Raw genomic sequence first — 113,145 nt, forward strand, 5'->3', positions numbered from 1 at the left:
GCGCCCGCGTGCCCGGCCTGCGCAGCATCCCGCGCGCGCGCCACCGGGTCGCCATGCGGGCGTGCGGCCACCGCTTCGGTCTCGCCCTCCTCGAGCTCCGGCATGGTGCCGAGGATCCAGGCGTCGAAGATCCGGCGCGCGATCGGCGCGGCGGTGACGCCGCCGTAGCCGCCGTGTTCCACCACCACCGCCACCGCGATGGTCGGCGCGTCCGCCGGCGCGTAGCCGACGAACAGCGCCTGGTGGCGCAGATGGTAGGGCAGCGAGCGCGGATCGGTACGGGCGTTGCCGCGGCGGCCGACCCGCTGCGCGGTGCCGGTCTTGCCGGCCATGGTGTATTCGGCGCCGCGCGCCAGGGCGGTGGCGGTGCCGCGACCGTGGATGGTGGCGACCATGCCCTCCTGCACCGCACGCAGATGGTCGGGGCTGTCGGTGATGCGCGGCGGGCTGCCCGTGTCGGCGGCGCGCCACGGCTGGTCGTAGCCCTCGCGCATCCCGGAAACCAGCCGCAACGGGTGCAGCTCGCCGCCGTTGGCGATCGCCGCGGTGCCGCGCGCCAGCTGCAGCGCCGTGGCGATCCAGTAGCCCTGGCCGATGCCGGCGATCACGGTCTCGCCCGGATACCAGGGCTCGGGGCTGCGCCCGGCCTTCCACTGCGGCGAGGGCACCACGCCGGCGTTCTCGCCGACCAGGTCGATGCCGGTCGGCTGCCCGAAGCCGTACCGCCCCATGTACTCGGCGAAGCGCGCGATCCCCATCTCGTAGGCGAGCTTGTAGTAGTAGAAGTTGATCGAGCGCGAGATCGAGTCGCGCATGTCCACCCGGCCGGCGCCGCCCGCGGCGTCGCGGTAGCCGCGGCTCTGGCCGGGGATGAAGAACTCGCCGGTCGAGAACACCGTGTCCTCGGGCCGGCGCATGCCGCTGTCGACGCCCGCCAGCGCCACGAACGGCTTGATCGTCGACCCCGGCGGGCCGCCGCCGAGCACGTTGCGGTTGAACAGCGGCTTGGCCGGGTCGTCCATCAGCCGCCGGTAGTCGGCGTGGGAGATGCCGTTGACGAACAGGTTGGCATCGAAGCTGGGCAGGCTGACCATGCCCAGCACCTCGCCGCTGGCCGGGTCCACCGCCACGGCAGAGCCGTGCAGGCCGGCGAAGGCGCGCACCATCGCCTGCTGCAGGTGCACGTCGATGCTCAGGCGCAAGTCGGTGCCGGCGGTCGCCGGCTGCCGGCCGACGGTGTCCAGTTCGCGGCCTTCGACGTTGGTCTCGACCTGCTCGTAGCCGATCGCGCCGCGCAGCACGTCCTCGTAGGAGCGCTCCAGGCCGGTGCGGCCGGTATGCGGGAACAGCACGTGGTCGCGGCCGTAGCGGGCCACGTCGTCCTCGTCGGTGCGGCCGACGTAGCCGACCACGTGCGCGAACAGCTGCCCGTAGGGGTAACGGCGGTTGAGATAGGGCACCACCTCGACGCCGGGGAAGCGCCAGCGGTCCACCGCGAAGCGCGCCGCCTCGTGTTCCTCGACCCGCAGCTTCAGGGTGATCGGGCGGAACCCGCGGTTGACCCGGCGCTGCTCGCGGAACCTGGCGATGTCCGCAGGGGCCAGCGCGAAGATCCGCGACAGCCCGTCGATCAGGGTTTCGGTATCACCGGCATCCTCCGGGGTGACCTCGAGCCGGTAGGCCGGCACGTTGTCGGCGACGATCCGGCCCTGGCGGTCGTAGATCAGTCCGCGCCCGGGCACCACCGGCCGCAGCTTGATGCGGTTGGCCTCGGACTGGCGCGCGTAGTCGCTGTACTGCAGCACCTGCAGCCGGAAATACCAGGCCGCCAGCCCGCCCAGGGCCAGCACCACCGCGATGAAGCCGAGCAGCGCGCGCACGCGGAACTGCGCCGCCTCGGCCTTCGGGTTGCGCAGCCTGCGGGCGTGGCGGATCACCTCAGCGGGCCCGTCGGGAACGCCCGATCGCGTCGAGCAGCACGTACAGCGGCGCCCACAGCAGCATGCCCAGCACCGGCGCGAGCCAGTACATCCACGGCAGTTGCGGCTCGCCCAGGGCGACGTGGATCGCCGCGGCCACCACCCGGTCGTTGAGCAGCAGGCCGCCGATCGCCAGCGCCTGCTGGGCGATCGGGAAGAAGCGCAGCTGGTTGCGGAAACGCTGCAGGATGAAGGCCATCACCGTCAGCCGCAGCGCCTGCTCGCCGAGCAGGCCGCCGAAGGCGAGGTCGCCGATCAGCCCCACGGCGAACGCCAGGCCGAGGCCGGCGCGGTCGTGGTCCTCGATCACCCAGTACGCCACCACCAGGGCCAGCCAGTAGGGGCGGAACGGCTGCAGCCCCGGCGGCAGCGGCAGCAGCCCGAGCAGCAGCGCGACCAGCACGCTCAGCGGCAGCAGCCAGGCGCGGGCTGGCCGCTTCATGGCCGACCCTCCGGGGCTGCCGGCGGCTCGGGCAGCGCACCGCCAGCGGCGGGCTCCGCGCCGGCGTCCGCTTCCGCATCGCCCGCCGGCCCCCCCGCCCCCCGGTTGCCGATCGCCGGATCCGCGCCCTCCTGCAGCAGCAGCACATCGCGGCCGCGGTCCAGCCGCGCGGCCGGCACCACGTCGCCGACCAGGAAGGCGCGGCTGTCGTCGGGCGCGAGCGCGGCGATCCGGCCGACCGGGAAGCCGGGCGGGAAGCGCCCGCCCAGTCCAGACGTGACCAGCTCGTCGCCGACCTCGACGTCGCTCGACAGCGGTACGTTCGGCACCCGCAGCCGGTCGCTGCGCCCCTGGCCGTAGACCACCAGCCGCACCCCGGTGCGCGCCACCACCACCGGGACCGCGTGGTCGGGGTCGGTCAGCAGCAGCACCGTGGCGGTGGTGGGGGTGGTCTCGATGATCTGCCCGACCACGCCTCCGGCGTCGATCACGCACTGGCCGATGGTGACGCCCTGGCGCGCGCCGGCGCTGAGCATCACCCGCTGGCGGGTGGGATCGAGGTCGACGTCGAGGATCGGCGCCAGGCGCACATCGAGGCCGCCGCGCTCGGCCGAGCCGAGCAGGCCGCGCAGGCGCGCGTTCTCGGTGGCGGCCACCTGCAGCCGCGCCAGGCGGGCGCGGCTGACCAGCAGCTCGTTGCGCAGGCGGCGGTTGTCATCGGCCAGCAGGGCGCGGGTCACGGCGTCCTCGCGCACGTTGCGGCCCAGTCGCGACGGCAGGCCCGCCAGCCACCAGACCGGCTGCATCGCCACCGAGGCGTAGCCGCGCACGCGGTCGAGCCAGTCGCCGCGGTGGTCGGCGACGATCAGGGCGATGGCGATCGCCAGGTAGGCCAGCAGCCGCAGGGTTCCAGCGACATCGCCGGGGCGGGACGCGGCAGGACTGGCGTAGGAGGGCATTGAGGGCCGTGATTGGTGATTCGTGATTGGTATTCGTCAGGAGCAGCCGTCCGCGCGGCGGCTCACGGCGAACTCAGCTCAAGCATAGGGCTTTGCGAATCACGAATCACGAATCACGAACTACGAATCACCATCACCAATCACGAATCACCAATCCCGGCTACTCGGCGGTAAAGAACTCGTTGCCGTGCATGTCCAGCAGCTCCAGCGCGCGGCCGCCGCCGCGGGCCACGCAGGTCAGCGGGTCCTCGGCGACCTGCACGTGCAGGCCGGTCTCCTCGCTGATCAGGCGGTCGAGATCGCGCAGCAGCGCGCCGCCGCCGGTCAGCACGATGCCGCGCTCGGCGACGTCGGCGCACAGCTCCGGCGGGGTCTGCTCAAGCGCCTGCTTGATCGCCTCGACGATGCCGGCCAGCGGCTCGCGCAATGCGTCCAGCACCTCGGTGGAGCCGATCTTGATCATCTTCGGCACGCCCTCGGCCAAGTGCCGGCCCGAGACCTCCATCTCGACGTTGCGCTCCTGGGGATACGCGCAACCGATCTCCAGCTTGATCCGCTCGGCGGTGGATTCGCCGATCAGCATGCCGTGGTTGCGGCGCACGTAGTTGATGATCGACTCGTCGAAGCGGTCGCCGCCGATCCGCACCGACTGCGAGTAGACGATGCCGTTGAGCGCGATCACCGCGACCTCGGTGGTGCCGCCGCCGATATCCACCACCATCGAGCCTCGCGCCTCAGTGACCGGCATGCCGGCGCCGATCGCCGCCGCCATCGGCTCCTCGATCAGCGAGACGTCGCGGGCGCCGGCCTCCATCGCCGAGTCCTTGATCGCGCGCTTCTCCACCTGGGTCGAGCCGCAGGGCACGCAGATCAGCACCCGCGGGCTGGGCCGCAGGAACCGCGACTTGTGGACCTTGCGGATGAAGTGCTTGAGCATCTCCTCGGTGTAGGTGAAGTCGGCGATCACCCCGTCCTTCATCGGCCGGTGGGTGGTGATGTTGCCGGGGGTGCGGCCGAGCATCTGCTTGGCCTCGCTGCCGACCGCGGCCACCGCCTTGTGGCCGCCGGCGCGGTCCTGGCGCACCGCCACCACCGAAGGCTCGTTGAGCACGATTCCCTGCCCGCGGACGAAGATGAGGGTATTGGCCGTGCCCAGGTCGATGGACAGGTCGTTGGAGAACAGGCCGCGGAACTTCTTGAACATCTGGGATCGGGGTCCGTCAGGGGCCGGCGCCGAGCGCGCCATGCAAGGGGTAAAGGGGCGACAAGCCTAGCAAAAAGGCACTGGGCGTGGTGGCGGATGCAGCAGCAGGGGCACGGGGCTCGGCCGCAGGCGGGCCGGGCGGCGACCCGGGTCATGGCCCGCGCGGCGGGGGGCGGCTCCGACCTCCACGCCCGGGCGGGAGAGATCCCGTGGAAGCGGCGGAAGTCGCGGCGCCCGGCTCGGCGGAAATCGCGACTCCGTCGCCCTCCACAGCGACCGGCGCGGGCGCCCCCCCCGCCCCCATTCCAGGGCTACCTGGTGCGGCCGCCGGCAAGCGCGCCACGATCCGCCCGCGGATCGTCTGGCCTCGGCCGCCTCCGGCCGCTACCCTAGCGATCTTTTGTGCAGCCCGAGCCCTAGCCGATGTCCGTCCTGATCTGCGGTTCCCTGGCCTACGACACCATCATGGTGTTCCCCGACCAGTTCAAGAACCACATCCTCCCGGACAAGGTCCATATTCTCAACGTCTCGTTCCTGGTGCCGCGGATGCGTCGCGAGTTCGGGGGCTGCGCCGGCAATATCGCCTATAACCTCAAGCTGCTCGGCGGCGAGCCCATCCCGATGGCTACCGTCGGCCAGGATTTCGGCCCCTACCGGGAATGGTTCGAGGAGATGGAGATCCGCCTGGACCAGGTGAAGGTGATCGAAGAGCTGTTCACCCCGCAGGCGTTCATCACCACCGACCACGACAACAACCAGATCACCGCCTTCCATCCCGGGGCGATGATGCGCAGCTACGAAAACCACGTGAAGCAGGTGGAGGGCGTGAAGTTCGGCATCGTCAGCCCGGACGGGCGCGAGGGCATGCTGCAGAACGCCGAGGAATTCGCCGAGGCCGGCATCCCCTTCATCTTCGACCCCGGCCAGGCCATGCCGCTGTTCAACGGCGACGAGCTGCGTGCGTTCATCGACAAGGCCGACTACGTCACCGTCAACGACTACGAGTCCAACCTGCTGCAGGAGCGCACCGGCTGGAGCGAGGAACAGATCGCCGGCAAGGTGAAGGCCTACATCGCCACCCGCGGCCCCAAGGGCGCGATCATCCGCGCCGGCGACAAGGTCTACGACATCCCGCCCGCGCACGAGCGCCGGGTCACCGACCCCACCGGCTGCGGCGATGCCTTCCGCGCCGGGCTGATCTTCGGCATCACCGGCGGCTACGACTGGATGACCACCGGCCGCATCGGCAACCTGATGGGGGCGCTGAAGGTGGAGCACCCCGGCACCCAGAACCAGCGCTTCGACTACGACGACTTCGCCGGCCAGTTCCGCCAGCAGTTCGGCTACGCGCTGTAGGAGCCGGAAGCCACCACGGCCAGCCATGCACCACGGGTGCATGGTCCGCTCGCGTGGGGCGCCGCAATCAGCTTCACCTTTCCCGGCCTTCGCGCCTGTAGTGGGCCAGCGTCCGTTCCAGCTCCTCGGCCGTCTCGGCCGGCATCTCGCCGATTTCGCGTCCCAGCTCGATCGCGCGCTCCTGCGCTGCGATCGCCCGGTCGAGGTCGCCGAGCCGGTATCGCGCCTGCGCGAGCGCGAGCCAGTCCAGCATGCCGTCCGGATCGCCGGCCAGCGACGCCTGCAGGTAGTCGACCGCACGCTCGTATGCCTGGCCGGACAGGCCCTGCTCCCGCGCGATCGTCCGGCCGACCGTCCCCGAGGCCCGGGGCGCGGGAGCGGCGTCGGCGATTTCGCCGGCCCTTGCCTGCCGCACATGGCGATCGGCGAACGCCAGGGCCTCGCCCTCGTCGACATGCAGCATGGCCGCCAGCCGTTCCGCGAAGAGCCTGGCTTCGTACCGCGAATCGTGCGCCACGATCCTGTCCGCCTCGGCCAGTACCCCGCGATGATCTCCCCGGTCGCGCGCCTGGTGCAACGGCGCCAGCAAGGCCCGGTCCTTCAGGTACCACCGGGTCTGCTCGTTCACCTGCGCCTGCACGCTCCGCGCCGCTGCGAGGTCGCTGGTCCCCGCGAGCGCATCTTCGAGCGCCTGCTCGAAGGTGTAGGAGGCCTGCTGGTCGAGCGGGAAACCGACGTAGGCCAGCCTCCCGTCCCGGCCGATGATGAAGGCGGTGGGAATGGCGTAGGTGCCCGCGGCGGACATCCAGGCCTCGAACATGGTTTTCCGCTCCGGATCGTCCATCGCCACGATGTAGTCCATCTGGTCGCCCCGGCGCTCCACGAGGTCCGCCACCGCCCCTGCATCGGCCTCGCCGTGCTCGGCCTCGCGGACGTTGACGCCGACCACCGTCAGCCTGCCCGCGTGCCTGCGGGCCAGCTCGCTCAACTGCGCCATCGATTCCCGGGAGGCCCCGCACCAGGTCGCGAAGAACTTGACCACGTAGACGTGCCCGGGCCTGAATTCGACGACCGGCCCGCCCTTGATCCAGGCGGCCATCGGCGCCAGCGCCGGCGGGCTGTCGCCGACGACGAAGGTCGGCGCGGCCGCCGCGGCGGCCGCGGGCGGCGCCCAGCCGGACAGTGCCAGGCATGCGGCCAGGCCCAGCGCGTACCACAGGCTCCTCGCGTCCATCGCCCGCCTACCAGCGCTTGGCGACCTGCAGGGAGACCATGCGGCCCAGAGGGCTCGCGTTGGCAGCGTCATAGTTGGATCCTCCGCCTCCGAACTCGACGTAGGGCGGCTGTTCGTCGAGCAGGTTGGTCGCGGTGAACGACAGGGACAGGCCGTCCGTCAGCCCTCTCGCGTCCGCGTCGAACGTGTAGCGGGCGACGAGATCGACCGTGACATAGGCATCGACGGGACGGTCAACCAGCCCCGAGGTGTCGGTGTAGGAATGGGTGTAGTTGACGTGCACATCGCTCGAAAGGCCGTCGCGCGACCAGGACAACAGCCCCCTGGCGCGCAGCTTCGGCGGGTTCGCGAACGTTCCCGCCAGGTCGTAGGGGAGCGCGGAGGGCGAGACGCGGTTGAGCATTCGGCGGATGTAGTTGGCGTTCAACCCGACTTCGAACCGGTTGTCGCCGCGGCGGAACGGGTAGTCGATGCCCAGGTCGAAGCCGCTGACATCGACGCGGTCGGCGTTGGTCCACAGGTAGCTGTACGCGGCGGTGGCCTGGCTCAGCGGATCCGGCCCGAACAACCCCGAAGTGGCGTCCACCAGGAAGACCCCGCGGGCGACGCGTTCCTCGACCAGCGCGCGCAACTCCGCAGGCGAATCGTAGAAGCGCACGAAGGACTGCAGTTCTGGATTGCTCAGCGCGCCCCGGTCGAACGGGGGAAGGATGATGCGGTCGGAGTAGGCGATGTCGTAGTAGGTCAGCGCGACCGCGAGGCCCGGTGCGGACGGCGGTTTCCAGTCGAGTCCGAAGGTCCAGTTGTCCGACTCCTCGGGGCGCAGGTCCTCCGAACCCAGCCACATCACCACGGGCACCAGGTCGGTTCCGTCGGCCGCGTAGAACGGCAGGATCTCGATCCCGAAGAGTCCCTGCTCGCCGAAGCGGGCCTCCTCGCCGATCGAAGGCGCCCGGAACGAGGTGCTGTAGCTCGAGCGCAGGGTCAGCCCGGAGATGGGCGACCACGACAGCCCGATCCGCGGGTTGCGGGTGCTGCCGAAGTCGGAATAGTCGTCGTAGCGCCCGGCGATGGACAGGTCCAGGCGGCGGATGCCGGGGATCGCGTTGTCGCTGCCCACCAGCGGCAGGTGGAGCTCGGCGAACCCGGCGACGCTGTCGCGGCCCAGCGCCTGGTACAGATCGTAGAAATCGATCCGCCGGGAGTACTTCTCCTCCTTGTACGAGACACCCAGGGCGAGCTTGGCCGGCCCGGCCGGAAGGTCGAACACGGAACCGGTGGCCCGCAGCTCGGCGCCCCACTGGTCCTGGGTCCGCAGCTGGGCATAGTCGAAATTCGGCGCCCCATCCGGCGTATAGGCGAACAGGCGGTTCCTGGCGTCCTCGTCGCTGGCGAAAGCGTCCACCGAGAACGTCCAGTCGCCGAATGCCCGGTACTCGAGCCCCAGGGCCGCGTTCCTGCGCGTGGGCCTGATGAAACTCTCGCTGCGGGCGACGCCGGTGGACACCGAATAGCGCTCGGCCTCGGAATACTGGATGTCGGCCTGCAGCGACAGCGCCTCGCCGATGCGCTGGCGGCCCGAGAACACGAGGCTGGTCAGCCTGTTGGAAGGAAATATCGAGGTCGGCGGGGGCACGTTGGCGGTGAAGCCGCGCTCGCTCGCGAGCAGATGGCCCTGGTGCAGGTATTCCGCGCCCAGCATCATGCTGCCGCCGCTCCACTGCCAGCCGTGATTGTGCGAGAGGCGATATTCGTCGCGCCCGCCTTCGGTGGTGAACCCATAGCTCGCCCGCGTCTCCGCGCCGTCGTAGTCCGACTTCAGGATCACGTTCACCACCCCGGCGACCGCATCGGCGCCATAGATGGCCGAGGCGCCGTCGGTGAGGACTTCGATGCGCTCGATGGCGTCGATCGGGATCATCGAGATATCGGTGAAGGTGCCGGCCGACGACGCCGCGACGCGCCGGCCGTTGATCAGCAGCAGCGTCGCCCTCGACCCCAGGCCGCGCAGGTTGACGCCGGAGCCGGCCGTGGCGTTGAAGCCGCGCTGCGAGCCGACGCTCATGTTGACGTCGGCCGATGCGCCCGCCTCCCCGCCGCGGAAGTTCTGCGGCAAGGACTGCATCAGCTGCTCGGTGCTGGAATAGCCGCTCGCGCGGATGTCCTCGGCGTCCAGGATCAGCACCGGGGCGCCGGCGGGGGCCACGTCGTGGATGTTGGTCCCCGTCACCACGATGGTCTCCCACTGCGCAACCCGGCCGGAGGCCGCCGGCGGCGGCTGCGCCGGCCCCACCATCCACACCCCGCGGACACCACGAGTGAAGACGGCGCCGGAGCCTTCCAGCAGCCGCCGCAGCGCCTCCTCCGGGAGATAGTCGCCGGACAGCCCGCTGCTGGTCTTCCCCGCCAATGCGGCGCCGTCGAAGGACACCTGTTGCCGCGAGGCGCGCGCGAAGGCCTGCAGGGCATCGCCCAGCGGCTGGGCGGGGATGTCAAACCGGTAGGCGACTTCTTCCGCCCGGGGCGCCGCTAGGTCCTCCGCCACCTGCGCATTCGCCGCGCCCGCCGATCCGAGCGCGACCAGCACGACGGCGGCAAGCGCGCCGGGCGCGAACCGGCCGGACGGTCCGGCGATCGTGCGGCCTTTCCCTGGACATTGGCGATGGCGCTCTCTCGTCATTGCGATGACCACTCGATGATCCGGAACGATGGGTAAGACGCACCAGGAAGAAAAGTCCGTCAGCCGCACGCGCCCGGTGCCCGCGTCCGCGCCCCTTCGTGCGTGCGATGCGGCGGGCGCTGGCCGTCGCTCTACGGACGCCGACAGGCCTCGATCCGTACGTCGGCCGCGCCTGGTCAGCGGGCGCTGACGAAGGTCAACCTGCCGTCGCTCTCGATCACGCGCACCGGGAAGATGCCGGTGACGCCCTCGACGAACGCGGCGGTATCGCCCGCCACGAACGCGCCGCTGACGCGGATCCGCCCGGCACCGGGATCGCCGATGGCGAGCGGGACCTCGGCGTAGCGGTTCATCCGCTCCACCGCCGACGACAAGGGCTCGTCGTTGAAGGCGAGCTGCCCGGCTTCCCACGCCAGCGAACGTACGGGGTCGGCGGCTTTCACCAGCGCCCGATCGGCGGCGATCCCGGCGACGAGCTCGGTCCCGGGCGTGAGCGCGCCGGCCGCCGCGCCGGCCGGCGTTTCCGGCTCCGGCGTCAATGACACCGGCCGCAGCGCACCGCCCCGCTCCCCGCCCAGCACTTCAACGCTCCCCTCGTACAGGATCACGTGCACCTGGGTGGCCAGCAATTCCACGCTGAACTCGGTGCCGGTCGCCACCACCGTCTTGTCCGCCACGCCGACGCTGAAGGGCCGCAGCGGATCCCGGGCCACCTGGAACTTGGCGCGGCCGCGCCTGAGCCGCAATACCCGGCGATCGCCGGTATAGCGCACGTCGACGCGGCTCTGGGCATCGAGCGACAGTCTGGAACCGTCCGCCAGGACGACGACCTGCCGTTCGCCCAGCCCGGTCTGGTAGGCGCTCGGCACCAACCGGAGCCACGCCCCCGTTCCGATCGCCAAGAGCGCCAGAACGGCGGCGACGGCCGCCAGCGTTCGCCGGCTGCGCGAGGCGCCGCGACTCCACTGCGCCGCGTGGCCGCGGCGGAAGGCATCCAGTGCGCTGCGCCGCATGGCGATCAGCGCGGGCGACTGGTGGGTCTGCTCCAGCGACTGCCACGTGCACGCGACGTCGTCGAACGCCCGCGCATTGGCCGGATCGGCCGCCAGCCAGGCATCGAACCGCGCGCGCACCTCGGGCGACAGGCTGCCCTCGGCCAGGCGCAGGCACCAGGCGCTGGCCTGCTCGACGCGATCGGCACCGGGCGGGAGCGTCGACGGGGGGCTCATCCGCTTCCCCTCACGCGGCGGGTCAGGTGCGCCATGACGCGGGTCAGTTCGCGCTCCACGGTGCTGAGCGAGATCTCGAAGGCCTGGGCGATGTCGCGCTTGTCCACGTTCTCGAGCCGATAGAGGATGAAGATCGTCCGGGCACGGCCGGGCAGTTCGCCCAGCGCCGCCGCCAGCCCCGCCAGCGATTCGCGGTCGGCGGCGACCCGGAGCGGGTCGAGCAGATCGACACCGGCATCCGCGGCCACCATCGCCTCGGCCCGGTAGTCGAACCGCACCTTCTCGCGGCGGCTGCGATCGCGCAGCAGATTGGCGGCCATCTGGAAGATGTAGGCCTCCGCCGACTGCACCCGCGCCGCATCCACGCCGGCCAACCGGATGAACACCTCCTGGGTCAGGTCCTCGGCCTCGGCGTGGTTGCCCAGGCGACGCAGGAAGAACGCCATCAGGCCGGGCCGGAAGCGCCGGTTCAGCTGTTCGAACGCCTGCTCGGATTCGGTTCGCGGACTCGTGCCGGACACGGGCACTCCCTGGACTCCCCCTGTAAGACGCACCAGCGTCCGGAATCGGTCACGCTGCGCCCGCCGGCGGGCCATCGGGACCGACCGCCGGTCCGTGCGCCTCCGCGCCGTCGCCGTGCCAACGCCCGGGCTTCCGGCGCGTTTCCGGCCATGCGCCGAGGCTCCACGTCACGGCGGCCGGCCGCTGGCGCGGCCGTCGCTGTCGCGATCCCGGCATCAATCCCAGCCGGGCATCCGGGCGCGGTCCAGGCCGGCGACCTCGAACACCGCGGTGCGGGTGCCACCGGCCTTGACCGGGAACTCGATCGACAGCGTCTTCGCGCCCTCGGTCATCCGCCATAGCGCCGCCTCGTCCTCGATGAACATGGCGATCGCCTCGTCGGTGACCGGGCGGTTGGCGGCCATGCGCCGGGGCTCGCCATCGTCGACGCTCACCGGCACGCGGCAGGCGCGGCCGCAGGCGAAGTCGCCGGCCTGCAGTACCAGATAGCTGCTGCGGCCCCAGGACGGGTGGTCGCGGAAGATCAGCCGCACCTGTTTCGCGCCGCTGCCGTCGGTGTCGACATCGTCGCGGGCGAAGATCGCGGCCGAGCGCTGCTGTCCGCCTTTCACTTCCTGCACGTTGTACTGCCACAGCGCGGCGGCGCGTGCGTCCTCGCGGATCGCGTCGGCCTTCGCCTTCACCGCGTCGAACTCGCCGCGCACGCGCGCGGCGACCTCGGTGTCCGGCCAGCGCGCCAGCAGCACGTCGGCCTGGGCCTTCGCCAGTGCCCAGTTCTCCTCGGCCACCGCCGCATCGAAGCCGGCGGCGGCCTCGCCGGCGGCGCGCTCGGCGGCGGCGGCCTGGGCCTCGGCGCGTGCCTGCGCCTCGGCTTCGGGATCGCTGCAGGCGCCCAGCGCCAGCGTCGACAGCAGCAGTGCAAGGGCCAGGGTACGCGGAATCATGCGGGTGCCTCCTCGATCAGGGCCGTCACCGCGGCGGCGACGGCGTCGGGTTGTTCCATCAGGGTCATGTGGCCGCTGTCCTCGAGCAACAGCCGGCGCGCCTGCGGAATGCGCGCGCCGAACATCTCCAGGGCGCTGGGATCGATCACCCGGTCGTGCGCGCCCCAGACCAGCAGCGTCGGCTGGCGGATCCGCGCCGCCTCTTCGCCGGGCAGGAAGCGCTCCGGGCCACGGCCGATGCGGTCGAGCACCGACTGTTCGAACCCGCCCTGGCGGCGGCGGAAGGCGATCACCGCATGCGCCGCGGGCCACGGGATCGGCGGCCGCGCCGCGCGCTGGTGGAACAGCAGCGAAAGATAGCGCTCCAGCGAATCGGCATCCTCGACGCCGAACGGATTGCCGCCGTCGAGCACCTCGAGCCCGAAACGGTTCTCGCCGAACTCGACGCCCGAGGCGTTGAGCAGCACCAGGCGTTCGACCAGTTCCGGATACCGCGCCGCCGCCACCGCGGCGATGCCGCCTCCCATCGAGTGGCCCAGCAGCACCACCGGCCCGCCGGCGACCGCACGGATGAAGCCGACCGCCATCTCGGCCTCGGCGGCGTAGCCGTGGTCGCCGTCGCCGCGGCGCTGGCTGTCGCCCCAGCCGGGCAGGTCCGGGATCAGCAGCCGGTAGCGGCCGCGCAGCCGCGCAGCCAGCCGGTACCAGTTCTCCTTGCTGCCGGTGTAGCCGTGCAGCATCACCAGGCTAGGCGCACCGGGCCGGGCGGCATCGCGCTCGGCCCAGGTCCAGCGCAGGCCGTCGATCGTGCGTCGCCGCCGGCGCAGGCCCAGCGCACGGCGCTGACGCGCGTACTCGGCGCGTACCAGCCGCCAGGGATCGCGCCACAGCGCGATCGCCGTGGCGAGGGCCGCGGCCAGCGCCGCGGCGGCCCCCGCGGTCGCGACCGTCGCCGTGCCCATGCCTCAACCGGCCGGCGTCGGCGTTTCGGCCGGCGGCGCATCGGGGTCGGTGCCGGTCCTGCCGTCGGCACCGGTTTCCGGGATGTCCGGCTCGGCGGGCGCGGCGGGCGTCACCCGCGAGCCGGGCGGCGGGCTCGCCTCGTCCAGGGCCTTCTCCGCCGAAGCGGTGGTGATCGGGTGGTAGCCGGGCCGCGCCAGCCGCAGGGCGCTGCGCGCCAGCGCCAGGCCCTCCTCGGTCGTCGCCAGCGCCTCGTACACCGGCATGATCAGCTTGCGCCGCCCGATCCGCTGCAGGAACTCGTTCATCGGCTCGAAGGCGATGGCATAGCCGCTGCGCACCGCCAGCGGGTACCAGCGCATCGCCAGCTCGCCGTTGGACGTGCCGGTGAACCCATAGGCGGTGTCGAGCTGCGACATCTGCTCCAGGGTCAGGGTGTCCGGCATGCCCTCGAGGAAGTGGATCCACTCCTGGGTGGTCCAGTCGGCGGTCATCGCCTGCGGCGGCAGCTGGGCGCTGCCCAGCCAGGCCAGCCGCGCCGAGTCCACCAGTCCCAGCCGCGGCGACAGCGCCATCGGCGCGGAGGCCGGGATGCCGGGCGCGTAGAGCCATTCCTCGATCTCCGCCTTCGTCACCGCGTCGGGCTTCTTCGGCAGCAGCTCCGCCTCCAGGTGCTCGACGAAGGTGGCGGTGGAGATGCTCTGGAAGGCGAATGCGTCGAAGTAGCCGCGCAGGAAGGCATCGAGGGTGTCGCGGCCGAAGCGTTCCTCCAGGAACTGCAGGAACCAGGCGCCCTTGTCGTAGGCCACGGCGCCGAAGGTGTCGTCCGGGTCGCGCGCGTCGCCCGGCCGCACCGCCAGCACCTGCAGCTGCGCGGGCGTGTCGGCCAGGGCCTTCTGCAGGCCGTCGCGCGCGATCACGTATTCCATGTCGGCGACCTCCCTGCCGTACAGTGCCTCGACGATGCGGTTCTCCACGTACGAGGTGAAACCCTCGTTGAGCCACATGTCCTTCCAGCTGGCGTTGGTGACCAGGTTGCCCGACCAGCTGTGCGCCAGCTCGTGGGCGATCAGCGACACCAGCGACTTGTCGCCGACGATCACCGTCGGGGTGATGAACGACAGCCGCGGGTTCTCCATCCCGCCGTAGGGGAACGAGGGCGGCAGGATCAGCAGATCGTAGCGCTCCCAGCGGTACGGGCCGTACAGCCGCTCGGCGGTGACGATCATCTCCTCGGTGTCGGCGAACTCCTCCACCGCGGCGTCCACGGTGGCCGGCTCGGCCCACACGCCCGAGCGCGTCGAGATCGGCTTGAACACCAGGTCGCCCGCGGCGATCGCCATCAGATAGGACGGGATCTTCTGCGGCATGCTGAAGCGGTACTCGCCGTCGCGCACCGCATCGGGGTCGTTGTCGGCACTCATCAGCACCATCACGTCAGGTCGCGAGCGCACGGTGGCGCCGTAGGTGTAGCGCACCGACGGCGAGTCCTGCAGCGGCACCCAGCTGCGCGCATGGATCGCCTGCGACTGGCTGAACATGAAGGGCAGCTCGCCGCCCGCGGTCATCGACGGCTCCAGCCACTGCAGGCCGGAGGCGTTCGGCGAGGTGCGATAGGCCACGCGCACCCTGGCATTGCGCTCCGGGGTCGAGATCACCAGGCGGCTGCCGAAACGCTCGTCCGCCGGATCGAGGGCGTGCTGCAGCGGCTGCCAGGCGCCGTCGGTCTCGCCCTCGACGCGCTCGATGGCGAGGTCGCGGGTATCCAGCACCAGTTCGCCGGCGCCGTCGTCCTTCCACTCCAGGGTGTAGGTGGCGGTACCGGCCAGGGTCCTGGTTTCAAAGTCGAGATCGAGATCGAGGGCGAGATCGGCGATGACCACCTTGTCGGGTTCCGCGTAGGAATGCTCGTCGCGGTCTTCTGCTGCCACGGGGGCCTCCCGGCTGGCGATCGGAGTGGACGTTTCGGGCGTGGGTTCGCGCTGGCAGCCGACGGCGAGCAGGGCCAGCAGCGACAGCACCGCCAGGGGGAACAGGCGGCCGGATCGGGTCGGGGGAACGCGCATGTCAGGGCAAATCCTCGGCGGATCGGGCCTGCGAGTCTAACGTTCCGGGGCGGCGCCCGGGGTGCCCGGAACCCGCTGGTGCCCGCTATCGACCCGCGACGGCGTCCCAGGCGTGCATCGCGTGGTCGATGATCCGCTGCAGCCGCCGCCGCGAAACGCCCGCACGCGCCTGCAGCGACAGCCCCTGCAGCAACGCATCGTAGTAGCCGGCCAGGGCGCCGACGTCGGTCTCGCCCGGGAGTTCGCCCTCGGCCACCGCGCGCCGTATCCGCCGCAGCAGCGCTTCGGACACCGCGCGCTGGCTGGCGGCCAGGCGGGCGCGTACGGAAGTGTGCTCCGGGGCGCAGTTGACCGCGGCGGTCACCACCAGGCAACCGCGCGGCGTGGCCGGGTCGCAGTAGGCATCGGCGTTGTCGCGCAGCACCGCCTCGACCGCGGCGCGCGCAGTCGGCCGGTCGCGCAGCGCCCGGGCGGTGGCGTTCTCCTCGCGTTCGTAGCGCGCCACCGCCTCGGCGAACAGCGTCTCCTTGTCGCCGAAGGCCGAGTACAGGCTTGGCCGGTTGATGCTCATCGCCCGGGTCAGTTCGCCGATCGAGGCGCCCTCGTAGCCGCGCTCCCAGAACACGTGCATCGCCGCGCGCAGTGCGTCGTCGCGATCGAAGCCGCGCGGGCGGCCCCTGACATTCATGGAACACACATTTTCATACCGATTGGAACATAACTCCCTTGACCCGCGGAATCAAGCGGGCATGATTTACCTACCACAAGGTACATAAAAGGAAAACAACATGGCGGATTTGATCGGCAAGGTCGCGCTGGTGACCGGCGGCAGCCGCGGCATCGGCGCGGCCATCGCCAAGCGGCTGGCGCGCGAAGGCGCGGATGTCGCACTGACCTACGTCAGCTCGGCCAAGGGCGCCAGCGCAGTCGTCGCGGCGATCGAGGCCAACGGCCGCAGGGCGCTGGCGATCGCCGCCGACAGCGCCGATCCGCAGGCCGTGGCGGCGGCGGTCGAGCGCACCGTGGCCGAGTTCGGGCGGATCGATATCCTGGTCAACAACGCCGGCATCTTTCCGTACGAGCCGCTGGAGGCGGTGACCCTGGATAGCTTCGACCGCACCATGGCGATCCACGTGCGCGCCGCGTTCGTCGCCGCACAGGCGGCAGCGCGACACATGGGCACGGGCGGGCGGATCATCAATATCGGCAGTTGCCTGGCCGACCGCACGGGCGGCCCCAACATGACCGTCTACGCAGCCAGCAAGGCGGCGCTGACCGGGTTGAGCAAGGGACTGGCGCAGGATCTCGGGCCGCGTGGGATCACCGCCAACGTCGTCCATCCCGGCCCGACCGATACCGACATGAACCCGGCGCAGGCGGAAGGCGCGGACCTGCAGCGGCAAGGTCTGCCGCTGGGCCGGTTCGGGGACGCCGACGACGTCGCGGCGACGGTCGCGCACCTGGCGGGCCAGGGTGGACGCTTCATTACCGGTGCGGCGATCGCGGTGGATGGCGGCTTCGCTGCGTGAATGGAACGCCGCGGCCGCAGCCGACATCCGCGGTTGCCGCGTCGGCATCGCGGACTCCGGTCGTCGCGATGCTCGCGTTCGCCGCCATGGTGGCCGTGACCACCGAATTCATCGTGGTGGGACTGCTGCCGCAAATGGCGCGCGATCTCGGCCTGCCGATCGCTTCGGCCGGCACGCTGGTCTCGGGGTTCGCGCTGGCCGCGGCGCTGTTCGGCGCGCCGCTGACCCTGCTGGGCGCCAGGCTGGCGCCGCATCGGGTCCTGGCCACGGTGATGCTGTGCTTCGCGGCCGGCAACCTGGCGATCGCGATCTGGCCGGGCTACCCACTCGTGCTCGCGGTGCGCGTGGTCGAGGGGGCGGGCCTGCCGGTACTGATCAGCGTGGGCAGCGCCGCGGCGGCGCGGTTGGCCGCCGCGGGACAGGCCGGCCGGGCGGTGGCCGGCCTCTACTTCGGCGTGGCGGCGGCGATCGCGCTGGCGATTCCCGCAGGCGTGCTACTCGCCGACTGCATCGGATGGCGCGGCAGCTTCGCCGCGCTGGCGCTGGCGGCGGCCGGGGCCGCGGCATGGCTGGTTACGGCGTTCCCACGGCTGCAGGCCTCCGCGTCGGGCCCGATCCTGGCGCAGGCGGCGATCCTGCGGCAAAGCCGGTTCGCGCTTCATCTGCTGCTGTCCGCATGCCTGACCGCCGCGACCTTCTCGGCCTACTCCTATCTCGCGGCCTGGCTGCACGTAGTCGCCGGCTACGGCAGCGCCGGCATCGCCCTCGCGTTGATGGGATTCGGAGCGATGGGCGTTCCCGGCACCTGGATCGCAGGACGCCTGGCCGAGCGCGGGCCGGTCGCCGCCAGCCTCGGCGCGGCGCTGCTGCTCGTGCCCATCCTCGCCGGCCTGACGCTGGCGGGCCCCGACCCCCGGCTGCTCGCGCCGCTCCTGGCCGCCTGGGGGATGACGCAGGCCGCGGTGCTGTTGCTGTGCCAGGTGCGGACGATGCTGGCGGCTCCGGCGGCGCCGGCCTTCGCCGGCGCGCTCAACCTGTCGGCGTGCAACCTTGGCATCGCCGCCGGCGCGATCGCCGGCGGCTGGACGATCACGCGATTCGGCATCGGCGCCCTCGGGCTCACCGCGGCGGCACTGGCGTGCTGCGCGGTCGCGGTAGCCGTCCTGCTGCCCTTCGGCGGGTCGAATGAAACCGCACGATCTGCACGGCACCCGCCCGGCGCCCGAATACACTGGGGTGGTCGCGCCCGCACTCGGCAACTGCCCTCCCAATAGAAACGAGCGACCCATGCATACGCCGTCGACCACCACGCTGGCCTGGATCCTGTTGATCGTCGCCGGGTTGCTCGAGATCGTCTGGGCGATCGCACTCAAGCAAAGCGATGGATTCACCCGGCTCTGGCCCAGCGTGCTCGGGCTGGTCACCGCGGCGATCAGCTTCGTCATGCTCACCCTGGCACTGAAGGACCTGCCTGCCGGCACCGCCTACGCGATCTGGGTGGGCATCGGCGCGCTCGGCGTGGCGGCGGTCGGCATCCTCGCGCTGGGCGAGAGCGCCTCGCCGCTGCGCCTCGCCTGCCTGCTGCTGATCCTGCTCGGCGTCGTCGGCCTCAGGCTGGTCGAAGGCTGAGTTTCGGCCCTCAGGCCTTGTAGCCGTCGTGGATCGCGACGATGCCGCCGGTGAGGTTGCGGTAGCCGCAGCGGGCGAACCCGGCCGCTTCCATCATCGACTTCAGCTCGTCCTGCGGCGGATGCCTGCGGATCGATTCGGCCAGGTAGCGGTAGCTGTCGGCATCGCTGGCGAACAGCGCGCCCAGCCGCGGCAGCACCTGGAAGGAGTGGAAGTCGTAGACGGGCCGGAACCAGTCCGCCCGCACCCGCGAGAACTCCAGCACTCGCGCCTGCCCGCCCACCTTGAGCACCCGCAGCATCTCGCGCAGCGCGGCGTCCTTGTCGGTGACGTTGCGCAGGCCGAATGCGATCGTGACCAGGTCGAAGCTGGCATCGGGGAACGGCAGGGTCTCGGCGTTGCACTGCACGTAGTCGAAGCCGCGCACCAGGCCGCGGTCGGTCATGCGGTCGCGGCCGGTGCGCAGCATGGCGCCGTTGATGTCGCCCAGCACCAGCGCGCCGTCCTCGCCGACCCGCTCGCGCAGCAGCGCGGCGATGTCGCCGGTGCCGCCTGCCAGGTCCAGCACCCGGTCGCCGCGTTTGGCCTGCGCGGTGGCGACGAAGTAGCGCTTCCAGACCCGATGGATGCCCAGGCTCATCAGATCGTTCATCAGGTCGTAGCTGCCGGCCACCGAGGAGAACACTTCGCCCACCAGCTTCTGCTTCTCGGCCGCGGGGACCTCGCGGTAGCCGAAATGGGTGGTGCCGGTCTTGTCGGATGCGCTCATGGGCGGATTATCGCATCACGGGTCCGGCCGCGCCGGCGCGCGGCGCCGGACGCTCGGCGTCCAGCGCCGAGACGGAGCGCTCGCCAGCCGCCGGCGGCTGGCATCATGCGCGCATGGACCCGTCGCCCTCCCTGCGCTGGCAGACCCGGCGCTTTCGCGAACTCGACCTCGATGCGCTGTATGCCGTGCTGCGCCTGCGCGCCGAGGTGTTCGTGGTCGAGCAGCGCTGCGCCTATCTCGACCCCGACGGCAAGGACCGCCATCCCGACGCCCTGCATCTGCTGGGACTGGCGGCCGACGGCGCCCTGGCGGCCTATCTGCGCATCCTGCCGGCGGGCGTGTCGTACCCCGAGCCCAGCATCGGCCGGGTGGTCACCGCGCCCGGCCATCGCGGCCGCGGCCTGGGCGACCCGCTGCTGCGCGAGGCCCTGCGCGAAATCGAACGCCGCTGGCCGGGCACGGACGTGCGGATCGGCGCGCAGGCGCACCTGGGCGACTATTACGGCCGCCACGGCTTCGTGGCGGATTCCGAACCGTATCTGGAAGACGGCATCGCGCACATCGACATGATGCGCCGCGCCGGTGGAGAATCGAGTCCATGAACGCGCCCGACTACGCCGCGATGCTCGAGGTCGCCATCGCCGAGGCCCGCCAGGGCCTGGCCGAGGGCGGCATCCCGATCGGCGCCGCCCTGTTCCATCGCGACGGCCGCCTGCTCGGCCGTGGCCGCAACCGCCGCGTGCAGGAGAGCGACCCGTCGGTGCACGGCGAGACCGACGCTTTCCGCAAGGCCGGCCGCCAGCGCAGCTACCGCGACACCATCATGGTGACCACCCTGGCGCCGTGCTGGTACTGCAGCGGCCTGGTCCGGCAATTCGGCATCGGCACCGTGGTGATGGGCGAATCGGTGAACTTCCAGGGCGGGGCGGACTGGCTGCGCGAGCACGGGATCGACGTGGTCGACCTCGACGACGGAACCTGCATCCGCATGCTCGGCGACTGGATCGCCGCCCACCCCGAGGTGTGGAACGAGGACATCGGCGAGGACTGAGGCGCTGCGGCGCCCGGTCCTCGTTTGCAATCCGCTTCACATCGCGTGCGCAGACTCGGCGCCGGTCTTTCACTGGAGTCTCCGATGCCGTTCGCCCGATTCGCATCACCGTTCGTCCTGGTCGCCATGCTGATCCTGGCCGCGCTCCCGCCCGTCAACGCCACTGCCGACGGCAGGGTCCTCATCGTCGTCAGCGGGGAAGGCCGCGACCAGGGCAGGAGCCGCCCCGGTTTCGAGATGGAGGAGCTCTCGCAGGCCTGGGCGATCTTCCGCGACAACGGCCTGGAGGCGGACATCGCCAGTCCCCGCGGCGGCGCCGTCGAAGCCGACCGGTTCGACCCCGCCGAGGCCTTCAACGCGCGCTTCCTGGCCGATGCGACGGCCCAGGCGAGGCTGGCCGACACCCTTCCGACGGCCGCCGCGCGCGCGGAAGACTACGCCGCGATCTACATCGTCGGCGGCAAGGGGGCGATGTTCGACCTGCCGCGCGACCCGTCGCTCGCCATGCTGGTGGCCGCGATCCACGACCGTGGCGGCGTCGTCGCGGCGGTCTGCCATGGCCCGGCGGCGCTGATCGACGTGCGCCTGGCGGATGGCAGCCCGCTGGTTGCCGGCCGCGCGCTCACCGGCTTCACCAACGAGGAGGAAGCGGTGTTCGGCAAGCGCTGGGCCGCGGAGTTCCCGTTCCTGCTCGAGGACGCCATGCGCGAGCGCGGCGCCCGCTGGCAGGAAGCGCCGTTGATGATGCCGAAGCTGGTCGTCGACGGCCGCCTGATCACCGGGCAGAACCCCTACTCCACCATCGCGGTGGCCGAGGCGATCGTCGGCGCCACCGGCCGCGTCCCGGTAGCGCGCACGCCATCGCGCGACGAACGCAGCATGGCGCTGGTGGAACGCCTGCTGGCAGGCGATGGCGAGGCCGCCCGCACGGCACTGGCGGCCGACCCCGCCGGCCACCACGTCGAGCTGATCGCGCTGCTGGGGTTCTACCAGTTGCAGTCGGCGCAGGACCAGGCCGCGGTCCGCGATGCGCTGACGGTGATGGAGCTGGCCGTCCCGCACTTCAGCGACCCGCGCCTGATGGTCGGCATCGCCGAGGGGCACTGGCGGCTCGGGCGCGCCGGGCAGGCGCGGGAGCTGCTGCGCGGGGTGCTCTCGGACGATCCGGCGATGACCGAAGCCAGCGAACTGCTGGCGCGCATCGACGGCGAGCGATGACCCGGGAACCGCTGCGGATCCTGGTGATCGAGGACAGCCACGGGCTGCGCGCTTCGATCGGCGCGCTGCTCGAGGCCCACGGCCATCGTGCCGACTTCGCCGCCGATGGCCGTGGCGGCCTGGAACTGGCCCTGGCCGATCCGCCGGACGTGCTGGTGCTCGACCTCGGGCTGCCGGGACTGGACGGCCTGCGCGTGTGCGCGGCGCTGCGCGAACGCGCCGACCGCCACGTGCCGGTACTGATGCTGACCGCGCGCGATGCGCTCGACGACCGCCTGCGCGGGTTCGAGGCCGGCGCCGACGACTACCTGGTCAAGCCGTTCGCGGGCGAGGAACTGCTGGCGCGCTGCCTGGCGCTGTCGCGCCGGCATCGGGCCGGCGAGCCGCATCTGCTGCGCGTGGGTCCGCTCGCCATCGACCGCCGCAGCGCCACCGCCCATCGCGACGGGCGACCGCTGGAGCTGCAGCAGACGCCCTACCGGATTCTGCTCGCACTGGCCGAGGCCTGGCCGCGCACACTGACGCGCTCGGAACTGGTGCAGCGGCTGTGGGGCGACGAGGTGCCGCCGTCCGACCCCCTGCGCTCGCATCTGTACCTGCTGCGCCAGGCGCTCGACCGGCCCTTCGACACGCCGATGCTCAAGACGGTCCACGGCGTCGGCTTCAAGCTGGATGCAGACGCATGAGCGCGCCGCGCCGCGGCCTGCACCGGCGGGTGATGCTCATGCTCACCGGCTTCACTCTCGGCGTGGCGGCGCTGTTCGGCGCCTACGCGATCACGTTCATGTACGCGGTCGAGGACCGTTTCTTCGAGGCGCAACTGGAGGACGAAGCCGCCTGGCAGCTGCGCCAGCGCGCCGCGACCGGCGCCTGGGCCGTCCCGCGCAGCGCGCACGTCCGGCTGCACGAGGACGCGGCCGAGCTGCCGGACGAGGTGCGGACGGTGCTGGAGCGCGAACCGCGGCGAGTCGAGTTCCCGGGACGCGACGGCCGCCACTACCATCTGCACGCGCTCGACGACCGCAGCGGCGCGCGCGCCTGGCTGGTGGCCGAGGTGAGCGGCCAGCTGGTGGTGCGACCGATGCGCGGACGGATCCTGCAGCTGCTGGGCTGGAGCGCTGCGGCCGTCGTGCTGCTCGCGCTGCTGGCCGGCCATCGCCTGGCGCGCCGCACCACCGCGCCGCTGTCGCGGCTGGCCGCGGCGGTCGCGGACATGCGCCCCGACCGTCTGCCCGAGGCGGTCCCGGGCGGCTTCGGCGACGAAGAGACCGCCGTGCTGGCGCGCGGCCTCGACGACCTGGTGGGCCGCATCCGCGAGTTCATCGCCCGCGAACAGGAGTTCACCCGCGACGCCAGCCACGAGCTGCGCACGCCGCTGGCGGTGATCCGCAGCGCCGGCGAGCGCCTGGCGCGCGAGCCCGGCCTCGGCGACGCCGCCCGGACCCAGCTCGACCACATCCGGCAGTCGGCCGCACAGCTCGAGCAGACCGTGGACATGCTGCTGGCGCTCGCGCGGGAGGGCGACGCGCAGCCCGCCGCACCCGCCCCGCCGGCGCGCGTGCTGCCGGTGCTGGAACGGGTGGTGGTGGAGCAGGCGCCGCTGCTCGAGGACAAGGCGGTCTCCGTGGACGTGCAGGTGGCGCCGGACGCGTCGATGCCGGTGCCGCAAGCGGTACTGCACGTGCTGCTCTCGAACCTGGTCGGCAATGCCTTCGCACATACCGCGGCCGGCGAGGTGGGCATCGCCATGGACGCCGGCACCCTGCGCATCTTCAACACCGGCCATGCGATCGAACCGGCCTTGCGCGACTCGCTGTACCAGCCCTTCGCGCGGCGCGAGGGCAGTGCGGGCTTCGGCCTCGGCCTGGCCATTGCTCGGCGGCTGTGCGCGCGCCATGGACTGGAGCTGCACGTCGACGGCGACGCCCGGGGAATCACCACGACCCTGGCGGCGGCCGGCACGCCGCCGCCCCCGTAGGGGCGCGCCACGCGCGCTAAAGCCGGCGCCGTCGGGCGCGCCCGGAATCGCCGCCCGTCCCGCCGGAGACCCCCGCGGGCTTCTCGGCCAATGGGCCGCTTCTACGAGGGAGGATGGACGGCGCTTCGACCGGCGCGAATCGGGCGGTCCGCTCCGCGCCAGAACCAGGCGCGACCTCGGATGGCGAGACCGCCGCGGCGGCGCGCGACCGCCACGGTGACGGCCACCGACAGCACGACCACGCCCAGCCGCAGCAGCGTCGCAGCCAGCGGCCCGAGGGCGTTGTCGGCGACCGCGAACAGTTCCCAGTACAGGTTCATCAGCACATGGAAGGCCACCGGCACCCACAGGTCGTAGCCCCATTCGACGTACAGCCAGGCGAACCACAGCGCGCCGAACGCGGTGAGCGCGAAGATCGCCGCCGCTTCGCCCAGCCCGTGTCCCTGCGAGAAGTGCGCCGCGCCGAAGAACGCCGCCCCTGCCAGCGCCGCCGGCAGGAATCCCCAGCCGGCGAAACGGAACAGGAACCCGAACAGGAACGCCCGGTACAGCACCTCCTCGCCGATCCCCGGCACCAGCGCGGCGCGCATCGCCGCCAGCAGCGGCCGCTCGGGCGGCGCGAACTCCGCGATCGCCATGAAACCCAGCGGCAGCACCGCGGTGCAGGCCAGCGCCAGCGCCAGCGCCGGCAGGGGCGAACGGTCCAGGCCCAGCGCGGCGAACGCGCGCCGCGGCCCGGCCAGCAGCGCGGCCAGCCCCAGCGGCACCAGCAACTGGGCGCCGTAGCCCAGCACCGCCAGCGCGCCCAGGCGCGGCCAGCCCTGCCAGTCTCCCGCTGCCTGGCGGAACAGGTCCAGATGGAAGGTGTCCAGCCACAGGAACGCGGCGAGGACGAGCAGCGCCACGCGCCATGGCAGCACGACGCGGACGGCGGATAGCGGTGCAGGCGATGCGCTCATGCCCGGCATTCTGCAGGCGTCTCGTCCCATCGGCCTCTCAAAAGCCGTGGAATCGCTGCTCAGAACCCGGGGTCGAGGCGCGATGCGCCGGCCGCACCGGCGCCGTCCCGCACCGCCTCCCTGCCCGCACCGCCCACGCGCGCCAGCGCGGCGGCGCGGTATGCGCTCGGCGAGACGCCCTCGGCCAGCTTGAACGCGCGGTTGAACGAGGCCAGCGAGGCGAACCCGGCATCGAAGGCGATCGCCACCATCTTCTCGCCGGCGCGCGACGGATCGGCCAGCGCCTGGCGCGCGTCGGCCACGCGCCAGGCGTTGAGAAAGCTGCGGAAATGGCGCGCGCCCAGCCGATGGTTGACCAGCCGCCGCACCTCGGCCTCGGGTGCGCCCATCCGCGCGGCGAACGCCGCGAAGGTGAGTTGCGGATCGCGATGGATGCGCTCGATTTCCATCAGCTGCGTCAGCCGCGCCAGCAGGCCGCCGTCCGAGGCGTCCCCGCCGTCGAGGGACGGCGGCTCCCGTGCCGTCTCCGCGGCCGGCTCCGGCACTGCCGGGCCACGGAAAGCCAGTACGCCGGCATCGCCGCGCAGCAGCCGCCGCGCCAACTGCACGGCCAGCAGCAGGATCGCGGCGTTCTGCGTCAGCGTGAACCAGTGCGGCTTCCAGTCGAAGCCGAGCACCACGTCCACGCCCAGATCGACCAGCAACAGCAGGGCGAACGCCGCCGACAGCCGCATCCGCGCGCGCCGGCGCGACTCGACCAGGTCGCCGTCCAGGTCGCGCCACAGGCGAAAGCCGACGTGCGCGACCATCGCGATGCCCATCGTCACCAGAACCCAGGTCGACCCGTTCCCCACCTGGCCGGGGAGCAGCAGGCCGCGGTCGAGCAGCGCGACCAGAACCCACGCGGCCCCGCCGCCGGACTCGAGCGGCCCGAAGCGGAAATCGTCGTCGAACACGGCCAGGCAGAACCACCATAGCGGCACCGCCGCCGTACCGCTGAGCACGCTGGCCGCCATGGCGGCGGGGCCGGAGAGCTTCAGCGCGGCATCGGGCGTATTGCCGGCCAGAAACCCGCACAGCCCCAGCGCCAGCGGCAGGAACATCCAGGCGATTCTCTCGCGCCCGGCATCGCGCACCAGCACTATCGCCACGGTGAGCAGCAGCGTGGCCGCGGCCACGCGGAGCACGACGTCCAATTCCTGCACCGGATCCCCCGCATCGCCCGCCGAAACAGCGGCATGCCGACACGTTAGCATCGCGCCGCCGGTCGTTCCCGGGGCCCGACCCGTCGCACCAGCGGATCGCCGACAGCACCGCCGCAGCGCGGCGCCGCGTTGACCGCGATCACACTCGACGGCCCCGCCTGCTCCATCCGCCGCCGCCGTGACGCCAACTGCGGTACAACCGCAGGTCCGCCCGCGCCGCCAGAAGGAGACCGGCCGATGCAACCTCGCCCCCAAGCGCGCAGGAAACCGCGTGCGCACCTGGCCCACCGCGCAGCATGGCTGCTGCCGCTGGTGCTTCTGGCCACCGCCTGCACGCCGCGGGCGCGGCCCGCGCCGCCGCCGGCCGCAATCGAGACGGCCACTGCCGGACAAGGCGCAGCCGCAGCGCAGCGCAATCCCCGGGCGAAGCCGCTGCCCCCGGATGCCGCCTATCCGGAACTGTTCGCCGCGGTGCAATCGGCATGGCTGTTCGAGGACCAGAAGCTGTTCGCCGACGCGGTGCCGCGGCGCGCGCCGGCGGCGATCGAGGCCGACTACCTCGCACGGCGCGCGGAGCCGGGCTTCGACCTCGCGCGCTTCGTCGCCACCCACTTCATCCTGCCGCAGCCCGTCGAGGCCACCGCGGTGGAACGGCACGACACCCTGCGCGCGCACATCGATGCGCTGTGGCCGCTGCTCACCCGCCGCAGCGCGCAACCGGACGCGCACGACAGCCTGCTGCCGCTGCCGCAGCCGTACGTGGTGCCGGGCGGACGCTTCCGCGAGGTGTACTACTGGGATTCGTACTTCACCATGCTGGGGCTGGTGGAGAGCGGCGAGCGCGCGCTGTCGCGGCAGATGCTCGACAACTTCGCGCATCTCATCGATGCGTGGGGTCACGTGCCCAACGGCAACCGCAGCTACTACCTCAGCCGCTCGCAGCCACCGTTCTTTTCGCACATGGTGGCGCTGGAGGCGCGCGACGATCCCGCGGTGCTGGTGCGCTACCTGCCGCAACTGCGGCGCGAGCACGCCTTCTGGATGGACGGCGCCGGCGAGCTCGCCCCCGGCCAGGCCGCACGGCGCGCGGTGCGCCTGCGCGACGGTAGCCTGCTCAACCGCTACTGGGACGACCGCGAGGTCCCGCGCCCCGAGTCCTTCATGCAGGACCGCGAGACCGCGGCCGAGTCCGAGCGGCCCGCCGCCGAGGTCTACCGCGATTTGCGCGCCGGCGCCGAGAGCGGCTGGGACTATTCCAGCCGCTGGCTGGACGACGGCATGCGCCTGCATACCATCCGCACCACCGCGATCGTTCCGGTGGATCTCAACAGCCTGCTGCACCACCTCGAGACCACCATCTCCACCGGCTGCGCGCGCGCCGGGGACGATGCCTGCGAACGCGACTACCGCGAACGGGCCGAGCGGCGCGCGGCGGCCATGGCCGTGCACTTGTGGCACCCGGACGGGTACTACACCGACTACGACCACGTGCGCGGCCGACCCCGCGACGCCCTCACCGCTGCCGCGCTGTTTCCGCTGCATGCCGCCATCGCCTCGCCGGCGCGCGCACGCAGCACAGCGGCTGCGATGCGTAGCCACCTGCTGCAGCCGGGCGGCCTGGTCACCACCGCCGTCGACACCGGCCAGCAGTGGGACGCGCCGAACGTGTGGGCGCCGCTGCAGTGGATCGCCGTGGACGGCCTGCACCGCTACGGCGAGGAAGCACTGGCCCGCGACATCGCCCGCCGCTTCCTGCTCAACGTGCAGACCGTTTTCGACCGCGAGCGCAAGCTGGTGGAAAAGTACGACGCCGATGGCGCGCTGCAGGGCGGCGGCGGTGGCGAATATCCCCTGCAGGACGGGTTCGGCTGGACCAACGGGGTGGTGCTGAAGCTGTTCGCGCAGTATCCCGATCTGGAGCAGACGGTCCCGTCTGAGGTCGCCCCAACCGGATCGCGGCGCTGATCGGCGGCCCCGGCGCTACTCGCGTGGCGACACCCGATAGGCGCAGTCCGCGGTGGCGTACGCGGTCCTGCAGGAGAACGACGCACCCGCCTGCCAGGTTCCACTGATCCGGGCACCGGCGTTGCGCAGGCTGCGTTCGAACCTGGCGGCCGCTGCCGCGTCGTCGAAACCGTAGTGCAGTTCCTCGCCATAGCTGGGGTAGGCCTTGCCCAGGCCGCCATCCGCGCGGGTTTGGACGTAGGTCCACTCCGACTCGTCGTATTCAACGATGGCACAGTCGTCCTCCGCACTGCACAGCCAGAGTTCGAGTCGTGGTGGGGGCCCCTGCCAAGCAATCGTCGTCTGGCGACCGCCCCACAGCGAAAAGCCGTGTCTTGCCGCAGCCTTCTGCGCAAGCAGCATCGCCGCCAACGCCGGATCGATGTCGACAGGGCAGTCATCGCTGTAAAGGCAGTCCCTGGCCGAACCCCGGAACCTGCGATAGGCACTGCTCCTTTGTGCGTCCAGAGACCGTAGTAGGAGGGTAGCCGATCATCCGCAGCCGGCGTCGCGAGCGCATGATTCGGGTCCGCATGGAGTCGCCAGGGAGGATCGCTACATACCCGCGCCGACGCTTCTCGCCGGCGGGCGCGCAAGTGTGGAAGGTCGGAGGCTCGAAGCCGCCGCGGGAATTGCTGGCACGCCTACCGCGCAGCGCTGACACGCTTGTCAGCGGCAAGGAGTCACCGCAGGGGCGGCGTCCGGTAGACGCAGCTCGCGGTAGCATGCGCCGTCTCGCACGACAGCTCGGACCCGGCCTGCCAGGCACCCTCGACCTGTGCGCCCGCGTTGCGCAGGCTGCGCTCGAACCTGGAGGCCGCCGCCGCGTCGTCGAAGCCGTAGCCCGCACGCTCCCCGTAGCTGGGATAGCGCTGGCCCCGGCCACCCTCGGAGCGCGTCTCCGTATAGGTCCATCCAGGTTCTCGATACTTGACCACCGCACAATCCCGGTTGTCGCTGCACAGGCGGGCCTCGATCCGTGGCGCCGGACCCTCCCAGGCCACCGCGCTCCAGGGTCCGCGGAACAGCGAGAATCCGTGCGTCAGCGCCCGCTCTTCCGCACTCAGCATCGCCGCGAACGCCGGAGCGATGGCATTGGCGCATGGCTCGTCCTCAAAACACCGCCCCACAGCGTCGTTGAACCGGCCGTAGGCACTGTCGTGCTCGCCACGGATCGCGACTGCGACCGGATCGTGCGTCCCGCCGATCGCGGCCACGGGGGCCTCGAACACCTGCGACCCGGCGAACGCGCCGGGCCGGCTGGCGTGCGCATCCAGCATGTGGCCGAACATTTGCGCGATACCATCCTGCGAGGCGACGGGCGTGGCGATCCACTGCTGGCCGGCACGATCGTAGTCCACCCAATACCGCGCCAGGGCCTTTTGCCCCAGGCTGAAAACGTAGAAGGATCCGCCGGCCGTCTGCCCGATCGCGATGGCGAGTTCCTCCCGTTGCCCGGGGGTACATTCCTCGCATTGGAGGATGCGCGGCACCGACTGGGCCAGGGCCGCGGGCGCTGCAGCCATGACTCCGAGCAGAATCAGCAGAGACATCGTTCGCATCGTACTTCCCTCACTGGTGGGTGCGCGGCCGCGGCCGCCGATCTCCTCGATTCGTCCGGGCCTTCGCCAAGGCCCGGACGAGAACCTGCCGCAGCCGAACCGCTATTGCGGCACGACGAGGTATTCGCAACGGGTGGTGACGCCGGTGGAAGTGCACGCCAGCACCGATCTCAGGTTCCAGTTGCCGATGACGGCAGCACCTGCCTCTGTCAGGCCGCGCTCGATAATCCCGGCCTCGCCGGAGTTGGCGAAGTCATATTCGGCGTATTCCGGGTTCTTCGGGTATTTCATCCCCGTGCCCCCCTCAGCGCGGGTCTCCACGAACACCCATTCGCCGTTCTTGTACTTGACGATGGCGCAGTCGTTGTTCTGGTTGCACAGCCGCAGCGTGACCGTTGGCGGCGTACTCTGCCAGGAGAACCCTCCCCCGATGATACGGAACAGGGACCAGGTGAACGATTTGGCCTTGTTCTCAGCGAGGTTCAATTGTGCGAGGGCCGGGCTGATCCCGCGGACGCAGGCAGTCACTGCCATGCAGCTCTGCAGATTGTCCATGAAGCGCCCGTACGCACCATCATTCGGGCCCCTGATCGAGATTCCCACCGGATCATGGGTACCGCCGATGTCGCCGATATTGCCGCGGAACACCTGCTGCCCAACGAAGACGTTCGGCTTGAGTTCGTAGGCATTCAGCATATGCGCGAACATGTCCACCACGCCATCCTGGACCTCCGTGGACGAAGCGGACCAGCGCCGGACGTCAGGTTCGTACTGTACCCAGAAGCCCAGCATCAGCTGCTTCTTCAGGCTGAACACGTAGTAGGTTCCGCTCAAGCCTGCTCCCTGTCCCTGAGACAGCGCGCGGCTTCGCATCTGAGGCACCGTGCAGTCCTCGCATTGGATCACTCTTGCCGTCGCCTGTGCCGGCGTTGGCGATGCCCATGCCGCCAGGCCGAACATCAACATCAAAATGAAGATACGCATAGTCCTTGTCCTCAGTTGTTTTGCGGGATTCATTCCCGGTTCCATGCAAGACCACCGCAACGGCAGACGCCCACGGCGGACGCCGGGGGCGTCGCGCCCCGGTGCGGTGTCGTCGATGGGCCGCAGCTGCGGCGGACGGAGCCGCGGGGCCGGACGGCCTGCGGCGGTGTTGCCCCGGCGGGCGGTCGAGGCGGCCTTGCGGCCAGGCTTGCGATGCCCGATCGAGGCGCCGGCGAGGGTCTTGTCCGTTGACCACGCGGGTTGGACGGCCACGATGGCCCCGCGCCCGGCAAAACTGTTGCGCCACGGCGGCTGCGTCAGCGGGCGCGGCCGGCGCACGGCGCCGGTAGCCTCCGGGCGCCGCGTTGGAAATCCGTTCCGGCTGTCAGCCACGATGGCCTGCCTCCCTGTCCGTGGAGTCCCCGTCCGCGCACCCTGGCGCGGACATCCCATGCAGCCCGCGGGCCAGCCCGGGGCCATTTCCTCATGAGATGTATATACGGTAGATCGATAATCTGTAGATTGTCAAGCAGTGGCGTCCGAGTCTGGGCGCCATGCCCAAGCCGTCGCCAGCGCCGCCGCCTCCGGGTCCCGCCCGGCGCCGGATCGCAGCCAACGTGAAGCGCCATCGCGCCGAGCGCGGCCTCAGCCAGGAGAAGCTGGCCGAGCTGGCATCGTTCCATCGCACCTACGTCTCCCAGCTGGAGCGGTGCGTCACCAACATCACCATCGACGGCCTGGAGCGCCTTGCCGTGGCGCTGGACGTCGACGTCACGGATCTGCTCAGGCCCTGAGCGCCCCGGCGTCCGTCCGGGCGGAAGGGCCCTTCATCGCTCGCCGGAAAGCGGTTGCCCCGGACCTGGTCCGAGAAGGCCCCGGATGTCCGCGGGTCGGCGCCCGCGCGGGGAGCGGCAACATGGATGCCCGCCGCCGCGCACCGGGAACCATCGCTCGTTCTGCCCGGCGACCGCGCGGGAGCGGCGGTGCGGGCGACCGAGCCGCGCGCAGCGGACACTCCGGGGCTCAGGTCTTCGGCGGTTCCGGCCAGCGGGCTTCCGCCAGGCTGTGATCGAGGCGCTCGGCCAGCTCCTGGAAGCAATGCGCCAATGCCGCGGGCTTGAGCGGCAGTTCGGCGCCGGGCAGGTCGTCCTGCGTGGAGCGCGGCGCGGCCAAGCGCGCCAGCAGGTGCAGGCGGTCGCGGGTCTGCGCGAGCGCCAGGTGCGCCTCCTCGGGGAGCTGGTAGCAGCCCGAGGCTGCGTCGGGGCGAGCGGTTCCTTTGCTCATGCTGTCTTCCTCTGCGTATCGGGAGCGTCGCCACGCCGATGCGTCGCGGGCACCTGCGGCGCGGTGCCGTCCCGGGGTGCCGGTCCGGCCTCGTGCAGCGGATCGCTGCGAGCGCCCGACAGGCCGGGTGCCGTCATGGTCCTGGCTTGTCCACCGCCGACAGCAGCGGCCACTGCTCCTTGATGTACTGCTCGGTCGCCTCGCGGACGACCCAGGCCACGGACACCTTCTTGCCCCTGGCGATCTGCTCGACCGTCGCGTAGATCTCCTGCGGAAAGCTGATGGACGCCCGGGTGGTCCTGGGTTCCGGCGCGGCCTTGTCCGGCCCCTCGCTGCGCTTTGCTGGCATGACGCCTCCGAATCGGCTGCCCGACGTGCACCATCTTACACCACTGTGGTGCAGTCGCAAGCGTCCTCCCTGGGTGGGGCGGCGGCGTGCGGCCAGGCGATTCTCCGGCGGCGGGCTTCTGGCGGCGCGTCAGTACGCCGCCGCGGCGGCGTCGCGGCGGGGCGGGGCGCCGAACATGCGGCCGTACTCGCGGGTGAATTGCGGGACGCTGGCGTAGCCGACCTCGGCCGCGGCCCTGCTGGCGGTGCAGCCCATGGCCAGCATCAGCCGGCGCGCCTCGATCAGGCGCAGCTGCTTCTGGAACTGCAGCGGCGACAGCGACGTGGTGGCCTTGAAATGACGGCGGAACGCCGAGGGGCTCATGTTGGCGACGTCCGAAAGCCGCTCCACCGGGAGTGGTTGCCGGAACTCCTGGCGGATGAGCTCGATGGCGGTCGCGATCCGCCGGGCGCCCCCGCCCGGCAGCGACAGCCGGCGCAGCTCGGGCCCGTGGCGGCTGGCGAGCAGCCAGTAGTGCAGCTCCTGCAGGATCGCGGGACGCACGACCGAATCGGCGGCGGGATGGTCGAGCAGGCGGACCAGCCGCGAGGCGCAGCTGACCATCGTGTCGTCCAGGTCGTCGGCGAACACGCGCGCGATCCCCGCCTGCCCCGGCGGCGGGCCGGCAGCGGTGCGCAACGCCAGGTCGTGCAGGATCGCCATGTCGAGCTCGATCGCGACGGCGAGATACGGCGCGTCGCGGCGGGCCTCGACGATGTAGCCGATCACCGGCGCGTCGACGCCGACGATGGCGGTCTGCCCCGCCCGGAACAGCCGCCGCTCGCCGCCGACCGTCATCTGCTTGGCACCCTGCAGGATCAGGCACACCAGTGGCCGGTACAGCGACCTCATGGGGCCACGCGGCGCACGGGCGCACATCATCCGCAACCCCGGGACGGGCGTGCGCACGATGCCGTCGGCGTCCGCGTGCGCATCGGCGTGGCGGAACACGGCCTGCTTGAGCGCTTCCATATCGGGCCTCCTGTCGCCGCGCAGTCTAAGCGCCGAGCCGCACGCCTCGGGCGAAACCGGTCGGTTCGGGCAAGGTTGCGGTCGGAATGGACAAGTCCGCGCGCGCCGGCTCGCGTCTACTGAAGGTCCCCGGCCGCCAAGCCCCGCCTGGAACCGACCGGCGACGCCAACCTCGCCACCGGAGCCGGAGCCGGAGCCGGAGCCGGCATCAGCCTGCCGCGCGGTATGCGGCACCGGGCGGATATCCACCTTCGATCCCTTTGCGCCGACACCAGAGGCCCCGCCATGTCCAGCAACCAGGACCACCATCCCCCACGCCTCGCGCGCCGCGATCTGCTCGTGGCCGCGGCCTCCATCGTGCCCGCAGTCGTCGCCGGCGGCGCGCTCGCCCAGTCCGCCGGTACCGGGGCGGCGCCGCTCGCCGTCGACCGCCACGCCGACGGCAAGGCGGCGCTGGTGACCGGATCCTCGCGCGGCATCGGCGCCGCCATCGCCAGGCGCCTGGCGCGCGACGGCTTCCGCGTCACCGTCAACTACGTGCGCAGCCAGGCTCGGGCCGAAGAGGTCGTGCGCGAGATCGAGACCGGCGGCGGGCAGGCGATCGCCGTGCAGGCGGACGTGAGCGATGCCGACGCCGTGCGGCGCCTGTTCGACGTCGGCGAGGCGGCCTTCGGCGGCGTCGACGTGGTGGTCGCCAACGCCGGGGTCATGCGCCTGGCCCCGTTCGGCGAGATGGCCGACGGCGATTTCCAGCACATGATCGGCGTCAACATGCAGGGTAGCTTCAACACCCTGCGCGAGGCCGCGCGCCGCGTGCGCGACGGCGGCCGCATCGTCACTCTCTCGTCCAGCATCACCCGGCTGCGCACCGCCACCTACGGCCCGTACGCGGCCACCAAGGCCGCGCAGGACATTTACGCCAGCGTGCTGGCCAAGGAACTGGCGGGACGGATGATCTCGGTGAACGCGGTGGCGCCCGGCGTGGTGGACACTCCGCTGTTCACCGACGGCAAGACGCCGCAGCAGATCGAGGGCTTCGTGCAGCGCACCCCGCACCGGCGGCTGGGCGAGCCGGAGGACATCGCCAATGTCGTTTCGGCGCTGTGCGGCCCCGACGGCGACTGGATCAACGGCGAGGTGGTGTACGCCAACGGCGGCATCGTCTAGGCGGTGCCCGGCATTCCCATCGCGCGCATGGAGGTGATTCCCGGTGCATCCACCGGCGTCGGCTTTCGCGCGCGGCGCGCCATGCTAGTTTCACCGCAATGGGACGACGACCGGACGACATGATCGCCAGGACCCGATTCTTCTTCCCCGCCCTGCTGCTGCTCGCCGCCTGTGGAGCACCGGAGGAGGACGGCGGCGATGCCGAAGCGGTGCGGGTCGCCGTGGCCGTGGCGGAGGAGGCGACGTTCGGCGAGCGCTTCTCCCTGACCGGCACGCTGACGGCCGAACGCCATGCGCAGCTGTCGCCGCGCGTCGACGGCCTGGTGGCGCGCGTGCACGTGGACGCCGGCGACCGCGTCGAGGCCGGCCAGGTGCTGGTCGAGCTCGATCCCGCCGTGGGCCGGCAGGCGCTCGCGCGCGTGCGCGCGCAGATGGCGGAAGCGGAAGCCGCGGTGCGCGAATCCGAGCGCCTGTTCGCCGAGGCGCGGCGCCTGGGCGAAGACCAGTACATCGCCGCCAGCCAGATCGAGGCGCGCGAGTCGGAACTGCGCCTGGCGCAGGCCGCACTGGAGTCGGCCCACGCCAGCGCGCGCGAGCAGGCCGAGCTGGTCGAGCGCCACGCGCTGCCGGCGCCGTTCGACGGCGTGGTGGCCGAAAAGCTCACCGAGGCCGGCGAATGGGTGCAGCGCGGCACGCCGGTGCTGTCGCTGGTCGCCACCGACCGCGTGCGCCTGGACCTGCGCGTGCCGCAGGAGCGCTTCGCGCAGCTCGACGACGACGCCCAGGTCCGCGCCTACGCCGACGCGCTCGGCGACACGCCGCTGCCGGCTCGGATCGGCGCGCGCGTACCGGTCACCGATCCGGGCGCGCGCACCTTCCTGCTGCGCCTGCTGATCCACGATCCCGAAGCGCGCCTGGTGCCGGGCACCTCCGCACGCGCCGAGATCGACCTGCCGGCGCAGGAGCAGGCGCTCGCGGTCAGCCGCGACGCGCTGCTGCGCCAGCCCGACGGCGGCTACAGCCTGTTCGTCCTCGAGGAAGCCGTGGTCCAGGAGGCTGCCGTCGAGAACGACGAAGCCCGCCCGGTGGCGCGCCGGCGTAGCGTGCGGGTGCTGCACGAGCGCGACGACCTGGTCGCGGTCGCGGGCGACCTGCAGCCCGGCCAGCGCGTGGTGGTGCGCGGCAACGAGGCGCTGACGGACGGCCAGCCGGTGGACGTGGCCGAGCCCTGACCGGTGGGATTCGACCGCATCCTCCGCCACGGCACCCTGATCGCGGTCGCGGTGCTGATCCTCTGCGTGTTGGGCATCGCCGCCGCGCTGCGGGTGCCGGTGCAGATGATCCCCGACCTGGAGGTGCGCACCATCGGCGTCGACACGCGCTGGCCCGGCGCCACGCCGCAGGACGTCGAGAAGGAGATCCTGATCGAGCAGGAGCAGTACCTGCGCACCCTGCCCGACCTGCGCCGCATGGTCTCCACCGCCGGCACCGGACGCGCCAGCATCGAGCTCGAGTTCCCGTTCGGCGTCGACGTCAACGAGGCGCTGATCCGCACCAACAACGCGCTCAGCCAGGTCTCCGACTACCCGGAGAACGTCGACGAACCGGCACTGACCACCAGCTCGTTCTCCGAAAACGCGTTCATGTACTTCCGGATCGGCGCACGCGAGGACAGCACGCTGGATCTCGACCTGGACATGATGCGCGACTACGTCGAGGACCAGGTGCGCCCGCGGCTGGAACGCGTGGCCGGCGTGTCGCTGGTGCAGGTGGGCGGCGCCGCCGAGCGCCAGGTCCGCATCGAGGTGGACCCGGACCGCCTGGCCGAACGCGGCCTGGGCATGCGCGACGTGCGCGATGCGCTGCGGGCGCGCAACGTCGACAGCTCCGGCGGCGACCTCGACAGCGGCAAGCGGCGCTTCCTGGTGCGCACGGTGGGCCGCTTCCGCGAAGCCGGCGACATCGGCGGCCTGATCGTCGCCGAACGCGACGGCGCGCTGGTGCGGCTGTCCGACCTGGCGGAGATCCGCCTCGACCATTTCGAGCGCCGCGACCTGTCGTTCAACAACGGCAAGCCGGCGCTCAGCCTGTCGCTGCGACGCGAACCGGGTTCCAACGTCGTCCAGATCAAGTACGCGGTGCTGCCCGAGGTCGAGGCGATCAACGAAGAGCTGCTGGCGCCGCTCGGACTGGAGATGACTCTCACCAGCGACGATGTACGCTACGTCGAAGACTCGATCGCCAACGTCTGGCGCAATCTCATCCTCGGCGCGCTGCTCGCCACGCTGGTCATGTTCGCCTTCCTGCGCTCGGCGCGCTCGACGCTGACCGGCGTGGTCGCGATCCCGATCTGCACCATCGCCGCCTTCGTCGGGCTGCTGCTGGCCGGACGCACGCTCAACGTGATCTCGATGGCCGGGGTGGCGTTCGCGATCGGCATGACGGTGGACAACACCATCGTGGTGCTGGAAAGCATCGACCAGGCGCGGCGACGTGGACTGCGGCGGCTCGAGGCGGCGGTGGCGGGCGTGAGCCGGGTGTGGCCGGCCGTGCTGGCCTCCACCCTGACCACGGTGCTGGTGTTCGCGCCGATCCTGTTCGTGCAGGAAGAAGCCGGGCAACTGTACTCGGACGTCGCGATCGCCATTTCCGCCTCGATCCTCGCCTCGATGGCCGTGGCGGTGACGGTGGTGCCCGCCCTGAGCGCGCGTCTGGCGCCCGCGTACGACAGCCGGCAGCACGCGCCCGGCGAGGAACTCTTCGGTCGCATCGGCGAGCGCATCGGCTGGCTCGGCCGGGGACCGCGGCGCCGGGCGCTGGTGCTGGGCGGCACGGTCGCGGCCGCAGTGCTCGCACTGGTCTTGCTCACGCCGCCGGCCGAATACCTGCCCGAAGGCGAGGAGCCGAAGACGTTCTCGCGCATGATCGCGCCGCCCGGCTACAACCTCACCGAGATGGAATCGATCGCGCGCGAGCTGACGCAGGGCCTGCTGCCGCACCTGGACGACCCACCCGAGCGCTTCGCCGACGGCGACACCGACATGCCGGCGCTGGACTACTTCAACCTCTCGGTAGACCCGCAGGGGCTGCGGATCATCGCCGAGCCGAAGGCGCCGGGCGACATCGACGCGCTGATGGACGCACTGGACGCGCGCTTCCTCGCCTGGCCCGGCATGCGCGCGTTCTCCTCGCGCGGCTCGATCATCTCCAGCAACGACGGCGGGACCCGCAGCATCAACCTCGACATCTCCGGTGCGGATCTCGCCGAGATCTACCGGGTGGCCGAACGCGCCTTCGCGCGGGCCGAGGCGCTGTTCGACGGCGCCCGCATCGGCTCCGACCCCTCCACGCTCAGCCTCGACCAGCCGCTGCTGGAACTGCAGCCGCGCTGGGAGCGCCTGGCCGAGGTGGGACTGGACGCGGATGGGTTCGGCTATTCGGTGGCGGCGCTCAGCGACGGTGCGTTCGCCGACGAGATGATCCTGGACGACCGCAAAGTCGACATCTTCCTGTTCAGCAGCGCCGGCAGCGAGCAGCGCCTGGACCGCCTGCGCGACCTGCCGGTCGCCACGCCCTCCGGCGCGGTGCTGCCGGTCTCGGCGCTGGCCGAACTGCGCGAGTCCGCCGGCACCGACAGCATCCGCCGGCTCGACGGCCGCCGCACCGTGACCCTCAACATCATCCCGCCGCGGTCGGTCGCGCTGGAGACCGGCGTGGCGCGCGTGCGCGAGGAACTGATCGCGGCGATGCGCAGCGACGGCGAGATCCCGGCGGACGTCTCGATCGACATCTCCGGCGCCAGCGACCAGCTCGACGCCACCCGCGAGGCGGTGGCCGGCAACTTCGCCATCGCACTGCTGCTGTCGTACCTGCTGCTGGTGGCGATCTTCCGCCACTGGGGCCGGCCGCTGTTCGTGATGGCGACGGTGCCGCTGGGCATCGCCGGCGGCATCGTCGGGCTGGCGCTGCTCAACGGGCTGGGCGCGTTGCTCGGCGCGCTCGGCCTGGGGCGGATCGAGCAGTCCTTCGACATGATCACCCTGCTGGGTTTCCTGGTGCTGCTCGGCACCGTGGTCAACAACCCGATCCTGATCGTGCTCGAGACCTACAAGCGGCTCGAGGAAGGCGCGGCATCGACCGTGGCGGCCGTGAACGACGCCGTGCGCACCCGGCTGCGGCCGATCCTGATGTCCACCTGCACCACCATCTTCGGCCTCTCGCCGCTGGTGCTGATCCCGGGCGCCGGCACCGAGCTGTACCGCGGCCTCGGCGCGATCGTGCTGTTCGGCATCGCCACCTCCGCGGTGGTCACGCTCACCTTCCTGCCCTGCCTGCTGGTCGCGGTGCTCGCGCTGCGCGAGCGTGCCGCCGGGCTGCTGCGCGGCCGCGCCTGAGACCCGCCCTGGGCTGGACAACGTGCTCCGGCAGGCCGGGCGGCCACTCCCGGTGCACCCGATGGCGTCGGCCTTCGCGCGCATGGCGCGCTCTTACATCAGCCGCGTCGCCCGCCGACCGCGAGCGGCCGATGCGCGTAGGACACGAGTCGCCGCCGGACGGCCATCCTAGACACAGTCGGTTCGGGCCGCGCGGCCCGCCTGCCCGGGCGAACCGCTCCGCCGCAGGTCCCGGCGCGCCCACGCATAGACCAGCAGCCCGGCGACCGCGGTGGCAGCGCCCACGTAGCCCGTCGACGTCCACCCCCAGCCGGCGGTGATCGCCATTCCGCCCAGCCACGGGCCCAGCGCGTTGGCGGCGTTGAACGCGGAATGGTTGGACGCCGCGGCCAGCGTCTGCGCACCGCGCGCCACGTCCATCAGGTGCGATTGCAGCACCGGCGCCAAAGCGCCCATCGTGCCCACCGCCACCACCGCGGGCAGCGCCGTCCACGCCGACAGCGCCGCCAGCGGGAACGCCAGCAACAGCAGCACGGACCAGGCCAGGACGATCGCCGCCGCCCGGAACCCGTAGCGGTCGAACAGCCAGCCGCCGCCCAGCGTGCCGAGGATGCCGCCGGCGCCGAACGCCATCAGCCCGAGCGGGATGAAGCCCTCGCCCACGCCCGTCACCTGCACCAGCGTCGGCGAGAGATAGCTGAAGACGCAGAACATGCCGGCGAAGCCGATCGCTCCGATCCCCAGCGCCAGCCACACCGGCCTGCGGTTGAAATCGCGCAGCTCGCGCGCCGCGTCGGTGCGCGGCGCACCCAGCCCCGCCGGCAGCACCACCGCGGTCATCGCCACCGTGGCCAGCGCGATGACCGAGACCAGCGCGAAGGCGTAGCGCCACTCCAGCGCCTGCCCCAGCCAGGTGGCCAGCGGATTGCCGACCAGTAGCGCCACCGACAGCCCCAGCATCACCCGCCCCACCGCCCGCCCGCGCTGCGCCGGCGGGCTGATGTGCGCGGCCACCAGCGCCGCCACGCCGAAGTAGGCGCCGTGCGGCAGCCCGGCGATGAAGCGGAACGCCAGCATCGCGTGATAGTCGGGCGACAGCGCGCTGGCGAAGTTGCCCAGCGCGTAGAACCCCATCAGCGCCAGCAGCAGCGTGCGCCGCGGCAGGCGCGCGCCGAGGATCGCCAGCGACGGCGCGCCCACCACCACGCCCAGCGCGTACGCGCTGATCACGTGCCCCACCTGCGGCTCGGTGACGCCCAGTCCGCGCGCGATCTCGAGGATCAGCCCCATCACCACGAATTCGCTGGTGCCGATGGCGAAGCCGCCCATCGCCAGCGCGAACAGGATCAGCGCCACCTGGCGCGGCGTCAGACGGGCGGCGGGAGCCGGTGCGGCGGCGGGAAGCGACGACATCCGACATTGTTGCTGCATTGCAGCATCCCTGTCGACGTCGACAGGGAAACGCTGCGTCACATGCCGGCCCGGGCCCGGCCTCGGTGCTCCGTAACGCCCCTCCGCTCGACCCTACGTGCCGGAGCGCTCCGCCAGCAGCTCGTCCAGGCGCCGGTAGCCCATTTCCATGCCGTCGGTCATGCCGGTGGAGAGGGCTCCGTCGCGTGCTTCCCGGGTGCGGAAATCGATCACCGTGGTCACCGTGGTGATGCCCTCCGCCTCGGACAGCGCGAGCGCGACCAGCGCGGCCTCGCCCATGTCCCCGCCGACGTCGCCGGCGTCGTAGTGCTGGGTGTGCGCCAGCCGCGCGGGTGCATCCACTTCGGTGAAGCTGCCGTGGAAACCGAACTCGGAGCCGTCCGCCTGGTTGCGCCAGCGCCAGCGGTACTCGCCGCCCACGCGCACGTCCATCTCGCATACCGGCATGTCCCAGCCCGGCGGCCCCAGCATCCAGCGCTTGACCAGTTCCGGCCTGGTGTAGGCCTGGTACACCAGTTCGCGCGGCGCCCTGAACTGCCGCGTCACCTTGACCTCGCTCTCGCCGGGCAGGCTCACTTCGGCTTTCGGCATCGTCTTCATTGCTGTTCTCCTGTGGATGACGGGGTGGCAGCGCCGCGGGCCAGCGGGGCCAGCGTGCGTGGATGGAAGCGGGGCTAGGCCCGGGAGCCGCGACGCCCGCGCCCCTTGGCCGGCTTCCCCTGCGCGGACTTCGGCTGCTGCAGTTCGTCGAGCAGCGCGTCGAGGCGGGTGAAGTTCGCCTCCCAGATGTCGCGGTAGCGCTCCAGCCAGCCGCTGGCCTCGGCCAGCGGCGCGGCCTCGATGCGCCGCGGCCGTCGCGGCCCCTCCCGCGCCACCGACACCAGCCGCGCCCGCTCGAGGATCTTCAGGTGCTTGGAGATGGCCGGCTGGCTGATCTCGAAGGGCTCGGCCAGTTCCGCCACCGACGCCTCGCCCCGCGCCAGCCGCGCCAGGATCGCGCGGCGCGTAGGGTCGGCCAGGGCCAGGAAGGTCGCGTCGAGGTGGGCTGAGGCGTTCATTGCATAACCATGCAGTTATGATAACTGAAAGGTTATTCATCTTCCGGCCGCTGTCAAGTGCCGGGCCGCGCCGCCCGGGACCGGGCAATACGGGCGATACCACGGACGAGGCCCAAAACGGACACGGGCGCCCAGTGGGCGCCCGTGTGCGGGTCAGGTCCGACCGTGCCGGCCGATGGCGGTCGGGTCAGAACACGTACTCGCCGGTCAGCCCGAGCAGCGCGGTCGAACGCTTGGGGCCCTCGACCTCCTGCCCGGTGTCGGTATCGCGGAGCGTGCCCGACTTGGCGCGGAAGTAGTCGTAGTGCACGCCGATGCTGAAGTTCTCAGTCGCGTTCCAGCCGGTGCCGACGCCGGCGTACCAGCTGTTGCGGCCCGCGCGGCGGCCGCTCTCGATGCCGAGTTCCTCGCCGATGGTGTCGTAGTAATCGGCGCTGTTGTCCGAAGCGCGGAAGTAGCCGCCGCGCGCACCGAGGTACCAGGCCGGGGTCAGGTTGACGCGGGCGTTGGCGCCCGCCAGCCAGCCGCGCAGCGCGTCGTTCGCCTCGCGCTGGTCCACCGGGTCGTCGTTGAACACGTTGCGCACGCGCAGGTTGCCCAGGTCGGTGTAACCGACCTCGGCGCCGAGACCCCAGCGCTCGCCCAGCTTCCAGCGGTAGCCGCCGGTCAGGCCATAGCCGGTCTGACGGTCGTCGTTGCTTTCCAGGAAATCGAAGTCGCCGGTCCCGAAGCGGCCCGCGGTGCCGCCGTCGGTGCGGCCCACGTTCCCGGCCACGAACCAGTTGCCGTCGCCCACCTGCTGGCCGGGACGGTAGGCATCGCTTCCTGCGCTCTGCGCGAATGCGGCCGGGGCGAACAGGGCAGCCGCCAATGCGGCGGGATAACAGATCTTGTTCATGCGGATCTCCTTCTTCTTGGTCTTGGGCATGCGAAACGGGCTGGCACATGCCTGATGAGCGGCAACCGGCACGGTGCAGGCCGGAAGCGCGGTGGCAGTAGAGACGACCGACACTGAAGCCACGGCAAACGTTCACCCCAGGAACACGCGAAACCAGCGTCGGAGTTCAACGCGCGTTTATCCCGCGGGCGCATCGCGATTCGCCACACCGTTGCGCGCCTCCTCCGGCCATCCTTTGCTTGTCGGCGACGGCGAGCGACTCTGGCGTGCCCTGCGTGCCTTCGGTGACGATCATGTCCGGGTTCAGCGCGTTGACGCAGATCCTGCGCGGGCCCAGCTCCTGCACGAGCACGCCGGTGATCGCGTCCACCGCGCCCTTGGTGCCGCTGTAGACCGCGCTGCCCGCCGGCACGACGTGGGTGACCACCGAGCCGATCACGTCTCTCGATCCTCCAGGCCTCGCCGGCACGCGGGGCGCTGCGCGAGCGATCAGTCCCCGAGCCCGAGAAAGACGCGCATCCGCGCGAGCTCGGCTTCCAGCCCGGCCTCGAACCCCGCATCGCGCGGGGCGCGGCCGTCGACGTAGCGGATCTCGCTCGCCAACGCGCCCCCGGCGACGGCCAGGTTGCCCCAGCCGACGACCCGGTCCCGCCACAGCAGCGGCAGCGCGTAGTAGCCGAGCTTGCGCTTCGCCGCGGGCGTATAGGCCTCGAAGCGGTAGCGCCAGCCCCACAGCAGCTCGAAGCGGCGGCGGTCCCAGACGATCGGGTCGAAGGGCGTGAGCAGCCGCACGGAGTCGTCGGGTTTCCAGCGCCGGCCGGCCGGGGTTTCGTCGGCCGGCCAGAACCACTCGACACCGGCTACCCGCGCCTGCCCGAGACGCTGCCTGGCGCGCGCCAGCGCTGGTGCGCGCGCGTCGTTCCACTGCGGCACGGCATTGCGCAGATACAGCACCAGCTGCCGCAGGCTGGCGAGCGGCAGCGGCGCGTACTTGCGCACCGCCAGCTCCAGCAGCGCGTCCATGCGCGCGTCGATGGCGGCGGCGTCCACCGGGGCGTCGGGCTCGCGCACGGCGTAGACCCGCGTCCCGCCCTCGCGGCGCGCGACCCGCAGCAGGCCGCGGTAGTGCATGCCATCGAGCAGCTGCGTGCTGGCGTTGGACGAGCCGCCGAACCAGTTGGTGGTCTTGCCGTGCGCGAAGTGCGCATCGACCTCGCGCGGATGCACCGCGCCGCGCGCCGCCACGAATTCCCGCACCGCGTGCGCCTGCTTCCAGCGCGCCACCGTCCACGCCTGGCGCGCGGTGCGCGGATGCATCAGCGCCTGGTGCGCGCGCGGCAGGAAGCCGTAGTTGACGAAGAAGTCTTCTTCCAGCGCCAGGCGCGGATAGCGCCGCTCGAGGTCGCCCGCGCGATAGTCGCGGACGCGGTGGCGCAAGGTGAGGTCCTGCGCGCGGGCCGGCGCGCGGATCGGATCGGCCTGCACGAAACCCAGCCGCGCGATCGCGCGCATGAGCGTGGTCGGCCGCAACAGCGTGCGCGCGACGGCGTAGCGGCGCAGGTGGTCGAGGGTGACGGGCATGGCGCGATGATGCCAGCTCGCCGCCCGGGATGGCTGCCGCCGCTTTGCGGTCAGCTCCCCGGCATTGGCGCTCCGCCCGTCGCCGGTGGTTCCGTCCCGTCCGGCGCTTCGGCCGCGCCGGTCGTCCATGGCCTCCATATCGCGCCCATCATCAGGGCGAGGTCGGGCAGGCCGACCTCATCGGGCGGCGTAGCGCTTCCGAGTGCGTACGCGCGGCCGGCAAGACCGGCCGCCAGCAGTGCGACCACCAGGACGACCGCGGCGACCGCCCATGCGATGTTGCGTTGGCTACGCATGACGGCAATCTCCTGCTCGCCATCGCGGCGCGCCCTGTCGGCGCGTGCGGCATCGGCTTTCGCGTCCCATGCCTTCCCGACCAGTTCCCGCAGGCCGGGCAGCATTTCCAGCACACGCACGCCGTGCACTTCGCGCTTCGAGTGGAGATCGGCCGTGGTCAGGGCGTCCCTGGACCGGCCGCTGGCATGCGCGATCCCGTCGACCGGCGGCCCCCAGTCGAACGCGATTCCGAACTGCTCGTAGAACCGGTTGCGGCGGTCCCGCTGCACCTCGGTCCGCGCATCGACTTCGCTCAGGCGGATCGGCTTGATCCTGCCCGGGCGGTGCTGCGACTTGTCCAGCACCCAGCGCACCACCTCGTTCTGCAGGTACGAGCCCAGGCGCAATCCGCGCACGTCCTCGTCGAGCAGCATGTTGCCGCCGGTAAGCACGTAGACGACGCCGCCCGTCCCGCAATCCTCGTACGACCCGCCGAAGCTGCCGACGAAGCGCCCCCGCCGGCCGGGCGCATCCGCCCCAGGGCCGCCCACCAGGTGCGCCGCCAGGTCCAGCCGCCCACCCGTGTCCGGCCCCGCGCGCCACTCGCGGCTGCGGCGCTCGATGGCGAATACGTACGTCCCGGAGCGATCCGCTTGCCTGATTTCGAGCAGGGTCCATTCCCTGCTGGTGCATTCCTTGTCCTGGCTCATGACACTCCTATCGACCCGTCTACGCTTCGGCGCTCACACCCGATACGGCGGGAGCGTCCGCTCCTTCAAATTCGGCTCGCGCAACAGCTTGACCTTGCATGCGATCAGTCGCCCCTCGGGATCACCTTCTTCGTACGTGTGGGGATCGTCTCCTGGTCGGGCCGCGGCGTGCTCGGCCAATGGATCTGCTGCAGGCTGCGATCGAGCCGATCGGCCAGTTCCTGGAAGCAGTGCGCCAGCGCGGCGGGCTCGAGCGACAGCTCGGCCGCGGGCAGGTCGTCGTGCGGGGAGCGCGGCGCGGCCAGGCAGGCCAGCAGGCGCAGGCGGTCGCGGGTCTGCTGCAGTGCCAGGTACGCCTCCTCGGGCAGCTGGTAGCAGCCGGGGGTGGCGATGGGTCGAGCGGGTCCGTTGCTCATGGGTCGTCCTCGCGTGATCAGGATCCCTGCCGGTCGATACGTCGCGCGTGCCTGCAAGGCCGCCAACCCGGAACCGCCGGGTTCGCGCAACTCATACTATAGTCTGTCGACGGTCTTGGCGACGGGGAGGGACCCTTTCGCCGATGAACGGAACCCCGCGCGTGCTCACCAAGGCCTTCGGCCGCGTCGTCAGCCAGGCCCGACGCGAGGCCGGGTGGACGCAGGAAGAACTGGCGCACCGCGCCGGCGTGCATCGCACCTACGTGGGCGACCTGGAGAACGGCCGCAAATCGCCGACGCTCGACGTGGTGGAGACCCTCGCCCGGGCCTTCGGCCGGCCGGCGAACGAGCTGATCGCGGCTGCGGAAGCGCTCGGGGGCTAGTCGCGAGGCTCAAGGCCGCCCGCCACGGATGGCATAGCGCGGGCCAATCACAAGGACGGTTCTGCGTGCGGGGCTTCCGCCGTGCGACCGGCTCCCGACCAATGCGTCTGCCGCAGGCTGTGATCGAGCTGGCCGGCCAATTCCATGAAGCAATGCGCCAGCGCCGCGGGCTTGAGCGGCAACTCGGCCACGGGCAGGTCGTCCTGCGGAGAGCGCGGCGCGGCCAGGCACGCCAGCAGGCGCAGGCGGTCGCGGGTCTGCTCCAGCGCCAGGTGTGCATCCTCGGAAAGCTGGTAGCAGCCGGGAGTCGGAGCGAACGAGCCGGGTCCTTTGCTCATGGGATCTTCCTTTGATGAAGAAGGAAAAAGTCCGTGTGATGTCGCGTCAGGATGACACCTCGCATCGACCCTGTATGCAACATTTCCTGTAGCAGCCCGGACTTGCCGACGTCTTTGTGTGTCCCCTGTGTCCTCAATGGCACAGCTCGTGCGTGTCAGAAAGGAAGTCCTGCTTGTGAGCAATCGACCATGCGGCCAACTCTGTTCGGAGTCGGGTTCTGGATAGCGCTGGCCTGCAGCGCGCAGGTGCAAGCCCACGGCGGGGGATTGAACAAGGACGGCTGCCACAACGACCGCAAATCAAGCGGCTATCACTGCCATCGCGGTCAAAGCGCACCGCCGCCTCTATCGCCGATGCCCCCGCCGCAGAACACCCCAGCGCGGCATGATCTGACCCCCGGTGGCGGATCAAGCCCCAGTCGCGCGTTCAGGAATTGCGACGAGGCCAGAGCAGCCGGTGCCGCGCCCGTGCGCAGAGGCGATCCCGGCTACGGCCCGCATCTGGACCGCGACAACGACGGCATAGGCTGCGAGCCCTATCGCGGGCGCTGACGCTCGGTACTCTGGAACCGAAGGAAGTGATCTTGACTCCGTTCCTGAGTACGCTCGATTCACGGCCTGACCGAACTTGCATTCGGGGCACGAGTCTGGTCCCGCGGAAGAACTCGGACATGCAACTGGGTTTGGTTTACCCTCGAACGAGGGGCGGGGCTTTGAGTTCCGAGTAGGGGGTGACATGCGCTTCTGGTGGGTGAACCACAAACAGACGGTCAAGGAAGAAGTCGCTGGAAGCTATCTGTGGTCGCCGCAAACTGAAGCGAACGGGAAGCGCAGCCAGTTCTACGAGAACATGCGGCGCGCCGCTCCAGGCGACAGGGTTCTGTCCTTCGCCTTCGCCCAAATTATGTATGTCGGAACCGTTCAAGATTTCGCCCGAGTAGCGCCAAGACCGCCAGAATTCCAGGAGCGCGGCAGGCAGTGGAGCGAGATCGGATGGCTCCTACCGGTGGATTGGACGTCGTTAGAAGAACCGGTTCGTCCCAAGGATCACATCACGCGGCTCCGGCCGCTTTTGCCCGGAAAGTACTCGCCAATTCAACCCGTCTCTGGAAATGGAAATCAGAAGGCATACTTCGCAGAGATCGATCCTCGGATCTTCGAAATACTCGCTCGCTCAGCCGAAGCGAGTTCTATTCCCGCGGCGACCCAAGGGCAAGATGCGATCATTCAGATAGACAATGCACTGGAATCGGCCATCTCAAGAGATCAGCGTTTCGACGTGACGACAAGGCGACAGCTCATTCTCGCGCGGCATGGCCAAGGGCAGTTCCGCTTGCGCGTGATGTCCAAGCACAAGTCTTGTTGGCTAACCGGCGTTCGGTCGCCAGCGCTGTTGGTCGCCAGCCACATCAAGCCATGGCGTGCATGTACCGAAGCTGCCGAGCGGCTGGATGGCGCCAATGGTCTGCTCTTGGCGCCACATGCCGATCGCTTGTTCGATCGCGGCCTCCTGACTTTCGAGGACGATGGGAGTGCTCTCCTCTCAGAAGAGCTTCCCGTAGGAGAGATCGAGCGACTTGGCCTCGCCGAAGCGTGTTCCAGGCCTAGTCAGAGTTTTCCAGAAGCGACTTGCAGGTACCTCTCTTTCCATCGGAAGCACGTGTTTCTTGCGAAGCGGTGATCGAATGAGACAAGACGCAGTAGGCAACGACTTCGAATGGAGCTCGTGGGGCATCGAGCACTGGAATGAACGCCTCTTGGAACATTTTTTCTCGAACCGTTGCGATGAGCCTCCCGTTGCTGTGCTGCTCGTAACATCGGATGAGCTCGCCAGAGCGACCGGCGACCCGTTGGCCACGGCCGACGCAGCGCGCACCTCTTTCGTCGAGGCAGTGAATCGAGCAATCGGATCCAAGGGGCTGCTGGAGGACGCATCCAACTATCGGGGGTTCCCTATGCATCCACCGCTGACGCGTCCAAGGTTCATCGCTCATCTCATTTTGACCTGCCTGGCGGCGTCGGAGTCCTCGGAGGAGCTCGCCGATGAAAGCTCGTTCATAGCGAGACTGCGTAAGCTTGCCGAGCTACACGCAAACTCACTCTCCATGCTCCCCATACTCTGGACTCACCTCCAGACCTGGCTCAGCAATCACGACGTTTCGTATCGGCGCCTGGTGCTACCGGACCCCGGCGGCCTGACGCGCATCGGCTACACCGTCAGGCTGACCTTTCCCGACCGCAGGGATCAGCAACGCTTATCGCGGTTGCTCGATGACGCCGGGTTCTCGGGAGCCGTACCGCCTATCGCACGGACCTTGTCGTTGGTCGCATCACAACGGTCCCAGTTTAGCGTCACATTCCAGCGCGCATTCGATGACTTCAGGCGAAAGTTGGAATCCACAAGCGAAGCGGAGTCCAAGAAGCTTTCCACGCATCGGCTCTGGGCAGCAGTAGTCGATGCGGCGCTGCGGGGGCGAGGCCACCAGCATTCAGAGTCGCTCACTCACTACTCAGTTCTCGCAGAAGACGCCGAGGACATACTAAGTCTCTTCGTCACCAGCGACAGGGACGAGCCCCTGCCGCGCACGCAACCGGTCGAACTGTTCACCGCCTACGGACCGTGGAAGTTCGGGCTGGTCCCCGAGGACGGAGCACTGGACACGGGAGGGTTACACGCAATTGCCGGCGCAGTGCTGAGTGGAGCCCTTCGGCTGCCTCGCGTATCTGCCCTAGTGGATCAGGGCGTATTGCCCTTTGCCCTGCGCTCTCATGGTCTCCTGGAGCTGGTCGGCCGTTCTGAGTTGGACGCGGCGACTTACGCTCTAGTTCGCCAAGACAAGCTCGCCGATACACGCAGGATCTATTCGGATGGAACCGACATACCTTCGGCGTATCCCGGCTGGGCGCAGATCAGAGCCCCTGGCCTGAAAGCTGCACCAGCGTCCACGTTTCATGGAACGACACTGGCAGAGACATGGATTCTTCATGAATCGCTATCCCTTCCGGCAATTGGTATTCGAGGCGGAGTGCGTACCGAAGAAGGCTGGCTCGGGCTGGCAGAAGTCCTGCCCAAAGTGGTCGCTGATGATGCCAACCGAGTATGGATGGAAGCTGAAGACCGCGTCGTCGAGTTGGCCCGTGACGAGAACGGTCTGTGGTTGCTGCCCCCGGACGACTGGTCCGGGCTGGTAGTGCTGAAAGCGACCTGGAGCGAGTACGAACGCCAGCGTGACGTTCGTTTCAATTCGACCGTCGTCACCGAAAACTTCAAGGCGCCGAACGACCCGGATGCTTGGCTCATCGAGGGAATGTCCAACGGTTCTAATCTTGGCTCCGCGGACTCCGAAGAGACGTCGCTGATCGGTGACCGGGATGGCGTAGAGTTGGTGAACCCAATTCTGCTCGGCGCCGGGGTAGGAGAATTCGTCAGCGAGCCGGTGAAGTCGGCGTGGGCAGTTACACCGCTTGGTAGGAAATTCATCGGCCGCTGCGGTAGTCTGCGGGGCGACGATGCCATTCCGACATTTCGTGTCGACTCTGCGAACGCCCGTCGCCGTTGGCGGAAGCTTCTTCTAAAGTCGGACCCTGCAGATTCGGAATTCGCAGCGAATCGAGATCGAGTGAAAGGGAAGGTCGCATCCGACGCGCTGCCGAGTCAAGCCGTGTCGCAAATGATTCCAGATCTGACACCCCGCAAATTCCAAGCCGTCAAACCAACCGTCGATCGGCTCGTTAGAGTGATCTCTGGACGCGCGGCGACTCGCGCGGGCATCCCTTGGCGTGAATGGAAGGAACTAACGCTCGGCACCCTCGATATCGATGCGAGGAATCTGGCTCATGTCACACGGGCCTGGATGGAAGCGGGCTTCATCGACGTCGCGTCGTTCGCTCGATGGAGGAGGCGTTGCGTATTCGCGCGAGCGCCGAAGCTACTCGCTTACCGAGCAGGAGGTGTCGTTAACGCAATCGTCTCAGGATTGTCGCTCCCGGCCACGCAAGCTGCAATTCTTGATGCATCGGCCCGATTGGAGATGCTCGTCCTCACGCGCAGATCAATATCCGCCCTCGTACCGCCCGTCCTGCGAATCGTTGGCAATGATGAAGAGTCAATTTCGCTCGTTGCGCGACAGGTCTCTATGCCGATCACCTGGCTCAGGGCGGATATGTTGGGGCGAATGTTCGGTACGCTACCGAGCGGGGCGGCCGCGCCAACACAGTACGATTCGGCGGGAGAATGGCATCGATGGTCGCTTAAGGAAGGCCCGGTTCCGGGCATCCGAGTCGAGCATTTCGTTAGAGCAGATCGGCCGGACTATTGGCTTGCAACGCATGAGAGTGGTTCGAGCTGGGCTTTCGAGCTCAACCCGCTACGACAATGGGCGGCAGCCGTACTTGGGGAGCCTCTCGTGGTGACAGACGGCCCCCATGATCTCGTCGCGCATCACGGGTATCTTCCGCTGTCGGTGGCTCGGCTGGCCGGCGTGCTTGGACAAGGGCTCGCCGGCCCATCAGGCTCCGGAGAGTATCGATACCCGGTAGGCGCGGTCGTTCGTGCGAACATCCTCGCGATGTTGCGATGAATATGTGACACAACCAGGAGGGTAGCAGGGACATGTTCGACCCTATCGGCGGTTTCCTCAGGATTCGAGAGTTGTATCTAACCTATCTAGAGACGGCATTTCGAATTGGTAACGAGGCGGTAAGCAAAGAGCGCCGAGCTTTGCTGGAGTCGGCAGGAGCCTTGTGCACCCTACCGTTGATCGAGCCCGTTCCTCGCTATGTGCGGAGCACGACATCACTTCGTGAACTGGCGGCCGATCCTGGCGAAGCGCTTTCGGACTTCGAGCCAAGAGTTCGATCTGCGTTCATCCGATTGATCTCCGCAGGGCTGTTCGACGACTCCAGCGTGCGCTTGTTCAAACATCAGATGCAGATGCTGGCAAGAGGCACGGTACTGGGCCGCCCCGGCATCGTGACCTCCGGCACAGGGTCGGGAAAAACAGAGTCCTTCTTGCTGCCGGTGTTCGCCGAGATAATGCGCGAGGCATCGCAATGGTCGGCGCCAACGAATGGTTACCTGTGCACGCCCTGGTGGCACGACGACAACGGTAGACCCTATGAATCGTTTACGGCGATTCCGAAGTCCAGACGACCGTTGAAACAGAACCCCAGCGCAGATCCGTTCGTATCGCATCGCGCCGGAGAACGTCGCCCAGCTGCAGTTCGCTGCCTGCTGCTCTATCCGATGAACGCGCTTGTCGAAGATCAGCTAACTCGACTGCGAAAGGCGCTCGATTCGGATGCGGCGAGGCGCGTTCTGGCGGAAGAGATTGGAGGCAACCGAATATTCTTTGGGCGATACACCAGCGCCACCCCGGTCACCGGTTTCAACGTTCACCCACGGATTGCTGCGGAGGACGACCGTGAGCGTCGCACTAGACAGCTTCGCGCATTGTTCAATGAAATGATCGATTTCGAGCGCACCCAGCGCGAGATAGAGAGGCGTTGCCGCGAAGTCCCGCCGACACTCAATGCCGAGGACCGGTTCCTCTTCCCGGCAGTTGACGGCGCGGAGATGCTGACGCGGTGGGACATGCAAGTGCAGCCACCTGACATCCTCATCACCAATGTGAGCATGTTGGGGGCGATGCTAAACCGTGAAGTCGAGGATCCACTCTTCGAGGCGACCAAGCGATGGCTGGTAGAGAACGAAGACGCCTACTTCTATCTCGTGCTCGACGAGTTGCACCTTCAGCGTGGCGCAGCTGGCACCGAAGTCGCTTACTTGCTGAGATTGCTATTGGCTCGGCTGGGGCTAGACAGTCCGGCGCATCGGCACAAGCTGAGAATTCTAGCGTCTAGCGCGTCACTGCCAGTAGACGGGGAACAGGGCCTAAGGAGCCAGGAGTATCTGTGGGACATGTTCGGCAGCTTCGGCCACTGGACTCCACAGAAGAACATGGCAACTTCTCCTGCGGACTGGCGTAATGCGATCGTCGCAGGAGAGCCCGAGGCAGAACGCAAAGTCATTCGGCCGCGACTTGAGCCCGGGCCGTTCATCGAGTTCCTGACGCGTCATGGAGGTGGAGCGCGTGAGCCGGCGTGCGCGGCTGATGGTGAGACCCCGCCGCTGTTGGCAAATGCATGGCCTGCCTTGGGCGACGCCATGGGCGTGAGCACTACCGGCCCCATCGCAAGCGTCGTTCGAGAGGTGATCGGAGAGGCGGGGCGCCATCTCGCAGCCGCGTGCTGGGCGCCGGAGGAGGGTCGTTCACGGGCGACTCCCATCGACGAACTGACTCGGCGAATCTTCGGTGATGAGTGCAAGGATGAATCCGCCCTTCGTGGGCTATTGCTCGCGCGAGGACTCGGAGACGTTTTCCACAAGTGGTTCGAAGCCGAGGCCGCGACCGTGCCACTCGACGCACCATCCTTCCGAGTGCATACGTTCTTCCGGAGCATTGAAGGGCTGTTCACACCCCTGGACCGGGGAGCGAGCGCAGCTGAAGACTTCAGAGATGGTGTGCGCAAAGTAGGCCGGCTCACGCTGGAGCGCGCTATCAGTACCGGCCTACACGATGGCGGGTCCTCCCCTCCGGCACGGTTGCTTGAGCTCCTGTACTGCGAGTGTTGCGGAGAGCTCTTCGTTGGCGGCATGCGCCGGAAGCAGGGCGACGTGGAATTGGAGCTGTTGCCCGGCGAGCCCGAGTTGGATGGACTGCCCGATGGCGCAACCGGACGGCGCTTCGAGGATCTTTCATTCGACGAGTACGCGGTCTTCTGGCCAACAGATCGATCAGACCCACCGCAGCCGCAGCTTCCGGCATCGGCCCCCGATGGCTGGAGCAGAAAGCGATTGGATCCCTTGACAGCGGTGTTGCGGCCGATCCCGCCGACTGGGCAGTTCCCGGCCGATCATGTCCTTGGCTGGTTGTTCACCCGAACGAACGCTCAGGACCGTCACGGACGAAGCAATCGCGATAGGGGCAGCAACGTCCCGTACTCGTGCCCCGCCTGCGGGACCGACTACTCACCGCGACAAGCGCGTAGCGGCGTGCGGCTCTCTCCGGTTCGTCACTTCCGAACTGGCTTCGCGAAGACGACGCAACTGCTCGCCAGTGAGCTGTTCCATCTTCTCAAGTTGGTGGTTCCATCACCGAAGCTGGTGTCGTTCTCGGACAGCCGGCAAGACGCGGCCAAAGCATCTCTTGAGGTCGAGAAGCGGCACCACGAGGACTTGCGCCGAGATGTCCTGGTGAACGAACTCCGGCGGGCACAGCGGGACCTGCCCACGGCCGATCAGGTGCGCGAGGCGATGGATATGCTCCGCGCTCAACGAAACGAGGCGGGCAACCGGGGCGATTCGGAAGAGGAGCAGCGACTCAGTGATGAACTGAGATCCCGCGGCCCGATGCTCCAGGATGCGCTGGACGGAACGATTCGCATCGGCTACGTGCTGGAAAACCCCGAAGAGAAGAGCTCGTATCTGGGATACGCCGGGGGGACGCGGCTACCACTGAAGCCATTGATTAGATCGTTCGTGACGCTCGGCGTACATCCGACGAACCCGACGGGTGCGGGATTCTTTCGACCGGACGTGAATGGAGTCAAGCATTCATTCGAGTGGCCGAAGCTTTTTGAACGGCGTGATGGGCAGATCGATTGGCGCGACGACGTGGTGGAGCAAGCTTGGTTGGATCAAGCGCGCATCCAGGTGGTCGACCGCATGCAATCGCTGGTGACTGAAATTCTTCTGAGTAGAACCTACTTCTCGCTTGAGGAGGCTGGCATCGGATATCTGTGTCTTCCGAGATTTGCTCTCGGCTCCGAGATCGATTTCAACCTGGCTGCCGCTTTCGCACGCGTCTTCGGTGATTCGTATCGACTCAACAGCACGGATTTCGATCGGCCCGCGCCCTGGCACGACGTGTCCAACGTCTCGGATCGCAGTCGGGTCTACCGCTTCGCCAAGGCAGTATGGGGTGTGAACACAAGACAGAATTTGGCCGATCTGCTAAAGGCATTTACGCAAGCGGGTCATCTCGGAGGATACTTGTCCACGGCCTCCCTACGTGTCCGTCTAGCGAAGGAAGACGATCCGCTCTGGAGATGCGACAAATGCGCACGCGTCCATCTTCACAGTGGTGCGGGCATATGTACACGCTGTCTCTCGCCGCTAGCTGAATCTCCAAACGGTCGAGTAGCCGAGGTCGTTGCAAGCAACTTCCTGTCCAAGCGGTTGAACCGATCCGGCTCGGGAGAGTTTCGGCTGCATTGCGAGGAGCTCACCGGACAAACCGACGACGGCGCGGTGCGGCAGCGGAAGTTTCGCGGCATCCTATTCCCCGACCTTCGCCAGAAGCGCGATGCAAATGGAGCGCCCGTTCGCGACGACGACGGAGAGCTCGTCTTCGAATCCGACCCTCACTTTCACCGAGAACGGGAGGAAATCGACCTCCTTGCAGTCACCACTACCATGGAGGTGGGCATTGATATTGGCCCTCTCCAGGCCGTCCTCCAAGCAAATATGCCGCCACAGCGCTTCAATTATCAGCAGCGTGTGGGACGGGCTGGGCGTCGCCGACAGGCGTTTTCGCTAGTCCTAACCGTCTGCCGAACAAAGAGTCACGACCTCTATTACTTCCGAGAGCCGCGCAAGATAACGGGTGACGTGCCGCCGCCACCGTTTCTGACGAAGCAAATGCCGAGCATCGCCCGTCGGTTCCTACGCAAGCGATGGCTGAATGCGGCGTTTGCACTACTTCGAGGGTCACACGATCCGTGGCAGGGAGACGGAATGCGGCCGCCGGACATCCACGGCGAGTTCCTGCCTACGAATGAGTACTTCAGCGGCGGCTGGGAAGACCGCCTGAGCGTTGCCTTACAGGCAACCGAAACCCAAGCGCGGGACTTCGCTCGGTTGCTGTGCGAGGAGTCCGCACTGCTCTTCGAAGACATCTGGATCAGCCCTACCAAGCTGCTCGAGGAGGTTCGCCAAATCAACGTACGGCAGGAATCCAAGCAGCTCGGACTCGCCCACTCACTGGCCGAGCAGGGCAGTCTTCCCATGTATGGCATGCCTACACGAGTACGCAACCTCTACTGCGGCATCAAGAGCTCTAGTGGATCATCAGGACGGCCGGCCGAATGGAATACGATCGACCGAGATTTGGATTTGGCGATCTACGAGTTCGCCCCGGGCTCGGTAATCGTCAAGGACAAGTTGGAGCACCTCTGTGTAGGGTTCACTGGGCCATTGCCTGATGTGCGCTTCTCATCACCAGCGATCGACATGCGCGTGCAGCCGAGGTCGGCTGCCTTCGGTGAGCCGTTCTGGATGCTTGAGTGCCCACGGTGTGGCTCTTGGTTCCGACGCGACACGCGGCCATCCGAGAACGTGGGTGACTGCAACTCGTGCGGCGATCAATTGATCCCGAATCGCGCCAAGGAATGTCGCGAGCCGCTGGGGTTTCGGACCAACTTTAGACCTTTGTCTAACGTCGAGAGCGATGCACCAAGCGGACGTCATCGTTCGATTCAATCCGAGGCACGTGATTTGAACTTTCGCAAGTGTGCGAGTTCCAATCTAGAGGTGTTCGCCGACTCCATCCGCACCTATCGGCTGAACCGCGGCGCCCCTGATCCCGATCAACCGGGCCGTCACGTCGGATTTAGTGGTTCCGCCGGCGATCAAGTCTTGCATCGATCTGGCAAGACGGTGACGTTGGAACAACAGATTATAACTGATGAGATCATTGAGCAGCGGCGTCAACCGTCGCACTACACGTCTTTGGGAGCGGGTCCAAACTCCATAGATCGCGCTTGGTTGGCAGCCCCCAAAACCACCGACGCCTTGTATCTCGCTCCAGCGGCGTTGCCGCTTGGATTGAGCATCGAGCGCGTGGTAGGCCCCAGGTTCCTCGGAAACGGCGTCCAGCCTCTCGATGCACTCAGTCGGACCGCTGTGCGTGCCGCTGCGCTATCAGCGACGTTCATCCTGGTCAATCGAGCCGCACTCGAATTGGACGTAGATCCGGAAGAGTTCGACGTCATCGATCCCAGGGTGATGCGAATCGCCGGTGGCGTAGCCAAGCCGGTCCTCCAGATTGTCGATCATCTCGTCAATGGAGCCGGATTCTGTGTAGCACTTGGTACGCCCGTCGAGAATCCTCGGATTAACGGCATTGTCGGTTCCATCCTGCGCGATCAGACCGAGTATCCCTTGAACGAGTTGCTCAGGGACGATCATGAGCATTCTTGCGAACACGCGTGCTACCGATGCCTCATGCGTTATCGCAATCAGCCGTACCACGGACTCCTCGATTGGCGCCTGGGCCTGTCCTTCCTGCACGCGCTCCACGATGACTCGTTTCGGTGCGGCCTGGATGGGCGATTCGAAGCTCCTGCCTTGAGGACCTGGCCGCAACTCGTTGATGCCGATGTTCAGCGGGTCAAGCGGCAATTCAACCGGGTGCAAATTAAGCGAACCGGGGCCGTTTCCGCTGTCAAGTTCGACCGTGCGTCGAAATGGGCGGTCATTGCCCACCCGCTTTGGGATCCCATCGAGCCCACAGGTTGTCTTCTGGAAGCGATTCAGGAATTGGACGGGGATGCAGTCGTGGTCGATTCATTCAATTTCTCGCGACGGGCGGGGACCATTCGTACCGCAATCCTCGATGGGGCGTAATCATTGGAGCCATTATTCGCGGCCCTCTGTACGGTGGAGGTGCGGGCCCTCTATTCGCCGCCGGCGCTGATCACCGCCGGCGGATGCGTGCTGAAGACGACACTCGGCTCCTCCCGTGTGGCGAGCGACTAGGATCGGGACCGAAAGCCGCGATCGGTACGATCGCTGCTTCGGATCTTGGAGCGCACATGGGGCCGAGAAGGCGTCGAGGTGGACTCCATCTTCGATACGGAGTACGAACGCATCGCCCCTGAGTTGCAAGGAGACCCTCGGCGCCGTCATTTCGCGGATCAGAGGGCCACGCTAGCTGAGATTTCGACGGCAAGCGATTCCATCCTCAGTCCTTTCACGAGTTTTCTCGCAATCGCCTGGAGCGAAGAGCGTGGACAATCTGCGTATTCTCCGGCGAGCTGGTCTGACTGCTAGGAGAAGGTCGCATTCTTGCCTCTGACCGGACGAAGAAGTCTCGATATCCGATCAGCCGCCACCTCCACTGATTCGTGCTCCCATACGCGAACGACTCGCCACCCGCTGGCTTCGAGTCGGATCGCCGTGTCATGATCGCGTGCGACGTTGGCATCGATCTTGCGACGCCACCATGCTGCGTTGTTCTTCGGCGCCGAACCGTGAACCGGACAACCGTGCCAGAAGCAACCGTCCACGAACACGGCGAGCCGTTTCGATACGAATGCAATGTCAATAGTCCGGCGGGTTCCCTCTACGGGCCTGTGCAGCCGATACCGAAAACCTCGTTTATGTAAAGCGCTTCGGAGTGCTCGCTCACATGCATTGTCTCGTTGTGCCACTCGCGCCATGCGCTCGCTCGTGGCAGCGGAAACGTCAGATAGGGATTTATTCCGCTTGCTTGGCATGCTGCGCCAGGGCTTCCGCGAACTGAGGATCATAGTTCAGAGTGCTGCGCATCAATCGAGAGAGGAATCCGTTCGTGGCGCGTTTCGACAACGGTTGGAGCGGGTGTTTGAGGAATGGCGCCAAGTGCAGCTGTTCCATCGCCACCGGCCAATCTGACACATCGGCAGCCCGGCGCTTGCGCCCATAGCACCACGCAGCGCTTGGCCAGCTGCCGGTCTCGGGAAGGGAGGTCTCGCCCGAAGCCTGAAACTTGCTCAAGGGGCGGGCAAGTCTACCGGCGAGCCAAGTTGCCATGGGGACGCTGACTGCGTTTCCAACCATGCGCCATCGCTTTCCCCGCGATTCGCGAGAGCCGTCTTGCAAGACAGATGTCCAATCGGCATCGAAACCCTGCAGTCGTTCTGCATCCTCAATGGACGGCATTGCGATCAGCCCGCTGCGAGGGAACCAGATGGCAGGAGGGGACGGAATATGCAGCGCCGATCCCCCCTTGAGAGGAGGAACCGCGTTGACTGCCCAGCCGAGCCCGGTATTGCCCTCAGTCCAATAGAATCCACACGCGTGCGATCCGCGTGATCTCGTCTCAGGTGCACCGACGTCTTGGGCCAGCAGCGAAGGGCGTGGGTCATGCACGCGTGAAGCGACCAGGAGGACGCGTCGCCGGCGCTGCGGCAAGCCGAACGCTCGCGCATCTACGGTGCGATAAGCCCAAGCGAATCCCATCGATTCGAGAGCCGACGTGATGTATCGAATAGCCAGCCCGCCGTGCAGATTGAGCATGAAGGGAACGTTTTCGATAACGACCCATTCCGGACCGACCTTTCGATCCTTGAGCAAGCCCAGCAGCACCCCGATCAACCCGGAATTCGGACCGGTGATCCCTTGTCGTCGGCCCACCTGACTGAGGTCCTGACACGGAAAACCCGCCGTTAGTACCGTGCAGGCTGGCAAGCGGGCGAGTGCTCGGACATCGCTCTCGATGGCGGCTCCGGGGAAGCGGGTCTGAAGCACCTGGCGCGCCGTCGAGTCGATTTCGCACAGCAATGACGTTTCGAAGCCGGCCTCATGAAAGCCGGCTTCGAGACCGCCGACGCCGGCAAACAACCCCACCACCGTGGGACGAGATGCTAGCTCGCCGGATATGGCACGCCGGGACTGCTTAGAGTTCGTCTGGGCAGCGGGCAGCTTCCGTTTGGTCTTGCTCACCGCACTGAATCCGAGGCGTGCAACTGAGGTGGCAAGAGTACCAGGGTCAATCCAACTAGATGGCAGCCGGGTTGTCGGCTTGAGCCGGCGCAGCTACCCCTCATTCCGGGAGCGACCGCGAAAGCCGCAATCGGATGCCCGGGCTCTCCGCCTCCTCCGCATCCATAGACGCATGGCAGCGGTCGAGGACCGGGCGCGTGTCCTCCAGCGTGCTCTAGCTGAGGCGGCGACCCACTTCTTGGCGAGTCCAGGGTGCGGACCAGCGGCTCGGGATTCTCCGTGCGGGACAACGCCTTGAGCGCGCTGAGGTAGCTAGCGCGGTAGTCCGTCGGTACGACAATGCGCTCCTCCCCGGCCGCCTCCAGTGTCATCATGATCCATGGTGGCAACCGCGATCAGCCGCCCTGGTCCAATGATGGGCGATGAGGATGAACAGCCTGCTCCTGCGTACGATCTCGATCCTGCTCTTGCTCGCCGCCGGAGCATGTAGTGCGCCGCCTGTGGCCAGCCCCGCTTCGCCGGAAGACGTGCAAAGCTTCATGGCCGAAAGAGATCTCTGCGACCATTTCCGGGGCGAGATCCCGGACCCGGAAGACAGCCAGAGAATGGATGAGGTGATCTCCGCCATCGACCGGCACTGCACGGGCACCGACGCACGGCTAGATGCGCTGAGGGCCAAGTACGCGGACCGCGCGGAGATCCTGTCCAGGCTGGCGCCCTACGAAAGTGGGGTCGAGGCGCGGTGAGCGTTACGGGCCTTCGCGGGTCGGGCTGGTGTCCTGGGTGCGCTGGCTCGTGTTGCGTAAACGCGCAACGTGCCCAGGACGTTGGTGATGAATCGTCCTACTGCGACGGCTGGGCTGCCTGCGGCCAGTCCGGCGGCGGTACGCCGGGCTCGCGAATCCAGCGCAGCGAATGGATGTCGAGGCTGCCCGTCTCCGGATGGTAGATGCCGAAGACGCTGACCGGTCTGCCCACCATCGCCAAGACATCGCGCTCGCTCAGGTCCTGGTCGTTCAGTGCCCCAACTGGGACCGCCGTGCCGGAACCATCCCGGGCGCTGGCGAGGGCGAACCCGTCGCCGCTGCGTACGAGGAAACCGTTATCGATAGCCACGGGCGTGCGGTTCTCGATCTCGGGCAACTCAACGAGCTGAAAGGGGCACAGCCGTTCGCTCATTCCTCCCACCCGGAAACACTTCTGCGGCTCTTCGGGCACCTCCTTGCCCGGCAGGACCAGCGCTTCTTTCCACGCGGCGGCGGGCTGCTCGGCGGCCTGCGGCGGCGCCCCGCCGGCAGCGGCGGCGGGCGCCGGGCGTTCGCCACAACCGGCAATGGCGAGCGCGACGAGCAGTAGCATCGACTTCATCAGAAGCTCCGATAGCCTTCGCGAAGCGGTACGGCGCGGGTTCGGTCCTGGAGCTGGATTTTCACGTAGTCGTCGTAGATCCAGCCGTGGAGACCCTCGGAGTCCGCGATGTAGACGTTGATCTCGTGATAGTAGCCGTAGACGAAATCGCCGGCCTGGATGTCACCTTCACCGCCGTAGCCGCCGGTGCCGTCCGGACCCGGCCGGTCGTAGCGGGAGAACGCCCGATCGCCGCCGCCCCACCCGTGTGGCGCAGGATGGGTGTGGACCGCCGCGGTCAGTCGACCTGCTGACCTTGGAGCGAGACTCACGATGTCCTCGATGGTGGCCCGCTCGCCGCTGCTCCAGGGGGCGCCGAGGCGGTACTTTCCGTTGGCTGTTTGCGCGATCAGCGCGCCCACCTCCACGCCATGACGATCCGCAACCGGCAACACGTGCTGCCGCCACTCCCTTGCTGCCTCAGCTTCGGTGTCGTACTCGCGGTAGGCACCGGCTGCCATCAGTGCAGCGTGCGAGTCGACGATGACATCGCGGGCGACGTTCCAGTTCGGCTCGGTGGGCGGGCTGGCGCCCTGCAAATGCTGAAGATCCAGTTCCGGCGGTTCGACCTGGGTCCCGGCCACTGCGGCCGCGGCCATCGCTGCCGTCATTGGCCCTCGAGCTGGTGTTCCGGCACTCGTCCCGATATCAGCGAATACCCTGAACTGGCTGGAGAACAGCGTGGCACCGCAGGCGGTCTTGTCGCCGTGGCGGGCGACCGGCTGTCCGTCGATGATCATCGTGGCGTCCCCGGTCACGATCGATGTCGCACCATGCTGGCTGCACACCACGCGATCCGTGACACGCGCCACGGGCTTGCCGTCGATATCGGTGAACGGCGATCCGCTGACGACCGCACCTCCATGGTCTATACGGTCGCCCACTACAATGAAATTCTGGGCCACACACGCCTCCTGCTCCCTGTGCCTGGACCTGCTATACCCTACCGTTGCCCCGGCTGCAATGTCATTGAGCCCTGTTGGGGTCGCGCGCCGTCTCGGGTCGCAACTCGTTCCGTCTACGCCCGCGGAAACGCAGCCGGATGTTTCGAAATCGCCGCGTCCTCGGCGTCCCTAGTGGACACACTTGGCACTGAGGGGAGTTCTCCCATGAACAACACCATCACGATCGCCGAGATCAAGCGCCGCGGCATGGTGGCGATCGAAGAAGGGCTTCGCCGCGGTCCTGTGCGGATCCTCAAGCGCAACCGGGCTGCCGCGGTGGTGCTGACCGAAGAGGAGTACCTGCGCCTCACCGGGGAGCAGCCGCAGGCCCGCCCGGGCGTTACGGCGTTGCAGTGGCTGCTGTCGCAGCCTGCCACTGGCACGCGCGACAAAGCGGACATCGACGCGGCGCTGGCCGATGAGCGCAACTGGCGATCGCGTTCTTCGACGCGAACGCCCTGATCTATCTCATCGAGGGCAGCGAGTCGTTCGCATGGCGGGTGCGGGACCAACTCGCACGCCTATCGGAAGCGCATCCCGATCTTGGTGCCGCCGTCAGCCGCCTCTCCTGGCTGGAATGCCGCGTGGGACCGATGAAGCGCAACGATGCGGCCGCGCTGGCCTCGTTCGATGCCTTTTTCGCCCGGCCGGATCTCGTATGGGTGGAATTGAACCGTGACGTCGTGGAATTGGCTGCCGTCATCCGCGCGCGCCATGGGCTTCGCACTCCGGACGCCCTGCAGGCCGCCAGTTGCCTGCAGCTGGGGCCCGACCATCTGCTGTTGACCGGGGATGCCGCGTTCCGGCGAGTGCCTGGGCTTAATGTCGCGGTCCTGGCTTGAGCGGACCTGGCGAGGCGGCGTTCTGCCGCGACAGCGCGGTTGGAAGCCGTAACTCGATGCCCGACGGCGGGCGGCCTCCGCCCGAGGGAACTGGCCCACCGGCGGGCTATTGTTTTCGTGCTCATATCGTGCACGATTCGTGCACCGCTCCACCGGAAGAATGAACAGCCTGCTCCTGCACGCGATCTCGATCCTGTGTTTGCTCGTCACTGGAGCATGCAGCGCGCCGCCTGTCGCCAGCCCCACTTTGCCGGAAGACGTGCGGAGCTTCGTGGCCGAAAGAGATCTTTGCGACCACTTCCGGGGCGAGGTTCCTGACCCGGAAGACCGCCAAAGAATGGATGAGGTGATCTCCGCCATCGACAGGCACTGCACGGGCACCGACGCACGGCTCGATGCGCTCAGGGCGAAGTACGCGGACCGCGCGGAGATCCTGTCCAGGCTGGCGCCCTACGAGAGCGGGATCGAGGCGCGCTGAAGCCTGGAAATGACGATCACCGGCTTTCGCGCAGGATTGCCACGCCAGGCCAGGCCAGGCCAGGCCAGGCCAGGCCGTCAGTATTGCTGTTTAGTACCAATAACGGTACTTTTACTCCACATTCAGTACTGAAGGTGCCGCCATGAGCAATACCATCACCGCCGCCGAGATCAAGCGCCGCGGCATGGCGGCGATCGAAGAAGGGCTTCGCCGCGGGCCGGTGCGGATCCTCAAGCGCAACCGGGCTGCGGCGGTGGTGCTGACCGAGGAAGAGTATCTGCGCCTGACCGGGGAGCAGCCGCAGGCCCGCCCGGGCGTTACGGCGTTGCAGTGGCTGCTGTCGCAGCCTGCCACCGGCACGCGCGACAAGGCGGACATCGACGCGGCGTTGGCAGATGAGCGCAACTGGTGATCGCGTTCTTCGATGCGAACGCCCTGATCTATCTCATCGAGGGCAGCGAGCCGTTCGCAGGGCGGGTGCGGGATCAGCTCGCTCGCGTAGAGGAAGCGCATCCGGATCTCGATGCCGCCGTCAGCCGCCTCTCCTGGCTGGAATGCCGCGTGGGGCCGATGAAGCGCAACGATGCGGCCGCGCTGGCCTCGTTCGATGCCTTTTTCGCCCGGCCGGATCTCGTATGGGTGGAATTGAACCGTGACGTCGTGGAATTGGCTGCCGTCATCCGCGCGCGCCATGGGCTTCGCACACCGGACGCCCTGCAGGCCGCCAGTTGCCTGCAGCTGGGGCCCGACCATCTGCTGTTGACCGGGGACGCCGCGTTCCGGCGAGTGCCGGGGCTTAATGTCGCGGTCCTGCCTTGAGCGGACCTGGCGAGGCGGCGTTCTGCCGCGACAGCGCGGTTGGAAGCCGTAGCGCGATGTCCGACGGCGGGCGGCCTCCACCCGAGTAAAGAATTGGCCACCAGCGAGCTATTGTTTTCGTGCCCAATCGTACACTGCTCCACCGGAACCGAGCACTTGAACGCCGTCATGGCCCCCCAGGGCAGTCTTGCCGAAGCCTTCCGGGAGCCCGGCCGACCCTACCTGTCGCCGCACCGGATCGGCGAGGCCCTGGGTCTTCAGATCGAGAGCCTGGCGGAGCGCGCCCGCGTCAGCCGCAACACGCCTGCGGCCCGGCCGCAGAACGAGAGCCTGCAGCACTATCTCCGCGAGGTGCTGCGCGTGCTGGCCGCGGCCGAGGATGCGGCCGGCGGCGACCGCACCCGGGCGATCTTCTGGTTCATGAACGAGCCACTGCCGGACTTCGACTACCAGACACCGGATGCGCTGGTCCGGGCGGGCAAGGCCCAAGCGATCATCGACTACATCGAGTCCATCGCCGACGGCGCCACGACTGGTCGCGCTGATCGCGATCCGTCGCGGCCGGGTGTGGCCGCACCGGCGCTGGATGATCCGTAACTATTTCGTGACGCTCTCTCCGATCACCTTCCGGATATTGCTTCAGGCGCAGATCGCGATGGAACCGATGCCGTCGCCGGCAACGATTACGACATTGCTCTGGCTGAGCTGGCTGCTTCCGCTGCTCATCTATGAGGGGGGCTATCGCATCGTCGACCTGGTGCGTGCGGCATCCGCGCAGCGAGTACGAATGGGCGCACTCTCTCGCCGCGCATCGATGCAGGGTTCGCTCGCAGCTGCTCGGGCGAGATCACCAGGCTGGCGACGAACGTTTCCGCCGAACGCAGGCGGGCGAATCCTCACGGGTGGACGTTCCAGCCCAGCGCGTAGGACCCTGTGGGCGCGTCGTGCAGTTTGTGCCAGTTGGCCTGCGCGAGCAGCGTTTGCGCGCCGTCTTCGCACCGGATGTGCGCCTGGCCGTACACCAGCACATCGCGGATCGAGCACGAGACGTCCCCGGCCGGCTGGATCCACGGCTCCACGCGATAGCGGTCTGCCAGGTCGTGCGCGCGGGAACCTGGCTACACGCTGGAACTGCCATGCACAGCGCGACCGCAACGATGGCGCCGGGACCGGATTTCATGCGAGCCGCCCTCCGCATCTCGCATGGTGGGCGATGATACCCGCGCGCAGCGCGGCATCGTGGAGCGAGCACGCCGGCGGCCGGCTTCAGGCCGGCGCCGACGTCGGTTGCGGCTTGCCTGTGCGACGACGCGCGGGCTTGCGCTCGCGGGCGGGCGGGCGATTCTTGTGCTTCGCGCCTGACGCTGTAAACGCGATTCTCACGCCGAGCGCGCTTGTGACCCGCTGCACCGTGTCGAAGCGCGGATGCGCATCGGGCCGGAGCGCTTTGTAGAGGCTTTCGCGGCCAAGTCCCGCCGCTTTTGCGACTTCCGCCATTCCGCGAGCCCGAGCGGCGGTGCCCAACGCTTCCTGGAACACGGCGCTGTTGCCGGAGTCCATGGCGTCTTCGAGGAATGCCGCGATCGCATCGTCGGTATCGAGAACTTCAGCCGCGTCGAACGGCGTCAGAGTGAGCTTCTTCATCGAGAATTTTGCCGGCTGACCGGCACCTGGAGTTGTCGGGTTATCGAATGAACGAGTTGTCGGGTTGTCGAGTGTCTGGGTCGGGTCGTTCCGACTATTGGAGGCTGGCCACCATTTCCTGTGCCCGCTTGATGTCACCGGCCTGGGAGGACTTGTCGCCACCGCAAAGCAGGATGATCAATTCGGCTCCCTTTTGCGTGAAGTACACGCGATAGCCCGGGCCAAAATCGACGCGCAGTTCGCTGACCTTGCCGCCGACCGACTTCACGTCCCCCTTGAGGCCGAGACGAACGCGGATGATTCGCGCCGCGATGATACCCGCGGCCTTGCGGTCTGCCAGTGCGGCAAGCCAGTCGGTGAACACTTCCGTTTGCTTCACGTCGACCATTGCGGAATCGTATCCGATTGGATACATGGCCGCAAGTGGTCGCTGTCCTTCGCGGAGCGCCTCTGCCGCCGGCACGTCCCTGGAAATGACAACGCCGGCTTTCGCCGGTGTTGTCGCCCCCAGGCCACCGTGATCCGGCCCTGCGCCTGGCTGTAGGCAGCCAGGTCGGCCGCTAGCGACAGGATACAGGTCGCTGCACGCTTCAGCGGCAACACCGCGCAGGCGCTGCGCAAGGCAACGGTGGCGGGATTGGGCATCACGCTGCTTCCCCATGCGATCGCCAGGCAAGACCTGCAAGCGGGCCTGCTGGTGCCGGTGCTACCGCAGTACCGGCGCACCGGCCATGGCCTGCACGTGCTCTATCCGAGCGGGCGGCATCTGCCCCTGGCCGTCTCGGCGTTCATTGATCTGGTGACCGAGCGGTTGAAAACGATGGAAGACAGCGGTCGCGATGTCGATGCCTGATGGCCGGCGGACGACTTCGTGATCGGCTCATCGACGTAGAGCGGAGCTTGCTCCGCTGCCGACGTCGTCGCCGGGAACGCCCGGCGGATCCGCGACGGGATCACCCGGCCTGGTCGGCCGGCGGCTGGTAGACCTGGATGAGATTGCCGCAGGTGTCCGCGAACACCGCGAGCGTCACCGGGCCGGTTTCGGTGGGCGGCGTGGTGAACTGCACGCCGCGCTGGCGCAGCCGGTCGTGCTCGGCGCGCACGTCGTCCACTTCGAAGGCCGTGATCGGGATGCCCTGCTCGAACAGCGCTTCCTGGTAGGCCTTGGCGGCAGGGTTGGCATTCGGCTCCAGGGCAACCTCGGCATCCCCGCCCTCCTGCGATCGCACCGTGATCCACCGATACTGTCCCGCCGGGATGTCGTGGCTCGGGACGAAGCCGAGCACCTTGGTATAGAAATCCAACGCCTTGTCCTGGTCGTCCACGAACACGCTGGTCAACTTGATTCTCATCGGGTGTCTCCCTGCGGGCAGTTGCGGCCGATTGTCTCAGGAGCGCATGCACCCTGCTTCTCGGAAATTGCTATTGCATTCGCCATGCTTGCGCCATCAGCGTCAGGCAGCCGGGCTGGTGCCGCGCCGGATCGCCGCCGGATGCGAACTTCCGGAACCGCGACGGCGACATGCCGAACCGCCGACTGAACAAGCTGCTGAAACTGCCCAGGCTGGAGAAACCGACCGCCAGGCAGACGTCGGTCACCGGGAGCTCGCCGAGCAGCAGCATCTCCCGGGCACGCTCCAGCCGGTGCCGCTGCCGCAGTTGGTGCGGCGTCTCCCCGAAGACGGCTGCGAAGCGGCGGATGAACTGGTACCGGGAAAGGCCGGCCTCGGCGGCGATGTCCGCCACCGTCCCCGCGTTGGGATCGGTGTCCTGCAGCCGCCGACGTGCCCGGCACAGGGCCTGATGTTGTCCAGGTGAAATCATGTCCGGAGCGTGATTGTAGTGCCTGCGCACTCCAGGCAAACGAGGTCGCTCAGTCGATTTCTTCGCCCGGCGCTTCGGCCGGGCCGGACTTCCGGCTTTCCGTCGGCTCTCCATACAGGTACGAGGCCGCGGCTTCGCTCATTCCCTTCGGGTCGTGACCGATGCCCGGCACCACGATCAGCGTCCAGTTGAACACGGCCTCCTTGCCGGCGGCGACCCTCGCGGCCTGCGCGTGGAAGTATCTACCGCGGGCCAGTCGATGGAGTCCCTGCCGGTCGGTCTCCGGGCTGTGCACGATCGGCGTCCATCAGCGTGGTCCCGTCGAACGGGATTACACCGATGGAACGGTCACTCGCGGGACGGCATGGCTCGGGCATGGGCAACAGGATGCCGATCGGAACGAGGTCGAAAACGACATGTATCCGACAGATTGCGCCATGAGAAGAAGGACAAGAATGGAGTCAGGCAAAAATGGGAAAAAATGGGGAAAAAATGGGTCAGGTTCATTTGTCGCGTCGATAAATGAACCTGACCCCATTTTTTGACCCCGTTTTCTATCCCGCGGCAGTCATGAAGTGGCGTGGGAGGTCGATGGTGAACACGCAGCCCGAACCGGGCACGTCGCGTACGCTCAGGACGCCATTGTTGGCCTCGACGCTGCGGCGCGAGATCGACAGGCCCAGGCCCAGGCCGCTGCGATTCTCCGCCCCCTGCGTGAAGGGCGTGAACATCTCTTCCGCCAGGCCGGGCGGCAGTCCGCCGCAGTGATCCTGCACGTCGATGAGGATGCGGTCTGCCTGCGCATAGGCATTAAGCGTCACTTCGCTGTTCGGATGGGTGTACTTGAAGGCGTTCTGCAGCAGGTTGCCGATCGCCGACAGCAACAGGTCGCGGTCCGCGTCGACCGCCAGCAGCGGATCGACATGGGACACGGTCAGCGTGCATCCCTTGACCTGCGCCTCCAGCGTCGCCGACAGCTTGACCTCGGCGATGAAATCGGCGAGCGAGAACAGGCGGTGCTGCACCTGCAGGCCAGCGGAGATGCGCACTTCGGCCAGGGAACGATCGATCAGGTTGGCCAGTCCCACCAGCGCACGGTCCAGCACGCCGCCGGTGGCGCCGTTCAGCCCCACGTTGCCCTGCTTGATGACGGCCAGCGCCAGCGTCGCGGTGCACAGCTGGTTGCGCAGTTCGTGGGCGAAGAATCCAAGCCGCTCGTTGAGCGCGACGGCCTGCTTGTCGGCGATGATCGAATCGCGCTGATAACCGAATTCGGTCACGGCGCTGGCGATGGCATTGTCCAGGCAGCGGTTGAGCGTGCGGAACTCCTCGATCTGGATCTCCATGCTGGTCTCGAAGGCCAGGTCGGAAATCGACTGGCACAGGTCACCATAGTCGTGGACCACTTCCTCGACGGTGAACCCGTGCTCCTGCAGTTCCTTGCCGTGGCGGGTGGCCGATTCGCTCATCTCGGAGAGCGCGGGCTTGCCGCCGCCGGACGGCCCGGACACCTTGTAGCTCTGCATGGGAGCTTCGGTCTGTTCCACCACCAGCGTCTTGATCAGCTGGTCCAGGAAGATGGTGACGCCATTGGCCAGCTCCTCTGCTGGCGCGCCGGGCGGCGCGCGCTGGGCGACCTTCGCCCGGCAGCGGGCGATCAGCTCGGCCCGGTTCGCGGTGAGGAACGCGTGCATCATGGTTCGCATGATGCGCCTTATCCGCTGTACTGCGGTTATCGCCGACCAACGGTAGCGCCCGCGGTCGTGTGCGGGCGAATTGGGCGACGAACGGGGCCGAGCTATCGGCGTGATCGACTGGACCTGGCCTGCTGCCGGTTGCGGACCCAATTTCCACGATCTCCGGCGAACCGCGGGGAATCCCCCTCCTCGGCGGACGGCGGCTGGTAGATCTGATGTGGTTGGGTGGCCTGCATTTTTTTACCTCGCGATCAGCAACAGCAGCGAGCGGGCCTGCAACCCGTACACCGTGCCCTCGCCGCCGATGAACGCTTCCGAGCCGGGCAGGGCTACGGTATCCGGCCCTTCGTTCCAGGTGGCAGTGTCGGTCACCCGGTACCACTGCTTCCCGGCGCCCGGCCAGGGCAGATTGAAATCGACGTCGCCGGACCAGCCGTTGTAGGCGACGTAGATCGCGCTGGCCGGATCGCCGAACTCGCTGCCGTCGATGCGCCAGGCGATGGCGTGATTGTCCGGATTGTCGAAGTAGCCCGCATCGGCCTGGGCGCCGTCGGGCTTGAACCAGCGCAGCTGCTCCATCACGTTGCCGTTGGTATCCGCGCCGGAATAGAAACCGGCCGGGCGCAGCGCCGGGTGCGCCTTGCGAAAGGCGATCAGGCGCCGGGTGAAGGTTTCATGGTCGGCCTCGGTGGCATCGCGGGTCCAGAGCAGCCAGTTGGCGGGCGAATCGAGGTTGTAGGTGTTGTTGTTGCCGAACTGGGTACGCAGGGCCTCGTCGCCGCCGGCGATCATCGGAACGCCAGCGCTCAGCATCAGGAAGGCCAGGCCGGTACGCGCGGCGCGGGTCTGGTGGGCGCCGATGCCGTCCTGGTCCCAGCTGTGGTTGTGGTCGTCGCCGCCGTCGGACGGACCATAGGGCCAGGGCTGGCCGTTCTGCTTGGTGTCGTAGGCGTACAGGTCCGCCAGGGTGAACCCATCGTGCGCGACCATGAAGTTGATCGAATGCCAGGGCTTGCGGCCGTCGTCGCCGTAGAGGTCGGAGGAGCCGGCGAAGCGGGTCGCCAGCTCGCCGGGCGTCACCGCCGCCGCGCCCAGCTGGTTCTGCTTCTTGCGCAGGGTGTCGCGGTAGATGCCGTTCCACTCGGCCCAGCCGGCGGGAAAGCCGCCGACCTGGTAGGAATTGCCGCCGATCGCCCACGGCTCGGCGATCAGGTCGACGCCGTTGCCGCCCGCCCCCGGGCGTGGCGGCAGTTCGGCGGCGATGCGGTTGAGCGCGTTGCCCGCATCCGTCCTGTCGAAATGGAAGCAGCCGTGCTGACAGGTGTTGCCGAGTACCGAGGCCAGGTCGAAACGGTAGCCGTCCACCCCCAGCTCATCGCGCCAGTACGCCAGCGAGTCGACGATCAAGTCCTGCGCCACCGGGTTGAGGGTGTTGTAGTTGCCGCCGACGCCAGTGTTGTCCCAGGAGTACTGCAGGTCGGCGGTGAGCGAGTAGTAGGTGGGGTTGTCCAGTCCGCGCCAGGACAGCAGGTTGTAGACGGTCAGCCCGTCGCTGCCGCCCCAGGCGCCGCCCTCGCCGGTGTGGTTGTAGACCACGTCGACGTAGACCTTGATGCCGGCGTCGTGGAAGGCCTTGACCATCGTCTTCCACTCCCGCGTCGGCCCGCCGGATGACTTGTCCGCGGCGTAGCGGCGGTCCGGCGCGAAGTAGTTCAGGGTCATGTAGCCCCAGTAGTTGTCGCCGGCGGTGGAGGTGGGGTCGACGTCGTTGGTGTCGTTCTGGGTTTCCTGCACGGGCAGGAACTCGACCGCGGTGATGCCGAGGCCGGCCAGGTACCCGGCCTTGAGCGCAGCGCCGGCATAGGTGCCGCGTAGCGCTGCGGGCACGCCGGTGTCGTGCATGGTCAGGCCGCGCACGTGCACCTCGTAGATCACCTCGTCCTTCAGCGCGCGCGTGGGCTTGCTGCCGGTGGAGGTGGGATCCGGCGCCAGCACGATGCCCTTGCTGGCGCAGGGGCCGCTGTCCTTGTGGCGATGTGCGGCGCCGCTGGCGTAGACGGTGCCGTCGGTGCAGGCGGGCGTGAGCGGGTCGTGGCTGATCTCGCGCGCGTACGGATCGATCAGCAGCTTGTTGGGATTGAAGCGGTTGCCGGCGGCATCGACGTCGGCGACGAAGCCGGCGGTGCTGCCCGCTGCCCAGGCGCCGGCGTGCGTCCAGTTCGGGCCCCAGGCGCGGTACCCGTAATACACGGTGCCGGCAACGCCGTGGCTGTCGCGCAGTTCGGCCACCGGCACGGTGCGCGACCAGATGTCGCTGGCGGCGTCCTTGGTCAGCACGTAGCGCGCCGCCTCCGGCGCGCCCTGGGGCGTGCCGTAGACCCACACCTCGATGCGGGTGGCGCGCGAGGAGTACACCCGGAAGGTGATGTTCGCCTGTGAGGCGTCGTAGCGCGCGCCCAGCGCGCTGGCGTCGATCGCCGCCCAGGCCGCCGGCATCGAGATCGGCAGCAGCAGCCATGCGAGCAACAGGTGGGCGGCCAGGCCGCGGAACGGGCGTGTCGGGACTTGCATCGCAGCACCTCCTGAAAGCCGAAGCGCGCACCCGGCGGTCGCGCTCCGAGCATTCTGTGGCGGTGTGCAACCGCACAATGCGATGAACGCGCGCGATGCATTCGTATTCATTGCCGGAAAGCGTGAACGGGTTCCGGATCGCTTCCGCTGGCGTCGACCGGGTCCGCACGGCGCCAGACTTGGTGCTCCCACCTCGAGCGGGGCCGCGGCCTGGGGCGCGCTGCTGCCGAGCGCGGCTGCGCTGTTCGTGGGGTTCCCGCTGCAGGGACAGCCGGTCGCGGGCGGCTTCGACCCGCTGCCGATCGGCGGCGCCCTGCCGCTCAACGCTGCCTGGGGCGTGCGGCGTGATCTTGCTGATGCGGTGATGGGGCAGCAGTGACGCGCGCGATGCGGACCGATCGCCGACAGGACAACGTGCGGCGCTGGAACCGTCGCTACGTGCGGTACGTCATCCTTCCGTCACGGCATACCGCCGTGTTCGCGGAGTGCGAGGGTTCTCTCAATGAAACGCCTCAGGCCCGCTTCGGGCAGGAACGGATCGCGGCTTTGGGTATCGAAGCGCGCCACGATTTCCAGAACCCCGGGATCGATCATGATCCGGTCGATCGAGTATCCCTGCGCGTGCAGGGTGCGAAGTCGCCCGACCCAGTTCAAGGTGTTGCGGTGGAACGCCCGAAGCGTCGTCTTGTCGGCCGGCGCGCCATGTCCCGGCACGATCAACGTCTGCGCGTCGCCCATCGCCAGGATCGTTTCCACCGCATCGGTCAATCCATTCACGCCCCCCGCATAGAACGTGGGATGCCAGCTGTTGTCGAACACGTCGCCGACGAATACGACGTTGTGATCCGGGAGGAACACCAGCCGGTCGCGCGCGCTGTGCGAAATCACGTCGACGCGCGTCAGGCCCAGCGGCAGCGGCTCCCCGTCCGCCACCACGCGCATGCCCTTGCTGGCGAGGTAGTCGTTGCCTCCGGCATGATCGGGATGGTCATGCGTGTTCACGATCCACACCGTGGCGTCGGCGGTCAGGGCCCGCACGGCTTCATCCAGCGCCTCCAGCTGGGCCTCCCCCGGCGATGGGTCGATGAGAACCGCGGCGTCGGGGCCGACCAGCAGGCCGATATTGGTGCTGTAGCCATTGCCATTGAGCCGATACAGCCCGGCGCCGATTTCCAGAACCTCGACATGCGGCGACTCCTGCTCCCCTGCCGCACCCATGGACGGAGCGGCCAGCAGCGCGGCCAGTGCACATGCAGCGATCTTCCTCACGGACACCCTACTCCAGTCACGTCACCGGTCTTGCGCATCCGGCTGCGGCCGAGGATCCGGCTGGCGGCAACCGTACCATGGCGAGTTGTCCTCTCTCGCGGCATCTTGCGCACGCGCGTGCCTTGCTGGATCCATGGCCCGCTCCTCAACGCCGGGGCATCGGCGCCTCGCTCGATTGGTGCCATGGCCGATTCCGGCGAGCATCGTTCCTGTCCGTTCCCCAAGCTATCCGCATCCATAGCGCAGGAGAAGCAGGCATGACAGGACAGGCACTGGCCGGAAGAACGGCGATCATCACCGGCGCGAGTTCGGGCATCGGCCGTGCGGCGGCGCTGCTGTTCGCGCGCGAGGGCGCGCGACTGGTCGTCGGCGCCCGCCGCGCGGATGCGCTTGCGGAGCTGGCCGAGGAGATCGAGCGCGCCGGGGGCGTGGCGGTCGCCTGTCCCGGCGACGTGCGCGAGGCGTCCCACAACGACGCCCTGGTCGACACCGCGCTGGCGCGCTTCGGCCGCCTCGACATCGCGTTCAACAACGCCGGGAGCACCGGCGCGATGGGTCCGGCCGTCGAGATGGCGGTGGCGGACTGGCGCGAGACCATCGATACCAACCTGACCGCGATGTTCCTCGGCGCAAGGCGGCAGATGGCGGCGATGCTCGAGGCCGGGCGCGGATCGATCGTCTTCACTTCGAGCTTCGTCGGCCACACCGTGGGCATGCCCGGCATGGCCGCCTACGCCGCGGCCAAGGCCGGCGTGATCGGCCTGACCCAGGTGCTCGCCGCCGAGGGCGGCCCGCGGGGCGTCCGCGTGAATGCACTGTTGCCCGGCGGCACCGACACTCCGGGCGCGCGCGATTTCACCGAGAACCCGGAGTCGCGCGCGTTCGTCGAAGGCATGCACGCGCTCAAGCGCATCGCCGATCCGGCCGAGATCGCCGAGGCGGCGCTGTTCCTCGCCTCGGACGCCTCCAGCTTCGTGACCGGCAGCGCGATGCGGGTCGATGGCGGAGTGTCGATCAACCGGACCTAGAACGACCGGCGTTGCTTCCGGCCAACCGGTCGTGGCGGACGCATTCTGTAGGAGCGGCCCATGGCCGCGAAAGCCGACGCCGCCGGCCGTCCCCGGAGTCGCCGCCCACCCGTCCGCCCCCGCGGCCCTCGCGGCCCTCGCGGCCATGGGCCGCTCCTACCGGGATGCGGCCGCCGGGGGAACCGGGCACGAGCGGCGACGCCGCACGATGCGGACTGCCGCAATCAGTCCGCCAGGTGAGGCAGCGGATCGGCCAGCGTGAGCCAGGGCGTGTCCTCGATGAAACGCGCCAGCGTGGGCACGTGGCCCTGTCCGTAGAACACCACCACCCGACGCACCGCTCCGTCTCCCTCCTCCACCTCGCGCAGCAGGTTCTGGAAGATCAGCAGATTGCGCGTGTACCAGTTGGCGACGGTATGGGCGCCGCCCTGGTTCTCGTCCTGCCACTGCCGGATCAGGTGGCGCAGGTAGAAGTCGTGGTTGAGCGTCAGCGACTCCGGCGAGTTCATGTGCGCCAGGTAATCGCCGATGCTGAGCGCGCGCAGCCGCGCGGCTTCGCCCGCGACGACGGCCTCGCCGTAGGCCTGCATCTGCTCGCGCAGCCGCAGCGCGCGCGCATCGGGAGCGGCGTCGATCAGCCGCTGCTGGTCGGAGACGAACGGCACCTGCACGTCGATCGCCGCCAGCCGCGGGTGGTCCAGCCGGTCGGCGAGGCGGAAGCCGAGCTGCATGATCTCGTTGCGGCTGTCGCGCACGCCGCCGGCGCGGTAGTCGGCGTAGCGTGCGGCCATGCCGGCCGCATCGCCGCGGCTCCACTCCACCATCACCAGGTCCGGCCGCCATTCCGCCAGCCGCTCGGTGAGCCGCGCGATCTCGGCCTGCCGCGTCTCCGACAGCACGTCGTCGACCTCGATGTTGAACATGTCCGCGCCGGGGTTGTGCATGTGGTACATGCCCACCAGCATCACCTCGGCGATCGGTGCGGGACGGTCGTCGACGGCGCGTGCCGGGCCGGTCACGGACACCAGGACCAGCGTTGCCGCAAGCAGGAGGGTGCGCATATCCGTCGTCCCGGAAGCAGGCCTGCCCGGACCCTACCCCCGGCACGGCGGCACGTCGCAGGCCAGACGTCATGCGGCCGAGCGGCGGCCGGCCGGAAGTCACGACGGGATCACCACCGGCCTTCCATCCTGGGTCCCGGTCCAGACACGAAGGAGAACCCGCATGGGCATTCTGAGAACGTTCGCCTTGGGCGCGGTCGGCTATCTCGCATACCGGGCATGGCGACGGCGCCGGAACGGGACCGACGAGGCGCTGGCACAGGAGGACGCCGGCGAGCGCACCTCGCCTCACGGCGACCCGGTCCTCGCCGGCGCCGCGATCGAGGAGCCGCCGCCGCCGCGCCCGGCCGCGCATTCGAGCCGCGGGTTCGGGGAAACCTGAGCGCACCGATCGTCCGCAGCCGCCGCCTCGGCGGGAACGGGCGGCCGCACGGCTCGGCGCGGCCGGTCAGTCCTTGCCGCCGCCCTCCACCCATTCGCCGCCCGCGCCCTCGCAGCCCGGGCGCGATTGCGCCAGCTGGTCCGCGGTACGGCGATAGTGGTAGACCGCGATGCGGGTGCCGCCGATGCCCTCGCATCGCGCCTGGGCCGCGGTCGGGCAGGCGGCCAGCCAGGTCACCTTGGGCTGCGGAGCGCCGACCGCCTCCGCCATCCGCACCGGTCCCTCGCAGGCCCCGGTCAGGCGCTCGTGCGCCTCGCCGTTGCCCTGCAGGCAATCCACCAGCGGCTGCGCCTCGCCGTCGCGCATGAAGATGCCTTCCACCAGGCAGGCCCTCGCCATCGCCTTGGGCTCCGGCGCGGCATCCGGCTCCGGCTCCGCCGCGGTCGCCGCCGCGACGAGGCCGGCGCAGCACAGCGCCAGGCATCGCCGCGCCCCCGCCCTCGCAGTTCCGCGGTGCGGCCGCTCAGTCACCGTAGTTCCAGGTCTGGGACTGGCCGCCGTGGCTGGTCACTCGCCACAGCGACCGCGACAGGTTTTCCTTCGATCGGCTGCGCGATAGCAGCCGGCCACCGAGCTTGGCGGTACTGGTCGCCTCTACCAGCGCCCGGCGCCCATCGGGCGATATCTCGACCCGGGTGATCTGGTAGGCGAATTCGATCGCGAGCATTCCGCCGGTCTGCTCGGACAGCATGCGCAGCAGCGCGACCGCCTCCTCCATCTGCCGGCAGGCCGCCGCCCGGTCCATGGTGGACGGATGGGTTTGCCCGGCCGCGTGCTGGATATCTTCGAGGCGAAAGTCGCCCGCCATGACGGCGCAGATCGCCTCGCTATCGTACGCCTGCAGCGCCTCCATCTGTTCGCGGTAGTACTTGCGCACGTCCGCATCGGAAATGCGCCTGCCCTGGTCGTGGACCACCAGCGCCACGACCGCCAGCACCAGCACCAGCAGCAGTTTCTTGATCATGTGTCCCCCTGGACGACTTCCAGTTGTCGATGCCGATTCGGCCTCCATTGCGCATGCGGGCGGCTTCCCCCGCCGGGTGCGCGGCATCATCATAACGCGACGATGATCACTTTTCGCTGGAGGGTCCTGCGGCGGCGGAGGGTCTGGATGGGTGCGTTTCATCGGCTTCGCCGGGCCGCGTGCCTCGCTACCTCATTCCCGCCACCAGGCCGGCGTCGGCTGCGGCGCGGCCAGGTCGAAGCGCTCGCCCATGCGCGGCGTGGCCAGCGCGGCGCCGCGCTCCGCAGCCAGTGCGGCGATGCGCTCGAACGGGTCGTTCCAGGCATGCATCGCCAGATCGAAGGTGCCGTTATGGATCGGCAGCAGCACCCGTGCGCGCAGGTCGGCGTGCGCCTGCACGGTCTGCTCCGGCAACATGTGCACGTAGGTCCAGCGCAGGTCGTAGGCACCGGTCTCGAGCATGGCCACGTCGAACGGGCCGAAGCGACGGCCGATCTCCCGGAACCCGTCGAAGTAGCCGGTGTCGCCGCTGAAGAACAGCCGCAACCCGTGGTCGTCCTCGCCCGCGGGCGGATCGATGACCACCCAGGAAGTCCACAGCGTGCGGTCGCCGTCGAACAGCCCGCGCCCAGAAAAGTGCTGCGCGGGCGTGGCGATGATGCGCAGCCCGTCCAGCTCGGTCTCCTGCCACCAGTCGAACTGCCGAACCTTCGCCTCCGGCACGCCCCAGGCGACCAGCCGGTCGCCGACGCCCAGCGGCGCCAGGAACACCTCGGTCTTGCCGGCGAGCGCCGCCACCGTGGCGCGGTCGAGATGGTCGTAGTGATCGTGCGAGAGCAACACCCCGCGCAGCGGCGGCAATGCCTCCAGCGCGATCGGCGGTGCATGGAAACGCTTCGGCCCCATCCACTGCAGCGGCGACGCGCGTTCGGCGAACACCGGGTCGGTGATCCAGAACCCGCCGCGCAGCTTGATCAGCAAGGTCGAATGCCCCAGCCGGAACAGGCTGCGATCCGGCGCCGCTTCCAGTGCCTCGCGGGTCAGCGGCAGCACCACCGGCGGCGCGTCCGGCACCGTGGTGGCGGGCTTGTGGAAGGCGAAGTCCCACAGCAGTCGCGCCATGAAACCGACGCCCTGGGGCGGGCGCGGCGCGACGTTGCGGAACTTGCCCTCGGCGGCCTGCGGCGAGGCCGGGTACTCGGCAAGGGGGCGATTGGTGCGGACCAGGGACAGGGTGCAGGCACTCACGGCAAGGACTCCGAAGGCGAGGATCAGGGCGGTCAGGCGGCGTCCGCGTGTGCGGCGGCGCGTCGGGGGAGGGGTGGTCATGACGGGCGTCCAGAAACTACACGGTGCAGTGTAGTCAGAGGATCGCAGGAAGTAAACTCCCCGGTGTAAACTTGGCCCATGGCCCGGTCCGACGCCCCTACCCGCCTCACCGACCGCAAGCGCGCGGCGATCGTCGATGCCGCAGTGGCCGAGTTCCGCGCCGCCGGCTTCGAGGCCACCAGCATGGACCGCATCGCCGCCACCGCCGGGGTCTCCAAGCGCACCGTCTACAACCACTTCCCCAGCAAGGAAGCGCTGTTCGTCCACATCGTCGACGACCTGATGGCCCGCGGCAGCGACGAGCACGCCACGCCCTACCGCGCCGACGCGCCGCTGCACGACCAGCTGCTGGAACTGGTGCAGCGCAAGCTGCACCTGCTGCACGAACCCGATTTCGCCGACCTGGCCCGCGTGGCGATCGTCGCCAGCCTGCACTCGCCGGATCTGGCCCGCCAGCTGATGGCACTGCTCGGCCAGCGCGAACACGCCATGACCACCTGGGTGCGCGCCGCCGCCGCCGACGGCCGCCTCAAGGCGCACGATCCCGCCTTCGCCGCGCAACAGCTCGAATCGCTGGTCAAGGGCGCCGCGTTCTGGCCGCAGATTGCGATGGGGCAGCCGCCGTTGACCGCGGCGCAGCGGAAGGCGGTGGCCGAATCGGCCGTCGCGATGTTCCTCGCGCACTACGGCTGACGGGCGCGGTCGCCGCGCCGGGTCGCGGCTGCCGCCGTGCTCTGCCCTCCAAGCAAAAGCGACAGCGGCGCCGCACTGTCCAGCGGCGCCGTTCGACGGCTACGGACGCGGCGGCCCCGGGCTCAGGGCCCGCACTGCCAGCGCCCCTCGAACGTGCGGCTCGCGCCGTCGGCACGCTGGTAGGTCAGTGTCGCCGGGCGCGGCGGCGACTCGCCCCCGCCGATCGCGTCGCCGGTTTCGACGATGCGGATCGTCTTGCCCTGCCCGGTGAACGTGGGGTCCTTGGTCATGCCGTCGAAGCCGCCGGGCGCGCGCACCGGCTCGACGTAGCCCGAGACCTTCACGATGCCCTGCGCCGGATCGTCGGACGCGACCACCCCGGTGGCGTGCAGGATCGGCCGTGCATCGCCGGTGGAAAAGCTGCACGCAAGTTCGCCCGCCAGGTCCGCGTCGGCCACATCGGGTTCGGTCAACGGATCGAGCTGGATCTCCGAGCCGTCGCCACCAACCGTGCCGCCCGCGGCCGCTGGCTCAGGCGCGGCCCCTGCCCGCGCGGCGTCCTCCGTGGCCGCCGGCGCCGGCGCGGACGCTGGCTGGTCGGCGGCCACCCCGGTGTCGTCTTCGGCAGGTGCGCACGCGGCCAGCAAGCTGCCCGAAAGCAGGGCGATGGCGAGCGCCTTCGCGATGGCCCCGGGTTCGAGAGCGATCGGCTTCTTGGCGAACATGGAGGACCTCGTGCGTTGCGGCGGCCTCACGACGTCGGCAGCCCGGACCCCCATCGTGGCGGCGCGCGCCTTTGCATTCCGTGAAGCACCCGCGCCGGCCGTACGCGCATGCGAGGCCTGCATGCCGCCCGCCCGGATCGGGCGCACGTTCGGGCTAGTTCGCCAGCTTGGGCAGGAACGACAGATCGACCAGGTATCGGCCCGGCTTGTTCCGGTCGATCAGCACCGGCATCCGTTCCGTCCTCAGGTAGTCCGTCGGATCGAACCAGATGTTGTCGCTTCGGAAGACATGCACTTCCGAAGTCGTCGGGTTCTGCCATTGCCCGACGATGCAATACGGACTGCGGCCATTGACGGACAGGCCCTCGTTGCGCTCCACACCGGTGATCTCGGCCTCGATCCGCATCCCGTTCGCCCGCAGGTAGCGCGCGTCGCGGCCTTTGAGCGCGCCGAACAGCACCATGCCGCCGCCGATCAGGAAGAACGCGCTGCCGATGCCGCCCAGGATCACCACGGCACCCCACAGCGGGAAGAAACCGTCGATGCGCGCTTCCTCGGGCCTGCCTGGCGGATACAGCACCTGCACCCGCTCGCCGCGCCGATGGCTGGGCGGATTGCTGCCGGAGCTGGAGACGAAGGTCGCTTCCTGGCCATCCTGCGCGGTGAACAGGACCACCGGCCGATAGGTGGTCGACTCGCTCGAGCGCGAACGCTCGAGGTCCACCACCACGCCCTCGGCGCGCACGGCTTCGGCCAGGAACGACCGCGTACCCGAGAACAGCAACAGCGCGCCGAGCAGCATGCCGACGCCGATCGCGGCGAAGAGATACTTGATGACAACGAGAATCTTCATTCGTGTCCTTCCGTGGATGGGTGCGGCCGTCGTGAAATATACCCGCCAAGCCAACCTTTTCGCCACGAAGGCCCTGACCCAGACGCTCCGCACCACAGCCCCGGGTGGACGGCTTGCAGCGTGCGTTCGCCGGCTGAAAGGCCGCCTCGAAGCTCGCCGCCAGGGCGAATGGATGCCCGCCGCCGTATGATCTTCCGCGCTTGCGCCTGGTCGGCCGAGCCGCAATACGACGAACGGCTCGACGCGCTGGCATGGGCGATCCTGCGCGAGTGCGCCTGCGTGGAGCCGAGCTTGCTCGGCTGCACTCTTTGGTTCGGGCCGGGAAGCAGCGGAGCAAGCTCCGCTCTACGCAGGAGGCAGCCGGGGAATCACACGGTGACCGGGTTGGGCTTGTCCGTCTCCAGCTTGTACAGCTTGATCGCCCGCGACACGTCCTTGGCGGTCATCTTGCCGGCCTTGGCCAGCGCGTCGATGGCGGCGTGGGCGATGTAGAAGCGGTCGACCTCGAAGTGGCGACGCAGGTTGGCGCGCGTGTCGCTGCGGCCGAAGCCGTCTGTGCCCAGCACGGTGTAGTCCATCGGCACGAAGGCGCGGACCTGATCGGCGTAGGCGTACACGTAGTCGGTGGCGGCGATGGCCGGGCCCTGGCGGCCTTCCAGCAGCCCGGTGATGTAGGGCTTGCGCTTGTGCTTGGCTTCCGGATTCAGGCGGTTGTGGCGGGCGGCGTCCAGGCCGTCGCGGCGCAGCTCGGTGAAGCTCGGGCAGGACCAGATGTCCGCGGTCACGCCGAAGTCCTTGTCCAGCAGCTCGGCCGCGGCGATCGCCTCGCGCAGGATGGTCCCGCTGCCCAGCAGCTGCACGCGGTGCTCGCCCTTCTTCGGCTTGCCGGCGTCCTTGAGCAGGTACATGCCCTTGATGATCCCCTCCGCGGCGCCCTCGGGCATGTCCGGGTGGGTGTAGTTCTCGTTCATCAGGGTGATGTAGTAGTACTCGTCGATCTGCTCCTCGAGCATGCGCTGCATGCCGTGCTGCAGGATCACCGTGACCTCGAAGCCGAAGGTGGGATCGTAGCTGCGGCAGTTGGGGATGGCGCCGGCCAAGAGGTGGCTGTGGCCGTCCTCGTGCTGCAAGCCTTCGCCGTTGAGCGTGGTGCGGCCGGCGGTGGCGCCCAGCAGGAACCCGCGCGCGCGCATGTCGGCCGCCTGCCAGGCGGCGTCGCCGATGCGCTGGAAGCCGAACATCGAGTAGTAGATGTAGAACGGCAGCATCTGCAGGTCGTTGGTGCTGTAGCTGGTGGCCGCGGCCATCCAGCTGGCGAAGGCGCCGGCCTCGGTGATGCCCTCCTCCAGCACCTGCCCGGCGGCGTCCTCGCGGTAGTACATCAGCTGGTCGCGGTCGACCGGCTTGTACTTCTGGCCCTGCGGGGCGTAGATGCCGAGCTGGCGGAACATGCCCTCCATGCCGAAGGTGCGCGCCTCGTCCGCCACGATCGGCACCACCCGCGGCGCCACCTGCTTGTCGCGCAGCACGATGCCCAGCGCCTGCACGAACGCCATGGTGGTGCTGATGGTGCGCTCGCCGCTGCTCTTGAGCAGGCGGTCGAACACCTCGAGCTTCGGCGCCTTGAGCGCTTCGCTGGCCTTGCGGCGGCGCTGCGGCAGGTAGCCGCCGAGCTTGCTGCGGCGCTCCTTGAGGTAGTTCACCTCGTCGGACTTGTCGCCCGGGTGGTAGAACGGCACCTGGCCGTCCTTCAGCTGGTCGTCGGAGACCGGGATCTTGAAGCGGTCGCGGAACGCGCGCACCGCCTCGTCGTCCAGCTTCTTGGTCTGGTGGGTGGGGTTGAGCGCCTCGCCGGCGCTGCCCATGCCGTAGCCCTTCACCGTCTTGGCCAGGATCACCGTGGGCTGGCCCTTGGTGTTCATGGCGCGGTCGTAGGCGGCGAACACCTTGTGCGGGTCGTGGCCGCCGCGGTTCAGGCGCCAGACGTCCTCGTCGGACAGGTTGGCCACCAGGTTGGCGGTCTCGGGGTATTTGCCGAAGAAGTTCTCGCGGGTGTAGGCGCCGCCGAAGGCCTTGCAGTTCTGGTACTCGCCGTCGACGGTCTCCATCATCAGCTTGCGCAGCATGCCGTCCTTGTCCTTGGCCAGCAGCGGGTCCCAGTAGCTGCCCCAGACCAGCTTGATCACGTTCCAGCCGGCGCCGCGGAAGCCGCCCTCCAGCTCCTGGATGATCTTGCCGTTGCCGCGCACCGGGCCGTCCAGGCGCTGCAGGTTGCAGTTGATCACGAACACCAGGTTGTCCAGGCCCTCGCGGCCGGCCACGCTGATCGCGCCCAGGCTCTCCGGCTCGTCGGTCTCGCCGTCGCCCAGGAAGCACCAGACCTTGCGGTCGGTCTTGGGGATCAGGCCGCGCGCTTCGAGGTACTTCCAGTTGCGCGCCTGGTAGATCGCGGCGATCGGGCCCAGGCCCATGCTGACCGTCGGGGTCTGCCAGTAGTCGGGCATCAGCCAGGGGTGCGGGTAGCTGCTGATGCCGCGGCCGTCCACCTCCATGCGGAAGTGGTCGAGCTGGGATTCGTTGAAGCGGCCCTCCAGGAACGAGCGCGCGTAGATGCCGGGGGAGCTGTGGCCCTGCACGTACAGCAGGTCGCCGGGGTGGTCCTTGCTCGGCGCCCGCCAGAAGTGGTTGAAGCCGACGTCGTACAGGGTGGCGGAGCTGGCGAAGCTGGCGATGTGGCCGCCCAGGTCGCCGGGCTTGCGGTTGGCGCGCACCACCATCGCCATCGCGTTCCAGCGGATGATCGAGCGGATCCGCCATTCCAGCTGCGAGTCGCCGGGCATGCGCGGCTCGAGGTGGGTCGGGATGGTGTTGATGTACTCGGTGGTGGGCGCGAACGGCAGGTGGGCGCCGCTGCGGCGGGTCAGCTCCACCATGTTCTGCAGCAGCTGGTGGGCGCGCTCCGGGCCGTCGGCGTCGAGAACGGCCTTCAGCGATTCGACCCACTCGCGGGTCTCGGTGGGATCGGGATCGTTCTGCAGGACGTCGTTGAGCCAGTTCATGTGGGGGGAGCGCTCCGCCGCGGCCCGCCGGCCGCCTATGGTCTTGGGAAAAATAGAGCTTCGATTCTAGCAGGCGGGCCACCGCCAGGCCCCGCGGCCGGGGGACTGTCCCGGGACACGGGCGGCAGGGGATCGGCGACGCGGGACGCGCGGGATCCGGGGCGTGGGCGCGCCACAGGAACGTGTCCTGCACGCGAAGCCCGGCGCGATCGCCGATGCCGGGAATCGCCGCCCGTTCGGCCGGAGCCGCTGCCCCGCCCGGCCGGAGTCTTCCGCGGCCTTCGCGACCATGGGCCGCTCCTGAAGGGTCGGTGCCGCTGGCGCCGCGAGGTGCGAACGCGTCGACCGCAGCATCCAACACGGCCTTCGCACGGTTTTCACGCGCGAGCACGATCATGCCCAGCTCGACCGGCGACTGCCGGTGCGCAACGACGGGCGCGTCCGGTGGCGATTGCCGGGCCATCGCGCTCGACGACGATCACCCCAGGGGGAAGACGGGGCCGGCAGGGGCGCCAACGCCCTAGTCGAACAGGCAACCCGGTTCAGCGATGCATCCAGAACTCTCCGAAAACCCGCTCGCACACTGGCGGCTGGCGCTGCTGGGCCTGGCGGTGGTGGTGATCGTGGTGGCGCCGTTCCTGCTGCTGCGCAAGGCCACCCAAGACAGCCGCGCCGCCTGGGAGCACGTGATGCACGCGCGCGAGGTCGAGGCCACCGTGCATGCGCTGTCCTCGGGGGTGCGCAACCTGGAGGCCACGGCACTGGCGATGGCCGCCGGCATCGACGACCCGGTGGTGCACGAACGTATCGCCCTGGCGCGAGTCAACATCCCGGCGAACCTGCGGCAGCTGCAACTGCTCACCCGCGACAATCCGCAGCAGCAGATCCGTGCCGGCGCGCTGCAGTCCACCATCGCCCTGCGCACCGAGCGGCTGGAGGCGATCCTCGCCGCCGGCGCGGCCTCCGCGCACGAGGACATGGCGGTGGCGGTGGCCCGCTATCCGATCCACGACGTCATCGAGGAGCTGGTCGCCGAGGAGCAGGCTCAGGCCAACGCACGCCAGGCGCGCGCCGAGCGCCTCAGCGCGCGCGCCACCCAGGCGGCCTGGGCGGCAATGGCCGGACAGCTGGTGCTGCTGGGCGCGCTGCTGTTCCTGGCCGGGCGGCAGATCGCCAGCCGGTTGAGCGCCGAGCGCGACGCCCGCAGCGCCAGCGGCCGCGCCACGGCGGTGCTCGACACCGTGCGCGAGCCGATCGTGCTGGTGGACGCCGAGCTGCGCGTGGTGATGCACAACGCCGCCTTCGCCGAGCTGTACGGCGTCGGGGAGGACAGCAGCGGTCGGCCGCTGGCCGAGACCGGCGGCGGCGCCTGGCGCCACGAGGAGACCTTGCGCCGCCTGCGCGACGTGCTGGCCCGCAACCGCGAGCTGTGGGACCACGAGCAGGTGCAGCAGACCGCGGACGGCATCGACCGCACCATGCTGATCAACGCCCGGCGCATGCCGCTGCCCGACAGCGAGGCCATGGTGGCCCTGGTCACCGCCAGCGACATCAGCGCGCAGAAGGCCAGCGAGCGCCAGATCCGCGAGCTCAACCGCCAGCTGCAGGGCAAGGTGGAGCAGATCTCCGATGTCAACCGCGAGCTCGAGGCGTTCAGCTACTCGGTCTCGCACGACCTGCGCGCGCCGCTGCGGCACATCGCCGGCTTCGGCGACAAGCTGTCGCGGCACCTGGGCGGGTCGATCGACGAGAAGGGCAGCCACTACCTGGGCGTGATCGTCGACTCGGCCAGGCGCATGTCGTCGCTGATCGACGACCTGCTGGTGTACTCGCGCCTGGGCCGCAGCGCGCTGCGCCTGCAGCTGGTGGACATGCAGTCGCTGGTGGCCGAGACCCGCTCGATGCTCGACGCCAACAGCGCCGCCGACGCCCCGCAGCACCGCATCGCCTGGAAGATCGCCGACCTGCCGGTGGTGGTGGGCGATGCGAACATGCTGCGCCAGGTGTGGATGAACCTGCTGGGCAACGCGGTCAAGTACAGCCGCGGCAGCGAGCCGGCGCAGATCGAGGTCGAATGCACGCCGAGCGACGACGGCGGGCACCATTTCCGGGTACGCGACAACGGCGCCGGCTTCGACATGAAGTACGCGGGCAAGCTGTTCGGCGTGTTCCAGCGCCTGCACGCGGCCAGCGAGTTCCAGGGCACCGGCATCGGCCTGGCCAGCGTGCGCCGGGTGATCGGCCGCCACGGCGGCCGGGTCTGGGCCGAGGCCGAGCCCGGCGAGGGCGCCACCTTCCATTTCATCCTGCCTGCCGCGGGCGACCTGCCCGCCAACAACGAGAAACCGACATGACCGAGTTGCGCACCATCCTGCTGGCCGAAGACAGTCCGCACGACGCCGAGATGGCGATCGACGCCCTGCGCGAGGCGCACCTGGCCAATCCCATCGTCCACGTCCAGGACGGCGTGGAGGCGCTGGACTACCTGCTGCGCCGCGGCAAGTACGCCGGCCGCACCGACGGCGAGCCGGCGGTGCTGCTGCTGGACATCAAGATGCCGCGGATGGACGGGTTGGAAGTGCTTAACGAGCTGCGCAAGGACGGGGGCTTCAAGAAGCTGCCGGTGGTGATCCTGTCGTCCTCGCGCGAGGAGAGCGACCTGGCGCGCAGCTGGGACCTGGGCGTGAACGCCTACGTGGTCAAGCCGGTGGACGTGGACCAGTTCTTCGAGGCGGTGCGGACCCTGGGCAAGTTCTGGGCGGTGCTCAACGAACCGCCGGCGGGAGGCTGACCGCTTGGCCGCGAACAGGGGGGGCGCCGGGCGCACGACCGACGACGACGACGGCGGCCGATCCGGAGCGGGCCACGGCCCGCCCTGGCGGGTCCTGCTGGTCGACGATTCGAGGGACGACGCCGAGCTGGCCGAACTGGCGTTGCGCGACGGCGGCGTCGCGGTGGAATGCCGCCGCGTCTACACCGAGCAGGCGCTGCGCGCGGCACTGGTGGAGTTCGCGCCGGACGTGGTGCTGTCCGACGTCAACATCCCCGGCTTCGACGGCACCGAGGCCCAGGCGGTGGTGCGCGAACACGACCCGTCGCTGCCGTTCGTGTTCCTGACCGGCTCGCTGCACGTGCCGGACCCGGCCCCGCCGGGCGCCGACGCGCTGGTGCTCAAGGACGACCTGCCCAGCCTGCCCGGCCTGCTGCGGCGCCTGCTGGGCCGATAGCGAGCGGCCGCCGACTTCCTGCAGGCGCGGGCCTGGGCCCCGAGCCGTCAACCGCCGCGCTGGGCCTTGCGGATCTGCGCCTCCACGGCGGCGATGGCGGTCATGTTGACCACCCGGCGCGGCGTGGCGGTGGAGGTCATGACGTGCGCGGGGCGGCTGATGCCCATCAGGATCGGCCCCAGCGCCACGCCGTCGGTCATCACCCGCACCATGTTGTAGGTGATGTTGGCCGCGTCCAGATTCGGCAGCACGAACAGGTTGGGCCGGCCCGACAGCGTGGTGTTGGGGAAGATGCGCCGACGCAGCAGCTCGTCCCAGGCGGTGTCGGCCATCATCTCGCCGTCCATCTCCAGGTCCGGCTTGCGCTGCGCCAGGATCTCGCGCACCCGCCGCATCTTGGCGGCGCTGGGATTGTCGTGGCTGCCGAAGTTGGAGTGCGACAGCAGCGCCACCTTCGGCTCGATGCCGAACAGCTTCAGCCGGTAGCTGGCCTGCAGGGTGCTCTCGGCGATCTGCTCGGCGCTGGGGTCGAGCTGCACGTGGGTGTCGAGGAAGAACCACAGCCCGCGGTCGTTGACCACGCCGGTCATCGCCGAAGTGCTCTGCACGCCCGGGTCGAGCGGGAACACGCTGCGGATGTAGCCGAGCTTCTTGTGGAAGCGCCCGACCAGCCCGCAGATCATCGCGTCGGCCTCGCCGCGCTCGACCATCAGCGCGGCGATCAGCGACGGCCGCGAGCGCAGCAGGTTCTTGGCCGAGTCCGGGGTCACGCCGCGGCGCTCGGTGATGGCGTGATACTGCTGCCAGTACTCGTTGAAGCGCGGGTCGTCGTTGATGTTGGTGAGCTCGAAATCTCGCCCCGCCTCCAGCCGCAGGCCCATGCGCTCGATGCGCGCCTCGATCACGTCCGGGCGGCCGATCAGGATCGGCTGCGCCAGCTTCTCGTCCACCACGGTCTGCACCGCGCGCAGCACCTGCTCCTCCTCGCCTTCGGCGTAGACCACGCGCTGGCGGTCGCTGCGGGCGCGATCGTAGACCGGCTTCATCACCAGCCCGGTGCGGTAGAGGAACTGGCCGAGCTTCTCCCGGTAGACGTCCAGGTCCTCGATGGGACGCAGCGCGATGCCGGACTCCATCGCCGCCTGGGCCACCGCCGGCGCCAGCATGGTCAGCAGGCGCTGGTCGAAGGGCCGCGGGATGATGTAGTCGGGACCGAAGCTGGGCAGGTCGCCGCCGTAGGCGCTGCCCAGGTCGGTCGCCTCCACCTTCGCCAGCTCGGCGATGGCGTGCACGCAGGCGAGCTTCATCGCCTCGTTGATGCCGGTGGCGCCGACGTCGAGGGCGCCGCGGAAGATGTACGGAAAGCACAGCGCGTTGTTGACCTGGTTCGGATAGTCGCTGCGGCCGGTGGCGACGATGCAGTCCGGACGCACCTGCTTCGCCGCCTCCGGCAGGATCTCCGGGTAGGGGTTGGCCAGCGCCAGGATGATCGGGCGCGCGGCCATGGTCGCCACCATCTCCGGCTTGAGCACGCCGCCGGCCGACAGGCCGAGGAAGACGTCGGCGCCGGCGACGATGTCGGCCAGGGTGCGCTTGTCGGTGTCGCGGGCGTAGCGCTGCTTGTCCGGGTCCAGGTTCGGCCGCCCGGTGTAGAGCGCCCCGTCGCGATCCACGGCCAGGATGTTCTCCGGCTTCAGGCCCAGCGCCACCAGCATGTCCAGGCAGGCGATGCCGGCGGCGCCCGCACCGGAGGTGGCCAGCTTCACCTCGCCGATCTTCTTGCCGGCGATCTCCAGCGCGTTGATCACCGCGGCGCCGACGATGATCGCGGTGCCGTGCTGATCGTCGTGGAACACCGGGATGTTGAGCCGCTCGCGCAGCTTGCGCTCGACGACGAAGCACTCCGGCGCCTTGATGTCCTCGAGGTTGATGCCGCCGAAGGTGGGTTCGAGGCTGGCGATGATGTCGACCAGCCTATCGGGGTCGCGCTCGTCGACCTCGATGTCGAACACGTCGATGCCGGCGAACTTCTGGAACAGCACGCCCTTGCCTTCCATCACCGGCTTGCCGGCGAGCGGGCCGATGTCGCCCAGGCCGAGCACCGCGGTGCCGTTGCTGATCACCGCCACCAGGTTGCCGCGTGCGGTCAGCTCGCTGGCGGTGTTGGGATCGGCGACGATCTCCTCGCAGGCGTGCGCCACGCCGGGCGAGTACGCCAGCGCCAGGTCGCGCTGGGTGAGCATGGGCTTGGTGGCGTTGACCCGGATCTTGCCGTGCGGCGCGAGCCGGTGGTATTCGAGCGCGGCGTTGCGGAAGTCCTCGGCGGATTCGGTGCTGTTTGGCTTGTTTTCGGACATATGGCTCGCCACCACTTGCGGAGCCACGATTCTAGCGGCTTTCGCCGCCCGCCCCGGGCCGTGGCGCCGGCGCCGGCGCATAACCTGGGGTTATGCGCGACGGGCATCTTTTCAATGGTGCGCACGCGGCGCGGTGCCTATGGTGGCCGCAGGGCTGGCGCTCCCGGCGACAGCACCGTCCCGCCCCCGAAAACCGCCGATGAGGAAGCGCGACCCGATGTCCCGACCCGACGAAGCCCGCGCCCATTTCGACCCCGCCGCGGGCTGGCCGCCGCCGTTCCTGCTGTACCTGGGCAACGCCCACGACGATCTCGCCGCCAAGACCGCGCGCGGCCTGGCGTTCTGGCGCCCGGAGTGGTGCGTGGGCCAGTTTCGCGACGCCGACTGCCGGACCTCGCTCGGCCTGGCCGACCTGGATTTCGATCAGGCGCGCGCCGCCGGTGTCAACACCATGATCGTCGGCGTGGCCAACGCCGGCGGCCGGATGGATCCGCGCACGGTCGCGCACGTGGTCGCAGCGCTCGACGCCGGCATGAACGTGGCCTCCGGCCTTCACGAGCGGCTCGGCTCCCGCCCCGAGATCGCGGTCGCGGCGCAGCGCAACGGCCGCGTGCTGTTCGACGCGCGCGAACCGCCGAGGACGCCCGTGGGCACCGGCGCGCCGCGCGCCGGCCGGCGCCTGCTCACCGTCGGTACCGACTGCTCGGTGGGCAAGATGTACACCACCCTGGCGCTGGAGCGCGAATTGAAACGGCGCGGCAAGTGTGCCGACTTTCGCGCCACCGGCCAGACCGGCATCTTCATCGCCGGGCGCGGAGTGCCGATCGACGCGGTGGTGGCCGACTTCATCTCCGGCGGCATCGAGTGGGTCGCGCCCGCGCGGCTGGACGACGGCTGGGACCTGATCGAAGGCCAGGGTTCGCTGTACCACCCGTCCTATGCCGGGGTGTCGCTCGGTCTGCTGCACGGGGCCCAACCCGACGCGCTGGTGCTGTGCCACCAGCCCGGCCGCCCGCACATGCGCGCCCTGCCGCACTTCCCCCTGCCCGACCTGCGCGAGTGCCTCGAGGCCAACCTGCGCGCCGCGCGGCTGACCAGCCCGGACGTGCGGGCCGTCGGCGTGGCGCTGAACACCTCCCGGCTGTCGCCTGCGGCCGCCGAGCGCGCCTGCCGGGAAGTCGAGGACCTGCTGGGCCTGCCGGCGCAGGACCCGGTGGCCATGGGAACGGATCGCATCGTCGACCGGCTTCTGTCGTGCTTCGCCGGCTGAGCGTCCGCCACCAGAGCTGGCCGCTGGCTGCCCCGTTCCGCATCTCGCGCGGGGTCAAGCACTCCGCCGAGGTGGTGGCGGTGGACATCCGCCAGGGCGCCGCGATCGGGCGCGGCGAAGGCGTGCCCTACGCGCGCTACGGCGAGTCGACCGATTCGGTCCTGATGCAGGTGCGCGCGGTCGCCGGCCTGGTGGAAGCGGGCGCGACCCGCGAGAACCTGGAACGGTCGCTGCCGCCCGGCGCCGCACGCAGCGCGATCGATGCCGCGCTGTGGGACCTCGAAGCGGCCGCCACCGGCCAGACCGTCTCCGCCACGCTCGGCCATTGTCCGCCCCGGCCGCTGATCACCGCGCTGACCGTCGGCCTGGATACGCCGGAACGCATGGCCGAGGCGGCGCGGTCGCTCGCCGGCGCGGCGCTGGTCAAGGTGAAAGTGGACGCGGACCGTCCGGAGACGCAGATCCGGGCGGTCCGCCGGCACTGCCCCGATGCGCGCCTGATCGTGGATCCGAACGAGAGCTGGAACATCGGCCTGCTGCGTGCGCTGCAACCGGTGCTGGTCGAGGCGCGCGTGGACCTGGTGGAGCAGCCGCTGCCCGCCGCCGACGATGCGGCACTGGAGGGGCTGGGCCCGGCCGTGCCGATGTGTGCCGATGAATCCTGCCACGTCAGCGCCGACCTGCCGCGCCTGCGCGGCCTGTACCAGGCGGTGAACATCAAGCTCGACAAGACCGGCGGCCTGACCGAAGCGCTGCGGCTGCTGGCGGCGGCACGCGCGGACGGATTCCGCATCATGGTCGGCTGCATGATCTGCAGCTCGCTCGGCATCGCGCCGGCGCTGCAGGTGGCGCGCGAGGCGGAGTTCGTGGACCTGGACGGCCCGCTGTGGCTGGAAAGGGACCACGCCGGTGGCGCGCGCGCGCGCGCCGGGGTGCTTTCCCCGCCGGACCCGGGCTTCTGGGGCGAGCCGCGACCGCGGATGGCATGGGGCGCAGGATGAGGCGCGCGCCTTCGGACGCGGCCCGCGCGACGCCGCGCTGCGGGTGCCTGGACCGGTTCATTCACCGGTCGAGCGGGCTGACTGCGGACATGCTGGGGCCGCGCGAGCGCGGCTACCTGCGCGCCGGCTACCATGCCGACGTGGTGGTGATCGATCCGGAACGTTTCGCCCCGCGTGCCGACTACGTGCGACCGCGGCGGCTGTCGGCGGGCGTGGAGCACGCGCTGATCAACGGCACGCGGGCGATCGCCGCCGGGCGCCTGACCGGCGCAGCCTCGGCGCGCGCGCTGCGGCACCGGCCACCCGCGGTCGCCTGTCCGATCGAACCCGAACCCGGAGCTCCGGAACCATGACGCATGCTTGAACTCGACGCGGTCCAGACCCTGGCCCTGGCGGGCCTGACCCTGTTTCTCGGCTACGCGCTGTGCCGCGCGATTCCGCTGCTCTCGCGCTACAACCTGCCGGCGCCGGTGATCGGCGGCCTGGTGGTGGCGCTGGCGGTGCTGGTGGCGCACAGCCAGGGCACCACGCTGTTCACCCTGGATACCAGCCTGCAGACGCCGCTGATGATCGCGTTCTTCACCACCATCGGCTTCAACGCCAGCGTGGCGCTGCTGCGGATCAGCGGCCGCCAGGTGCTGCTGTTCCTCGGCCTGGCGAGCGGTTTCGCGGTGGTGCAGAACCTGCTCGGCGTCCTGGTGGCCACCGGCTTCGGCCTGCATCCGCTGTTCGGCGTACTGGCCGGTTCGGCCACGCTGACCGGCGGGCCGGCCACGGGGCTGGCGTTCGCGCCGCTGTTCGAGGAAGCGGGCGTGGCCGGCGCCGAATCGGTGGCGCTGGCTTCGGCGATGGCCGGCATCGTCTGCGGCGGCCTGATCGGCGGGCCGCTGGCGACGGTGCTGATCCGGCGGTTCCGCCTGCGCATCCCGGGCTCGACGCCGAGCGATGCGGCGGCCGTCGCGGCCGGCGACGCGAACGCGGGCATCGAACCGGTCCCGGACGATGCGGCGCGCGAATTCGGCGCGCTCAAGAGCATCGTGGTGATCCTGGTGGCGATGTGGCTGGGCTCGTGGGTCAGCGCCGGCATCTCGGCGACCGGGCTCACCTTGCCCGCCTATGTCGGCGCGATGCTGGTCGGCGCGCTGATCCGCAACCTCGACGATCGCACCGGATGGATCGGGCTGTCGGTCCCGACCACGGAGCTGATCGGCAACATCTGCCTGGCGCTGTTCCTGGCGGTGGCGCTGATGAACCTCAGGCTCTGGGAACTGGCCGGCCTGGCCACCCCGCTGCTGGTCAACCTGGCGCTGCAGGTGGTGCTGGTGGCGCTGTTCTGCGGCGTGGTGTTCCGCCTCATGGGCCGCGACTACGACGCCGCGGTGATGGGAGGCGGCTTCGTCGGCTTCATGCTCGGCACCACCGCCAACGCGATGGCGGTGATGCGTACCCTGGTGGAGCGCTACGGCATCGCGCCGCGCGCGTTCCTGGTGGCGCCGCTGGTGGGCGCGTTCTTCATCGACTTCACCAATGCGCTGATCATCACCGGCTTCATCAACTTCTGGCACTGAGGCCGGGCCCCGCGGTGACGAGACCTCTCGGCCATGGCCGCTCCTGCGGCCGAGGCGGCGCGTCGCCCCGTAGGAGCGACCCATGCACGCGAAGGCCGGCGCGGTTGGCCACGCCCGGAATCCTGCCAACCCGGCGGAGCCTCCCGCGGCCTTCGCGGCCATGGGCCGCTCCTACGGGGGTTGCGCCACGGGCACCGCTGCATGGGCCGGCGCCGGGGATGCTGGCCGGGGCGCGGGCGGCGCCCTAAGATCGATCGATGCGCTTTCGCCAGATCGAAGTCTTCCACGCCGTCTACACCACCGGCTCCATTAGCGCGGCCGCCCGCTCGCTGCATGTCTCGCAGCCCTCGGTCAGCAAGGTGCTGCACCACACCCAGGCGCAGCTGGGGCTGACGCTGTTCACGCTGGTGCGCGGCCGCCTGGTCGCCACCGACGAAGCGCATGCGCTGTTCATCGAGGTGGCGGAGATCTTCAAGCGCCTCACGTCGCTGCAGAAGACGGTCGACAACATCAAGAACCTCGGCGGCAGCCATATCCGTCTGGCCGTGGTGCCCTCGCTCGGCCTGCACGTGGCGCCGATGGCGATCGCGCGCTTCCGGCGCCTGCACCCGGAAGTGACCTTCGACGTGCAGACCCTGCACCACGACAACCTGTTCGAAGCCCTCTACGAGCGAACCTGCGACATCGCCGTGGCCTACGATCCGCCGGCCCACCCGCGAATGCAGCGGCGCGAACTGGGCACCGGCGAGCTGATGCTGCTGTTCCAGCGCGACAGCCTGCCCGGCGTGGGCGCGAGCGTGCCGCTGGACCTGCTCGACGGACGGGACATGGTGGGGTTGACGACCGGCGGACCGGTGGGCGACCTGTTCGCGGGCGAGGTGCGGCGGCACAACGTCTCGATCCGCGAGGTGGTGTCGAACCAGACCTTCTATATCGCCGCCGCGCTCACCCGCTGCGGCGCCGGCATGGCCGTGGTGGACGAGTTCACCGCGCGCGCCAGCGTGGACGGCGCCACCGCGTTCCGGCCGTTCGATCCGGCGATCCGGTTCAAGGTGGAATGCGTCCATCTGGAGGACCGCCCGCCCTCGAAGGCGGCCGACGCCTTCGTGGCCATGCTCGGCGATACCCTGGGCGGGATGCGGGCCTCGCCGATCCCGGCGACGGCGAGCGGATAGCGGGCGTTCGCGCATGCGCTCCAGGCGGGTCTGCGCACGAATCCGCGCACCGGCGCTGCCGGGTCCCGGCAGCGCCGCTCAGCGCTTGCCGTACTTGTCGTCCAGCCGCTTGTTCAGCGTCTTGCCGGCCACCTTCTCGTCGCGCTTGCCGCCGCGCCGGCCGGCGAGCTGGCCGGCGGCGGCGTCGACCTCGTCGCGCAGCTTGAGGTAGCTGGCATAGCGCGCCGGTGCGAGCGCGCCCGATTCGATCGCCGCGCGCACCGCGCAGCCGGGCTCCTGGCCGTGGCGGCAGTCGCGGAAGCGGCACTGCTCCGTCAGCGCCTCGACATCGGCGAAGCCGCCCTCGGCCAGGTCCTCCTCGCCGGTGGGCTTGAGTTCGCGCATGCCGGGCGTGTCGATCAGGCAGGCCCCGGACGGCAACGGAATCAGCGCACGGTGGGTGGTGGTGTGGCGGCCGCGCTCGTCGCTGACGCGGACCTCGCCGGTCTTCATGCGCTCGCTGCCGAGCAGGCTGTTGGTGAGGGTGGACTTGCCGGCGCCGGAGCTGCCTACCAGCACCGCGCTCACGCCCGGCTGCAGCCATGTCGCGAGCGCGGCGACGCTGTCGCGATCCCGGGCGTTGACGGCGAGTACCGGCACGTCGGCGCCGGCGACATCGGCGAGCGCGGCCAGCGCCGCGTCCACGTCGGCGCCGGGGTGGTCCGCCTTGGTCAGCACCACCACCGGCTGCGCGCCGCCGCCGTGCACCAGCAGCAGGTAGCGCTCGATGCGGCGGGGATTGAAGTCGGCGTCCAGGCCGCAGACCACCAGCACCACGTCGACGTTGGCGGCGATCACCTGCTGCCGGTAGTGCTCGCCGGCGGCGCCGCGCTTGATCGCGCTGCGTCGCGGCAGCAGCGCGACGATGCGCGCCTCCTCCACCAGCACCCAGTCGCCGACCGCGGGACGCTGCTCGGGCGGGAACTTCGGCCGCTGCCATTCCGGCAGCGATTCCACCGCCACGCCGTCGACAGGGCCCTCGGCCACCAGGTAGCCGGAGCGGTGCTGCGCCACCACCCGCGCGGGGCGCGCCTGCGGGTGTGCCGTCATCGTCTGGCGCCAGGCCGGGTCGTCGGCCTCGGCGGGCGCGCCCGGGAACGGCCAGCCGATCGCGCGCAGCGCGCTCCCGCCGTCGGGCGGTCCGGGACTCAAGCGCGCGGCCGGGTTGGCGTCATGGGCGGATTCTAGCCTGCCGGAGGGCGGCGACCCCCTGCAGGAGCGGCCCATGGCCGCGAAAGCCGCTGTGGCTCGGGCGGACGTCGGCGGCGACCCGGTATGCTCGCACGTGCCGCCCCTCGCGGGTATCGCGCCCCTGCAGATGAAGGCGACCGCGTCCACGGGCTCGGCCCGCGGCTCCATGCAGGCGCAGGATCCGGTGCCGCGAGTCGCCGCCCTCGCGGTGCGCTGCCCTGCGCGCGCGCGCCGAAAGGGCTGCTTCGGCGCCGGACTTTGGGTAGGCTGGGCGGAATTCCGCCGCGCTTCCCCGCCCGCCCATGCCGACCCTCAAGACCCGCGAACGCCTGTCCGAAGTGCGCTACGAGATCCGCGGGGAGCTGGCCCGGCGCGCGCGCGAGCTGGAGGCGCAGGGGCGCGAACTGATCAAGCTCAACATCGGCAACCCGGGCGCGTTCGGCTTCCGCGCCCCGGAACACCTGCAGCGCGCGATCGCCGACCACATCCACGACACCGACCCGTACACCCACCAGCAGGGCCTGCCGGAGGCGCGCGAGGCGATCGCCGCCCACCACCGCGACCGCGGCACCCCGAACGCGTCGCCGGAGCGGGTGTTCATCGGCAACGGCGTCAGCGAGCTGATCGACATCTCGCTGCGGGCGCTGCTCAACCACGGCGACGAGGTGCTGCTGCCCTCGCCCGACTACCCGCTGTGGTCGGCGGCGACGATCCTCAACGACGGCCGCCCGGTGTACTACCGCTGCGCGGCAGAACACGGCTTCCTGCCCGACCCGGACGAAATCGAGGCGCTGGTATCGCCGCGCACCCGCGCGCTGGTGCTGATCAACCCCAACAACCCGACCGGCGCGGTGTATCCGCGCGCCCTGCTCGAGCGCCTCGTCGCGGTGGCGGCGAAGCACCGGCTGCTGCTGATGGTCGACGAGATCTACGACGGCGTGCTGTACGACGGCGCGCGCTTCGAGCCGCTGGCGCCGCTGGCCGGCGACCTGCCCTGCCTGTCGTTCGGCGGGCTGTCCAAGGTGCACCGCGCCTGCGGCTGGCGGGTGGGCTGGGCGATGCTCTCCGGCGATCCGACCGCCTGCGGCGACTTCCACCACGCCATGGACCTGCTGGGTGCGCTGCGCCTGTGCGCCAACGTGCCCGGCCAGTTCGCGATCCAGGCGGCGCTGGACGGCACCGACACCATCGGTCCGCTGTGCGCGCCGGGCGGCCGGCTGTACGAGGCCCGACGCGCGGTGATCGAGAGCTGCGCGGCAAGCGAGCACCTCCAGCTGGTGGCGCCGGCAGGCGCGCTCTACGCCTTCCCCGGCGTGACCGGCGCCGCCGCCGAGGGCTTCGACGACCACGCCTTCGCGCTGGAGCTGCTGGAAACCGAGGACGTGCTGATCGTGCCCGGCTCCAGCTTCAACGTGCCCTACCGCAACCACTTCCGCGTCACCCTGCTGCCCGAACCCGACCAGCTGCGCGAGGTGTTCCGGCGCATCGACCGGGTGCTCCAGCGCCGCGCCGACGCCGCGCGCGCCCGCGGCGACGCCCATGCCGCGGTGGCTTGAGGCGCTGGCGGCGATGGTGCTCGCCGGCATGGCGGCCACCTCTGCGGCGGGCGAGGGCGAGGCCGCCATCGCCTACCTCGCCCTGGGCGACAGCTACACCATCGGCGAGGCGGTGGCCGCGGACGGCCGCTGGCCGGTACAACTCGCGCGCGCCCTGCGCGCCGAAGGGGTCGCGCTGGGCGACCCGCGCATCATCGCCAGGACCGGCTGGACCACCGACGAACTGGAGGCGGCGATCGACGCCGCCGCGCCGTCCCCCGGCCACGGGTTCGTCAGCCTGCTGATCGGCGTCAACAACCAGTACCGCGGCCGTCCGCTGGACGAATACCGCACTCAGTTCGCCGGGTTGCTCGAGCGGGCGATCGATCTTGCCGGCGGGCGGCCCGGGCGGGTGATGGTGCTGTCGATCCCGGACTGGGGCGTGACCCCGTTCGCTGCCGGCTCGGGCCGCGACGTCGGGGCCATCGCGGCCGATCTCGACGCCTACAACGCCGCCGCCGCGGAACTGTGCGCGACGCGCGGCGTGGCCTTCGTCGACATCGCGCCGGTGAGTCGCGCGCGCGGCGCCGAACCGGCGATGCTGGCCGACGACGGGCTGCACCCGTCCGCGGCGATGTACGCGCAGTGGACCGCGCTGGCGCTGCCGGTGGCGCGGCGGCTGCTTGCCGCGCACGACACGCAGCCGCGCTAGCCGGCGCGCCGTGCTAGCGTTCGGCATCCCCCCGGCCGGCCCGCCCGACCCCCGCATGCACAGCCCGACCATCGAAACCGCCCAGGCCGATGCGGCCACCGCGGTCCGCCCGTTCGACCGCGCCCACGCCAGGAGCATCGCCCGCGCGTTCCTGCCCGCGCGCGCGCTCGGCAACCGCCACGATTACTACTACACGTTGTTCAAGCTGCGCAGCGATCCGCTGTATCCCGGCGTGCTGGCGGCGCTGCGCGGCAGCGAGGCGCCGCTGCTGGACCTGGGCTGCGGCTTGGGCCTGCTGGTGCACGCGCTGCGCCGCGACGGCCAGGCGATGCCGTACCGGGGCGTGGACATCGACGCCGCCAAGATCGCGCGCGCGCAGCGGGTGGCCGCGCGCAGCGGCCTGGACGGCACGCGCTTCGAGGTGGTGGACCTGGCGCGCACCACGCCGACGCACCGCGGCAGCGTCGCGATCCTCGACGTGCTGCAGTACCTGTCGCACGAGGCCCAGCGCGAGCTGCTCTCGACCATGGCGGCGATGCTCACCCCCGGCGCGCGGCTGGTGATCCGCACCGGTCTGGGCGACGACAGCCGCCGCGGCCGCACCACCCGCATCACCGACCGCCTCGCCAACCTGATCGGCTGGATGCAGGAACGGCCGCGCTGCTACCCGACCGCCGACGGCCTGCGCACGACGCTCGAGCAGGCCGGGCTGGAGTCCCGCTTCGCGCCGCTGTACGGCAGTACGCCGTTCAACAATTGGCTGGTGGTGGCGGCGCAGCGGCGCTGAGCCGGCTCAGGCCGCCGCCTCCAGCACGCCCAGCCGGCGCAGCACCAGCTTCTCGGCCTCCAGCGCCAGCATCAGCGCCAGGCCGATCCCCACCACCACCAGGCCGTCCAGCGCGCCCACGGCGCGGGTGGCGAACAGCGCCTGCATCACCGGCAGATAGGTGAACGCCAGCTGCGCCAGCACCACCGCGCCCACCGCGCCCAGCACCACCGGCGTGCCCATCGCACCGCGCCAGGTGAACGAGGCGGTGTGCAGGTAGCGCACGTTGAACAGATAGAAGATCTCCATCGCAACGATGGTGTTGACCACCAGGGTGCGGGCGGACTCGACCTCGTGGCCGCGTCCCAGCGCCCAGGCGAACACGCCCAGCGCACCGGCCAGGAACAGCAGCGACACGAAGACCACCCGCCATACCAGGAACGGTGTGAGCAGCGAGGCCGAGGCGCGCCGCGGCGCGCGCTTCATCACCCCGTCCTCCGCCGGCTCGAACGCCAGCACCAGGCCGAGGGTGACCGCGGTGACCAGGTTGATCCAGAGGATCTGCACCGGGGTGACCGGCATGGTGAAGCCGAACAGGATCGCCGTGGCGATCGCCAGCATCTCGCCGCCGTTGGTCGGCAGGGTCCAGCCGACCACCTTGCGCACGTTGTCGTAGACCACACGCCCCTCGTGCACCGCGGCGACGATCGAGGCGAAGTTGTCGTCGAGCAGGACCATCTCCGAGGCTTCCTTGGCCGCCTCGGTGCCCTTGCCGCCCATCGCCACGCCGACATCGGCCTGCTTGAGCGCCGGGGCGTCGTTGACGCCGTCGCCGGTCATCGCCACCACCGCGCCGCCGGCCTGCAGCGCGCGCACGATACGCAGCTTGTGCTCCGGGCTGGTGCGCGCGAAGACCTCCGTCGCGCCCGCCAGCGCGCCCAGGTCGGCGTCGGCCACCGCGTCGAGCTGCGCGCCGGTGACCACGTCCGGATCCTCGGCCAGCCCCAGCTGGCGGGCGATCGCCGCGGCGGTGGCGCCGTGATCGCCGGTGATCATCTTGACCGCGATGTTGGCGCTGCGGCATTCGGCGATCGCCGCCATCGCCTCCTCGCGCGGCGGGTCGATGAAGCCGACCAGGCCGAGCAGTTGCAGGCCGTCGCCGAGGCCTTCGAAGTCCAGCCGTTCGACTTCGTCGCCGACCTGCTTGCAGGCGAATCCGAGCACCCGCTCGCCCTCCGCCGCAGCGGCGGCGATGGCGGCCTGCCAGGTGGCATGGTCGAGCGGACGCGTGCCCGCATCCTCCCGCTGCGCGCTGCACATCTCCAACAGCCGCTCCGGCGCGCCCTTCACGAACACCACGCGACCGCCTTCGGCGTTCCGGTGCAGGGTCGCCATGAAGCGATGCTGCGCGTCGAACGGGATCGCATCGACGCGCGGACACTCGACGCGCAGCGCGTCCGGTGCCAGCCCGGCCTTCATCGCCAGCGCCACCAGTGCGCCCTCCATCGGATCGCCCTCCACCGACCAGGTGCCGTCGGTCTGGCGCAGGCGGGCGTCGTTGCACAGCAGTCCGGCGCGCAGCAGCGGCGCGGCCTGCGCCAGCACCGCCGCGGCATCGTCGCCATCGGCGACGATCCTCCCGTCGGGGGCGTAGCCGATGCCCTCCACGCGCAGCACCCGGCCCGGCAGCAGCAGCTGCCGCGCGGTCATCTCGTTGCGGGTCAGGGTGCCGGTCTTGTCGGTGCAGATCACCGAGGTGGCGCCCAGCGTCTCCACCGCCGGCAGCCTGCGGATCACCGCGTTGCGCGCGGCCATGCGCTGCACGCCGATGGCCAGGGTGATGGTGATCACCGCCGGCAACCCCTCGGGCACCACCCCGACCGCCAGCGCCACCACCGCCATCAGCGCCTCGTCCCACCGGAACCCGCGCACCAGCACTGCGAACGCGAACAGCGCCGCCGCGCCGGCCAGCGCCACCCAGGTGAAGCGCCTGCCGAAGCTGTCGATCTGCCGCAGCAGCGGAGTGGTCAGCGTCCGCACCGCGCCGATCAGGGTGCTGATCCTGCCGATCTCGGTGGAACTGCCGGTGGCCACCACGACGCCCACGCCCTGGCCGGCCGCGACCAGGGTCCCGGACCAGGCCATGCAGCTGCGGTCGCCCAGGGCCGCCGCCGCGTCCACCGCCGCCTCGTGCTTCCCGGCCGCCACCGACTCGCCGGTGAGCACCGCCTCGTCGATCAACAGCGAGCGCGCGGCCAGCAGGCGCAGGTCCGCCGGCACGCGGTCGCCCGGATCGAGCAGGACCACGTCGCCCGGCACCAGGTCGGCGACGGCAGCGGTGTGGCGCTGGCCGCCGCGCAGCACCGTCGCCTGCGGCGAGATCATCCGCCGGATCGCATCCAGGGCGCGTTCGGCCTTGCCTTCCTGCACGTAGCCGACGATGGCGTTGACCACCACCACCGCGGCGATCACCGCCGCGTCCACCACGTGCCCGAGCAGCCCCGCGGCACCGGCCGCGGCGAGCAGGAAATAGATCAGCGCGTTGTTGAACTGCGACAGGAAGCGCAGCCATCCCGGGCGGCCGCCGGTCGCCGGCAGCTCGTTGCGGCCGTGCCGCTGCAGCCTGCGCGCCGCCTCCGCGGCATCCAGCCCCCCGCGGTCGGCCTGCAACCGCGCCAGTGCGTCGCCGGCAGTGCAGGCATGCCAGGGAACGTCTGAGACTGGAGAGGCTGGGGGAGGCTTGGCAGGCATGCTGGGCATTGTGCGGAAAACGCGATGGCGAGCGAGGCGGACCGACGAGGCTCCCGCGGGAGCGGCGGCAGGCGCGCACCGCAACGGTCCACCGGCTGCATCGGCTGCCGGAGTCGGCTGGGAGCGCGACTCCCGTCGCTTCTGCGGCTTGGCGGCGATGCACTCCGTTAACGCGGGACCTGCAGACTACCGGCAGGGTCGAGGGCATCCCGTGATCCAGATCAATGCCCGGTCGGGGCGGCCGCGCGAGGCTACGCGACACTGGCGGGGCCGCAGCCGTGCCGCTGCCCGCGTTCGCGCCCACCCCGTCCTCCACCGCCCCGTCACCCCGCCGTCTCCAGCCCCCGAGGACCCCCCGATGACCGACTCCAACCTGCCGCTGGCCCTGTACAAGGCCAACCTCGACCTTTGGCTGCGCCTCGGCGAGCTGCTGCAGGACAACCGCGAACAATGGATGCAGCTGCTGGCACGCGAGGTGCGCGACAGCCTGTTCGAGGCCGGCGCCGAGGCCGAGCAAGCGCAACGGGCCGAGGGCTGGCAGTCGCTGTCGATGCTGCCGGGCAGTGCGCTGTGGCGGATCGCCGAGCAGCAGATGGGCGACCTGCAGGCGCTGATGCAGACCGCGGTGGGCAACCAGATGACCTTTGCCAACGGATTCCAGAACGCGCTGGCCGAGTGGCAGGAGGCGACCGCCGGGGCGATCGGCGGCGCCGCCAACACGCAGCCGGGCGGCGACCTCCTGGAGCGCGCATTGCAGGCCATCTCGGCGCTGGCGCCGGGGACGACCGAGGCGAACCTCGCCGGCGCGGCAGCGGCGCGCGGCGCCCCGTCCAGGCCGGCAGCGAAGAAGGCGCAGGCCGCACGCGCCTCCGGCGCCACCGCCGCACCGACCCGCAAGCGCGCCGCCAGGTCCGCGGGCTCCGCGCCGCCCGGTCGCGCAACCGCCGCCAGGACAGCGAAGAAGGCCGCGAAGAAGACCCCCAGCAGGACCACGACGGCGAAGAAGGCCGCGAAAAAGCGCGCAACCGGGAAGGCGCGGAAGTAACGGCGCATCCGGCAGCCGGCGGCGGCCAGGCCGCGGCCCGGCGCAGGGTTGGACCCGTCGCGCCCGATGCGGCATGGTCGCGTGCGCGCCGCAGCCGCGGCCATGACCAGCAGGAGCGAATCGCCCATGCACGACGCAGCGCCCCCCCGGACGCCTCCTTCCGACGCCCTGCCGCCGCCGCACAACCGGACCTTCGACGAGCTCGAGGTCGGCGACGGCGCCAGCCTGCAGCGCAGGCTCACCATCGAGGACATCCGCCTGTTCGCGGTGCTATCCGGCGATGCCGAGCCGCAGGCCGCGGAGGACGGCAGCGGCGAGGGCGACGGCGGCGTGATCGCCCACGGCATGTGGGCGGCATCCCTGGTCGCGGCGCTGCTGGGCACCCGCCTGCCCGGTCCCGGCACGCGCTACGTGGGCCAATCGCTGCGCTTCCTCGCACCCGTGCGGGTGGGCGACACCCTCACGGTGGAGGTCACCGTGGCCGCGCGCGATCCCGCGCAGCGCAGGGTGCGGCTGGCCTGCCGGGCGCTCAACCAGGACCAGGCGCCGGTGTTCGAGGGCGAGGCCGAGGTGGTCGCGCCGGATCGCCGCATCGCGCGCTCGCGCGCCACCCTGCCGGAGGTGCGGCTGCACGGCGGCACCAGCGGGACGCAGCGGTTGTTCGACCACGTCCGGCCGCTCGGCGCCGTGCGCATGGCGGTGGTGCATCCCTGCGACGCGCTGAGCCTGCGCGCGGCGCTGGAGGCGCGCGCGGCCGGCCTGATCGAACCGGTCCTGGTGGCGCCGCGCGCGCGCCTGCAGGCGGCGGCGGACGAGGCCGGCCTGGACCTGGACGGGATCGCGATCGAGGACGTCGCCCACAGCCACGCCGCCGCCGTGCGCGCCGCGGAGCTGGCCGCGGCCGGCGAGGTCGAAACGCTGATGAAGGGCAGCCTGCACACCGACGAGCTGCTGGCGGCGGTGCTGCCGGCCGCCGCGGGCCTGCGCACCAAGCGCCGCGTCAGCCACTGCTTCCTGATCGAGACGCCGGCCTATCCGCGGCCCTTCATCATCACCGATGCGGCGATCAACATCGCCCCGGGGCTTGAGGAAAAGGCCGACATCGTCCGCAACGCCATCGACCTGGCGCACGCCATCGGCGTGGACGCGCCGCGGGTGGCGATCCTGGCCGCCGTGGAGACGGTGAACCCGCGCATGGTGGCGACGCTGGACGCCGCGGCGCTGTGCAAGATGGCCGAGCGCGGGCAGATCGCCGGCGGCGTGCTGGACGGCCCGCTGGCCTTCGACAACGCGGTCTCGGCGGCGGCGGCGCGCATCAAGGGCATCGAGTCGGCGGTGGCCGGCCGCGCCGACGTCCTGGTCGTGCCCGACCTGGAGAGCGGCAACATGCTGGCCAAGCAACTCGAGTTCATGGGCGATGCGGTCAGCGCCGGGATCGTCCTCGGCGCCAAGGTGCCGATCGTGCTGACCAGCCGCGCCGATCCGCACGAGGCGCGCATGGCCGCGTGCGCGCTGGCCGTGCTGCTGGCGCACCGCTACCGCAACGCGCCGCCATGAGCGGCGAGCTGGTGCTGGTGCTCAACTGCGGCTCCTCGAGCATCAAGTTCGCGTTGTTCGATGCCGCCGCCCGGCCGCTGCCGCGGCAGCCGGCGTGGCGGGGCAAGGTGCAGGACGTCGGCGGCGCCGCGCCGCGCTTCGACGAGGGCGGCGAGCCGGAGGCGGTGGAACTGGATCGCGGTCGACCCTACCCGGCGGCGCTGGCGCTGATCCGCGAGCGGGTGCAGGCACGGCTGGCCGGCCGCCGCGTCGTCGCGGTGGCGCATCGGGTGGTGCACGGCGGCCGCCGCTATTGCGAACCGGTGCGCATCGACGACGCGGTGCTCTCCGACCTGCAGGACTACATCCCGTTGGCGCCGCTGCACCAGCCGTTCGCGCTGGAGGCGATCGAGACGCTGTTGCGCACCGCCCCGGAGCTGCCGCAGGTGGCGTGCTTCGACACCGCCTTCCACCACACCCTGCCCGAGGTGGAGCGGATGCTGCCGCTGCCCTGGGACGCCTGGGAACGCGGGCTGCGCCGCTACGGGTTCCACGGGTTGTCCTACGAGTATCTTTCGGTGGCGCTGCCCGAGCGCCACGGCGAGCTGGCGCGCGGGCGCGTGATCGCCGCCCACCTGGGCAGCGGCGCCAGCCTGTGCGCGATGCGCGGGCTGCGCAGCCAGGCCACGACGATGGGCTTCTCCGCGCTCGACGGGTTGATGATGGGCACCCGCTGCGGCGCGCTCGACCCCGGCGCGCTGCTGTACCTGATGGAAATCGAAAAGCTGTCGCTGGAAGACGTGGCCCGGGTGCTGTACCACGAGTCCGGCCTGCTCGGCGTGTCGGGGGTTTCGCCGGATCCCCGCGAGCTGCTGCCGCGCGAAGCCGGCGACCCGCGCGTGGCGTCCGCGCTGGCGCTGTACGTGCGCCGGATCGTGCGCGAGATCGGCGCGCTGGCGGCGGTGCTCGGCGGCGTCGACCTGCTGGTGTTCACCGCCGGGATCGGCGAGCACAACGCCGAGCTGCGCCGGCGCATCTGCGCCGGGCTGGAATGGCTGGGGCTGGAGCTCGACGGGGCCGCGAACGCGGCGCACGCCGCGGTGATCAGCGCGCCGGGCAGCAGGATCGTAGCGGCGGTGGAGCCGACCAACGAGGAGTGGATCGCCGCCCGGGCCGCCGCCGGCATCTGTTTCGGGAATCGAGGATGACGATGGGCACCGAGAGCGTGCCGTGGGTGCTGGTCCTGGTGCTGCTGGTGCTGCCGACGCGGGCGGTTCCGATCGGGTTGGCGGCTACCACGGGCGCGACGACCTCGCCGGCTTTCGCGTGCATGGCACGCTCCTACGGGGTGGCCAGCGGTTGCGGGGAGGGCAACTGGTGGGCGGCGGCCGGATCCTCGGGCAGCACGGTGCGGTAGCCGGCCGCCTGCAGGCGTTCCAGTACCCGGGCGACGATCTCGACGCTGCGACCGTGCGGGGCGCCTTCGTGCAGCAGCACGATCGCGCCGGGAGCCAGGTCGCGCCCGATCCGCGCCGCCACCGCGTCCGGATCCCCGCGCACCGCATCGAATCCGCGCGCGCTCCACGCCACCCGCGCCAGGCCGTGGCGGCGCAGCGGCGCGGCGACGAACGGGTTGGTCATCCCCACCACCGAGCGGAACCAGCGCGGCGGCGCACCGGCGAGCGCGGCCAGCGTCGCCTGCGCCTCGCCGATCTCGCGCGCCATTCGCCGCGGCCCGAGCGCCCAGAACCAGGCCTGCGGATGGGTGTGGCTGTGATTGCCGATGCCGTGGCCGCGCCCCAGGATCTCGCGCACCAGCTGCGGCCGCGCGGCGGCGCGCTCGCCGACCAGGAAGAAGGTGGCGCGCGCGCGGTGGCGGTCGAGCAGGTCGAGCATCGCGAGGGTGTCGTCGGAAGGGCCGTCGTCGATCGTCAGCCAGGCCACGCGTTCGCCGGTCGGCAGGCGCGAAAGCACCGGCGCGTACAGCGATGCGCGCGGCAGCAGCGCAGCGAGCACGAACGGCGCATGGCTGAGCAGCATCGCCGGCAGCCCGACCCGCCAGCCGGCCCACCACCACAGCGCCGCCACCAGCGCCTGGGAAGCCAGCAGCCAGCCCAGCCAGGCGTGCGGATGGCGCGGAACGCGATGCAGTGTTCGGCCGTGGCTCATCCGCGCATGATGCCACGCGGGTAAAATGGCCGGTTCAACCGCACCCGGCACCGCCATGACCCTCGACCCAGCCTTGCGCCAACGCATCGAAACGCTGTTCGCCGACAATCGCGTCGTCCTGTTCATGAAGGGCAGCCCGGACATGCCGCAGTGCGGGTTCTCGGCCAAGGCCGCGGGCCTGCTCGGAGGGCTCGGGGTGGAGTACGCGCACGTGAACGTGCTGGCCGACCAGGAAATCCGCGAAGGCATCAAGGCGTACGGCAACTGGCCGACGATCCCCCAGCTGTACATCGGCGGCGAACTGGTCGGCGGCAGCGACATCATCGAAGAGATGGCAAACTCCGGCGCGCTGAACCAGGCGCTGGGCCTGCCGCCGGTCGACCGCAGCCCGCCGCGCGACGTCACCGTCACCCCGGCCGCGGCGGAAATGCTGCGCGCCGCCCTGGCCGACGCGGGCGCCGAGACCGCGCTGGCGCTGGCGATCGATGCGCGCTTCCAGCCGCGCTTCCAGATCGCCGCGGCCGACCCCAACGCCATCGCCGTCGAATGCGAGGGCCTGCGCATCCAGTTCGACCCGGCCAGCGCGCGCCGCGCCGACGGCATCACCATCGACTGGGTGGACGACCTGCGCGGCAAGGGCCTGGCCATCGACAATCCCAACGCACCGAAGGCGGTGGGCGCGCTGACCCCGGCCGAGGCCGACGCGCGCGTGCGCGCAGGCAGCCTGACCCTGGTCGACGTGCGGCCGCCCGACGAGCGCGCCGCGGCATCGTTGCCGGTGCCGTTCGAGGTGCTCGACGGCGACGCCCGGCGGACGCTCGAGGCGTCGCCGAAGGACACCGCGCTCGCGTTCCTGTGCCATACCGGACAGCGCAGCCGCCAGGCGGCGGAGCATTTCCGCGGACTGGGCTTCAGCGAGGTCTACAACGTCGAGGGCGGCATCGAGGCGTGGTCCACCGAGGTCGACGGCAGCATCCCGAAGTACTGATTGCCTCGGGACCCGCCGCGTCGGCCCGACCCGCGCGTCGATGGCACCACCGCAGGAGCGGGCCATGCCCGCGAAGGCCGGCGCGGCTGGCGATCCCCGGTATGGCCGCCGACCCGACCGGCACGCCCACGGCCTTCGCGTCCATGGGACGCTCCTGCGGAGCGCAGGGCATGCCGCTGGCGGGAACCGGCCGCGACCGCTAGAAGCCGCCGCCGGCGTCCAGCCAGGCCTGCTCTTCCGGCGTGTTTTCGCGCCCCAGCGCGCGGTTGCGGTGCGGGAAGCGGCCGAAGCGTTCGATGACCTCGAGATGGGCGACGGCGTAGCGGTCGTAGTCGGCGTCGCCGATGCCGCGGAACAGCTCCACCGAGCGGCGCTGGTCCTCGAGCGACTCGGAATGCTCGAACGGCAGGTAGACGAAGGCGCGCAACTGCGGTTCGATGGCGCCGTCGAGCCCGGCCTCCACCGCGCGCCGGGCGTAGTGCAGCGCGAGCCCGTCGGTGGCGAAGGCATGGCCGCTGCCGCGGAACACGTTGCGCGGGATCTGGTCGAGCAGGAGCAGCAGCGCCAGCGCGCCTTCGGCGCTCTCCAGCCAATGCTCGTCCTCGCGCCGCGCCGCGGCCAGATGCGCGCCGAGGAAGCGCGCCTCGCATTCGCGGTCGAATTCCTCGCCGCCCAGGAACCATTTTTGCTGGCCGGCCTCGCGCCAGAAACCGGTGACGTCGTTCGGAGTCGTCATTTCGGACATCCAGTCGGATTGGCGGACAGGATAGCCGGCGCGGGCGATCGACGAGAACGGCGCCGGCGGCTCGCGCCGCGACATCGATGCCGGTCTCCCCGGGCGCACCGTGCCCCGCAGCAGCTCGGTGCCCCGTAGGATCGGCCCATAGCCGCGAAGGCCGCGATTGGTTCCGACCAGGTTGGCGGTGATCTCGGGCCTGGCCGCCACGCCGGCTTTCGCGTGCATGGCACGCTCCTACGCATGCGCCGCGGGGCGCTCAGAAGCGGAGGTGGCGGACCGACTTGCCGTGGCGGCGGATCAGGCGCAGCGCCTCGATGCCGACCTGGATGTGGCTCTCGACGAACTCCGAGCTCACCCGCGCGTCGCTGGCCTCGGTCTTCACCCCCTCGGGGATCATCGGCTGGTCCGAGACCAGCAGCAGCGCGCCGCTGGGAATGCGGTTGGCGAAACCGGCGGCGAAGATGGTGGCCGTCTCCATGTCGATCGCCATGCAGCGCAGCCTGCGCAGGTAGCGCTTGAAGGTCTCGTCGTGTTCCCAGACCCGGCGGTTGGTGGTGAACACCGTGCCGGTCCAGTAGTCGTGGCCGAGGTCGCGGATCATCGTCGAGACCGCGCGCTGCAGCGCGAACGCCGGCAGCGCTGGCACCTCCGGCGGCAGGTAGTCGTTGCTGGTGCCGTCGCCGCGGATCGCCGCGATCGGCAGGATCAGGTCGCCGAGCTGGTTCTTCCGCTTCAGGCCGCCGCACTTGCCCAGGAACAAGACCGACTTGGGACGGATGGCCGAGAGCAGGTCCATCATCGTCGCGGCGTTGGGGCTGCCCATGCCGAAGTTGATCATGGTGATGCCGTCGGCGGTGGCGCTGGGCATCGGCCGGTCGATGCCGACCACCTCGGCGCCGGTGAGCTTGCTGAAATGGCCGAGGTAGCCGCCGAAGTTGGTCAGCAGGATGTGCTCGCCGAACGCGTCCAGGGGGACGCCGGTGTAGCGCGGCAGCCAGTTGCCTACGATCTGGTCTTTTTCCTTCATGGTCCAGGATGTTAACCGAGCCCGCGGCCGATCCGGAGTACGAGGGCCGGCAGGGTCCGGTTCCCCCATGACTTCCGTCGGGTAGGCAGCGCATCCGGCGCGGGCTAGGTTGGCGGTTTGGCACGCTGCCGGGGAACCTCGATGCTTCGACCCTTGACCACCGCGCTGGCCGCGGTGCTGCTGCTCGCCCCTGCCTACGCGCAGGACGCCCGCCCCTCCCGTTTCGCCGAGGACCCGTACGCCAGCACCTACAGCCCGATCGCCGCGCCGCCCGTGCTGATCACCGGAGCGGTGGTGCTGACCGGCAACGGCGAGCGCCTGGACGGCGCCGACGTGCTGCTGGCGGACGGTCGCATCGTCGCGGTGGGCCCCGGCCTCGAGGCGCCGGAGGGCGCCACCCGCGTCGACGGCACCGGCAAGTGGGTCACGCCGGGCCTGATCGACGTGCACTCGCACCTGGGCGTCTACCCCAGCCCCGGCGTGCGCGCGCACAGCGACGGCAACGAGATGACCAACCCGGTCACCGCCCAGGTCTGGGCCGAGCACTCGGTCTGGCCGCAGGACCCGGGCTTCGGCGCGGCGCTGGCGGGCGGCATCACGGCGCTGCAGATCCTGCCGGGCTCGGCCAACCTGGTCGGCGGCCGTGGCGTGACGTTGAAGAACGTCGCCGCCACCACGGTGCAGGGGATGAAGTTTCCGGGCGCGCCGCACGGGCTGAAGATGGCCTGCGGCGAGAACCCCAAGCGCGTCTACGGCGAGAAGAGCGGTCCGGCCACGCGCATGGGCAACGTCGCCGGCTACCGCGCGGCCTTCATCGAGGCCGCCGAATACCTGAAGAAGCACAAGCCGGACGAGGCGCCGCGCAGCCGCCGGGGGCGCCGCTCCGGCGGCAGCGACAACGACAGCGGCAGCGGCAAGCGCGACCTCAAGCTCGACACCCTGGCCGGCGCGATCAACGGCGACATCCTGGTGCACATCCACTGCTACCGCGCCGACGAGATGGCGGTGATGATCGATCTAGCGAAGGAGTTCGACTTCCGCATCGCCGCCTTCCACCACGGCGTGGAGGCCTACAAGCTCGCCGACGAGCTGGCCGACGCGGGCATCTGCGGCGCGCTGTGGGCCGACTGGTGGGGCTTCAAGATGGAGGCGCTGGACGGCATCCAGGAGAACATCGCCCTGGTGGACCGCCCGGCCAACAGCTGCGCGATCGTGCATTCCGACTCCAGCGAGGGCATCCAGCGGCTCAATCAGGAGGCCGCCAAGGTGATGGCCAACGCCGGCCGCGCCGGCATGGAGATCGCGCCGGAGCGCGCGATCCGCTGGCTCACCCGCAACCCGGCGCAGTCGATGGGCATTCTCGAGCAGACCGGCACCCTGGAGGCCGGCAAGATGGCCGACGTGGTGCTGTGGAACGGCAATCCCTTCAGCGTTTACGCGCACGCCGAGCAGGTCTGGATCGACGGCGCCCGGGTCTACGACCGCGGCGACCGCACGCGGCAGCCGGTCTCGGACTTCATGCTCGGCCAGGGCGCCGCGCAGGGAGGTGCACGATGAGCCGCCGCACAGGGGCGCTGGCCGCGGCTGCGCTGGCGCTCGGCCTCGCGCTGCCGGTCTTCGCCCAGCAGCCCACGCCCGCGACGGGCTCCGCACTGCTGATCCGCAACGCCACCGTGCATACGGCCACCGCGCGCGGCACGTTGCAGAACGCCGACGTGCTGGTGCGCGGCGGCCGCATCGCCGAGATCGGCAGTGGCCTGGCGGCCGCCGGCGCGCAGGTGGTGGATGCCGACGGCCGGCCGCTGACGCCGGCGCTGTTCGGCGGCATCACCGGCATCGGCGTGGAGGAGGTGTCCGGCGAGGACAGCACCAACGACGCCGAGCTGGCGCTGGGCGCCGACGCCAAGCACATGGTGGTGCGGCCCGAGTTCGACGTCACCCTGGCCTACAACCCGGACTCGATGCTGATCCCGGTGGCGACGGTGGAGGGCATCGGTTTCACCCTGCTCGGCGCCGGCAGCGGCGCCGGCGGTTCGATCGTCGGCGGCCAGGGCGCGGTGATGCGTCTGGACGGCGGCCCGGAACCGGCCGGGCCGAAGCTGCTGTTCGTCCAGCTCGGCTCGCGCGCCGCCAACCTGACCGGCAGCTCGCGCGCTGCGCAGTGGATGCTGCTCGACCAGCTGGTCGACGAGGCGCGCGGCCGTCTCGGCGCCGAGTCGCACGCGGCCCTGCTCACCCCCGCGGGGCGCAGCACGCTGGCGCGGTACCTCGACGGCGGCGGCCGCATCGTCGTCGGCGTGGACCGCGCCGCCGACATCCGCCAGCTGCTGCGCTGGTCCGCGCGCCACGGCGTGCGCATCGCCATCAGCGGCGGCGCCGAGGCCTGGAGGCTGGCGCCGCAGCTGGCCGCGGCCAACGTCCCGGTCTTCGTCGATCCGCTGGTCAACCTGCCCTCGAGCTTCGACCAGATCGGCGCCACCCTGGAGAACGCGGCGCGGCTGCGCGCGGCCGGCGTGGCGGTCGGCTTCACCCAGTCCGGCGACAGCTCGCACAACGCGCGCAAGGTGCGGCAGCTGGCGGGCAACGCGGTCGCCAACGGCCTGCCCTGGGAGGACGGCCTGGCCGGGCTGACCCGGGTGCCGGCGGAGGCATTCGGCGTGGCCGACCGCATCGGCACCATCGCCCCGGGCATGCGCGCCGACCTGGTGCTGTGGACCGGCGATCCGCTCGACGTCGCCAGCGTCGCCGACCAGGTGTGGTTCGACGGCCGCGCGATCCCGATGCGCTCGCGCCAGACCGAGCTGCGCGACCGCTACCTGCGCGCGCAGACCCCGGCAGCCGAAGGCGGACTGCCGCGCGCGTATCCCTGACCGGCGGATCGGGGACGCCGCGCCCGCAGGAGCGTGCCGTGCACGCGAAAGCGGCGCGGCCGGCGGCGCCGGGGATCGCCGCCGATCCGAGCGGAGACTCCCGAGGCCTTAGCGGCCATGGGCCGCTCCTGCGCGCGCGCAGACGCATTGACGAGACCGGCGCGCGGTTCGGGCATCATGGCCGGGCGATGCCCGCTCCCGATTCCATCTCGCCCGATCAGGTGCCCCACGTCGTCGTGATCGGCGGCGGGTTCGCGGGCCTCTGGGCGGTGCGCGGACTGGCGCGCGCCGCGGTGCGCATCACCCTGGTCGATCGAGGCAACCACCACCTGTTCCAGCCGCTGCTCTACCAGGTGGCCACCGCCGGGCTCTCGGCGCCGGACATCGCCGCGCCGCTGCGGCACATCCTGCGCGGGCAGCGCAACGTCGAGGTGCGCATGGCAGCGGTGCGCGCGATCGACCCGCCGCGCCGGCGGGTTCTGCTCGAGGACGGCGGCGAGCTGATCTACGACCAGCTGGTGCTGGCCGCGGGCGCCACCCACGCCTATTTCGGCAACGATCAGTGGGCGGAGCACGCGCCCGGGCTCAAGACTCTGGACGATGCCCTGCAGCTGCGCCGGCGCCTGCTGCTGGCCTTCGAGCGCGCAGAGGCCGAGCCGGATCCGCGCCGGCGCGCCGCCTGGCTCAGCTTCGCCATCGTCGGTGGCGGCCCGACAGGGGTGGAACTGGCCGGCACCCTGGCCGAGATCGCGCGCCATACCCTGAAGCGCGAGTTCCGCAACATCGACCCCGCCGCGGCGCGGGTACGCCTGATCGAGGCCGGCCCGCGGGTCCTGGCGGGCTTTCCGGAGGACCTCTCGGAGCAGGCGCGCCGCCAGCTGCAGCGGCTCGGCGTGGAAGTCTCCACCGGCCAGGCCGTGACCGCGATCGACGGCGAGGGCTACCACCTCGGCGAGGCGTTCGTGCCTGCGCGTACCGTGGTCTGGGCCGCGGGCGTCGCCGCCTCGCCGCTGGCCGCCACCCTCGGAGTGCCGCTCGATCGCGCGGGCCGCGTACCGGTGCAGCCGGACCTGCAGGCGCCCGGGCAGCCGGAGATCTTCGTGGCCGGCGACCTGGCGGCGCTGGAGCAGGACGGCAGGCCGGTACCCGGGGTGGCGCCGGCCGCCAAGCAGATGGGCCGCCACGTGGCGCACGCGATCCGCGCCCGCCTTGCCGGGAGGACAATCGCGCCGTTCCGCTACCGCGACTACGGCAACCTGGCCACCATCGGGCGCATGGCGGCGGTGGTGCACCTGGGCCGGCTCAAGCTCTCCGGCGTGCTGGCCTGGTGGTTCTGGCTGCTCGCGCACGTGTTCTTCCTGATCGGCTTCCGCAACCGCGTGGTGGTGCTGCTCAACTGGACCTGGGCGTACTGGACCTACCAGCGCGCGGCGCGGATCATCCTCGGCCGAGATTGAGTCGCCGCCACCCGACCGGAGTCTCCCGCGGCTTTCGCGGCCATGGGCCGCTCCTACGGCGGCGTCGCCGCCGGGGCGGGCCGCCAGGCCTCCGCAGCGGGCGATAATGGCCCGGTGCAATCGGAGCTGGCCATGACCCCCCGCTGGTATTTCGACTTCATCTCGCCCTATTCCTACCTGCAGTGGCGCCGGCTGCGCGACGGACTGGAGGAACACGGCATCGAGCCGGTGCCGATCCTGTTCGCCGCGATCCTGGAGGCGCTGGGGAACCGCGGCCCGGCGGAAATCCCCGGCAAGCGCGAGTTCGCCTATCGCCACATCCTCTGGCGCGCGCGCCGCGCGCACGTGCCGCTGCGCTTCCCGCCGGCGCACCCGTTCAACCCGCTGGCGGCGCTGCGGCTGGCCATCGCCGCGGGCAACTCCCGCGCCGCGATCGATGCGGTGTTCGACTGGATCTGGGCCCAGGGCAACGCAGGCGACAGCGTCGAAGCGCTGGCACCGGTGCTGGAGCGCTTGCAGCTGCGTCCCGAGGCGCTGGCGGCGCCGGAGGTCAAGGCCGCGCTGCACGCCAACACCAGCGCCGCGGTCGCCGCCGGTGTGTTCGGCGTGCCGACGCTGGCGCTGGGCGACGACCTGTTCTGGGGCGACGACGCCCACGACTTCGCGATGGCCGCGCTGCAGGATCCGGAGCTGCTGGACGATCCGGAGATGCGGCGGCTGGCGAGCCTGCCGGTCGGGATCCGGCGTGGATGAGCGGCGCCGCGATGACGGCAGGCTAACGGCGCGGGCCGCAGTCTGGTCGCCACCGACGACCATCCGACCGCGAGGAACCGCATGAGCACGCGCTACTTCATCCGTCTGCCCGCACCCGAACGTACCCGCGCCAGCGGCGAGCATGCGTTCCGCTCGCAGGGCGCGGACGGCTTCGCGGAGGAGCTGCAGGAGGCGCTGCGCGGCGACGCGCTGTTCGTGCGCTGGCGCGACGCCCAGGAGGATCCCGACGGGGTCGACCCGGCGCTCGGCGCCACCGATCCGCAGGCCCGGGTCGACGGCGAGCAGAACGACCTGCACATCGACCTGGTCGCCCACACCTCGATCCCGGGCAGCGTGCTCAAGCACCGGCTGCGCCTGCTCGCCGGCGGCACCTGGCAGCTGCGCGACGTCAGGGGCGGCTGACATCGCCGCGGCGCAAGGCGACCCGCGGCCGCCGGTACTGCTGTCCTGGAGCGGCGGCAAGGACTCTGCGTGGACGCTGCACCGGCTGCGCAGCCTGGGCGATGTGGAGGTGGCCGCCCTGCTGACCACCGTGACCGAGGGCTACGAGCGCGCATCGATGCAGGGCGTGCGTCGCGAGGTGCTGCACGCGCAGGCCGATGCTGCCGGCCTGCCGCTGCTGGAGGCACGGATCCCCCGCGAGTGCGACAACGCCACTTACGAGGCCGCCTTCGCCGCCGCGCTGGAGCATGCGCGCGGGCGCTGGCCCGGGCTGGACCGGATCGCCTTCGGCGACCTGTTCCTGGCCGACATCCGCGCCTGGCGCGAAGCGCT

107 protein-coding genes and 1 pseudogene (1 of these 108 only partly in view) are annotated in these 113,145 nt (G+C 69.9%); 52 read left to right on the forward strand and 56 right to left on the reverse strand.

Annotated features, from left to right (window positions below; all coding sequences use genetic code 11):
* The 4 genes from mrdA to H0E84_RS12320 all read right to left on the reverse strand — a co-directional run.
* The coding region (mrdA, locus tag H0E84_RS12305) for a penicillin-binding protein 2 (RefSeq protein ID WP_180678947.1) at positions 1-1,937 on the reverse strand (1,937 nt) is incomplete at its 3' end.
* 1 nt (position 1,938) lies between these two features.
* On the reverse strand, positions 1,939-2,421 hold the full coding sequence (gene mreD / locus H0E84_RS12310) for a rod shape-determining protein MreD (protein ID WP_180678948.1): 483 nt from the start codon (positions 2,419-2,421) through the stop codon (positions 1,939-1,941).
* On the reverse strand, positions 2,418-3,380 hold the full coding sequence (gene mreC / locus H0E84_RS12315) for a rod shape-determining protein MreC (RefSeq protein WP_180678949.1): 963 nt from the start codon (positions 3,378-3,380) through the stop codon (positions 2,418-2,420). The genes mreD and mreC overlap by 4 nt, the downstream gene beginning before the upstream one ends.
* 160 nt (positions 3,381-3,540) lie before the next feature.
* On the reverse strand, positions 3,541-4,584 hold the full coding sequence (locus tag H0E84_RS12320; protein ID WP_180678950.1) for a rod shape-determining protein: 1,044 nt from the start codon (positions 4,582-4,584) through the stop codon (positions 3,541-3,543).
* Between the two features lie 423 nt (positions 4,585-5,007).
* Here H0E84_RS12320 and H0E84_RS12325 point away from each other — a divergent pair, with 423 nt between their 5' ends.
* A complete protein-coding gene (locus tag H0E84_RS12325) occupies positions 5,008-5,940 on the forward strand; it encodes a carbohydrate kinase family protein (protein WP_180678951.1) in 933 nt (310 codons plus the stop codon).
* Between the two features lie 73 nt (positions 5,941-6,013).
* Here the strand turns inward: H0E84_RS12325 and H0E84_RS12330 are convergent, their stop codons facing one another.
* The 8 genes and pseudogenes from H0E84_RS12330 to H0E84_RS12365 form a co-directional block, all read right to left on the reverse strand.
* On the reverse strand, positions 6,014-7,174 hold the full coding sequence (locus tag H0E84_RS12330; protein WP_180678952.1) for a TlpA disulfide reductase family protein: 1,161 nt from the start codon (positions 7,172-7,174) through the stop codon (positions 6,014-6,016).
* 7 nt (positions 7,175-7,181) lie between these two features.
* Positions 7,182-9,719 carry a TonB-dependent receptor domain-containing protein gene (locus H0E84_RS12335; RefSeq protein ID WP_180678953.1) on the reverse strand — a complete coding sequence of 846 codons (2,538 nt, stop codon included), beginning with the start codon at positions 9,717-9,719 and terminating at the stop codon, positions 7,182-7,184.
* 311 nt (positions 9,720-10,030) lie between these two features.
* Positions 10,031-11,083, reverse strand: coding sequence for a FecR family protein (locus H0E84_RS12340; RefSeq protein ID WP_180678954.1), 1,053 nt, complete (start codon positions 11,081-11,083; stop codon positions 10,031-10,033).
* Positions 11,080-11,604, reverse strand: a complete 525-nt coding sequence (locus H0E84_RS12345) for an RNA polymerase sigma factor (protein ID WP_219339726.1) — start codon at positions 11,602-11,604, stop codon at positions 11,080-11,082. Before H0E84_RS12345 ends, H0E84_RS12340 begins: the two co-directional genes overlap by 4 nt.
* 216 nt (positions 11,605-11,820) lie before the next feature.
* On the reverse strand, positions 11,821-12,549 hold the full coding sequence (locus H0E84_RS12350; RefSeq protein WP_180678956.1) for a hypothetical protein: 729 nt from the start codon (positions 12,547-12,549) through the stop codon (positions 11,821-11,823).
* Entirely contained in the window at positions 12,546-13,511 is a 966-nt protein-coding gene (locus tag H0E84_RS12355; protein ID WP_180678957.1) for an alpha/beta fold hydrolase, read from the reverse strand. The genes H0E84_RS12350 and H0E84_RS12355 overlap by 4 nt, the downstream gene beginning before the upstream one ends.
* 78 nt (positions 13,512-13,589) lie before the next feature.
* Positions 13,590-15,575: pseudogene (locus H0E84_RS12360) on the reverse strand (M1 family metallopeptidase); the annotation flags it as partial.
* Between the two features lie 85 nt (positions 15,576-15,660).
* The gene (locus H0E84_RS12365; protein ID WP_180678959.1) at positions 15,661-16,263 is read right to left on the reverse strand and encodes a TetR/AcrR family transcriptional regulator; all 603 of its coding nucleotides are present in this window, start codon (positions 16,261-16,263) and stop codon (positions 15,661-15,663) included.
* A 100-nt stretch (positions 16,264-16,363) separates the two neighbouring features.
* Between H0E84_RS12365 and H0E84_RS12370 the strand changes: the two genes are divergently transcribed.
* The 3 genes from H0E84_RS12370 to H0E84_RS12380 all read left to right on the forward strand — a co-directional run bounded on the left by H0E84_RS12370 (position 16,364) and on the right by H0E84_RS12380 (position 18,733).
* Positions 16,364-17,104 carry a 3-oxoacyl-ACP reductase family protein gene (locus H0E84_RS12370; protein ID WP_180678960.1) on the forward strand — a complete coding sequence of 247 codons (741 nt, stop codon included), beginning with the start codon at positions 16,364-16,366 and terminating at the stop codon, positions 17,102-17,104.
* 68 nt (positions 17,105-17,172) lie between these two features.
* Positions 17,173-18,378, forward strand: a complete 1,206-nt coding sequence (locus H0E84_RS12375; RefSeq protein ID WP_180678961.1) for an MFS transporter — start codon at positions 17,173-17,175, stop codon at positions 18,376-18,378.
* A 37-nt stretch (positions 18,379-18,415) separates the two neighbouring features.
* Positions 18,416-18,733 (forward strand): DMT family transporter, encoded by a 318-nt coding sequence (locus H0E84_RS12380; RefSeq protein WP_180679101.1) that lies wholly within the window; start codon positions 18,416-18,418, stop codon positions 18,731-18,733.
* A gap of 10 nt (positions 18,734-18,743) precedes the next feature.
* Here the strand turns inward: H0E84_RS12380 and ubiE are convergent, their stop codons facing one another.
* Positions 18,744-19,502: a bifunctional demethylmenaquinone methyltransferase/2-methoxy-6-polyprenyl-1,4-benzoquinol methylase UbiE gene (gene ubiE, locus H0E84_RS12385; protein ID WP_180678962.1), complete on the reverse strand. Its 759-nt coding sequence runs from the start codon at positions 19,500-19,502 to the stop codon at positions 18,744-18,746.
* A 113-nt stretch (positions 19,503-19,615) separates the two neighbouring features.
* Between ubiE and H0E84_RS12390 the strand changes: the two genes are divergently transcribed.
* From H0E84_RS12390 to H0E84_RS12410, 5 genes are all read left to right on the forward strand, one after another.
* Positions 19,616-20,104 (forward strand): GNAT family N-acetyltransferase, encoded by a 489-nt coding sequence (locus H0E84_RS12390; protein WP_180678963.1) that lies wholly within the window; start codon positions 19,616-19,618, stop codon positions 20,102-20,104.
* A complete protein-coding gene (locus tag H0E84_RS12395) occupies positions 20,101-20,553 on the forward strand; it encodes a nucleoside deaminase (protein WP_180678964.1) in 453 nt (150 codons plus the stop codon). Before H0E84_RS12390 ends, H0E84_RS12395 begins: the two co-directional genes overlap by 4 nt.
* 84 nt (positions 20,554-20,637) lie before the next feature.
* A complete protein-coding gene (locus tag H0E84_RS12400; RefSeq protein WP_180678965.1) occupies positions 20,638-21,771 on the forward strand; it encodes a type 1 glutamine amidotransferase domain-containing protein in 1,134 nt (377 codons plus the stop codon).
* Between the two features lie 11 nt (positions 21,772-21,782).
* Complete coding sequence (locus tag H0E84_RS12405) at positions 21,783-22,457, forward strand: response regulator transcription factor (RefSeq protein WP_219339738.1); 675 nt, start codon at positions 21,783-21,785, stop codon at positions 22,455-22,457.
* Complete coding sequence (locus H0E84_RS12410) at positions 22,454-23,749, forward strand: sensor histidine kinase (protein ID WP_180678967.1); 1,296 nt, start codon at positions 22,454-22,456, stop codon at positions 23,747-23,749. Before H0E84_RS12405 ends, H0E84_RS12410 begins: the two co-directional genes overlap by 4 nt.
* Positions 23,750-23,850: 101 nt before the next feature.
* On the opposite strand, the gene H0E84_RS12415 is transcribed toward H0E84_RS12410, so the two are convergent.
* Together H0E84_RS12415 and H0E84_RS12420 are read right to left on the reverse strand one after the other, a co-directional pair.
* Positions 23,851-24,708 (reverse strand): CPBP family intramembrane glutamic endopeptidase, encoded by an 858-nt coding sequence (locus tag H0E84_RS12415; RefSeq protein WP_180678968.1) that lies wholly within the window; start codon positions 24,706-24,708, stop codon positions 23,851-23,853.
* 59 nt (positions 24,709-24,767) lie between these two features.
* Positions 24,768-25,895 carry an AraC family transcriptional regulator gene (locus H0E84_RS12420; RefSeq protein ID WP_345776317.1) on the reverse strand — a complete coding sequence of 376 codons (1,128 nt, stop codon included), beginning with the start codon at positions 25,893-25,895 and terminating at the stop codon, positions 24,768-24,770.
* A 255-nt stretch (positions 25,896-26,150) separates the two neighbouring features.
* On the opposite strand from H0E84_RS12420, the gene treA reads away from it, so the two are divergent.
* The gene (gene treA, locus H0E84_RS12425; protein ID WP_180678970.1) at positions 26,151-27,878 is read left to right on the forward strand and encodes an alpha,alpha-trehalase TreA; all 1,728 of its coding nucleotides are present in this window, start codon (positions 26,151-26,153) and stop codon (positions 27,876-27,878) included.
* Between the two features lie 15 nt (positions 27,879-27,893).
* On the opposite strand, the gene H0E84_RS12430 is transcribed toward treA, so the two are convergent.
* The 3 genes from H0E84_RS12430 to H0E84_RS12440 form a co-directional block, all read right to left on the reverse strand.
* A complete protein-coding gene (locus tag H0E84_RS12430; RefSeq protein ID WP_180678971.1) occupies positions 27,894-28,280 on the reverse strand; it encodes a hypothetical protein in 387 nt (128 codons plus the stop codon).
* Between the two features lie 320 nt (positions 28,281-28,600).
* Complete coding sequence (locus tag H0E84_RS12435; protein WP_180678972.1) at positions 28,601-29,470, reverse strand: hypothetical protein; 870 nt, start codon at positions 29,468-29,470, stop codon at positions 28,601-28,603.
* A gap of 111 nt (positions 29,471-29,581) precedes the next feature.
* Positions 29,582-30,856: a hypothetical protein gene (locus H0E84_RS12440; RefSeq protein WP_180678973.1), complete on the reverse strand. Its 1,275-nt coding sequence runs from the start codon at positions 30,854-30,856 to the stop codon at positions 29,582-29,584.
* Between the two features lie 224 nt (positions 30,857-31,080).
* On the opposite strand from H0E84_RS12440, the gene H0E84_RS12445 reads away from it, so the two are divergent.
* Positions 31,081-31,257: a helix-turn-helix domain-containing protein gene (locus tag H0E84_RS12445; protein ID WP_345776315.1), complete on the forward strand. Its 177-nt coding sequence runs from the start codon at positions 31,081-31,083 to the stop codon at positions 31,255-31,257.
* 229 nt (positions 31,258-31,486) lie between these two features.
* Here the strand turns inward: H0E84_RS12445 and H0E84_RS12450 are convergent, their stop codons facing one another.
* The 3 genes from H0E84_RS12450 to H0E84_RS12460 all read right to left on the reverse strand — a co-directional run bounded on the left by H0E84_RS12450 (position 31,487) and on the right by H0E84_RS12460 (position 33,107).
* Positions 31,487-31,747 (reverse strand): XAC0095 family protein, encoded by a 261-nt coding sequence (locus H0E84_RS12450; RefSeq protein WP_180678975.1) that lies wholly within the window; start codon positions 31,745-31,747, stop codon positions 31,487-31,489.
* 133 nt (positions 31,748-31,880) lie between these two features.
* Positions 31,881-32,096, reverse strand: a complete 216-nt coding sequence (locus H0E84_RS12455; RefSeq protein ID WP_180678976.1) for a ribbon-helix-helix domain-containing protein — start codon at positions 32,094-32,096, stop codon at positions 31,881-31,883.
* Between the two features lie 129 nt (positions 32,097-32,225).
* A complete protein-coding gene (locus H0E84_RS12460) occupies positions 32,226-33,107 on the reverse strand; it encodes an AraC family transcriptional regulator (protein WP_180678977.1) in 882 nt (293 codons plus the stop codon).
* A 285-nt stretch (positions 33,108-33,392) separates the two neighbouring features.
* Between H0E84_RS12460 and H0E84_RS12465 the strand changes: the two genes are divergently transcribed.
* The 3 genes from H0E84_RS12465 (at position 33,393) to H0E84_RS12475 (ending at position 38,668) form a co-directional block, all read left to right on the forward strand.
* Positions 33,393-34,274, forward strand: a complete 882-nt coding sequence (locus H0E84_RS12465) for an SDR family oxidoreductase (RefSeq protein WP_180678978.1) — start codon at positions 33,393-33,395, stop codon at positions 34,272-34,274.
* Between the two features lie 119 nt (positions 34,275-34,393).
* A complete protein-coding gene (locus H0E84_RS12470) occupies positions 34,394-35,506 on the forward strand; it encodes an efflux RND transporter periplasmic adaptor subunit (protein WP_180678979.1) in 1,113 nt (370 codons plus the stop codon).
* Between the two features lie 3 nt (positions 35,507-35,509).
* Complete coding sequence (locus H0E84_RS12475) at positions 35,510-38,668, forward strand: efflux RND transporter permease subunit (protein ID WP_180678980.1); 3,159 nt, start codon at positions 35,510-35,512, stop codon at positions 38,666-38,668.
* A 168-nt stretch (positions 38,669-38,836) separates the two neighbouring features.
* Here H0E84_RS12475 and H0E84_RS12480 read toward each other — a convergent pair whose 3' ends face one another.
* From H0E84_RS12480 to H0E84_RS12510, 8 genes are all read right to left on the reverse strand, one after another.
* A complete protein-coding gene (locus H0E84_RS12480) occupies positions 38,837-40,081 on the reverse strand; it encodes an MFS transporter (protein ID WP_180678981.1) in 1,245 nt (414 codons plus the stop codon).
* Between the two features lie 111 nt (positions 40,082-40,192).
* Complete coding sequence (locus H0E84_RS12485) at positions 40,193-40,699, reverse strand: SRPBCC family protein (protein WP_180678982.1); 507 nt, start codon at positions 40,697-40,699, stop codon at positions 40,193-40,195.
* 74 nt (positions 40,700-40,773) lie between these two features.
* A complete protein-coding gene (locus tag H0E84_RS12490) occupies positions 40,774-41,157 on the reverse strand; it encodes an ArsR/SmtB family transcription factor (protein ID WP_180678983.1) in 384 nt (127 codons plus the stop codon).
* Positions 41,158-41,344: 187 nt separating this feature from the next.
* Complete coding sequence (locus tag H0E84_RS12495; protein WP_257644207.1) at positions 41,345-42,085, reverse strand: outer membrane protein; 741 nt, start codon at positions 42,083-42,085, stop codon at positions 41,345-41,347.
* A gap of 136 nt (positions 42,086-42,221) precedes the next feature.
* A complete protein-coding gene (locus H0E84_RS20220) occupies positions 42,222-42,548 on the reverse strand; it encodes an SDR family oxidoreductase (RefSeq protein WP_219339739.1) in 327 nt (108 codons plus the stop codon).
* Complete coding sequence (locus tag H0E84_RS20225) at positions 42,545-43,636, reverse strand: DNA glycosylase AlkZ-like family protein (RefSeq protein WP_219339728.1); 1,092 nt, start codon at positions 43,634-43,636, stop codon at positions 42,545-42,547. The genes H0E84_RS20220 and H0E84_RS20225 overlap by 4 nt, the downstream gene beginning before the upstream one ends.
* 50 nt (positions 43,637-43,686) lie before the next feature.
* The gene (locus H0E84_RS12505) at positions 43,687-44,622 is read right to left on the reverse strand and encodes a hypothetical protein (RefSeq protein ID WP_180678984.1); all 936 of its coding nucleotides are present in this window, start codon (positions 44,620-44,622) and stop codon (positions 43,687-43,689) included.
* Between the two features lie 104 nt (positions 44,623-44,726).
* Positions 44,727-45,038: an XAC0095 family protein gene (locus H0E84_RS12510; protein ID WP_180678985.1), complete on the reverse strand. Its 312-nt coding sequence runs from the start codon at positions 45,036-45,038 to the stop codon at positions 44,727-44,729.
* Between the two features lie 143 nt (positions 45,039-45,181).
* Here H0E84_RS12510 and H0E84_RS12515 point away from each other — a divergent pair, with 143 nt between their 5' ends.
* Entirely contained in the window at positions 45,182-45,421 is a 240-nt protein-coding gene (locus H0E84_RS12515) for a helix-turn-helix domain-containing protein (protein WP_180678986.1), read from the forward strand.
* Between the two features lie 47 nt (positions 45,422-45,468).
* Here the strand turns inward: H0E84_RS12515 and H0E84_RS12520 are convergent, their stop codons facing one another.
* Positions 45,469-45,759: an XAC0095 family protein gene (locus tag H0E84_RS12520; RefSeq protein ID WP_180678987.1), complete on the reverse strand. Its 291-nt coding sequence runs from the start codon at positions 45,757-45,759 to the stop codon at positions 45,469-45,471.
* A gap of 189 nt (positions 45,760-45,948) precedes the next feature.
* Here H0E84_RS12520 and H0E84_RS20885 point away from each other — a divergent pair, with 189 nt between their 5' ends.
* The 4 genes from H0E84_RS20885 (at position 45,949) to H0E84_RS12540 (ending at position 56,446) form a co-directional block, all read left to right on the forward strand.
* Positions 45,949-46,311 (forward strand): excalibur calcium-binding domain-containing protein, encoded by a 363-nt coding sequence (locus tag H0E84_RS20885; RefSeq protein WP_180678988.1) that lies wholly within the window; start codon positions 45,949-45,951, stop codon positions 46,309-46,311.
* 184 nt (positions 46,312-46,495) lie between these two features.
* Positions 46,496-47,440 carry an HNH endonuclease gene (locus H0E84_RS12530; RefSeq protein WP_180678989.1) on the forward strand — a complete coding sequence of 315 codons (945 nt, stop codon included), beginning with the start codon at positions 46,496-46,498 and terminating at the stop codon, positions 47,438-47,440.
* A 4-nt stretch (positions 47,441-47,444) separates the two neighbouring features.
* Positions 47,445-50,339 carry a hypothetical protein gene (locus H0E84_RS12535; RefSeq protein ID WP_180678990.1) on the forward strand — a complete coding sequence of 965 codons (2,895 nt, stop codon included), beginning with the start codon at positions 47,445-47,447 and terminating at the stop codon, positions 50,337-50,339.
* 32 nt (positions 50,340-50,371) lie between these two features.
* Complete coding sequence (locus tag H0E84_RS12540; RefSeq protein ID WP_180678991.1) at positions 50,372-56,446, forward strand: DEAD/DEAH box helicase; 6,075 nt, start codon at positions 50,372-50,374, stop codon at positions 56,444-56,446.
* A gap of 422 nt (positions 56,447-56,868) precedes the next feature.
* On the opposite strand, the gene H0E84_RS12545 is transcribed toward H0E84_RS12540, so the two are convergent.
* A complete protein-coding gene (locus tag H0E84_RS12545) occupies positions 56,869-57,351 on the reverse strand; it encodes a very short patch repair endonuclease (RefSeq protein ID WP_307774153.1) in 483 nt (160 codons plus the stop codon).
* Positions 57,299-58,525, reverse strand: a complete 1,227-nt coding sequence (locus H0E84_RS12550; protein WP_219339730.1) for a DNA cytosine methyltransferase — start codon at positions 58,523-58,525, stop codon at positions 57,299-57,301. Before H0E84_RS12550 ends, H0E84_RS12545 begins: the two co-directional genes overlap by 53 nt.
* 428 nt (positions 58,526-58,953) lie before the next feature.
* Here H0E84_RS12550 and H0E84_RS12555 point away from each other — a divergent pair, with 428 nt between their 5' ends.
* Positions 58,954-59,271: a hypothetical protein gene (locus H0E84_RS12555; protein ID WP_180678993.1), complete on the forward strand. Its 318-nt coding sequence runs from the start codon at positions 58,954-58,956 to the stop codon at positions 59,269-59,271.
* A gap of 97 nt (positions 59,272-59,368) precedes the next feature.
* Here H0E84_RS12555 and H0E84_RS12560 read toward each other — a convergent pair whose 3' ends face one another.
* Both H0E84_RS12560 and H0E84_RS12565 read right to left on the reverse strand, forming a co-directional pair.
* A complete protein-coding gene (locus H0E84_RS12560; RefSeq protein ID WP_180678994.1) occupies positions 59,369-59,893 on the reverse strand; it encodes a hypothetical protein in 525 nt (174 codons plus the stop codon).
* Positions 59,893-60,837, reverse strand: coding sequence for a PAAR domain-containing protein (locus tag H0E84_RS12565; RefSeq protein ID WP_180678995.1), 945 nt, complete (start codon positions 60,835-60,837; stop codon positions 59,893-59,895). Before H0E84_RS12565 ends, H0E84_RS12560 begins: the two co-directional genes overlap by 1 nt.
* Positions 60,838-61,041: 204 nt before the next feature.
* Here H0E84_RS12565 and H0E84_RS12570 point away from each other — a divergent pair, with 204 nt between their 5' ends.
* From H0E84_RS12570 to H0E84_RS12595, 6 genes are all read left to right on the forward strand, one after another.
* Positions 61,042-61,338 carry a type II toxin-antitoxin system Phd/YefM family antitoxin gene (locus tag H0E84_RS12570; RefSeq protein ID WP_180678996.1) on the forward strand — a complete coding sequence of 99 codons (297 nt, stop codon included), beginning with the start codon at positions 61,042-61,044 and terminating at the stop codon, positions 61,336-61,338.
* Positions 61,339-61,376: 38 nt separating this feature from the next.
* Positions 61,377-61,718: a type II toxin-antitoxin system VapC family toxin gene (locus tag H0E84_RS12575; protein WP_345776316.1), complete on the forward strand. Its 342-nt coding sequence runs from the start codon at positions 61,377-61,379 to the stop codon at positions 61,716-61,718.
* 160 nt (positions 61,719-61,878) lie between these two features.
* Positions 61,879-62,196 (forward strand): hypothetical protein, encoded by a 318-nt coding sequence (locus tag H0E84_RS12580; RefSeq protein ID WP_180678997.1) that lies wholly within the window; start codon positions 61,879-61,881, stop codon positions 62,194-62,196.
* 142 nt (positions 62,197-62,338) lie between these two features.
* Positions 62,339-62,608 (forward strand): hypothetical protein, encoded by a 270-nt coding sequence (locus H0E84_RS12585; protein WP_180678998.1) that lies wholly within the window; start codon positions 62,339-62,341, stop codon positions 62,606-62,608.
* Positions 62,605-63,015 (forward strand): PIN domain-containing protein, encoded by a 411-nt coding sequence (locus tag H0E84_RS12590; RefSeq protein ID WP_180678999.1) that lies wholly within the window; start codon positions 62,605-62,607, stop codon positions 63,013-63,015. The genes H0E84_RS12585 and H0E84_RS12590 overlap by 4 nt, the downstream gene beginning before the upstream one ends.
* 93 nt (positions 63,016-63,108) lie before the next feature.
* Entirely contained in the window at positions 63,109-63,612 is a 504-nt protein-coding gene (locus H0E84_RS12595) for an antitoxin Xre/MbcA/ParS toxin-binding domain-containing protein (protein WP_219339731.1), read from the forward strand.
* A 299-nt stretch (positions 63,613-63,911) separates the two neighbouring features.
* Here the strand turns inward: H0E84_RS12595 and H0E84_RS12600 are convergent, their stop codons facing one another.
* The 3 genes from H0E84_RS12600 to H0E84_RS12610 form a co-directional block, all read right to left on the reverse strand.
* Complete coding sequence (locus tag H0E84_RS12600) at positions 63,912-64,094, reverse strand: hypothetical protein (RefSeq protein ID WP_180678946.1); 183 nt, start codon at positions 64,092-64,094, stop codon at positions 63,912-63,914.
* Between the two features lie 187 nt (positions 64,095-64,281).
* Positions 64,282-64,659: an addiction module antidote protein gene (locus tag H0E84_RS12605; RefSeq protein WP_180679000.1), complete on the reverse strand. Its 378-nt coding sequence runs from the start codon at positions 64,657-64,659 to the stop codon at positions 64,282-64,284.
* Positions 64,660-64,753: 94 nt separating this feature from the next.
* A complete protein-coding gene (locus H0E84_RS12610; protein ID WP_180679001.1) occupies positions 64,754-65,047 on the reverse strand; it encodes a type II toxin-antitoxin system RelE/ParE family toxin in 294 nt (97 codons plus the stop codon).
* A gap of 183 nt (positions 65,048-65,230) precedes the next feature.
* On the opposite strand from H0E84_RS12610, the gene H0E84_RS12615 reads away from it, so the two are divergent.
* On the forward strand, positions 65,231-65,512 hold the full coding sequence (locus H0E84_RS12615) for a LysR substrate-binding domain-containing protein (protein WP_180679107.1): 282 nt from the start codon (positions 65,231-65,233) through the stop codon (positions 65,510-65,512).
* Between the two features lie 100 nt (positions 65,513-65,612).
* Here H0E84_RS12615 and H0E84_RS12620 read toward each other — a convergent pair whose 3' ends face one another.
* The 5 genes from H0E84_RS12620 to H0E84_RS12640 form a co-directional block, all read right to left on the reverse strand.
* Positions 65,613-66,011 (reverse strand): VOC family protein, encoded by a 399-nt coding sequence (locus tag H0E84_RS12620; protein ID WP_180679002.1) that lies wholly within the window; start codon positions 66,009-66,011, stop codon positions 65,613-65,615.
* A gap of 70 nt (positions 66,012-66,081) precedes the next feature.
* Positions 66,082-66,405, reverse strand: a complete 324-nt coding sequence (locus H0E84_RS20760; protein WP_180679003.1) for a helix-turn-helix domain-containing protein — start codon at positions 66,403-66,405, stop codon at positions 66,082-66,084.
* A gap of 127 nt (positions 66,406-66,532) precedes the next feature.
* Entirely contained in the window at positions 66,533-66,679 is a 147-nt protein-coding gene (locus H0E84_RS20765; RefSeq protein ID WP_219339732.1) for a hypothetical protein, read from the reverse strand.
* Between the two features lie 358 nt (positions 66,680-67,037).
* A complete protein-coding gene (locus H0E84_RS12635) occupies positions 67,038-68,180 on the reverse strand; it encodes a sensor histidine kinase (RefSeq protein WP_180679005.1) in 1,143 nt (380 codons plus the stop codon).
* Positions 68,181-68,420: 240 nt separating this feature from the next.
* Positions 68,421-70,751, reverse strand: a complete 2,331-nt coding sequence (locus tag H0E84_RS12640; protein ID WP_180679006.1) for a glycogen debranching protein — start codon at positions 70,749-70,751, stop codon at positions 68,421-68,423.
* Positions 70,752-70,833: 82 nt separating this feature from the next.
* Between H0E84_RS12640 and H0E84_RS12645 the strand changes: the two genes are divergently transcribed.
* Positions 70,834-71,130: a hypothetical protein gene (locus H0E84_RS12645; protein WP_180679007.1), complete on the forward strand. Its 297-nt coding sequence runs from the start codon at positions 70,834-70,836 to the stop codon at positions 71,128-71,130.
* 80 nt (positions 71,131-71,210) lie between these two features.
* Here H0E84_RS12645 and H0E84_RS12650 read toward each other — a convergent pair whose 3' ends face one another.
* Positions 71,211-72,020, reverse strand: a complete 810-nt coding sequence (locus tag H0E84_RS12650) for an MBL fold metallo-hydrolase (protein WP_180679008.1) — start codon at positions 72,018-72,020, stop codon at positions 71,211-71,213.
* 257 nt (positions 72,021-72,277) lie between these two features.
* On the opposite strand from H0E84_RS12650, the gene H0E84_RS12655 reads away from it, so the two are divergent.
* Complete coding sequence (locus H0E84_RS12655) at positions 72,278-73,048, forward strand: SDR family oxidoreductase (RefSeq protein ID WP_180679009.1); 771 nt, start codon at positions 72,278-72,280, stop codon at positions 73,046-73,048.
* Positions 73,049-73,272: 224 nt separating this feature from the next.
* Here H0E84_RS12655 and H0E84_RS12660 read toward each other — a convergent pair whose 3' ends face one another.
* A complete protein-coding gene (locus H0E84_RS12660; RefSeq protein WP_180679010.1) occupies positions 73,273-74,109 on the reverse strand; it encodes a DUF5694 domain-containing protein in 837 nt (278 codons plus the stop codon).
* 163 nt (positions 74,110-74,272) lie between these two features.
* Here H0E84_RS12660 and H0E84_RS12665 point away from each other — a divergent pair, with 163 nt between their 5' ends.
* Positions 74,273-74,491, forward strand: a complete 219-nt coding sequence (locus H0E84_RS12665) for a hypothetical protein (protein ID WP_180679011.1) — start codon at positions 74,273-74,275, stop codon at positions 74,489-74,491.
* A 66-nt stretch (positions 74,492-74,557) separates the two neighbouring features.
* On the opposite strand, the gene H0E84_RS12670 is transcribed toward H0E84_RS12665, so the two are convergent.
* The 3 genes from H0E84_RS12670 to H0E84_RS12680 all read right to left on the reverse strand — a co-directional run bounded on the left by H0E84_RS12670 (position 74,558) and on the right by H0E84_RS12680 (position 76,844).
* Positions 74,558-74,890, reverse strand: coding sequence for a hypothetical protein (locus tag H0E84_RS12670; protein ID WP_180679012.1), 333 nt, complete (start codon positions 74,888-74,890; stop codon positions 74,558-74,560).
* Between the two features lie 124 nt (positions 74,891-75,014).
* Complete coding sequence (locus H0E84_RS12675; RefSeq protein WP_180679013.1) at positions 75,015-75,515, reverse strand: hypothetical protein; 501 nt, start codon at positions 75,513-75,515, stop codon at positions 75,015-75,017.
* A 192-nt stretch (positions 75,516-75,707) separates the two neighbouring features.
* Complete coding sequence (locus H0E84_RS12680) at positions 75,708-76,844, reverse strand: MBL fold metallo-hydrolase (RefSeq protein ID WP_180679014.1); 1,137 nt, start codon at positions 76,842-76,844, stop codon at positions 75,708-75,710.
* A gap of 78 nt (positions 76,845-76,922) precedes the next feature.
* Here H0E84_RS12680 and H0E84_RS12685 point away from each other — a divergent pair, with 78 nt between their 5' ends.
* The gene (locus tag H0E84_RS12685) at positions 76,923-77,537 is read left to right on the forward strand and encodes a TetR/AcrR family transcriptional regulator (RefSeq protein WP_180679015.1); all 615 of its coding nucleotides are present in this window, start codon (positions 76,923-76,925) and stop codon (positions 77,535-77,537) included.
* 122 nt (positions 77,538-77,659) lie between these two features.
* Here H0E84_RS12685 and H0E84_RS12690 read toward each other — a convergent pair whose 3' ends face one another.
* From H0E84_RS12690 to aceE, 3 genes are all read right to left on the reverse strand, one after another.
* The gene (locus H0E84_RS12690) at positions 77,660-78,262 is read right to left on the reverse strand and encodes a hypothetical protein (protein WP_180679016.1); all 603 of its coding nucleotides are present in this window, start codon (positions 78,260-78,262) and stop codon (positions 77,660-77,662) included.
* A gap of 154 nt (positions 78,263-78,416) precedes the next feature.
* Positions 78,417-79,115, reverse strand: coding sequence for a DUF3592 domain-containing protein (locus H0E84_RS12695; protein WP_180679017.1), 699 nt, complete (start codon positions 79,113-79,115; stop codon positions 78,417-78,419).
* A gap of 368 nt (positions 79,116-79,483) precedes the next feature.
* Entirely contained in the window at positions 79,484-82,174 is a 2,691-nt protein-coding gene (aceE, locus tag H0E84_RS12700) for a pyruvate dehydrogenase (acetyl-transferring), homodimeric type (protein ID WP_180679018.1), read from the reverse strand.
* Between the two features lie 548 nt (positions 82,175-82,722).
* Between aceE and H0E84_RS12705 the strand changes: the two genes are divergently transcribed.
* The 3 genes from H0E84_RS12705 to H0E84_RS12715 are packed head-to-tail and all read left to right on the forward strand — an operon-like array spanning position 82,723 to position 85,401.
* A complete protein-coding gene (locus H0E84_RS12705) occupies positions 82,723-84,528 on the forward strand; it encodes a sensor histidine kinase (RefSeq protein WP_180679019.1) in 1,806 nt (601 codons plus the stop codon).
* Positions 84,525-84,965: a response regulator gene (locus H0E84_RS12710; protein WP_180679020.1), complete on the forward strand. Its 441-nt coding sequence runs from the start codon at positions 84,525-84,527 to the stop codon at positions 84,963-84,965. The genes H0E84_RS12705 and H0E84_RS12710 overlap by 4 nt, the downstream gene beginning before the upstream one ends.
* A gap of 4 nt (positions 84,966-84,969) precedes the next feature.
* A complete protein-coding gene (locus H0E84_RS12715; protein WP_180679021.1) occupies positions 84,970-85,401 on the forward strand; it encodes a response regulator in 432 nt (143 codons plus the stop codon).
* A 47-nt stretch (positions 85,402-85,448) separates the two neighbouring features.
* Here the strand turns inward: H0E84_RS12715 and H0E84_RS12720 are convergent, their stop codons facing one another.
* Positions 85,449-87,758, reverse strand: coding sequence for an NADP-dependent malic enzyme (locus H0E84_RS12720; protein WP_180679022.1), 2,310 nt, complete (start codon positions 87,756-87,758; stop codon positions 85,449-85,451).
* 217 nt (positions 87,759-87,975) lie between these two features.
* Between H0E84_RS12720 and dgcN the strand changes: the two genes are divergently transcribed.
* The 5 genes from dgcN to H0E84_RS12745 all read left to right on the forward strand — a co-directional run bounded on the left by dgcN (position 87,976) and on the right by H0E84_RS12745 (position 92,772).
* Entirely contained in the window at positions 87,976-89,028 is a 1,053-nt protein-coding gene (dgcN, locus tag H0E84_RS12725; RefSeq protein WP_180679023.1) for an N-acetyltransferase DgcN, read from the forward strand.
* Positions 89,013-90,029 carry an N-acetyl-D-Glu racemase DgcA gene (dgcA, locus tag H0E84_RS12730; protein ID WP_180679024.1) on the forward strand — a complete coding sequence of 339 codons (1,017 nt, stop codon included), beginning with the start codon at positions 89,013-89,015 and terminating at the stop codon, positions 90,027-90,029. The genes dgcN and dgcA overlap by 16 nt, the downstream gene beginning before the upstream one ends.
* An 89-nt stretch (positions 90,030-90,118) precedes the next feature.
* On the forward strand, positions 90,119-90,382 hold the full coding sequence (locus H0E84_RS12735; protein WP_180679025.1) for a hypothetical protein: 264 nt from the start codon (positions 90,119-90,121) through the stop codon (positions 90,380-90,382).
* Positions 90,383-90,385: 3 nt separating this feature from the next.
* Complete coding sequence (gene gltS / locus H0E84_RS12740) at positions 90,386-91,597, forward strand: sodium/glutamate symporter (RefSeq protein WP_180679026.1); 1,212 nt, start codon at positions 90,386-90,388, stop codon at positions 91,595-91,597.
* Between the two features lie 257 nt (positions 91,598-91,854).
* On the forward strand, positions 91,855-92,772 hold the full coding sequence (locus tag H0E84_RS12745) for a LysR family transcriptional regulator (RefSeq protein WP_180679027.1): 918 nt from the start codon (positions 91,855-91,857) through the stop codon (positions 92,770-92,772).
* Positions 92,773-92,850: 78 nt separating this feature from the next.
* Here H0E84_RS12745 and rsgA read toward each other — a convergent pair whose 3' ends face one another.
* Positions 92,851-93,963: a ribosome small subunit-dependent GTPase A gene (gene rsgA / locus H0E84_RS12750; RefSeq protein WP_257644209.1), complete on the reverse strand. Its 1,113-nt coding sequence runs from the start codon at positions 93,961-93,963 to the stop codon at positions 92,851-92,853.
* A gap of 341 nt (positions 93,964-94,304) precedes the next feature.
* On the opposite strand from rsgA, the gene H0E84_RS12755 reads away from it, so the two are divergent.
* Genes H0E84_RS12755 through H0E84_RS12765 form a run of 3 tightly spaced genes read left to right on the forward strand, consistent with a single transcriptional unit; the run spans position 94,305 to position 97,036 of the window.
* Positions 94,305-95,558 (forward strand): aminotransferase class I/II-fold pyridoxal phosphate-dependent enzyme, encoded by a 1,254-nt coding sequence (locus H0E84_RS12755; RefSeq protein WP_180679029.1) that lies wholly within the window; start codon positions 94,305-94,307, stop codon positions 95,556-95,558.
* A 28-nt stretch (positions 95,559-95,586) separates the two neighbouring features.
* Complete coding sequence (locus tag H0E84_RS12760) at positions 95,587-96,249, forward strand: SGNH/GDSL hydrolase family protein (protein ID WP_180679108.1); 663 nt, start codon at positions 95,587-95,589, stop codon at positions 96,247-96,249.
* A gap of 55 nt (positions 96,250-96,304) precedes the next feature.
* Positions 96,305-97,036: a class I SAM-dependent methyltransferase gene (locus tag H0E84_RS12765; RefSeq protein WP_180679030.1), complete on the forward strand. Its 732-nt coding sequence runs from the start codon at positions 96,305-96,307 to the stop codon at positions 97,034-97,036.
* A gap of 6 nt (positions 97,037-97,042) precedes the next feature.
* Here the strand turns inward: H0E84_RS12765 and H0E84_RS12770 are convergent, their stop codons facing one another.
* Positions 97,043-99,766 (reverse strand): HAD-IC family P-type ATPase, encoded by a 2,724-nt coding sequence (locus tag H0E84_RS12770; RefSeq protein ID WP_180679031.1) that lies wholly within the window; start codon positions 99,764-99,766, stop codon positions 97,043-97,045.
* Between the two features lie 358 nt (positions 99,767-100,124).
* Here H0E84_RS12770 and H0E84_RS12775 point away from each other — a divergent pair, with 358 nt between their 5' ends.
* The 3 genes from H0E84_RS12775 (at position 100,125) to H0E84_RS12785 (ending at position 103,555) form a co-directional block, all read left to right on the forward strand.
* Entirely contained in the window at positions 100,125-100,811 is a 687-nt protein-coding gene (locus H0E84_RS12775; RefSeq protein ID WP_180679032.1) for a hypothetical protein, read from the forward strand.
* 126 nt (positions 100,812-100,937) lie between these two features.
* A complete protein-coding gene (locus H0E84_RS12780) occupies positions 100,938-102,368 on the forward strand; it encodes a bifunctional enoyl-CoA hydratase/phosphate acetyltransferase (RefSeq protein ID WP_180679033.1) in 1,431 nt (476 codons plus the stop codon).
* Positions 102,365-103,555, forward strand: a complete 1,191-nt coding sequence (locus tag H0E84_RS12785) for an acetate/propionate family kinase (RefSeq protein WP_180679034.1) — start codon at positions 102,365-102,367, stop codon at positions 103,553-103,555. Before H0E84_RS12780 ends, H0E84_RS12785 begins: the two co-directional genes overlap by 4 nt.
* 133 nt (positions 103,556-103,688) lie before the next feature.
* Here the strand turns inward: H0E84_RS12785 and H0E84_RS12790 are convergent, their stop codons facing one another.
* Positions 103,689-104,516 (reverse strand): polysaccharide deacetylase family protein, encoded by an 828-nt coding sequence (locus H0E84_RS12790; RefSeq protein ID WP_180679035.1) that lies wholly within the window; start codon positions 104,514-104,516, stop codon positions 103,689-103,691.
* A gap of 55 nt (positions 104,517-104,571) precedes the next feature.
* On the opposite strand from H0E84_RS12790, the gene grxD reads away from it, so the two are divergent.
* Positions 104,572-105,504, forward strand: a complete 933-nt coding sequence (gene grxD, locus H0E84_RS12795) for a Grx4 family monothiol glutaredoxin (protein WP_180679109.1) — start codon at positions 104,572-104,574, stop codon at positions 105,502-105,504.
* 199 nt (positions 105,505-105,703) lie between these two features.
* On the opposite strand, the gene H0E84_RS12800 is transcribed toward grxD, so the two are convergent.
* Together H0E84_RS12800 and H0E84_RS12805 are read right to left on the reverse strand one after the other, a co-directional pair.
* Entirely contained in the window at positions 105,704-106,240 is a 537-nt protein-coding gene (locus H0E84_RS12800) for a DUF924 family protein (RefSeq protein WP_425600490.1), read from the reverse strand.
* A 259-nt stretch (positions 106,241-106,499) separates the two neighbouring features.
* Positions 106,500-107,270: an AMP nucleosidase gene (locus H0E84_RS12805; RefSeq protein ID WP_180679036.1), complete on the reverse strand. Its 771-nt coding sequence runs from the start codon at positions 107,268-107,270 to the stop codon at positions 106,500-106,502.
* A gap of 141 nt (positions 107,271-107,411) precedes the next feature.
* On the opposite strand from H0E84_RS12805, the gene H0E84_RS12810 reads away from it, so the two are divergent.
* The 6 genes from H0E84_RS12810 to H0E84_RS12835 form a co-directional block, all read left to right on the forward strand.
* Positions 107,412-108,827, forward strand: a complete 1,416-nt coding sequence (locus tag H0E84_RS12810; RefSeq protein ID WP_180679037.1) for an amidohydrolase — start codon at positions 107,412-107,414, stop codon at positions 108,825-108,827.
* Positions 108,824-110,140 carry an amidohydrolase family protein gene (locus H0E84_RS12815; RefSeq protein ID WP_180679038.1) on the forward strand — a complete coding sequence of 439 codons (1,317 nt, stop codon included), beginning with the start codon at positions 108,824-108,826 and terminating at the stop codon, positions 110,138-110,140. Before H0E84_RS12810 ends, H0E84_RS12815 begins: the two co-directional genes overlap by 4 nt.
* A 188-nt stretch (positions 110,141-110,328) precedes the next feature.
* Positions 110,329-111,597, forward strand: a complete 1,269-nt coding sequence (locus tag H0E84_RS12820) for an NAD(P)/FAD-dependent oxidoreductase (RefSeq protein WP_180679039.1) — start codon at positions 110,329-110,331, stop codon at positions 111,595-111,597.
* Positions 111,598-111,729: 132 nt separating this feature from the next.
* The gene (locus H0E84_RS12825) at positions 111,730-112,350 is read left to right on the forward strand and encodes a 2-hydroxychromene-2-carboxylate isomerase (protein WP_180679040.1); all 621 of its coding nucleotides are present in this window, start codon (positions 111,730-111,732) and stop codon (positions 112,348-112,350) included.
* An 81-nt stretch (positions 112,351-112,431) separates the two neighbouring features.
* Positions 112,432-112,773 (forward strand): hypothetical protein, encoded by a 342-nt coding sequence (locus tag H0E84_RS12830; protein WP_180679041.1) that lies wholly within the window; start codon positions 112,432-112,434, stop codon positions 112,771-112,773.
* 40 nt (positions 112,774-112,813) lie between these two features.
* Positions 112,814-113,145, forward strand: the 5' portion of a protein-coding gene (locus H0E84_RS12835) for a Dph6-related ATP pyrophosphatase (RefSeq protein WP_307774155.1). The gene runs 328 nt beyond the window's last position; only the first 332 of its 660 coding nucleotides appear in the window; its start codon is at positions 112,814-112,816; its stop codon lies off the right edge, out of view.

The sequence above is a fragment of the Luteimonas salinisoli genome (genome assembly GCF_013425525.1).
GTDB lineage: Bacteria > Pseudomonadota > Gammaproteobacteria > Xanthomonadales > Xanthomonadaceae > Luteimonas > Luteimonas salinisoli.

Coding starts and splice junctions, on each gene's coding strand:
- mreD (WP_180678948.1), bottom strand. CDS start 2,421: ATGAAGCGGCCAGCCCGCGCCTGGCTGCTGCCGCTGAGCGTGCTGGTC.
- mreC (WP_180678949.1), bottom strand. CDS start 3,380: ATGCCCTCCTACGCCAGTCCTGCCGCGTCCCGCCCCGGCGATGTCGCT.
- H0E84_RS12320 (WP_180678950.1), bottom strand. CDS start 4,584: ATGTTCAAGAAGTTCCGCGGCCTGTTCTCCAACGACCTGTCCATCGAC.
- H0E84_RS12325 (WP_180678951.1), top strand. CDS start 5,008: ATGTCCGTCCTGATCTGCGGTTCCCTGGCCTACGACACCATCATGGTG.
- H0E84_RS12330 (WP_180678952.1), bottom strand. CDS start 7,174: ATGGACGCGAGGAGCCTGTGGTACGCGCTGGGCCTGGCCGCATGCCTG.
- H0E84_RS12340 (WP_180678954.1), bottom strand. CDS start 11,083: ATGAGCCCCCCGTCGACGCTCCCGCCCGGTGCCGATCGCGTCGAGCAG.
- H0E84_RS12350 (WP_180678956.1), bottom strand. CDS start 12,549: ATGATTCCGCGTACCCTGGCCCTTGCACTGCTGCTGTCGACGCTGGCG.
- H0E84_RS12355 (WP_180678957.1), bottom strand. CDS start 13,511: ATGGGCACGGCGACGGTCGCGACCGCGGGGGCCGCCGCGGCGCTGGCC.
- H0E84_RS12365 (WP_180678959.1), bottom strand. CDS start 16,263: ATGAATGTCAGGGGCCGCCCGCGCGGCTTCGATCGCGACGACGCACTG.
- H0E84_RS12370 (WP_180678960.1), top strand. CDS start 16,364: ATGGCGGATTTGATCGGCAAGGTCGCGCTGGTGACCGGCGGCAGCCGC.
- H0E84_RS12375 (WP_180678961.1), top strand. CDS start 17,173: ATGCTCGCGTTCGCCGCCATGGTGGCCGTGACCACCGAATTCATCGTG.
- ubiE (WP_180678962.1), bottom strand. CDS start 19,502: ATGAGCGCATCCGACAAGACCGGCACCACCCATTTCGGCTACCGCGAG.
- H0E84_RS12390 (WP_180678963.1), top strand. CDS start 19,616: ATGGACCCGTCGCCCTCCCTGCGCTGGCAGACCCGGCGCTTTCGCGAA.
- H0E84_RS12395 (WP_180678964.1), top strand. CDS start 20,101: ATGAACGCGCCCGACTACGCCGCGATGCTCGAGGTCGCCATCGCCGAG.
- H0E84_RS12400 (WP_180678965.1), top strand. CDS start 20,638: ATGCCGTTCGCCCGATTCGCATCACCGTTCGTCCTGGTCGCCATGCTG.
- H0E84_RS12410 (WP_180678967.1), top strand. CDS start 22,454: ATGAGCGCGCCGCGCCGCGGCCTGCACCGGCGGGTGATGCTCATGCTC.
- H0E84_RS12415 (WP_180678968.1), bottom strand. CDS start 24,708: ATGAGCGCATCGCCTGCACCGCTATCCGCCGTCCGCGTCGTGCTGCCA.
- treA (WP_180678970.1), top strand. CDS start 26,151: ATGCAACCTCGCCCCCAAGCGCGCAGGAAACCGCGTGCGCACCTGGCC.
- H0E84_RS12430 (WP_180678971.1), bottom strand. CDS start 28,280: ATGCTGCTTGCGCAGAAGGCTGCGGCAAGACACGGCTTTTCGCTGTGG.
- H0E84_RS12435 (WP_180678972.1), bottom strand. CDS start 29,470: ATGTCTCTGCTGATTCTGCTCGGAGTCATGGCTGCAGCGCCCGCGGCC.
- H0E84_RS12450 (WP_180678975.1), bottom strand. CDS start 31,747: ATGAGCAAAGGAACCGCTCGCCCCGACGCAGCCTCGGGCTGCTACCAG.
- H0E84_RS12455 (WP_180678976.1), bottom strand. CDS start 32,096: ATGCCAGCAAAGCGCAGCGAGGGGCCGGACAAGGCCGCGCCGGAACCC.
- H0E84_RS12460 (WP_180678977.1), bottom strand. CDS start 33,107: ATGGAAGCGCTCAAGCAGGCCGTGTTCCGCCACGCCGATGCGCACGCG.
- H0E84_RS12465 (WP_180678978.1), top strand. CDS start 33,393: ATGTCCAGCAACCAGGACCACCATCCCCCACGCCTCGCGCGCCGCGAT.
- H0E84_RS12470 (WP_180678979.1), top strand. CDS start 34,394: ATGATCGCCAGGACCCGATTCTTCTTCCCCGCCCTGCTGCTGCTCGCC.
- H0E84_RS12480 (WP_180678981.1), bottom strand. CDS start 40,081: ATGTCGTCGCTTCCCGCCGCCGCACCGGCTCCCGCCGCCCGTCTGACG.
- H0E84_RS12485 (WP_180678982.1), bottom strand. CDS start 40,699: ATGAAGACGATGCCGAAAGCCGAAGTGAGCCTGCCCGGCGAGAGCGAG.
- H0E84_RS12490 (WP_180678983.1), bottom strand. CDS start 41,157: ATGAACGCCTCAGCCCACCTCGACGCGACCTTCCTGGCCCTGGCCGAC.
- H0E84_RS12495 (WP_257644207.1), bottom strand. CDS start 42,085: ATGCCCAAGACCAAGAAGAAGGAGATCCGCATGAACAAGATCTGTTAT.
- H0E84_RS20225 (WP_219339728.1), bottom strand. CDS start 43,636: ATGCCCGTCACCCTCGACCACCTGCGCCGCTACGCCGTCGCGCGCACG.
- H0E84_RS12505 (WP_180678984.1), bottom strand. CDS start 44,622: ATGAGCCAGGACAAGGAATGCACCAGCAGGGAATGGACCCTGCTCGAA.
- H0E84_RS12510 (WP_180678985.1), bottom strand. CDS start 45,038: ATGAGCAACGGACCCGCTCGACCCATCGCCACCCCCGGCTGCTACCAG.
- H0E84_RS12515 (WP_180678986.1), top strand. CDS start 45,182: ATGAACGGAACCCCGCGCGTGCTCACCAAGGCCTTCGGCCGCGTCGTC.
- H0E84_RS12520 (WP_180678987.1), bottom strand. CDS start 45,759: ATGAGCAAAGGACCCGGCTCGTTCGCTCCGACTCCCGGCTGCTACCAG.
- H0E84_RS20885 (WP_180678988.1), top strand. CDS start 45,949: ATGCGGCCAACTCTGTTCGGAGTCGGGTTCTGGATAGCGCTGGCCTGC.
- H0E84_RS12530 (WP_180678989.1), top strand. CDS start 46,496: ATGCGCTTCTGGTGGGTGAACCACAAACAGACGGTCAAGGAAGAAGTC.
- H0E84_RS12535 (WP_180678990.1), top strand. CDS start 47,445: ATGAGACAAGACGCAGTAGGCAACGACTTCGAATGGAGCTCGTGGGGC.
- H0E84_RS12540 (WP_180678991.1), top strand. CDS start 50,372: ATGTTCGACCCTATCGGCGGTTTCCTCAGGATTCGAGAGTTGTATCTA.
- H0E84_RS12545 (WP_307774153.1), bottom strand. CDS start 57,351: ATGATCCTCAGTTCGCGGAAGCCCTGGCGCAGCATGCCAAGCAAGCGG.
- H0E84_RS12555 (WP_180678993.1), top strand. CDS start 58,954: ATGAACAGCCTGCTCCTGCGTACGATCTCGATCCTGCTCTTGCTCGCC.
- H0E84_RS12560 (WP_180678994.1), bottom strand. CDS start 59,893: ATGAAGTCGATGCTACTGCTCGTCGCGCTCGCCATTGCCGGTTGTGGC.
- H0E84_RS12570 (WP_180678996.1), top strand. CDS start 61,042: ATGAACAACACCATCACGATCGCCGAGATCAAGCGCCGCGGCATGGTG.
- H0E84_RS12580 (WP_180678997.1), top strand. CDS start 61,879: ATGAACAGCCTGCTCCTGCACGCGATCTCGATCCTGTGTTTGCTCGTC.
- H0E84_RS12585 (WP_180678998.1), top strand. CDS start 62,339: ATGAGCAATACCATCACCGCCGCCGAGATCAAGCGCCGCGGCATGGCG.
- H0E84_RS12605 (WP_180679000.1), bottom strand. CDS start 64,659: ATGAAGAAGCTCACTCTGACGCCGTTCGACGCGGCTGAAGTTCTCGAT.
- H0E84_RS12610 (WP_180679001.1), bottom strand. CDS start 65,047: ATGGTCGACGTGAAGCAAACGGAAGTGTTCACCGACTGGCTTGCCGCA.
- H0E84_RS12620 (WP_180679002.1), bottom strand. CDS start 66,011: ATGAGAATCAAGTTGACCAGCGTGTTCGTGGACGACCAGGACAAGGCG.
- H0E84_RS12635 (WP_180679005.1), bottom strand. CDS start 68,180: ATGATGCACGCGTTCCTCACCGCGAACCGGGCCGAGCTGATCGCCCGC.
- H0E84_RS12640 (WP_180679006.1), bottom strand. CDS start 70,751: ATGCAAGTCCCGACACGCCCGTTCCGCGGCCTGGCCGCCCACCTGTTG.
- H0E84_RS12645 (WP_180679007.1), top strand. CDS start 70,834: ATGAACGCGCGCGATGCATTCGTATTCATTGCCGGAAAGCGTGAACGG.
- H0E84_RS12655 (WP_180679009.1), top strand. CDS start 72,278: ATGACAGGACAGGCACTGGCCGGAAGAACGGCGATCATCACCGGCGCG.
- H0E84_RS12660 (WP_180679010.1), bottom strand. CDS start 74,109: ATGCGCACCCTCCTGCTTGCGGCAACGCTGGTCCTGGTGTCCGTGACC.
- H0E84_RS12665 (WP_180679011.1), top strand. CDS start 74,273: ATGGGCATTCTGAGAACGTTCGCCTTGGGCGCGGTCGGCTATCTCGCA.
- H0E84_RS12670 (WP_180679012.1), bottom strand. CDS start 74,890: ATGGCGAGGGCCTGCCTGGTGGAAGGCATCTTCATGCGCGACGGCGAG.
- H0E84_RS12675 (WP_180679013.1), bottom strand. CDS start 75,515: ATGATCAAGAAACTGCTGCTGGTGCTGGTGCTGGCGGTCGTGGCGCTG.
- H0E84_RS12680 (WP_180679014.1), bottom strand. CDS start 76,844: ATGACCACCCCTCCCCCGACGCGCCGCCGCACACGCGGACGCCGCCTG.
- H0E84_RS12685 (WP_180679015.1), top strand. CDS start 76,923: ATGGCCCGGTCCGACGCCCCTACCCGCCTCACCGACCGCAAGCGCGCG.
- H0E84_RS12690 (WP_180679016.1), bottom strand. CDS start 78,262: ATGTTCGCCAAGAAGCCGATCGCTCTCGAACCCGGGGCCATCGCGAAG.
- H0E84_RS12695 (WP_180679017.1), bottom strand. CDS start 79,115: ATGAAGATTCTCGTTGTCATCAAGTATCTCTTCGCCGCGATCGGCGTC.
- aceE (WP_180679018.1), bottom strand. CDS start 82,174: ATGAACTGGCTCAACGACGTCCTGCAGAACGATCCCGATCCCACCGAG.
- H0E84_RS12705 (WP_180679019.1), top strand. CDS start 82,723: ATGCATCCAGAACTCTCCGAAAACCCGCTCGCACACTGGCGGCTGGCG.
- H0E84_RS12710 (WP_180679020.1), top strand. CDS start 84,525: ATGACCGAGTTGCGCACCATCCTGCTGGCCGAAGACAGTCCGCACGAC.
- H0E84_RS12720 (WP_180679022.1), bottom strand. CDS start 87,758: ATGTCCGAAAACAAGCCAAACAGCACCGAATCCGCCGAGGACTTCCGC.
- dgcN (WP_180679023.1), top strand. CDS start 87,976: ATGTCCCGACCCGACGAAGCCCGCGCCCATTTCGACCCCGCCGCGGGC.
- H0E84_RS12735 (WP_180679025.1), top strand. CDS start 90,119: ATGCTGGGGCCGCGCGAGCGCGGCTACCTGCGCGCCGGCTACCATGCC.
- gltS (WP_180679026.1), top strand. CDS start 90,386: ATGCTTGAACTCGACGCGGTCCAGACCCTGGCCCTGGCGGGCCTGACC.
- H0E84_RS12745 (WP_180679027.1), top strand. CDS start 91,855: ATGCGCTTTCGCCAGATCGAAGTCTTCCACGCCGTCTACACCACCGGC.
- H0E84_RS12755 (WP_180679029.1), top strand. CDS start 94,305: ATGCCGACCCTCAAGACCCGCGAACGCCTGTCCGAAGTGCGCTACGAG.
- H0E84_RS12760 (WP_180679108.1), top strand. CDS start 95,587: ATGGCGGCCACCTCTGCGGCGGGCGAGGGCGAGGCCGCCATCGCCTAC.
- H0E84_RS12765 (WP_180679030.1), top strand. CDS start 96,305: ATGCACAGCCCGACCATCGAAACCGCCCAGGCCGATGCGGCCACCGCG.
- H0E84_RS12770 (WP_180679031.1), bottom strand. CDS start 99,766: ATGCCTGCCAAGCCTCCCCCAGCCTCTCCAGTCTCAGACGTTCCCTGG.
- H0E84_RS12775 (WP_180679032.1), top strand. CDS start 100,125: ATGACCGACTCCAACCTGCCGCTGGCCCTGTACAAGGCCAACCTCGAC.
- H0E84_RS12780 (WP_180679033.1), top strand. CDS start 100,938: ATGCACGACGCAGCGCCCCCCCGGACGCCTCCTTCCGACGCCCTGCCG.
- H0E84_RS12785 (WP_180679034.1), top strand. CDS start 102,365: ATGAGCGGCGAGCTGGTGCTGGTGCTCAACTGCGGCTCCTCGAGCATC.
- H0E84_RS12790 (WP_180679035.1), bottom strand. CDS start 104,516: ATGAGCCACGGCCGAACACTGCATCGCGTTCCGCGCCATCCGCACGCC.
- grxD (WP_180679109.1), top strand. CDS start 104,572: ATGACCCTCGACCCAGCCTTGCGCCAACGCATCGAAACGCTGTTCGCC.
- H0E84_RS12800 (WP_425600490.1), bottom strand. CDS start 106,240: ATGACGACTCCGAACGACGTCACCGGTTTCTGGCGCGAGGCCGGCCAG.
- H0E84_RS12805 (WP_180679036.1), bottom strand. CDS start 107,270: ATGAAGGAAAAAGACCAGATCGTAGGCAACTGGCTGCCGCGCTACACC.
- H0E84_RS12810 (WP_180679037.1), top strand. CDS start 107,412: ATGCTTCGACCCTTGACCACCGCGCTGGCCGCGGTGCTGCTGCTCGCC.
- H0E84_RS12815 (WP_180679038.1), top strand. CDS start 108,824: ATGAGCCGCCGCACAGGGGCGCTGGCCGCGGCTGCGCTGGCGCTCGGC.
- H0E84_RS12820 (WP_180679039.1), top strand. CDS start 110,329: ATGCCCGCTCCCGATTCCATCTCGCCCGATCAGGTGCCCCACGTCGTC.
- H0E84_RS12825 (WP_180679040.1), top strand. CDS start 111,730: ATGACCCCCCGCTGGTATTTCGACTTCATCTCGCCCTATTCCTACCTG.
- H0E84_RS12830 (WP_180679041.1), top strand. CDS start 112,432: ATGAGCACGCGCTACTTCATCCGTCTGCCCGCACCCGAACGTACCCGC.